This is a genomic window from Populibacterium corticicola, assembly GCF_042683685.1.
GTDB lineage: Bacteria > Actinomycetota > Actinomycetes > Actinomycetales > Cellulomonadaceae > Timonella > Timonella corticicola.
This window is the reverse complement of the sequence record NZ_JBHUOP010000003.1, coordinates 402254-517596: the sequence shown is the minus strand read 5'-3', so window position 1 is coordinate 517596 and position 115343 is coordinate 402254. Positions and strand designations below refer to the sequence as shown.

The window sequence follows — 115343 nt, the reverse complement described above, 5'->3', positions numbered from 1 at the left end:
CGAGGCCGAGCGCGAACAGGGAGGTAAACACGACTCCCATTGCGGCGTCCTCTTTCACGCGGGTTCCGTCGCGCACCACACCGATGAGCGCGACCGCGAGAAACCCGAACAGGAGCGCGCCAAGGAAGAACGGCGCGCCCACGATGTAGGCAAGCACCACTCCGGGAAGCACCGCATGTGAGACGGCGTCCCCCATGAGCGACCAGCCCATGAGCACCAACCAGCAGGACAACACCGCGCACAGGACTGCCGCAACCACCGATGTGAGGAAGGCGCGCTGCATGAACTCGAACGCGAACGGTTGGGTCAAGAAATCGATCATGCCTTCCCCTCCTCAACCCAATAACCGACATGGTGCTTTTCCGTGAATAGGGTGGTTTTTCTTGGTTGTTGATCCCGGAAAATCACCATGTCGCACCTCGCGCTGCCCGAGCCTGCAACCCCATCGCCATTGTTCCCAGTCACCCTTCACCTCCAGGCCTCATGCCGAATGCCACGGCAAGATTCTCAGGTGTCAACACCTTGTCGGGTGGTCCTGAAGCAACCACACGACGGAACAACAGCACCACCTCGCTAGCCAACTGGGGCAGCGCCGCCAAGTCATGAGTGGACACGAACACCGTCCTCCCCTCATCCGCCAGTTCACTCAGAACCGATCCGAGCGCGCGTGAGGTGGTGGTGTCCACCCCGGCAAACGGCTCGTCGAGAAGCATCACGCGTGCCTCCTGAGCGATTCCGCGCGCGACGAACACACGTTTGCGTTGTCCACCGGACAACTGGCCGATCTGCCGGTCTGCCAACTCTGAAAGTCCGGTGCGTTCGAGAGCGACATCGATGGCTTCCCGGTCAATTGGGCGCGCACGCCGGGCCGGGCCGAGGTACCCGTAACGCCCCATCATCACGACATCGCGCACTGACACCGGGAAGCTCCAGTCGACGGCCTCGGCCTGTGGGACGTATGCGATCAGGTTCTGCTTCCTGGCTTGGGCGGGTGTGTGACCATCGATCAGGATCGAACCGTGCGTCAGCGGTACCTCGCCCATGATCGCGTTGAACAGAGTCGATTTCCCGGCTCCGTTCATGCCGATCAGTCCGGTGACCGTGCCCGCGTCCACGGTCACATATGCGCCGTTCAGGGCAATGTTGTCGCCATACCGTACGTGTACGTCACGCACCTCGATCACGAGGCACCACCGGTGAGTCCGTCGATAATGGTGTTCACGTCGTGTGTGATGAGGTCGAGGTAGGTGGGCACGGGACCATCCGGCTCGGAGAGGGAATCCACGTACAGCGTTCCACCGAACTCAGCGTCGGTTGCCTCCACCACCTGCATCATTGGGGCGTTCGAGACCGTGCTCTCGCAGAACACGGCGGGTACGTCGTTGGCTTTCACGAACTCGATGGCCCGCGTGATTTGTCCTGGCGTGGCTTCCTGTTCGGCGTTGACCGGCCAGATGTACGCCTCGGTCAGTCCCGCGTCACGTGCGAGGTAGCTGAACGCTCCCTCGCAGGTGACCAGCGCCCGCTGGTTTTCTGGCAGATTGGCGACGATCTGGTCAAGCCGACCGGCAACCTCACGTAGCTCTTGGGTGTAGTGTGCTGCATTGCGTTCGAAGTCTTCTGCGTGGTCTGGCTGTAACTGCGTGAACGCTTCGACGATGTTGTCGACATAGATCTCCACGTTCTGTGGACTCATCCATGCGTGGGGGTTTGGCTTGCCTGCGTAGGCGTCCTCGGCGATGTCGATTGGTTCGACTCCCTGCGACAGGGTGATGCGTGGGACTTTCACGTCGGCGAGGAAGCGTTCAAACCAGGCCTCCAGGTTCAGCCCGTTGTCCAGCACCAGGTCGGCATCAACAGCGCGGCGCACGTCGGCGGGAGTTGGCTCATAGCCGTGGATCTCGGCCCCGACCTTGGTCAGCGACTCGACTCGCACGTGTTCTCCACCAACGTTCTGCGCGATGTCGGCCAGGACCGTGAACGTGGTGAGTACGAATGGCACGTCTTCATCGCGTTCCGCGTCCGCGCCGTTGTTTCCTGCGCCATCGGTGCAGGCTGCCAGACCAGCCGCAAGCGCCAGTGCAAGACCAGCCAACCGCAGTCCCCGCACCCGGGCACGCCACCGCGGATGGTGAGCGGACTGGGAAAGTGGGGACTCGTCGGAAATCTTGCGACTCATGGGGCGCCTCCTCATTGGCAGTTACGATCAGGTTCCACGAGCATACCTTAAAAGTTCGGCCGCCCGAACTTTTAATTCCGCATAGCCTTAAATGAAGATAAATCGCCAACCACTGCGACCACCACATGCCCTATAACGCCACCACTCGATGGGGCATTTTTGTCCCAGTGCCCCGCACAAAAACCGTGCAACCGGACTAATTTGGCCCCACCGTCCTCCAGCCAACCCCAGACTCCGGGCATACAAAAGCGGGGCGCACACCATATGGTGTGCGCCCCGTCTGTACGTGCCGGTCAGTCTTGGTTAGCCAAATAATCGCCCAAGGTGTCCGACTTGAATGCCTCGGCAACCTTCGCGAGTTCATCCCAGTCCGGTTTCACGACAGATGCGCTGCCCTCGCGACCCGTGCCGAGGTTCGGGGACGTGAAGAACGACATGTCGTCTGCGCGCAGGTTGCGCATCGAGTAGCCGAGCGAGGACAGCGCAGTCGCGGACAACCCCTCGTCAACCTTCATGTATGGGGCGAAGGCATCCACCGAGTCCAAGATCTTCGCGGGGCTCGTGAGCGTGTCACGCGAGAGGACCTCCTTGACCATCGCCTTCACGAACAACTGCTGGTTGGCCACGCGACTGTAGTCACCATCGGGGAACGCATACCGTTCACGCACGAACTCCAGCGCCTCGGTTCCATTGAGTTCAATGGTGCCCTTCGCGAAGTGAGTCTTACCGTGACGCGACGTGAACTCACGCGGGTTGTCCACCGTCACGCCGCCGAGTGCATCGGTGAGACCTTTGAATCCCTCAAAGTCGATGATCGCGACGTGGTCGATTCGGGAGTCGATGATTCCCTCCACCGTCTGAATGACGAGAGGGATGCCACCAAAGGCCATGGCAGCGTTGATCTTGTTATAGCCATGCCCCGGAATCTCAACCCAGTTGTCGCGCATGATCGACATGACCTGAACTGACTCGCGGTCATCCGAGATGTGAGCAACCATGATCGTGTCCGAACGCTGACCGCGAATGTCGTCTATCTCGTCATCCAACTCGCCGCGAGTATCGGAGCCAAGCAACAGGATGTTCAGCGCGCCGGTCTCAGATGCGGCGGGACGGTCCGCGTCATCGGGGAAGACATTCTCGTTGGAGAGTTTCTCCGCCTTGTTGAAACTACTGTTGAGCGACAGCGCAAACCATCCCACCGCACCCAGAACAATCACGAGAAGGGTAGCGATCGCCCACACGAGGAGCCGAAGCCCACGACGTGGTGGTTGCGCTCTCTCGTGTCTGCGGGATCCCGGTGGCACCTCGCCCTTGGACTCGTCTATGGCGTCTGCGGCTGGATTCTTAGTCACACGGCCATTCTTCCACGACCAGCACTTCGCAGCCGGTCAGAACGGGTGGAAACTGCGTGAAGATACGCGAGATTCCTGCGCTTATCCCTCTCAGGGCCTTGTCCACGCCTATCCGCTTCGCCGAACTCAGGTATTTACCCGCGAGATCAACCTGTAGCGGGCTGATCTCGCGGGTAAATGCCTGAGTTCGATCAAGGCCGCGGAGGTAGGCCGCAGGGTTCAGGATCTAGGTAGTTGAAGGGTTAGGGGTTGAGGAGCTAGGAGGTTCGGATTGCAGGGATCAGCGGCCAAACAGGCGTGCGAGGAACCCCCGCTGCTGCGGGTCTCCTCCCTGAGCCCCGGTCTTCACCGTCCTCGAGTGGCCGGTGCACCACTGGCCTGCGGGTACCTGAGCCTTGACGGAGTCTATGTGCTGGCCGCAGCCCGCCCAGGTGGTCTTTCCGCATTCCCTACAGTTGACTGGTCGACACATGGGGAGTCTTCTTTCTCGTTGGGTGACGCACGCCGCTCAGGCGAGCATCATGAATAGTTTTTCGAGTTCATCGATGGTCAGCTTTTCGCCTGAGTCGTCTCCGGCTTCCTTGAGCCCCTCATCCGAGACGACGCATTCCCTCATCGCGGTGGACACGATTGCGAATCCCGCACGGTCCAGGGCGGACGAGGTCGCCGAAAGTTGAGTGACCACGTCTCGGCATGGTGCACCGGATTCAACCGCGCCTATGACCGCGTCGAGTTGTCCGCGCGCCCGCTTGAGTCGGTTGAGGATTTTGCGCTGCGCCTCTTCTTGTCCCTCAAACATGTTTCCCTCTCTCGTTTTCGTTCTCACGCAAGCCGTGTCCGCCGGTTGTTCCCTGCCAGGTCAGTTACCGGTGACCAGATCGTCGATCCCCATGATCGCCTTATAGGTGATCATGCCACCCGAGAGGGACGCGCTGTCGAATCCGGCCTCGGTGAGTATGCGGTGGGCGATGTAGGAGCGCACACCGGACTGGCAGGTCACACGGATTCTCCGCCCCTGTGCAAGCTCGCTCACCTCGGCAAGGCGATCACGCAGTTCGGTGTGCGGAACATGGTGGGCGGTTGGCAGATGTCCGGTTGCCCATTCGGCGGCGGTGCGCACGTCGAGCACGAGCACGTCGTCCCCGAAACTTAAGTATTCGTGCGGATACCACAGGGCGAGTTGATCGGTCAGCACGTTCTCGGCGACCATTCCCGCGAAGTTCACTGGGTCCTTGGCGGACCCGTATGGTGGCGCGTAGGCGAGGTCGAGGTCGATGAGTTCTGGTGCGGTCAGGCCCGCCCGGATCGCCGTGGCGAGCACGTCAATGCGCTTGTCAGCGCCCTCATTGCCGACGATCTGGGCACCCAGCAGCAGCCCGTCATCTTCGCGTACGTGTACGGTCAGGTGCAGGCCGGTGGCTCCGGGGAAGTATCCGGCATGGTTGTTCGGATGCAGGTGCAGAGTATGGAACGCGACGCCTGCCGCCGTGAGACTGCGGGAATTGGCACCGGTCATGGCTGCGGTCAGTTCTCCAACGCGCACGATTGCGGTTCCGAGGGTTGCAGGGATCTCGCGCGCAGCGTCGGGGTTGAGGATGTCATCTGCGACGAGCCGTCCGGCGCGGTTGGCGGGACCGGCGAGCATGACTGGCCGTCGGGCCCCGGTGACCTTGTCGGTCTGGACGGTTGCATCACCGACCGCCCAGATCCCCTGCACACTGGTACGTCCGTGTGCGTCGGCCACGATGGCCCGGTTGTCGAGTTCAACGCCCGATCCGTCGAGGAAGTCCGTGTCTGGGGTAACGCCAGCGGAGAGCACGATGATGTGCGCGGGGATGGTTTCGCCTGTACCAAGGTTGACCACATCGGAGTTGCTGCCGCCGTTGGTAATCGAGGTGATCTCGGCATCTTCGTACACGTCCATGCCTAGACGTTCGAGTTCGAGCCGAACCTGACTTGCCACCTCAACCTCAGCGGGAGGCAATACGTGTGGGGCACGCTCAATCGCGGATACCTTGTAACCTGCGAGCGCCAGAGCCTCCGCAGCTTCGAGCCCAATGAATCCCGCGCCGATGACCACTGCGTGCGCATCGTTGGCGTCCTGCCCAGCGGAACCGATCTGGGAGGTGACCTGTTCGCGGAGAGCGACCGCATCGTCGACAGTCCGCAGTGTGGTGACACGGGGCGAGTCAATTCCCGGAATCGGCAAGGTGAGTGCCCGAGCGCCTGGTGCGAGGATGAGCGCATCGTAGCTGATCACAACCGGGCCGTCCGCGGTGTGCGCGGTGACTGTTTTCGTTTCCGAGTCAATGGCGGTGACGTTGTGACCAATACGCACGTCCAGGTTGAGTGAGGCGCGCAGTGACTGCGGGGTCTGTACGAGGAGTTTGGACTTGTCCTCGATTTCTCCGCCCACGTAGTAGGGCAGGCCGCAGTTTGCGAAGGATGGGTGCTGGCCGCGTTCGAGCACGATGATTTCAGCCGATTCGCTCAGGCGTCGGGCGCGGGCTGCTGCACTCATGCCTCCGGCCACTCCGCCTACGATCACGATTCTCATGTGGTTGCGCCTTCCGCTGGTGTGTGGTTCTCAACCAAGAACGAGAATACCCCCAGGGGTATATTGCACACAAGGTGGCACCCCTGTGATCCGCACCCCACGATCGATGGGGCATTTTTCGTCCGAATACCCAAAACCTTTTAGCCCACCCGGAACATTTTGGTCCCATCGACCCAACAACCTCGTGCACTTGTGAACAATCTCCCTCGATCATCAGTACGCACTCACAGGCGCCAATAACTTTTTGGCTCTACACTTCAAGAACCCCCACAAGTTACCGATTGGATAGGTAAGGGCGCGTAGGTAGTTGCCGCACCTGTCCATCCATCGGAAGAGCATGCGCTCGAGGAGCACCCATGATCCCCTACGCAGATCGCACCCGCGTCCTCGTCGTCTTTGGAACCCGGCCAGAGGCCATCAAGATGATCCCCGTCATCCGCGCCCTACAGGATTCGGGAAAGTTCCGGCCCGTTGTGGTCAGCACAGGCCAGCACACGGACATGGTCGAAGACCTCATTACCGCTTCCGGCCTACGTCTCGACGTCAACCTGCGGGCATCGGCACCGGTTGATGACCGCCGTCCCTCGCTCAACGAGGTCGTTGCGCGCATCATGGTGGGCATCGACCGCATCTGGTCCTCCGAAACCCTCCCTGCCGAATACCAGGACTCCGGACGCCGTTCAGTGCACGGCGCCCAGGTGTGCCTCGTCCACGGTGACACGAGTTCCGCCATGGCCGCTGCAGTTGCGGCATTCAACCTGCAGATCCCCGTGGTGCACGTCGAGGCAGGACTACGCACATCCAACCTACTCTCCCCATTCCCGGAGGAGGGCAACCGCCAACTCATCTCCCGCATCGCGGCCCTACATCTTGCGCCGACCACGGCCAACAAGATGAATCTAGTGCGCGAGGGCGTGGACTACGACCGCATCCTAGTCACCGGAAACACCTCCATCGACATGCTGCACTGGGCGACCGAACAGGGCGGAGGGTTCGGTGAAGGCCTGGAATCTCTCGAGGCCACCTACCTCGATGCAGAGGGCCACGCAGCAGCCAACCCCGAGCGTCGGCTCGTGCTTGTGACTGCACACCGCCGCGAAAACTGGGGCGAGGGTTTGCAGAACATCGCGAACGCAATCAGGGAACTGTCCGATATCTACAACGATGCCGACTTCGTGGTTCCGATGCACCCCAACCCCATCGCACGAGCACCCATGCTCGAAACCCTCTCCACCCAGGCCAACATGTATCTCGTGGGCCCACGCGACTATCTCTCCTTTGCGAAGCTCATGTCGGTCGCCCGCATCATCATCACCGATTCCGGCGGCATCCAAGAAGAGGCTCCCGCACTCGGCACCCCGGTCCTTGTCGCACGCAACACAACCGAACGCCAAGAGGGAGTCGAGGCTGGGACTCTACTGCTCGTCGGCACTGACCCGGCCACCATCGTGGCCGAAGCACGCACGCTTCTCGACGATCCGGCCGAGTATGCTCGCAGGTCCGGCCACAAGAACCCCTATGGAGACGGTCTTGCGTCCCAGCGCATCGTTGCAGCGCTCGACCATATCTTCCTTGACGGTCCACCGCCGGAGAACTTCCAGAGCAGCGAGATTCGCACTGCGGTATCACGCAGGTTGGGGTTAGATTTCAGTCATGAATAGCCTTTCCTGGCTGCGCACCGCACTTGCATTCGTGGCGGAACTCTACGCGGGGCTGCCCATCTGGGCGATCCCGCTCTTCTGGGTTGCGCTGTTCATGATCTTGACCTCATTCGTGTCACTCGGGGTGCTCCTCTTCAAAACCCAGAGGCAGTTCGCCCACGCGCTGAACCTCAAGCGAAAACAGATCGACCCTGCAGAGCATGAAGCAGATTTCCTATGGGTCTTCATGGTCCCGGCGCTCAACGAGGCCGTGACCATTGCGGACTCCGTGCAGCGACTCAACCAGGTCGACGTCACACACGCACGCATCCTCGTCATCAACGACGGTTCCGATGACGACACCGGTGAAATCCTCGCCGCGCTACAAAACGAGATCGAACGCCTCACCGTACTGACCCGCGTGCACCCAAACGCACGGCAGGGGAAATCCGAGGCACTCAACGACGCCTGGCGCTTCCTACACTCGAGGGTTCTCTCCGAGGGGATCTACAAGGACTGGGACCCACACAAGGTCATCGTCACGATCGTCGATGCGGATGGCCGACTCGACCCGACCGCAGGACGCGTGGCCAGGCATTTCACGAACTCCCTCGTGGGTGGAGTCCAATCCCAGGTGCGCATCTACAACCGCACCTCGCTGCTGACCCTCGCCCAAGACATCGAGTTCGGGGTGTTCGGCACGATCTTCCAGCTTGGTCGCACCGGCTGGGGCACAGCCAACATGGGCGGAAACGGCCAGTTCAACCGGCTCGCGGCGCTCGACTCCGTTGCCGTTCCTGACCCGCACGGACGCGTTGGCCCCTGGGCCTCGGGGCGCCTGACCGAGGACCAGGACATCGGCCTGCGCATGATGCATGCCGGATGGCGCGGCGAACAGTCCACCGAGGTCACCATCAACCAGCAGGGACTGAACTCCCTGCGCGCGCTCATGCGTCAGCGCACCCGCTGGTCTCAGGGGACCTGGCAGGTGTTCGATCTGATCCGCCCCTCGCTACGGAACAGGGGCTTGCCGTTTTCCGCCAAACTCGATCAGTTCTGGTATCTGCTGACGCCTCTCGTTCAGGCGTGGCTCGGCATGGTGCTCGTGATGTCCTTCGCGTTTTTGGCGCTGCAGATCGTGGAGCCACGCTGGTCAATCCTGTTCGCGATCATCTTGTACACGTTCGCGGCCATGCCCAGCATGGTTGGGGTGCTCTTCACACGGCGACGGCGTGGACTCAAGGGCTTTTTGATCAATGTTCTGTTTGCACATGTGTATCTCATGTACTCGTGGATCATCTATCCGGTTGTGTATCGGGCACTGTTCCGACAACTCACCGGTGCTCGCACGTGGGCCAAGACCGCCCGCGAGCAGATCGCACCCGATGACGAGGCCACCGACGCCCCCGCCGCACCAGGCACTCCAGGAGAGATCGAACCTCCCCATCCCACGATCGACATTCCGGCACCAAACGCAAGCAAGGAAACCCGGCCACTCCCCTAGGCCTCCCAGACATGCTGGGTCGGGACAGACATTACCCCAGCCGGAGGAATCGTCGTCAATCTAACCGAACGTCCATCAATCCCACACCAACATGGTGATTTTCCGGAATCACCAACCAAGAAGAACCGTCCTAATCCCAGAAGACCACCATGCGGGTAAGTGGTTACGGAAGTTTACTGTCCGTTCTGAGATTCGTTATGCCGCCTCTTCTTGTCTCGATACATGCTGTAGTCTGCACGAATACTCATTGATTCCACCGTGTCACCGGGACGCAACTGCGTAGCACCCCAAGACCATGGATGGGATGCCTGCGAACGTAGCCTGTTCACAAGCTGCGATGCCTGTTCCAGGGAAGTGTGCGGCAGTAACAAGACGAACTCATCTCCGCCAACTCGAAACACCAAGTCCGTGGTTCTGACACTAGTTCTCAACTCTTCAGCTACCTGCGTCAATACGCGGTCGCCCATGGTGTGACCAGAAGTGTCATTCACATCTTTGAAATCGTCTAGGTCAACAACAACAAACGAGAGTGGCGTGTCGTATCTATTGGCACGTGCGATTTCTCGCTGAGCATGAACGTTCAGACCGCCCCGGGTCAGCACTCCCGTCAACATGTCGATTTGGTTGTCGCTGTCAACTCGCCGCCGCCACAGATAGCCGAGTTCCATGGACAGCGCGAGGAACACAACAAGGCGCACCACCTCATGCCAAGTGCTGAAACCCTTGAGGTAGCCAGAAGGTCCGATTATGCTGACAAAAACGATCACGCTCGCATAGACGAACATCGTTTTTCGGGCGGTCCCACGCGGATAGAACCACGCAAGATAGATGGCGATCAACGGCATTTCCTGCAGTACGGCAACTGCGCGCAGATAATCATGGGTAAACCCCAGCACTCCAGCAGAGAGTACGCCATGAGCAGCCACGAAGAGCAACCCGGCCTTGTGCGATAAGTTCTTACCCTTAATGATCGCGTAAAGCCCAAATCCCATGCACATGAGCAGGAGCACGCCCACATTACCTAGAGTCACGACGAGATCTTTTCTAGGGCCAAGCAAGTTCATTATCAGCGACACGCTAAGGAGGCCTGCTAAGAGAGCGCTCACTGAGGAGTATGTTGAACTTCGTCCAAGTAGTCTTTTATATATGCGCTCCATTGCACGTTTATCCATAGGACGCCGCTCCATTCAAATCCTGCAGTGGGGCACAATATATCGCATTATTGGGGAGTGCTTCCCATGTTTCTAAATAGAAGAGGATGCTAGCCTGATCCACTTAGGTCTGGCCTGCAGAAAGTTAGCCCTGTAGAGTCGTAAAGGAGGGGGTGAAAATCATATGGCGATTTCCGAGATCAGAACAGACTTGTCGCGGCTCACCGCATACTTTCAACCGATCGTTGACCTAGAAAACTGGCGAGTCACCGGGGTGGAGGCACTTGCACGTTCTGCAGTGGGCGATTCGCCATGGCCGCTGCTCATGCGCGCCCGGAATGAGGGCTGGTATGAGCAACTCGAGGTTCCACTCGTCGAAATTGCCGTGCGTGAGGCTGCGGCGCTCCCACCACAACTGTGGTGCACTCTCAACATGTCCGCATGCACCGTATTCGATAATGCCGTCGAGAGGCTACTCTCCTCGCATCCGGAACGTCGTTGGGGAATCGAGGTACTCGAACGCTCTGGTCCCATCCGTGATGACCTCGAGTTCAGGGAACGCATCAATGAACTCGACTGTCTCATGCTCATCGACGATGCGGGCGTCGGCAACAACGATGAGTTCCGCATTCACGATCTCAAGCCGACCATCGTCAAACTCGATCGCCTCGTCCTTATGAGTGCGCATCACCACGGCTGGGCCCGTGACCGTGTGGAAAGCCTCGTCTATGAGTCGCGCAAGGCTGGCGCGCTACTCCTCGCAGAAGGAGTGGAAACCGCCAAGGAACTCATCTTCGCGCAGGAACTCGGATGCGAGCTCGCGCAGGGATACTACTTCTCGGCGGCAGTGCCCGCCAAGAATATCTCCGCCACGATCGCGGAACTTGAAGAACGGCTCTGGTTCGACGCTAAATAGGGTTATGCACAAAAAGACCCCACTGTTTGCGGCACCCCTCGCGTCGATTGCAGTGGTGTTAGGGGCTACAGCATGTAGCCCAGTCAATCCGTCACCTGCTCCAACTCAGAGCAGCGCGTCCACCCCCTCGGCAAAGTTCTCCTTCTGGGCTGAACACGGTGTTCCTGAACCTGCGATCAACGAGTTAGGGCGTTCATACGCACTCGATAAACCTCCGACCGATTTCAAAATCATTGCACCCCGCGATGGCGACTTAGCCGTAACATTGCAGTGCACCGGAGATGAAACTTCCGTCATGTCTGCGAACACAACCATCGCGGATACAGCGAAACAGCACGCAACACGATGCGGCCCAACCTCCGACACGCAACGTGCAGGGCAAGTCAATACAGGAGACATAGTCACCCTCTCATTAGAGGAAGTCACACCAAGCATTGGCAAAGCATGGGCATTCATCGAGTACATTGACGGCCTCAGTCCCACGGACACGGTCACTGATATACCTGCGTTCGAGATCCCACCCGTAACTGACACGGAAATCGGCAGAATCGTAGCGGGAACTAAGTCAACCGAAGACACGCCCTCAGGAATGGGCCTCGGTTTAGCGGTTGAGAAGAACCGTTACCTGATTATCGAACTGGACTGCCAGGGCCTTTCCTCCGCGAAACTCGTAGTCGGTATCGAATCAGGCAACACAGATAACGACCCTGATGAGGGCACTCCGGACTGGAAGCAAGAAAACGAAGTGCTCTGTGGGGAGGCCACGGACCGGAAAACTGTTATTCAAACCCAGGATTCAGATACTGTCCTTTTCACGTTTATTGTCCCCGACGTGGTCACCCATGCGTACGCTCGGCTGATGTACGCCGACCTGTAGTCGATCAGATGGTGATTCTTTGACGACGAGCCTGCCGCTTTTTCCAGCGGCAGGCTCGTTTTCGTGTGGGGCGGGTTGGGTCGCGGTTTACGCGGTCCAGGCGCGTGACGGCATGCCCCTAGAGGCCGAAGACGCCTCGGAGCGTTGGCCACTGCGCCACCTTGGCGAACACCGGCACCTCAAGCAGTGTGTAGGTACGCGACACCACCTGTCCGCCCTCGTGCTCATCGCCGGTGAACACGTCCACCCAAGTGCCCTCCGGCAGGTACGTGGCAACCGGCTGCGTGCCTGCGCCTGCTTCGAGGACGGGATTCACGAGGAAGGCGTCACCGAACAGATACTGCGTGTCATGCTCCCAGATTCTTACGTCTAACGGGTAGTCGAAGAAGAGCCCTCGCAGCAGCGGGACATCGGTCTCGACTGAGGCGTCCGCCTGCTCCTTGATATAGGGGACCAATGCCTCGCGAAGCTTTGCGAGGTATCGGAACTGCTCCACCACCTCGGGAGTCTCATTGCTTGACGCCACGTACCATGGTGTGCGGTCGCGCAGGGGACGTTGATGATGGTTGAACTCCGAGTGATACTGCATGATCGGCATGAACACGGAGGCACCGGTCGCACGAATGTAGAGTTCGGAGTCCGGCACAGGCCCCGAGAAACCGGCCAGGTCCCACCCCCAGTACAGGATTCCGCACGAGCCTGCCGTGATACCGGCAACCACGGAGTTGCGGAATGCCTGCCAGGTCGAGTTCTCATCGCCGGCCCAGAACAGGCCATGCGCCTGCGAGCCGGTGAACCCGGATCGCGAGAACGTAACGGGTGCCTTCCCCGCAGACCGAAGCAGATCGCCGAACGCACGAGCGTAATGCACCGGGTAGAGGTTGTTGCCCTCGTCGCCCCGGCGTCCATCGCCGTACTGGAGATCCCATCCCCAGGCATGCTCGCCGCCGTCGGTCTTGAAGCCGTCGATGTCGAAACCCTCAACCAGATAACGGCGTTTCTCTGTCCACCAGTCACGCCCCTCCTGCGTTGAGAGATCAGCCATCAGTGCCTGCGGGAACCACCATCCTCGATTGTGATACGGCGTGCCGTCAGCCTCGCGCACCGCGAGACCAGCCTCGACCATTGCGCGGCCATCCGTCAGTACCTGCGAGTCCTGAGGTACCGAGTCGCCCAGATCGTGTGAGGTCTTCTGCAACGGGATCTGCCACAGGATGACCTTGATACCGCGCGAGTGCAGTTCATCGATCATGGCCTTGGGATCGGGCCAGGCACCCTCGCGATTGAACGTGAAGTCCTCGAATGCGTGCGCGGAACCGTCGCTGTTCACGCTGTATTCCGCGTCACGCCAGATGGTGATTCCCTCTTCATCCGACCACGCCTCTATGACGATGACTCCGACCGGTATGTCTAGGTCACGGTGCGCATCCATGCGATCCATGACGATCTGCTGAGTGTTCCACTCATTTCCCGAGGCCCACAGTTCGAAGATCCACTCGGGCATCTGTTCTGGGCGGCCCGCGGTGTCGAGGAATGCGGAGAGCACAGTCTGTGCCGAACCATCCATGATCCGTACGTTCAACTCCTCCGACTGTGACCCGCCCAGTGCGACCTCGACAAACAGCTTGGTCGCGGTGGACGCGCCCACGTCGTACCAGGACCGACGCAGGGTCTCCACGTGGAAGCCCCACCCAGTTCCGCCGATGACGTGGGCGAAAGGCATGGGCATGTAGGTGCGGTGGTGTTCCCCCTGGCTCTTGTACTGTTCGAAGACGACCGCGTCCAGTGTGTGCCCACGCTGGTCCACATGGTCGTATCGCTCACCGAACCCGACAACGTGCTCCGCGTCCTCCAAGCGCAGTGCAAAACGAACCTTGAGGAGTCCATCCGCGTTGGATTGCCACTCGACAGACCCCGGTACAAGCCTGTCGTGCGCATGACCCCCATTGATGGTGAGTTTCCCTCGTGGTTCCTCGGCGTCTGCAACCCACTGCGTGGGCGAGACGACGAACTCTGCGGTTTCGGCGCTCTCCGATCCCTGCGTTGCCACGATGCGATACCTCGCGCTCTGCCCTGCACGAAGCCCTGGGATCGTCACCGACCACGCACCGTCCGACTCGAGTTGCGCCGCCTGCGCAGACGCGAGGTGCCCATCACCTCCTGCGAGCGCGGCCGCATCGGCGGCGCTTGGGGAGTAGGGCGCCAATGGGATGATCTGGGTTTCCTGGCCATCAGGCGTGTAGTGCAGTTCCACCTGCGGATCGCCGTCGGATGTCACCACCGCGCCGATGGAGAAATCTTGCTGAATCGCAGGGTGAACGGGAACGCGCTGGTCGGCAGAGGTCGCATATGGGTGTTCGATGCCGTACGGGCGGTGTGTCACGGTAAGAGACATTGCAGAATCACGCTTTCGAGGAGATGAGGCCGAGGGTGTGGGCAAGGGTCAGGAACATGCCGTGGGACCACAGCAGGGGGGTCGCCACGGTACCCCACTTCTCGATCCACTCGGCCTCGTGTTCGGGATGGTTCAGGTGGTTGTCGACCTGCTCCGGCATGTCCCCGTTCGCACGAGCCTGCTCAGCAACCCATGCAAGATATCGCGCGGCGTCTGCGACATCGCCGGCCACTGCCTTGTTCCAGCCAACGAGGCAACTGAGCAACAGCCATTGCCCGCCGCCATAGAACACGTCCGCGCGGAAGCGATGTACTCCCCCATCCACGCTGAGGTCGCGTTCCACGGCATCGATCGTGTTGTGTCCCAGCGAGGAGTCGATGTCCACGATGCCAAAGGGCACGACACAGGCCGCGAGGGACGCGTCAACGGCTTCGGAGCCAACCCATTTCGCGAGATGAGGGGCAGATGGGTCCTGCGCTCTGCCTGTCACCGTGGCCTTCGCCAGAACGAACTCGCGCACCGCGGCTGCAAGCTCAACCGAGCGTGCCGTACGCTCGGCATCGAGAAGGCTGCCACGGGCCACCGCCTCAAAGCCGGCGAACAGTGCGCCCAACGTCGATGTGTGCACGCATTCGGAGTGTTCCTCCCACCAGTCATAGCAGTTCGTCTGCCAGAACTCCGCAGCGAAGTCGAAGGCCACGGCCAAGCCTGCGGCCCATTGCGTTGGATCCACTCCGTGACGGGTTACGTGTTCTCCGACCTGCCACAGCCACATCCCGTACCCGTCGGTCTGGAAGTCCCACCACGGGTCGGAGCCGTCGCGTCCGTCGAAGGTGAAACGAGTGGGCAGCATGTCCGCAAGCGGAATGTCCTGACCGGCTTGGTGGCGTGCCACCAGGTCGTCCACCTGTTCGCGGCGTCCCGACAGGGTGGCGTTGACCCAGTTGTGGAAGTTGTCCACCGAGTTCACGTCGCCGAACCGAGACATCCCCTCAGCGATGAACGAGCCATCGCGGAGCCATGAGTACCCCTTGTAGGCGGAGAAAGTTGGACTCGCCGGGTAGGCGCCGTCTGGCTCCTGGAAACCACGGATGACCTCGGCGCTGTGCTGGATGAGGAAGTCGAGCCTCTCATCCGAGATGCCCCGTGTACGGAGAATCTCGCGTACGTTAGCCGTTGCTGACATATCTGCCCTTATGTGTGTAGTACTGATGTGGGGTGGGAGCGGGTTCTCCCCACCCCACGATTCGATCGGCGAGTCTTACTCGAGTGTGGCGTTGATGCGGTCCTGTGCGTCCTGCAACGCAGTCGCAACGTCCTTGCGGCCCGCTGCGGCGTTGGAGAGTTCCTCACCGACGATGTCCTGCATCTCTTGCTGCTGAACCACAACAGGCGGCATCGCGATCGCGTCGAGGGAGTCGATGACGGCCTGACGGTTCTCTGGTGGCGTCTGCTCAAGGTACGGTGCGAACAGTGCGTCATCGGCCACTGGCGGCAGTTCCCATGCCTTCTCCAGTCGCAGATCCACCATCTCCTTGGAGGAGGTCAGGAACTCGACCCACTTCGCGGTTGCCTCGAGGTTCGGTGAGGTGGCGGAAATAGCGGCACCGTTTGCGAACAGGGCCGAGGCCTTCTGGGTGTTGCCCGGTTCGACCACGATGTCCCAGTTGAGTCCCTCGACCTCGGCTAGGCCGCCGAACATCCAGATGCCCGAGTGCCACATGCCCAGCTTGCCCTCCTTGAACAGGTTGGTGTCGAAGTCAGGGGTGCCAGCGCCATCTGCCTCAGTGGGCATCGAGACGCCTGACTTCTCGATGAGCCAGGTTGCCGCAGCCTCGCCCTGCGGCGTCGCGATTGTGGCCTCGGTTCCAGAGTCGTTGAGGAACTGACCACCTGTCTGTGCCAGGGCCTTGTAGAACTCGTGGAAGGAGATTGGCTGGTAGTCGCCCCACACCCCTGCGTCCTTGTCGGTGATGGCCTCGGCGGCCTTCTGCTCGTCCTCCCAGGTCCAGTCCGCTGTCGGGTAGTCGAGGCCAGCCTTGTCGAAGAGATCCTTGTTGTAGAACAGCACGACGTTGGAGAACGAGACAGGCAGACCGTACTGCTTGCCATCGTGTTGGAATGCCTCGAACACCCGTGGACTGTAGGCGGAGGTATTCGACACTGGGATCTCTGCGAGGGCACCGGACGCGGCGTAGGTCACGAAGTTCTCGTAGTTCAGCTCGAAGGCATCTGAAACGGTCTTGCCCGCGACGGCGGTCTGCAGTTTGGTGAAGTAGTCGTCGTAGGGAAGGGTCTCGATCTGAACGTCGATGTCGGTGTTCGCCGCCTCGAATGCCGCCTCGATGGCAGCGAGGGTCTCCTCGTTCCCACCGTTGGCTGAGAAGTTCATGTAGCGGACGACCGTCTTGCTGTCGCCATCGCCCGAGGAGGTGGAGCCTGGTTCCTGCTTGGTGGCAGACCCCTGCGAACAGGCTGTGAGGGCAAGCATCGATACGGCTGAGAACGCGATGAGTTTCACGCCGAGAGATCGGGTCTTCGGTGTCTTCATGGGGTGGGTCCTTTCAGTTGTGCCGCTCCTTCGCGGCAACGGGGTTGGTTGAGTCCGTTGACGGGCAACGGTGGGCTGGGTAGGGCATCGAGCGCGTAGCTGTGGCGAGTCATTTGAGACCGGTATGCGACATGCCCTCGATGATGTGCCGCTGTGCGAAGAGGTAGATCACGGCGATGGGAATGATCGACATGACCGAGCCAGCCATGACGACGTCCCATTCGGTTGTGTACTGCCCCTTGAGGGTGGCCAGCCCCAGAGGCAAGGTCATGAGTTCCGGGGAGCGGATCACGACCAGTGGCCACAGGAAACTGTTCCAACTGCTCATGAACGCGAACACGGCAAGGGTTGCCAGTGATGCCTTGGTGAGCGGGAGGATCATGGTGGAGAAGATCCGTAGATGACCTGCTCCATCGAGGGTCGCCGCCTCATCGAGGTCGCGTGGGATGGAGTCCATGGTTTGCTTGACGAGGAAGATCCCAAACGCTGCGGCGATGGTGGGGGCGATGAGGGACAGGTAGGTGTCGTTCAAACCGAACTCAGTCATCTGAATGAACAGCGGCACCACGAGCACCTGCATCGGGATCATCATGGTTGCGAGGTAGAGGGCGAACACGACGTTCTTTCCGCGGAATGCGATGCGTGAGAAGGCATAGGCGGCCATCGACGAGGTGATCAGTTGAAGGATCGTCGTGGCGATCGCGATCCACAGCGAGTTGGCGATGATCCTCATGACCGGAAGCGAACCGAACAGTTTGCGATAGGCGTCAAGCGTTGGGTCCTTGACGATGAGGCTCGGTCCCGTGGCAAGTGTTCCACCTGGGGTGATGGAGGTGACCACCGTCCACAGGAAGGGGAAGAGCATCAGCGCGGCCCCGAGCACCACCAGCACGTGCAGGACAACGGACTTCGTGGTCAGACGCTTCTTGTTTCGAGTGTATGGGTCAGGCACTGTGCACCCACTTCTTCTGGCCAACGAGTTGGAAGGCTGTGACGAGCATGATGATGAGGAAGAGAATCCACGAGAGCGCAGACGCCTCGCCGGCACGGCCGTATCGGAACGTGAGGTCGTAGATTTGTCCGACGATGACCTGGCTTGATCCGGACGGTCCGCCTCCGGTCATCATGTACACCTGGTCGAACACCTGGAAGCCATTGATCAGTGAGATGACGATGACGAAGAAGGTCGAGGGCGACAGCAGGGGGAAGGTGACGCGCCAGAATCTCTGCCAGGCATTGGTACCGTCGATCTTTGCCGCCTCGATGACATCGTTTGGGACGGCCTGTAGTCCGGCAAGCAGAATGACCATGACAAAGCCGAGGTCTTTCCAGGCCGAGGCGATGATGACCGATGGCATGGCCCAGGTCGGGTCGGTCCACCATCCAGGCTGCGGTAGGTTGAGGAATCCGAGTACCTGGTTGACCAATCCGTTGGATGGGTTGAGCAGCCACTGCCAGACGAGTGCGACGACGACCCAACTCGTGATGACGGGAAGGAAGTAGGCGGATCGGAAAAAGGCGCGTGCGAATATCCTCTGGTTCAGCAGAACCGCGAGCGCGAGACCACCGAAGTAGACGATCGGTAGGTATCCGACGATGTAGAGCAGGGTGTGCCCCACTATGTCCCAGGTCCGTTCCGAGCTCAGCAACCGGGTGTAGTTGCTGAATCCAACCCACTGCATGTCGGAGATCAGGTTCCATTCATGCAGCGATATCCACAGGGAACTGATCATGGGACGGAACACGAAGATCATCAGCGGCACAGCGCTGGGGAGCAGGAAGAACGCAAGCCACCCGTAGTGCTTCCAGTTGGTTTTCCTTTTCCGACGAGGTGGTGGGGCCGGGGAGGTTTGTCCGTCTCCCGGTGAGTTCAGTTCCGTCAGGGAGGCGGCGGTGCTCATGCTCCCACTCCAACATGGGTGCTGAGTCGCTCGCGGACGAGTTTTCCCTGACCGCCGGAGGTATTGCGGGCATCGAATGGGGCCGCCAAGACGAGGGCTGCTGCTCCCAGCGCCCATTTGTCGTCAGCCCAGGCCTCGACGATGTAGGGAAGGTTGTTCCGCGTTGCCCACTGTCCTGACCGGAATCCTCGTTCGAATCCTGGCTGCCAGAACTCCCAGGCGTCAATGCCCTCGCCCAGGAGCACCACGATCTCCGGGTCTATCGTGTGGACGACCCCGGCTATCGATCGACCGAGTAGGTATCCGGCGGAGCGATATATCTCCCGTGCCGCCTCGTGTCCGCGGGCGGCGTGCTCAAGCAGTTGGGCGATGCCTTCCTCTGCGGAGATGATCTTCTGCTCGCGAGCGGTGGCCTCGAGCGCCTTCTGTCCGACCAGTGCTTCCAGGCACCCATAGGCTCCGCAGTCGCAGAGTGGTCCGTCGATTGCTGTGGGCAGGTGCCCGATCTCTCCGGCACCGCCTGATGCGCCGCGGTGCAGTGCACCGTCCACGATCATTCCGCATCCGATTCCTCGCCCGATGGTGATGGCGATGAACGACGCGTACTTTTGGCCGGTTCCGTAGAGGCGTTCGGCAACGGAGAGTGCGTTGACGTCGTTTTCAACGAGCACGGGAACATCGAGCCGATTGCGCAGATAGGGACCGAGTTTCACGTCATTCCAGCCGAGGGTTGGGGCATTGACGATTCCCGATTCCTGCGAGTTGACGCTACCCGCGATCCCGACGCCGATTCCCAGGAGCTTCCCTGAGTGGTTCTCGACCTGCTTCTCGAGGAGATCGCCGAGGTACTCCACTGCCCCGGCGGCACTTGCATCGAATGTGTGGGTGTGGGCGTTGACGATATCTCCGTCAATGGCGACCTCGACGATCTGCACGTGCGTGGAGGCGACCTTTACCCCGATTGCTCCGACTGCACCCTGGGTGAGCGCGATCAGCCGGGCCGGGCGACCGCCTGCGGATGGAACAGAATGCCGTTCCTCGATGATCTCTCGGCTAAGGAGATTCTTTGTCACCTGTGTGACTGTTGCCGGGCTGACGTCGAGCAGACGGGCAATGTCGGCACGGGACATCGGACCGTGTAGTCCCAACAGTGCCAGGACCGCTGAGGGGACAAGATCCCCGCTTGAGGAAACTACTGTGCGAACCACTGAGGACACCTTTGTTCAGTACTAAATTTAGTACTAAATTAACTCCATCCGTCACCCCTGTCAACAACAACCCCACATCACTCGCCGCACGGTCACGTGACGGAACGACAAGACGTCACCCGCTCGTCGCCGATTTGAATGGATACGCAGCCAGCCGACGACGTGCCTAGCACCGAACTCTCGCCCAGATCTAGTAGCGTGTACCTATCCAATGCACCACTTTTGTAAAGGCGACACCATGTCTAAGGAATCCCCAATGGAACGCGAGTTTCAACGCATCGCTGAAGAGATCTCGCGCGGAGGTTCGCTAGACTTCCCAAGCGAGGGTGAAAGCGCGTTCAACAACATCGTGCTACCACCAAATGGCTTTGCCGAAGATGAGGCTGAGGAGATCGAGATCGAACTCGCGGACCTTCCCATCCGCGATGAACTCCTCGACGACGGCGGTTTCTCCTACGAGGCAACCTGCTATTGGCCTGGCTCAGACGAGACCGTCGGCGCCTCCGTGACTCATGGCGAGACCACACACGCGCTCATCGAGTTCAAGGGAGATGGCCAGTGGGAGTTCACGTCCTCGAACCTCACACCCATCGAATTGCTGGCCATCCTCAAGCAGATCTCCGAGACCATCGAGGAAAACCTCGAGGAACTCGACGAACAGTGGGATGGCCGCCGCGAAGAACTCGGTACCACCCCACCGGCGACGCCAACCAACAACTAGACGCAAAAAACGTGTGGCGGCCTCCCCAACAGAGGAGGCCGCCACACGTTTGCCGTTCGATCGACAGATCGAAACTTACTGCGCGATCGAGAAGACCGTACGGGCCTCTTCGAATGCCTTACGTGCATCGTCCTTGCGGTCGAGTGCGTGGTAGATGTCAGCGAGCGCGACCATGCACTCGCCGTACTGGTGCTGCTGGCTACGGGCCTTGAATGCCTTCTTCGCCTCGAGGAAGTACGGCTCGGCCTCTTCGAAGTCGTCTGCATTCAGCAGCACGCGTCCGATTCCAAGTTGGCACTGGCTGACGCGGCGGTCGTTCTCAGCGGATGAGTAGTAGTCAAGCGCGTCATGATAGGCGGCGAGAGCGAGATCGGATTCCTCGGTTGCCTCGTGAACACCTCCCAGCGAGAGCTTCGCGGAGGCCACCTCGTGCTCCAGATCGTTCTCGGTGTAGTAGGAGAGCGCTTCGAGGTACAGGGCGCGGGCCTCGGCGAGTTCACCATTGCTCCAATGCACCATCGCCACATTCATGGTTGCGTCGGCGGCCTCGCGGGGCATGTCAGTCTGAGCGAACTCGGTGCGGGCCGCGGCGTACATCTCGTGTGCCTCGACGGCATTGGACTGACTCCAGTACAGATCACCCAGGTTCATCGCGCAGATGGCGGCCTGTGCGAGCGAGTTTTGGGAGGCGAAGAACGCGCGGGCCTGGCGCAACGCGTCCACGGTGTTGCCTTCCGCTACGCCACCGGACTCTTTCAGCGCCTCAACCGCACGGTGGACGGCATCCTGTGCACCTGAGATCGATTCGTTGAAATTAGATGAACTCATGCCCCCGACTGTAGCGGTTTTTCACCCGTCTGAACAGGTGTTGCGGTACGTGTCTTGGACTACTCTGCCAAGTTTCTCGCGAGGGTGCGGGTGGGTGGTGCGTTGGATGAGTTTACTTGGCGACGAGCCGGCTGTGCGGTGCGGCCGCCACCGCTGGCAGGATGGCCGGCGATCAGGGATACACCTACTGCTGCATGTTCACGAAGCGTGAGTACTGACCCTGGAACGCAACGGCGATGTCTGCGGTTGGACCGTTACGGTGCTTCGCCACGATCAGGTCGGCCTCTCCGGCGCGCGGGTGTTCCTTCTCGTAGGCATCGGGGCGGTGCACGAGCACGACCATGTCTGCGTCCTGCTCGATCGAACCGGATTCGCGAAGGTCCGAGATGGCCGGGCGCTTATCGGTACGCTGTTCAGGGCCACGGTTCAACTGCGAGATCGCGATGACCGGGACTTCTATTTCCTTTGCGAGCAGTTTGAGCGCACGAGAGAACTCGGAGACTTCCTGTTGGCGTGATTCGACGCGCTTGCCCGAGGTCATGAGTTGGAGGTAGTCGATGACCACGAGCTTGAGGTCGTTGCGCTGCTTGAGTCGACGGCATTTCGCGCGAATCTCCATGAGGGACATGTTGGGCGAGTCGTCGATGAACAGAGGGGCTTCCTGCATGCGTGACTGGGCCTGCGCGAGGCGCTGCCAGTCCGCCTCCTGCATGTCACCGTTGCGGAGCTTGCCCATGGAGATCGAGGCCTCGGCGGCGATGATACGCATGGCGATCTCGTTGCGGGACATTTCCAGGGAGAACACGACCGAGGCCATCTGGTGCTTGATCGATGCGGATCGCACGAAGTCGATGCCGAGCGTGGACTTACCCATCGCCGGACGGGCCGCGATGACGATCATCTGGCCTGGGTGCAGACCGTTGGTGAGCCGGTCGAAGTCCTCGAGTCCGGTCGGGACGCCTGTCAGTCCTTCGGTGCGGTTTTGCGCCGCTTCAATCTCGTCGATTGCGTCCGAGAGGAATTCACCGATGACCACGTAGTCCTCGGACTGTTGGTTTTCGGTGACGTTGTAGATCTCAGCCTGAGCGTTGTTGACGACCTCGTCCACGTCCGCGCCGTCGGTCGCGTAGCCGAGTTGGACGATGCGGGTTCCGGCCTCGACCAGGCGGCGCATGATGGCGCGTTCCCGTACGATGCGGGCGTAGTATCCGGCGTTGGCCGCCGTCGGGACCATCGCGATGAGGTCGTGGATGTACGGGGCACCGCCGATGCGGGAGAGTGCGCCGCGCTTGTTGAGTTCCGCGACCACCGTGATCGCGTCTGCGGGCTCTCCGTGACCATAGAGGTCAACGATCGCGTCGTAGATCGCCTCATGTGCCGGCTTGTAGAAGTCGTTGGACTTGATCTGCGCGATGACATCCGCAATTGCGTCCTTGGACATGAGCATGCCCCCGAGGACGCTCTGCTCTGCCGCGAGATCCTGCGGCGGCGTACGGTCAAACCTTCGCTCATTCTCCGACGGCGGCGCGGAGGAGAATGCGGGGTCGAAAGGTTCGATCGACATGTGGTGTGCTCCTTGTGGAACGGTCGGCATAAGCCGTGTGGCGTGCTACGCGTTGATCTGACGTCATGTGGACCGCAGCGGGAATGGGTCCGTACGTACAGAACTAGGCCCGGTCCAGACTCTACGTCTCGTCAGTACGGTCTTGGGCAGTGTGGCCGCGCGTGGTGTCTCGAGCTCGACAGAATACACCGAGCCTCTAGCACTCTATCGGGTTCTGCCCAAGCATGTTTCCACACCTTTTTCCACATGCCTGGGGATAACTGTGGAGATTGGCGGAGATTCCCAGTCCACAGTTGTGGACAAGAATGGGGATAACTGTGGATTAACGTTGCATAACCCTGTGATTTCATCCACACAATGGCTCAAATTAGCCATTTTGACTGTGGATGACTAGGTTAAGGAGAGCGTCAAACAAATCCCGCAGCAAGGACCAGTAAGTGGACAACAAACGAACAAAGAGTGGATATGATCGGCAGATCCTCGCGCTCGCCATCCCCTCTCTCGGCGCGCTGATCGCCGAACCGCTGTTCGTCCTCATCGACACGGCAATCGTCGGACATCTTGGCGAGACCCCGCTCGCAGGACTCTCCATCGCCTCGACCTTGCTCCTGACCATCGTGGGATTATGCGTCTTCCTCGCATACGCAACCACCTCGTCGGTGGCCAGGCTCATCGGCGCCGGACAACGCGAACGCGCACTCAAGGCAGGTATTGACGGCCTGTGGCTCGCGCTCGGACTCGGTATCCTCCTCGCCGTTGGGTTTGGGGCGGCGGCCCCGTGGATACTCGGCCTGCTCGGGGCCAGTGACGCCCTACTCGTCGAAGCCACCAGTTATCTGCGCTGGAGCGTGCCCGGTCTGCCGGGAATGCTCATCGTCATGGCCGCGACCGGTGTGCTGCGCGGGTTCAAGGACACGAAGACTCCGCTCGTTGTGGCGGTGGTCGGTGCCATCGTGAACACGGTCCTGAGTGTTGTCCTCGTATATGGCCTCAACATGGGCGTTGCCGGTTCAGGTGCGGGAACCGCTATCACGCAGATAGGCATGGGCCTCGTGCTCGCAACCGTTGTGGTGCGCAAGTCCCGCGCCGAGAACATCTCGTTGCGCCCTGCACCCGCCGGAATCCTCGCGAGCGCCCGCAGCGGAGTGCCCCTTTTCATCCGAACGATCTCGCTGCGTGCGGCGCTCCTCGTCACGATCTTTGTGGCAACGCATCTGGGCACGACCGCGCTTGCTGGACATCAGGTCGTGAACGCACTGTGGAACTTCGCAGCCTTCGCTCTCGATGCGCTTGCCATCGCAGCCCAAGCGCTTGTGGGTCAAGCGGTGGGTGCACGCGACAAGGCGGCCACGGCGGCGGTGCTGCGACGAACACTGCAGTGGGGCGTTGGGGCTGGCGTGGTCCTCGGCGCGATCATGGCAGGGCTCAGCCCGTTCATAGCTCCCCTGTTCTCCTCGGAGCCGTCGGTCCAGCGTGCAGTGATCGCCGGGCTTATCGCCGCAGCGGTGTTCATGCCCATTGCGGGGTGGGTGTTCATCCTCGACGGTGTACTGATGGGTGCCGGTGACGGCGTCTACCTAGCCAAGGTCGGAATGATCAACCTGGCCGTCTACGTTCCGGTCGCATTCGCCGTGTACGCGTGGGCCCCATCCGGCGCGGCAGGCCTTGTGTGGCTGTGGGTCGCGTTTGGGCTCGTGTACACGGGCGCCCGCGCTGTGGCCAACGGCGTCCGACTACGTTCCGATGCATGGACCGAACACGCTCTCTAACGTTCTGCCCGTCTCCTTGATAGTTACGAAAAGTGCACTCTCGCCCAACCGAGCACAACGCTCTCGTGCGATTAGGGTTATAAGTTTTTTCTTGTGTTCCAGTGCTCACAAGGCTCACAAGGCTCACACACAGGAAAAAACCTATGACCCTATTTGCGGGGGTTCAGATTGCCGACGATACGAGCAGATACCCCACCATCTCCCGACCCAGCCGGGCTGGGTCAGGACGAACACGCACAACTCGGCAGGATCGTCGCCAATCAGAGCACTCTCCCTCCACCGTTTCGGTCCTGTCGGCGGTGTCCCGGTTTTACGTGGCAGCAGTGCCAACAGGACCGAAACATCGCGCGGGGGTGCTGACGGTTCACGTGAGAGTCAGCAATGCGAAAAGGGTGCGGGTGGCTACCGCCTCAAGCGTGTAGCCACCCGCACCCTTTGTGGAGGAACGCACGAAAGTCCAATCGGGACAGGTACGTTCACGCACCGCATCAGTGCGCGTACTCGAATCCGCAAGCCGCCAAGATGGGGGTGGGGCTCACGAAGTCGTCGAAAAACTGGGTGGTCCTCAGTTGGCGCTAACGGTCTGAGAACCACCCAGCAGAAGAATCCAAAGATCAGGCCTTCAATGGATTCAACAGTCGTTGGACCTCAGCAGCAGAGTTTGCCGATTCCAACCGAGCCACCTGCTCCTGATCGGTGAAGACTTCCCCGATCTTGGCAAGCGTCTCCAAGTGCTGGCCGTCCGCGGAAGCCAGTGCGATGACAAACGTCGTGGGTTTGCCACCCCAATCAAGCCCCTGTGGATACCTCACAAAGGCCAAAGCGGAGCGGCGTATCGCCGCTTTAGCCTCGTTGGTTCCGTGCGGAATGGCCAGACCGTTACCCATGTGCGTGGAGACAGAACGCTCGCGCTCGTGCATCGACTCAACGTACTCGGGGGTAACCGCTCCGATATCCACGAGAAGACGACCTGCCTCCTCAATGGCCTCCTCCTTGTTACGAGCCGTGCCCTCAAGCACGATCGTCTCAGGCGCAAGCAGGTCTCCCACGCCCACTGCCCCCGTGCTGTCCGAGGCACTGTGGGCGCCGCCCGACCCTGCCTCGCCTTCCCGCTGCAGCAACTCAACGATCTCGTCGTAACGAGGGCTCTCCATGAAAGACTCAACCGACACGTGCAGGGCGGATGGAGTACGCTCCCGCGCACGCTCGGTCAAGTCTTGGTGGGTGACCACCAAGTCGTAGGTGTCGGTCAATGACGAGATCGCCTTGTTCACAACCGAGACGTCGGGGAAGCCTGCGCCACGGATCTTACGGCGCAGTACAGAGGCCCCCATCGCAGAGGAACCCATACCCGCATCGCAGGCAAACACGATCGAGCTGATTTGTCCACCGTTCGCACGGTTTCCAAGCAGTGCCGCGGACGCAATCGAGGACTTGCCCTTCATCCGCTCCATGTCCGCTGTCGCACCGGCCAGGTCACCGGAGCCGTTGCGATCAAGACGCAGAAGCACAGCGGCGATCGCGAACGTGACCGCAGCCGAGAACACCACGGACAAGGTCACCCCAACGAGGCTGCCAACCGGAGATTGCAGCCACACCGCGATGATCGACCCCGGTGCCGCAGGTGCGCGAAGTCCCGAGCCAAAAATGAGGTTGGTTGCCACACCGGTCATACCACCAGCGATCACCGCGATGATGAGTTTCGGCTTCATGAGAACGTATGGGAAGTAGATCTCGTGGATACCACCAACGAACTGGATGAGTGCAGCACCCGGTGCCGAGGCCCTCGCCATGCCAACGCCAAAGAACGTGAATGCAAGCAGCAGACCAAGACCTGGTCCAGGGTTGGCCTCGATGAGGAACAGGATCGACTGACCCTCTCGCACGGCTTCCGTCGTGCCAAGTGGCGTGAAGACTCCGTGGTTGATGGCATTGTTCAGGAACAGGATCTTGGCTGGCTCCACCAGGACGGAGGTGAGGGGCAAGAGACTGTGCTCAACCAAGAAGTTGACGACAGCCTCTGCACCTCGGGAGAACCCGGACACGAAAGGACCTGCCGCCACGAATCCCACGATTGCAAGGATCATGCCCCAGATACCTGCTGAGAAGTTGTTGACCAGCATCTCGAAGCCAGGTCGAATCTTGTCTTCCCACAGGGCGTCCAGGCGCTTCATCGACCAACCGCCCAGTGGGCCCATGATCATCGCGCCTAAGAACATAGGTACGTCTGCACCGGTGACTGCACCCATTGTTGCTATAGCACCGACAACTCCGCCTCGGACGTTGTCGTTATACATCATCCGTCCACCGGTGTATCCGATGAGGATGGGAAGTAGATACGTGATTGTCGGGCCGACGATGCCCGTGCCGTCGGCACCGGCGCCCCAGGCACCAAAGTGCTCCACGAATCCGTAACTGCCTTCGTACCCGAAGAGCCTCGTACCGATGAGTGTTATCCAGCCGACCTCGATGAAGAGGGCCGTAATCAGGCCCCACGCGATGAAGGCACCGATATTGGGTAACACCATGTTGGACAGCGATGTCCCGAGTTTTTGAACTGCGATGCGCAAACCACCCTTGGTTGATGGCGCGTCAGCAGGACTAGACATGTCTCCTCCTTGAGATCAGTGACTAAGGTCATACAGACTTGGCCATTAAACCTCATAAACAGACTCATTGCCAAGGACTTCCAACTATTTTTATGTCCGAAAGTGTGGTTATGATGAATTGTGGCGCGTGACACCGTGCCACGACACACTCAATCACCTGGAGGACCAATGAAGGCCCTGCGCTTCTACGCGCCCGAAGACGTGCGGCTCGAAGACCAGCCCGAACCAGAATGTGGACCGGACGAGGTCAAGATCCGAGTACGCAACTGTTCCACCTGTGGAACAGACGTCAAGATATTCCACAACGGACACCAGAACCTCAGCCCACCACGCACCATCGGACACGAGATCGCCGGAGAGATCGTGGAGGTGGGAAGCAACGTCTCCACAGCCTTCCAGCAGGACTGGAGCATCGGTGACCGAGTCCAAGTCATTGCAGCGGTCCCCTGCGGCGACTGCTACGAGTGCTCAAAGGGCTGGATGGCGGTCTGCGCCAACCAGACCTCCGTGGGCTACCAGTACGAAGGTGGATTCGCGGAATACATGGTCGTACCACGCCAAGTACTCAAGGTTGACGGCCTCAACCGAATCCCCGAGAACGTCGGATTCGATGAGGCATCTGCGGCGGAACCCCTCGCCTGCGCCATCAACGCCCAAGAACTCCTCGGCATCGAAGAGGGAGACACCGTTGTCATCTTCGGCGCCGGCCCCATCGGATGTATGCACGTGCGCATCGCTCGCGGCGTCCACAAGTGCGGCCCTGTCTACCTTGTGGATGTCAATGCGGACCGCCTCAAGCTCTCCGCAGAGGCAGCCGCACCGGATGAGGTCATCAACGCCTCCGAGGTAGACGTCGTGGAGCGCGTCATGGAACTGACCGGCGGACGCGGCGCAGACGTCATCATCACCGCAACCGCGGCGAACATCACCCAGGAACAGGCGATTGCGATGGCGGCACGCAACGGCCGCATCTCCTTCTTCGGCGGACTGCCGAAGACGAACCCCACCATCACGTGCGACTCCAACATCGTGCACTACCGCCAACTCCACATCCACGGCGCCAACGGTTCTGCACCAGAGCACAACAAGAAAGCCCTCGAATACATCTCCACCGGGCAGGTTCCAGTCAAGGACCTCATCACCCATCACATTCCACTCGACGATGTACTCAGCGCCTTTGACCTCGTGCGCTCCGGCACGGCAATCAAGGTCACGGTAGAGCCGTAAACCCCTCTACGGCCAGTCGCAGAGTTTCTTCCTCCGCTACTCAAAGGATCGCCGCCTAGCAAGCCCAGTTTCCGGTGCAATTGCTAGGCGGCATCACTTTTCTGCGATGATTCGAGGTGGGTCGTTCTCAATACACCACGAGACTCAACCCGCATACGGGGACAACAACCACGCACCATACCGGTAGAGAGCAGCATGTACGCAGAGGAACGCCAATCCAAGATAGTTGAACTAGTACTCGCACGGGGCCGCGTGTCCGTTGCGGACCTAGCTCAAGAGTTCCAGGTCACCAACGAGACGATCAGGCGTGACCTCAAAGTCCTAGAGCGCCTGCGGCTCATCCGCCGCCTACACGGTGGAGCGATCCCGATCTCCTCACTCCCCGCGATTGAGAGCGGCCTCGATGAGCGCGATCACAGTCGCGCCAAAGAAAAGGAACGCATCGCGCTGAAGGCCAAGGCATTCCTCCCCCAACCCGGTGGAACGCTTGCCATCGATGCGGGCAGCACGACCGCCAAACTGGTCGAGTTCATCGCGCCGGACACGCAACTCACCGTTCTCACCCATGGCGTCCCCATCGCGGCGCGTCTTGCCACTGTTCCCGGCCTTGACCTGCATCTGCTTCCGGGGAAGGTACGCACCACCACACAGGCTGCAGTCGGTGCAGTCACCGTTCAAGCCATCTCAAAGCTGAAACTGGATGTGGTGTTTCTTGGCACCAACGGTGTCAGCGTGGAAAACGGTCTGTCCACTCCTGATCCCGAGGAGGCAGCGGTCAAGCGGGCTTTGGTGAAGTGCGCACGCAAGGTCATCGTGCTCGCAGACTCCAGCAAGCTCGGCCTGACAGCGACCGTGGGGTTTGCTGAGCTCGATGAGATCGACATGATCATCACCGACGCAGAAAGCCCCGTTCTCCCCATAAAGGTGCTCGAAGACTACGGCATTGAGGTCCTCATCGCCTGACCGCTCAACCGCGCTTGCACCTGCTGGAGCCACCGGTTCAGCAGGCTGCCACCACCCACCGCTCCTCCTACCGGAGGTCATGGCAAGGGCAGGGAACGCTCAGTGTGCATCACCGATGCAGAACTCATTGCCCTCAGGGTCGGTAAACGTGTCCCAGTGAAAATCGTTCTCACCGCGCTGCCCTAGATGTGTAGCTCCAGCCTCAACCCAAGCCGCAATCCCGGACTCACGCTCCTCACCTTGAGCCCAATCAAGGTCGAGGTGGATGCGGTTCTTACCGGGTGTTGGGTCTTCGACCTTCTGAAAACCTAGGTTCACGGACCAACCTGGAACCGAGATGATGCTGAAGTACCCCTCACCATCGAAGATGGTTTCACCGCCCAAACGCTCCGCCCACCAGTCGGACAGGCGGCGAGGTTCAAGGGTGTCGATCGTGATCATACCTAACGTGGGCATGGCGTCTCCTTCGAATGTTCCTACCTGGGCCCATGCTACGCCGGTAGCGCTTGCACCGCTCCCCAACCCCGCGAGAGTTACCGATAGTGCACTATCCGTAACTCTCGAACTGATACGCACGTTGCGAGTGCACGGTTGCGCACTGCGCACCAACCAGCGCGGCTGGGTCAGGACGAACACGCACAACTCGGCAGGATCGTCGCCAATCAAAACCGATGGGACAAAATTCGTCCGGATGCACACACAAAAACTATGCACCCGGACCAGAAACACCCCATCGGCGTTCCGTCCGATAACCTTAGCGACACCGCGAACAGAAGCAAGCACAAGCAGGCATGACAAAAGGGCCCTCCCGCAATGGGAGAGCCCTTGAGTTTAGGTGTCCGAGAAGGCTCAGGCGCGCGGCGCCCGAGCCTTCTCAAGCGGTTTCAGCTCACGCGGAAACTACGACAACCTTGAGCTTTGCCTCGACCTCTGGGTGTAGGCGAACGGTAGCGGAGTGGTTACCGGTTACCTTGATCGCCTCAGGGATCTGCACCTTACGGCGGTCGATCTTGTGGCCCTCAGCCTCGGCTGCAGCAGCGATGTCTGCGGTCGAGATGGAACCGAAGAGGCGTCCGCCCTTGCCGGTCTTAGCGGCAACGGTGACTGGCTTTGCCTGGAGAGCGTCACGCAGTGCGCGTGCATCTTCGAGGTTGGCGATCTCGCGGGCCTTGCGGGCCTTACGGATTGCCTCAACCTCTGCTGCTCCACCCTTGGTCCAAGGGGTGGCGAGCTTGCGTGGGATCAGGTAGTTACGTGCGTAACCGTCCTTGACCTCAACAACGTCGCCTGGCTCGCCAAGGCGGTTTACTTCGTGGGTAAGAATAAGCTTTGCCATTGGAAAGTTCTCCCTATCAGCGTGCGGACGACGAGTAAGGAAGAAGAGCCATCTCGCGTGCGTTCTTGACGGCACGAGCGATCTGGCGCTGCTCCTGTACGGATACACCGGTGACACGGCGTGCGCGGATCTTTCCACGGTCGGAAATGAACTTACGCAGCAGGGCGGTGTCCTTGTAGTCGATCGCCTCGATCTTGGCGGACTTCAATGGGTTGGACTTCTTCTTGGGCTTACGCACAACTGGCTTTGCCATTGTGGTTTCTCCTTCACTGGATGCCCGTGGTGACGGGCCAAGTTTTCTCTTGTGTGTCGATTAGAACGGTGGCTCGTCGGCGAATCCGCCGCCGTTAGCCGGACCCGCGGTTGCCCACGGGTCGTCGTTCCGAACACCTGAACTTGCACCGAATCCGTTGCCGGCTGGGGCTCCCTGGCTGTAACCACCCTGGTTGCCTCCGCCGAAACCGTTGTTTCCGCCGCCCTGGTTTCCGCCACCAAAGCCACCGTTTCCGCCGCCGGAGCGTGCGTTGCGGGTGACCTTTGCGGAAGCGTACCGAAGCGATGGGCCGATTTCCTCGACCTGGAGTTCGATGACTGTTCGCTTTTCGCCTTCACGGGTTTCGTAGGAACGCTGTACGAGGCGGCCCTGTGCGATCACGCGCATTCCCTTGGTCAGGGATTCTGCTACGTTCTCGGCTGCCTCACGCCACAGCGAGCAGCGTAGGAACAGCGCTTCGCCGTCCTTCCACTCGTTGGTCTGGCGGTCAAAGGAGCGTGGTGTGGACGCGATCGTGAACGATGCGACGGCCACCCCGGACGCGGTGAAGCGGAGTTCAGGGTCTCCCGTGAGGTTTCCAACTACCGTGATTACGGTGTCACCGGCCATGTGTTTCTCCTAAGGTTTGCGTATACGTCTTCGGTTGGCTTGGGCGGTTCAGGCTGCTGCGCGGAGAACCTTGATGCGCAGTACGGACTCGTTGAGTCCGAGCTGACGCTCAAGTTCCTTCGTGGTAGCAGGAGTTGCAGTGAAGTCGATAACCGCGTAGATGCCCTCGGACTTCTTTGCGATCTCGTAAGCCAGACGGCGACGACCCCAGATGTCAGTGTTGTCTACGGTTCCGCCTTCGGCTGGAACAACAGCAACGAGCTTCTCAACGGTTGCGGCTACTGCGCGCTCGTCGATCTCTGGGGAGAGAATCATCATCAGTTCGTATGGACGCATGTTTACCCACCTCCTATGGTCTGTGCGGTCACGGTCGGTCCGTGACAAGAGGGTTCATGCCTGCCGTGGGCTGTTTATTTCGGTGAACAAGCCAACACACAGCAGTCTACGAGTCTACTCTGACATTCCCTCTAGCCTCTAGTGTCTAGGCCATTTTTCGGTGCACTTCACACTTTTTCTTTGGCTGTCATTCGCCGGGGGCCGCGAGGTGGACGAGCAGGGTTTCGGGTCGGTCGTCTGAGTCTTCGTAGGTGGCGAGTGAGAGCACTTCGCTCGTTGGGTTCCACGCGATCTTGTTGTAGTGGCTTCCTACGGCGACTTGGGTGGTGCTGTCGCTGAGGAAGTCATGCACGTAGACACCGCTGCTGGTGCCGTCGGCGACCACGTATGCGAGTACTCGCATGTCCGGGGACCATGCGAACTGCCCGTCGGTTTCGGCAAGGCTCTGTGGGTTCGTGCAGTTGATGTCGCAGACGGCTAGTTCTGCGATTTCCGACGAGTCGTATCGTGCCAGCGCCAGTTGCTGTTCGTCTGGGGCGACTTTGAGCGCGCTGACTCCCGTCAGTCCGAAGGAGTCGGTCTTTTCGGTTGCGGTGTCGTACCTTTTGAGGTGTTCGTCGGCACCGGTGTAGTAGATCTTGCCGTTGTGGGCTTCGTGAACGTACATGACTTCGTCGGTGATGCCGGTGATCTTCTCCGGTGAGACCTTGTCGATCCCGTGTGAGAGGTCGGCGATGAATGCGTGGTTCTCACCATAGAACTTGCCCACGATTGTGTAGTTGTCGAGCCAGACGGCGTCCCAGGCGAAGGACAGGCTGGCGGTCTTGTGTGTTGCGAGGTCGAGAACCTTGAGCGTGTGGTCTCCTACGGAGTAGGGCGCGTAGATGAGTGCCGTGCGGTCGGGGTTCAGCGCGTAGGCTTCGATGCTCACGCCGTCTTCTTCGATCAGCGGCGTGAGCTTCTTGTCTGAGGTGTCGTAGGTGTACAGGCTCCTCGGGTACAGCTTTGTTCCGTCGAATGATTCGTACTGCTCTAGTTCGCGATTTTCCTTGGACACGATTGCGGTTGAGTCGTCGAGCCACAGTTGGACTGCGATGTCTTCGATGCCGTCGGTGCTTGCCACGGTGATCTGATCGTTGGGGTTGCCCGATGGCGTGTCTTTGACCGTGAGTTCACCTTCGCTGTCACTTGGGCCTGGCTCGGTGACTGTTGGGGTCGGCTCGTCTGGATGCGATTCCGTGACGGTGACGCCAGGGACGGTTGCGCAGGCGGTCAGGCTCGCGGCTAGCAGGGCCGCGAACAGGGCGAACGCTCTTCGGGGTGTCCGTGTGCTGTTCATGATGAAACTCCTTGTCTTGTGCGTTTTCATCGCTTGTGGGTTCAACCTAACAAGGAGATTTCGACGTTCTGCGTCCAGTTGTATCGAAGATGTAAACATCTGGCCACATGCGGTTTCAGGGTCATCGCGGGCTGGCCGGTAGGGTCAGGCGGAAGGTGCTGCCGGAATTATCGGAGCGAGCGAGTACCAGGGTTCCACCCATGCGTTCGGCGTACTTGCGGGCGACCGCGAGGCCGAGTCCGGACCCGCCCGTTGCCCGGGAGAGGCTCTTGTCAACGGTGGTGAAGGGGTCAAAGATTCTTTCGTGCTGGTCGCTGGGGATGCTACGCCCGGTGTTGCTGACGTCGACCGTCACGTCGCTGCGCATGGCACGGACATCGAGCGTGATGCTCCCCGATGTCTCGTTGTATTTGATGGCGTTGTCGATCAGGTTGAGCACAACGATGCCTAGCAGGTCGGGGTCAGCGTTCACGAGCACTGGCCCGTCCTGCGGTTCGCTCGTGTAGGTGAGCGTAAGGCCCGATTTCTGGGCTTTACCGGACAGGGATCCGGCGATGTCACGGATGAGTTCACGCACGTCGATCGGTGCCAGTTCGGCCTCGAAATCGTATTTCTCGACTTCGGTGAGGCGCAGTACTTTCTCCACCATCTCGTAGAGGCGGCGGGTCTCCGAGTCCGTCGCGTCCCGCAGTCTCTGGGCCAGTTCGACATCGTCCGGATACATCTCGACCAGATCGAGATAGGCGCGAATCGAGGTGAGCGGAGTCTTGAACTCGTGCGAGACAGCCCCGAGGAGTTCCTTTTGTTGGGTGTCGAGCCGGTGAAGTTCGTCCACTGCGAGCGCCAACTTGTGCCGTTCGGCCTCATTGTCGGCGAGGGTTTCTCGGATCTGTTGGGCCATTGCCCCGATACCGCGACTCAGGTCACCGATTTCGTCGCGTCTCGATAATGCGGGCACCACATAGTGTCCTGCCTCGATGGCGTGCACCGATTCGTTGAGGGTTCTGATCGAGCGGGCGACCCGGGAGAAGTAGGCGTAACCGATCACGGCAGCCACGAGGAAGACTCCGGCGCCGATGGCGATCAACTGGTTTCGGAGTTGGCTGTAGAACTCGTTGTCCTGTGCGCGGGAGTAGGTGAATCGCACGACGCCCACGGGTTGTTCGCGCACGGTGAGGGGCGCGAAGTAGATGATTCGATCGGGAAGCGTCACGTATGCGACCTTGCCGTCTAGCGCGTGACTGAGCGCGGTGCCGAGGGTATTGCTGGCGGGCGGTTCGGAGGCGTCACTCGGGGTTCCATCCGGGCCATAAAGTTGCACTGGCATTGCGGTGATGCGTTCAAGATCGCGGGCGAATCGGGCACCGTTGGCGGATATGAACGATGCCGGGTTGCGGTACTCTCCCGTTGACACAAACTCGATCAGGAGAATGTTTGCACTCGTGCTTTGTCGGTCGAGTAGTTCCTCCGCGTTGTGTGCCTGGTTTCGTGAGACTGCGGACAGAATCAGTAAGCTCGTTGCGAGCATGGCCGCGAGGAGCAGTGCGCTGATGAACAGTGCGAACTTGAATCGGATGCTGGTTTTCACGGGTATGCCCTGCGTGCCTTGTATCCCACCCCGTGAACCGTATGGAATACCTCGGTCACAGCAGATTCCGTCTCGTTGACTTCCCCATGTGCTGCGGCGAACTTCTTCCGGAGTCGCTGGATATGGATGTCGACCGTGCGGGTTGCACCCAGGTAGTCGAATCCCCACACCGATTCCAGGAGTTGTTCGCGCGTGTACACCCGTCCAGGGTTCGAAAGCAGCATGACGGCCAGATCAAACTCCTTGGGGGTCAGGGTCACGATCTCGTCGCTGACGCGGGCCTCTCGTTGAACCTGGTTGAGCACGATGTTCCCCCAGATGATCTCCGGCTCTTCGACTGGCACTGGCGCAGTGGCGAGGCGACGGTACAGGGAACGAACCCGAGCGAGAAGTTCACGCATGTCGAAGGGCTTGGTCAGGTAGTCGTCCGCGCCCAGTTCCAGACCCAGGATCTTGTCCGTGATATCGTCGCGGGCCGTCACAAGTATGACCCCGTAGTGGCGTTCCAAGGGAAGCCCGCGCAGGATCGTGTAGCCGTCCATGCCCGGCAGCATCACATCCAGCACGATTACGTCCGGTTGGAAGGCACGGATCTGGGTTTCCGTCTGTGCACCATCGAACACTGCTCGGGTTTCATACCCTTCCCGACGAAGGGCGTATGTCACGGCGTCCGAGATGATCCGTTCGTCTTCAACGACCAGGACTCGGCGCGTGTCGTTGAGCGCCATATGCGGGTTCCCCAAACAAGAGTTGTGCGGCATCGCTGGTGGGCAGCGCAGATAGATGTGAGTCTACCGGCAGCCCCACCCACGCGACACTGTATGCCTGCAAAGGCACTAGGCCCTGATTACCTGGGTTTCCCGGTAATCAGGGCCTAGTGCCTTGCCTTTTGAGCGTGCTTGACCCGTTGCGACAAACTCACTGGTCGCGCCCTATGCAGACGCTCGCCCACAGTGAGGCGGCGCGAAAACCTTACGGCTCGTCGTCAGCGTCGGTCCCGCCGGGATCGGTTTCAGGCGGAGTCGTCTGCGTCGGTTCTGGATCTGGGGTGGGCTGCTGCGTTTCGGTCGGAGTGGGGTCAGGTGTCGGGGTTGAAGTTTCCTTATCCCGCTCCTCCTGTTCCTGGCGCTCGCGCTCCTCCTGTTCCTGGCGCTCGCGCTCACGCGCTTCCTCACGCTCGCGCTCACGCTGCTCACGCGCTTCCTCACGCTCGCGCTCACGCTGCTCACGCGCTTCCTCTTCCTGGCGTTTCGCCTCTTCCTCGTCCTCATCAGGTTCTTCAGTAGCGGTAGAGGTTGGAGTTGGTACTGTCTGCTTGAGGGTGCGTTCAGGGAATTCTTCCGGAGTTTGGCCCGCAAGAACGTTGCCCATGTAACTCACCCAAATGTCGAGCGGCACGGTCGAACCGGTAATCTCGCGGTAGCCGCCAAACGGGGTAATCGTCTGTTGCCCGCCATCATCGTCAGACTGGTACAGAGTGATCGCGGTGGCATAACTGGGCGTATACCCAACAAACCATGCAGACCGATTCTCGTTGGAGGTTCCGGTCTTACCCGCGATTGGGTGACCAATGGTTTTCGCCTTGTCACCAGAGCCTTGCTCAACGACTTGCGAGAGAGCGTAGGTCAGTTCTGCACCTATCTCTTCGTCGTAGACGGTTTGGGGCAGGTTGGATGGCTCGTAGATGGTTCGACCATCCGCGCGAGTAATCTCCTTGACAGTGTGGACGTCATACTTCCTCCCGTTTGCGGCGAAGGTCGCATAGGCTCCGGCCATGTCAATCGGGCGGACCGTTGCCGTACCCAGCACGTTGGCGAGGAGAGGTTTGAGGTCGGGGGTATCTGCGGGGAGGCCAAGGGACAGCGCGGTATCGACGGTTGCTTGCGGGCCGATTTCCTGGTTCAACTCAACGTACGCTGTGTTCACCGAGTTCGCGGTCGCCTTCACCAGATTCACATGGCCGTAAGAGGCGTTTGCGAAGTTGGGGACCGTATAGGGATCACCATTGTTGTCAAAAGTACGTGGGCTGTTTCCGTTGTAGTACTTCCTGTCCACGGAGATTCCCTGCTGGAGCGCTGCAAGGAGCGTGATAGGCTTGAAGGTCGATCCAGCCTGTGCGCGTCCCTGCGTTACGGCGTTGAACTGGGTTTTTACGTAGTCTCGCCCACCATACATGGCAAGCACGCCACCGCTTTTAGGATCAATCGTGACACCACCCACGGACAGGTTCTTGTCCCCATCATTCGGCATGTCCAGGATTGCGTTCACCAGTTTGCGCTGGGTCGAATAGTCGAAGGTCGAAACGATCTTGACGCCAGAGGTCTCCAGTTCGTCCTGCGTCATGCCGGTGACCTCAAGTACCTCCTTGCGAACCTGCTCGATGAGGTATCCCTGCGTGCCCTTGAACTGGTTCTTGTTGTCGTACTCCTTGGTCTCCGGGAACTCCATCTCGTTTCGCTCGGTTGCGTCCAGGAATCCGAGGTCGACCATGCCGTCGAGCACGTAGTTCCATCGGCGCTCCGCCTGCTCGCGCGCCTCAGGGCTTGCGTCTGGGTCCCAGCGCGATGGTGATGGGATGACGCCGGCGATGAGCGCGGCCTCCTCCACGGTCAGGTCCTTTGCGGACTTCTCGAAGTAACGTTGCGCGGCAACCTCGATACCCGAGGCGCCCCGACCGAAGTAGATCGTGTTCATGTAGTTGAGCAGGATCTCGTCCTTCTCGACTTCCTGCGCAAGCTTGATGGACAGCAGTGCTTCCTTGAACTTCTCGGTGTAGGTGGTGGCACCATCCATGTAGTAGTTCTCGGCGTACTGCTGCGTGATGGTTGAACCACCCTGACGTTTGTTCTGGGTGACGTTGATGTACAGCGCTCGCGCCATACCCTTGAAGTCCACACCGCGATTCGTGTAGAACGTGCGGTCTTCCGCGGCGACGACGGCTTGGCCGACATGGTCTGGCAGGTCTTCGGGGTTGTCGATCAGGATGCGCGAGACCTGCGCGAACTGTCCCATCTCGCGCTCGCCATCGGCGTAGTAGACGGTGCTGATTTGCGCGAGGGCCATGTCGACCGGGGCAGGGATCTTGACACTCGAGTACGCCGCAATGATCAGTCCAGCCACAAGGGCCACACCGGTCAGAAACGTTCCGAGGAAAAAGCGCCACGACGGAATCCAACGGCGGATGCCACGCTTTCCGTACCTCGGGTAGTCGATCAGCCGACGCCTCGTCGGCTTCTCGACCGCAGTGAGGCGGCTTTGGTTCGATTTCGCCACGGTTTACCTTTCACACGGGTTCTTGCTTTTCGGTGCCGCAGGCGGCACCGCGATGGGCAGGTGAGCACGCTGATTCCCGACGATGTGCCGTCGTGATGCGGGCTCGTCGCCAGTCAAAAAGACTCACGTCCCCAGATTGAACTTTAGTGGTCAAGATCGGCAAGCGGGGGATTGCGTGAGCAAAAACCACGAAATCAGCGCAGTTTCACGCTTGGTGCACGCTCGTTCTTCACAATTCTCGACGATTCGGCGAGTCGTGCCCCTTGCTTGCTTCTGTGAATCGACATATGGTTGCGATGTATCGATTCGATACATCGCAACCAAGTTACGGTTCTTAGGAGGTGCGTGTGCGTAGCAAGTCGACTGTCCTTGAGACAGCGATCCTTGGCATGCTGAACGACTCGCCTCTTCATGGCTATGAGTTACGTAAGCGCCTCAATCTCGTGTTGGGGTCATTCCGCGCACTCTCCTATGGTTCCCTCTACCCCTGCCTGAAATCCCTCGAGGCCCGTGGTTTCATTTCCGGCCACACCTCGACCGAGGCTCCCCCTCACGCACTGTCCGGGAAACGCGCCCGGATCGTGTACGAGCTGACCGCAGACGGCAAGGAACACCTACAAACCGTGCTTGCCTCATCAGGCCCAGCGGCCTGGGAGGATGAGAGTTTTGACGTTCGTTTCGCTTTCTTTGGCCAGACTGACGCCGAGACAAGAATTCGTATTCTCGAGGGCCGCCGTTCCCGCATGAACGAACGCCTCGAGTCGATCCGAGAGTCCAACACGCGGGCTGTCGAACGACTCGATGAATACACACTCGAGTTGCAGCGTCATGGTCTAGAGCAGGTCGAACGCGAAGTTCGTTGGCTCGATGGACTGATCAACACCGAGCGAGACCGGGTGCGGTCAAAGTCGAAGGACCCCGGGCGACGCTCGGGTCGCGACAAACCTGCCTGAGCTTGCTGTTTCTTTTTCCGATGAATCCTGCCCTACGGGGCACTGACAACAAGGAGCGAGGATGTCTTCTTCCATCCGCGTCGCCATCGTTGGTGTAGGTAACTGCGCTACGTCCCTCATCCAGGGTGTCGAGTACTACAAGAACGCAGACGTTAACGACAAAGTACCTGGCCTCATGCACGTCCAGTTCGGTGACTACCACATCTCCGACCTTGAGTTCGTGGCCGCTTTCGACGTTGACGCAAAGAAGGTCGGGGTAGATCTCGCTGACGCCACGCAGGCCTCTGAGAACAACACCATCAAGATCGCCGATGTCCCACCGACCGGTATCACCGTTCAGCGCGGTCACACCCTTGATGGCCTAGGCAAGTACTACTCCGCAACCATTGAGGAGTCGAGTGCCGAGCCTGTGGACGTCGTTTCGGTTCTCAAGGAGCGCGAAGTTGACGTTCTCGTCTGCTACCTGCCTGTTGGTTCCGAGGCTGCCGCGAAGTTCTACGCTCAGTGCGCAATCGACGCTGGCGTGGCCTTCGTGAACGCTCTGCCTGTCTTCATCGCTTCCGACCCTGAGTGGGCCGCCAAGTTTGAGGCTGCCGGTGTTCCCATCGTCGGCGACGACATCAAGTCCCAGGTTGGCGCAACCATCACCCACCGTGTGCTGGCCCGCCTGTTCGAGGACCGCGGTGTCATTTTGGACCGTACCTACCAGCTCAACGTTGGTGGAAACATGGACTTCAAGAACATGCTCGAGCGCGAGCGCCTTGAGTCCAAGAAGATCTCGAAGACCCAGGCCGTGACCTCGAACATCAACGACGGTCCCCTCGCCGGCAAGAAGGACGACCGCAACGTACACATCGGTCCTTCGGACTACGTTGCCTGGCTCGATGACCGCAAGTGGGCTTACGTCCGCCTTGAGGGTCGCGCGTTTGGTGAGGTGCCTTTGAACCTCGAGTACAAGCTTGAGGTGTGGGATTCCCCCAACTCGGCCGGTATCATCATCGACGCCGTGCGTGCTGCGAAGATCGCCAAGGACCGTGGCATTGGCGGCCCGATCCTCTCCGCTTCGACCTACTTCATGAAGTCCCCTCCGGTTCAGATGGAGGACACCGAGGGTCGTGCGCGTTTGGAGGCCTTCATCGCGGGTGACATCGAGCGCTGAAGAGCTGGACGTAAGCGCTCGATCAAAAGCACAAGAGCGTTGATGTAACTACTTAGTGGTGGGAACTGAAGCGTAGCGAGATTCTCACCTAAGGACCGTCCGGTCTACGTACATTGCGTACGTAGACCGGACATTTTTGTATGACGACATTGCTGAGCCGCCATGCGACCTCAAGCGACTCAATAGCCATCAACCCCTAGACACGGTGAAGTATTCGACAGAGATTGTTGAACCTTTCGCTAGGAATAGTCGAATCGTTTCGATACTATGTATCGTGAAGTGTGGACGCGCTCCCACTTTCATTCCCGACTCTCTTGCCCCAAAAACACTGCTGATCTTGGTGTACCGAGTTGGGAAACAGGTAACCCGCACAGCGGGCTGAACGAGGCTAGCATCACGAGGAGCACACCAATCATGACCACCGCGCGCACTTTCCCCGAATCATTTGTGTGGGGTTCCGCCACCGCCGCCTACCAAATCGAGGGTGGGGCCCAGGAAGGCGGACGAGGTCCTTCAATCTGGGACACATACTCACACACCCCAGGACTCGTGAAGGGCGGGGATACCGGCGACGTAGCCGATGATCACTATCACCGCTGGGAAGAAGACATCGAACACATCAAGAACCTAGGTCTTGATGCGTACCGCTTCTCCATCTCTTGGCCGCGGGTGCAGCCAGGAGGACGAGGAGATTTCAACCCAGAGGGCATCGCTTTCTACAAGAACCTCGTTGCAGGCCTTCTGGCAGCGGGCATCAAGCCTGTGGTCACTCTGTATCACTGGGACCTTCCTCAGGAACTCGAGGACGAAGGCGGTTGGACCAACCGTGAGACCGCACTTCTGTTCGCCGAATATGCACGCAAGATGGCACAAGAACTCGGCAGCGACATCGACACGTGGACCACGTTGAACGAGCCGTGGTGCTCCGCCTATCTGGGCTACGGTTCCGGCGTCCACGCACCTGGCCGCACCGAGCCGCTCGCAGCGCTTCAGGCTGTCCATCACCTCAACCTTGCTCACGGACTCGCGGGACGCGCTATTCGCGAAGTTCTCGGTGACAGTGCCAAGCTCTCAGTCACACTCAACCTACACGTCACCCGGATGGAAGACCCCTCAGATGCAGGAGACCAAGACGCTTTACGCCGTATCGATGGTCTCGCAAACCGCGTCTTCCTTGAACCACTGCTGAAGGGCACTTACCCTGCGGATGTCCTCGAGGACACCAAAGAGGTCACGGACTGGTCTTTCGTTCTTGAGGGCGACACTGAGCTCATCAACATTCCGCTCGATATGCTCGGCGTCAACTACTACTCCACCGGAATGGTCCGCGGGCCTCGCGAGGGCGAGGAAGCCGACGGAGCCTCAGACAACGATGGACACGGTAACTCCTCGCACAGTCCATGGATCGGCTCGGAACACGTCAAGTGGCTCCCACTGCCTGGCCCCTACACCGCGATGGGCTGGAACATTGATCCGTCGGGTATGACGGAACTGCTCTTGTCCCTTAAAGAGAACTATCCGGACCAGCCTTTGATGATCACCGAGAACGGTGCGGCCTTTGCTGATGAGGTTGTAGATGGACGCATCCATGACGTGCGTCGGGTGTCTTATCTGCACGATCACATCGCGGCAGTACTCGACGCCTACGAACAGGGTGTTGATGTGCGTGGATACTTCGCGTGGTCCCTCCTGGACAATTTCGAGTGGGCGTGGGGATACGAACGCCGCTTCGGGATCATTCGTGTCGACTACGAAACCCTGGAGCGCACCTGGAAGGACTCGGCATTCTGGTACCGGACGTTGGCCACGACGAACACCCTTCCCAGCGTTGATCAGATTAACTACGACATCTAGTCCCGGCTCAACGCTAAGGAACTGGCACTCGGGTGTAGGCCAAAGGTAGACGGCGCAATCCTTAGTGCGGCTCTCAGAGGACTCCTATGTCAGGTCCTTTGGGAGCCGCATAGGCGAAGATGTACATGATTTAGCTTGGCGAAGGCCGCACCCTACCTCACCTTGATGGCGCTATGAACTGCTCATTTGCCATATGTTGTAGGCGTGGCATAGGCTCAATGCAATCAGTGTCGAAACGTTTCGCTTATTGTATGCGAAACACTTAGGCGCTCAAGTGAAATTCTCGGAGTATGTGCGATGGCGACGATACACGATGTGGCACGCGAAGCAGGCGTGTCCATAAGCACCGTATCCTACGCATTGAACGGCAAGCGCTCGGTATCTTCCAAAACCCGCGAAAAAGTCGAAGCGGCCGTGGTGAAACTCAACTACCAACCCAATGCCGGGGCTAGAATGCTCGGCGGGACCCGCAGCCAGATCTTCGCCCTAACCGCGCCCATGCGTCGAGACACCAACCGTGCCGCACATATGAACTTCGTGCTTTCAGTTGTAGATGAGGCACGCAACTATGATTACGACGTTCTACTCATGACCGAGGATGAAGCTATCGGAGGGCTGGAGCGTGTCGCGTCAAGCAGACTTGCAGACTGCATCATCTTGCTTGATGTCGCCGAGGACGACCCTCGCGTGGAACTCGTGCGCAACCTCCCCACACCTTCGGTGGTCATAGGCGTACCCGCCAACACTGATGGCCTCATATGCGTTGACTTGGACTTCCGCGCAGCCGGCGAGTTAGCGGTTCGTTCCCTCGCAGAGTACGGCCATCGGAGCATCGGCTTGGTGGGCCAAGCCGAGGTCACTTACACCCGCGGAGCAAACTTTCCCCAACGTTTACTTGAGGGGTTTGACCAGGCCGCCACCGAACGCGGTATCGTCACCCACTTCACGTTCGGGGACAACAACAATGGATTGCTGCGCGAACAGCTCGACGCGATGTTCGCGGCGCCCAACCCACCAACCGCGCTGGTACTCAACTGCGATGACTTCAGTCACAAGACGGTTGAGTCATATCTCGCCGCGCGTAATCTCAATGTTCCCGAACACATTTCCTTGGTATCAGCGGGAACAAGTTTCGACATGCACGAACTTGACGTCCCACTCGACTCAATTCCCCTCATCGCACAGGATTCCTGCGCTCGTGCCGTAGCCCTTGCAATGAAATCACTCGAGGAGCCCCTCGACCCGCGCGTGGAACTGCTTCCCCCAACGTATCGCCGCCTTGGCAGCGTCGGCCCAGTGGCACGGTAGACCTCATGTACACGAAATCCGTCTCTGAGCAGGCTTTAAAGCGAAACGTTTCGACGATTCTGATCGAATCACTTATGAGACAGTTCCCGAGTCCAACAATAAGTCCAGCCCCTTGCAACACCCCAAAGGAGACCTATCGTGTCGGCTAGCGCCTTGAAGGTACCAATGATCTTGTTTGGCGGCGATTACAACCCCGACCAGTGGCCCCGCGAAGTGTGGGACGAAGATGTTCGTCTCATGAAAGATGCAGGCGTAAACACCGTGACGGTGGGCGTGTTCTCGTGGTCCACGATCGAACCACAGGAGGGCGTGTTTTCCTTCGACTGGCTCGACGAAGTCATGGACCTCATGGCAGCCAATGACATTAGAGTCGTTCTTGCCACCCCGACAGCTTCACCACCCCCTTGGTTCACTCTCGCCCATCCTGAGGGCCTGCCCATTACAAAGGCCGGCGTACGCCTGATACATGGGTCCCGTGACACGTACAACCCATCATCAACTGCATATCGGGAGGCCGCCAAGCGAGTTACACGCGAACTTGTGCAGCGCTACGCACAGCACCCGGCGCTGCTGATGTGGCACCTGCACAACGAGTATGGAACCATCTCATACGGACCCCAAACCGACGCCGCATTCAGATCCTGGTTGTGCAACAAATACGGCACTATCCAGCAACTCAACCATGTGTGGAACTCTCGATTCTGGTCACAACAATATTCAACGTGGGAAGAGATATTCGCACCTCAGGACACACAGTACCTGCCAAATCCCACCGCGATCCTAGACTTTAAGCGCTTCTGCGCAGACCAACTACGCGCAGTGCTCGGTGACCAAGTTGAGATCGTACGAGCATTGAGCCCCGACGTACCGCTCACCACAAACTTTATGCTCCCGACGTGGAACCACTACAACCAGTGGGACTTTGCCCAAGACATCGATGTGGTGTCAATTGATCACTATCTCGACTCCACATCCATGGATGGGGAAGCACACGTGGCATTTGCATCCGAACTGAGTCGATCATTCAACAACGGCCAGCCTTGGATGGTGATGGAGCAGGCCACAACAGTCATCTACGACTATGCTGCAGGGCGCATGTTCCCTAAGGCCCCCGGCCGCATGGCACGCAACACACTGCAGTACATCGCCCACGGTTCCAACAGTTCCCTGTTCTTCCAGTGGCGCACCCCGCGCACTGGGGCCGAGTTCTTCCACTCGGGAATGATTCCGCACACCGGTGAGGACACCCGTGGGTGGCGCGAGATCGTGTCTTTGGGGCAAACGCTGCAGAAACTAGCATCACTCACTGAAGCACCCATAGCCGGTGAACGTACCAACGCAGCAAAGATCGCCATCGTCTGGGAACCAGACGCTTGGTGGGCGGCAGAAACGCGGGCCATGCCTTCGAGCGACATAGCGTTCCTGCCTGCCGTGCGCGACGTTCACAAAGCTCTGTGGCTTGAAGGTTACGCTGCAGACTTTGTTCAGCTTGGAGCACCACTCGATGATTACGACCTTGTGCTCATACCAAACTTCATCGCGGTCAGCGATGAACAAGCCGCTAACCTCTCCGCTTACGTCCGCTCAGGCGGACACACGGCAGTTTGGTACTTCAGCGGAAGCGCCGACGAGAACCTCAACGTGCGGATCGGTGATTCATTCACCGCAGCATTCGCTGAAGTTCTTGGCGTCAAGGTGGACGAACACTGGCCGCTCGTCGAAGGAGAGCACCGTTCGCTCTCTAACAACATGCGCGGTTACAGCTGGGGTGAAACCGTACGTCCAACGACGGCCTCGACCCTAGCCACCTACGCGTCCTCCGACCTCGCAGCGGTGCCAGCCATCACGCGCAACGCGTATGGCAAGGGCATCGCAACGTACATCTCCACCAAGGTGTGCGGCGAGGACCTGCGTGAGTTGGTGCGCGAACTTGCACACACAGCATCGATTGCAAAGACCCACCCACAGGCTGGGGACGGTTTGGAAATCGTTCGGCGCAACAGTGGTGAACGCACGTACCTCTTTGTGCTCAACCACACCGACTCACAACACACGGTGACAGCCTACGGACGTGAACTGCTCACGGGCACCACCGTGGATTCATCGATCACCGTGGAACCCCACGGCTATGCGGTTATCGAGGAAGAGTCAACAACCAACTAGTGGCGTAATGCCACCCCTTCCGCAATCCGGCGGATTATGAAAGGTACGACGATGAGAAAAACTGCACGTCGCATGAGCGGCGCGGTTGCAGCACTCGCAGCAAGCGCGCTCGTTCTCAGTGCATGCTCAAGCAGCAACGATGCTCCGTCTGACAATACGACCACTACTGCGCCAAGCGGCGAGAAGGTCACGTTGTCTTTCTGGGGCTGGGCAACCGGACTGGAAGACTCCATTGCCACGTGGAACAGTAAGAACCCTGACATCCAGGTTGATTTTTACCGGATGACCGGTGACGATGGGGACAAGATTCCTACCGCCATCGATTCCGGCACTGCACCCGACATCGTGCAGATGGAGGGTGGAAATATCCCTCAGCACGTGATCAACAATCGTCTCATTGATGTGGCTGCCTACACCACAGACATCAAGGATGCTTTCCCCGAGGGCGCGTGGAACAACGTCACGTTCGGCGATTCGATCTACGGTGTTCCCCAGGACTCGGGGCCAACAGCCCTGATGTACCGTTCCGATCTCTTCGAGGCAGCGGGCGTCGATGTGCCGACCACATGGGATGAGTACATCGAGGCGGCTCGCTCATTGAAGGAGGAGAACCCAGACACGTACATCGCTCAGCTGTCACCCAACGAAGCTGGTTTCTGGACTCAAGAGGTCGTAGCGAACGGTGGTACGTGGTTCTCGATTGAGAACGACGCGTGGAAGGTCTCTGTCAACGATGCTGCCTCTCAGAAGGTCGCAGAAGTATGGCAAACGCTGCTTGATGAAGACCTCGTAAAGGTAGTCGAAATGTGGACCCCCGAGTACTGGGCTTCCATCAGCGATGGCTCGATCGCAACCGTGAACTACGCAGCATGGTTCCCAGCGTTGTTGCAGGAGAACGCAAAGGATCTGGCAGGAGACTGGTCGGTCGCACCTTCTCCCACATTCGACGGTCAGCCTGCGGCTGGAACCGCCGGTGGCTCAGTGGATGTGATTCCGACTGGAACGGAACACGTCGCCGAAGCGATGCAGTTCCTTACCTGGCTGAACGCTTCTGAAGAGGGTGTAAACACGCTACTTGACGGCGGCATCTTCCCAGCCGCCACTGTCGGCCTCGAAAGCGACCGGTTGTTGACTGAGAACGAGTACTTTGGCGGTCAGGTCATCAACGAGGTGTTCGCAGCGGCGGCGGAGTCCGTTCCGACGGGGTGGACACCTGGCCCAACGCACGATCTCGCTCAGGACGCGATCAAGGATCAATTCGCGAAGGTAGTGAACGGAAGGCAGAGCTTCTCTGAGGCTCTTGATGCTGTCCAAGCTTCAACGGTTAAGGATGTCGCAAACCTTGGCCTGAGCGTGGTTGAGTAAGCGCAAGCATGAAAAAGACCGCGGATAAAACCGCGCGAGTAGCCCGCCGTGCTGTGAGCGGCGGGCTACGGCTCGCGCCGTATCTCTTCCTCACGCCATTTGTGGTGTTGTTCCTCGTTTTCATGATCGTGCCGATCTTCATTGCACTGTTCAAGAGTTTCTATTCAGTTCAGCGCAGTGGTCTTGGCTTCGGTGGTGCAAACGAATCAGTTTTTGTTGGTTTCGACAACTACGTGCAAGCGTTTTCGAATTCCGAGTTCGTCGGCAGTTTTGGCCGTGTGCTTTTGTTCGCAGTCATACAGGTGCCGGTCATGTTGGCCTTCGCACTACTTCTGGCACTTCTGTTCGATTCAGCGGTGGTCCGGTTCAAACGGTTTTTCCAGCTTTCGGTGTTTCTGCCCTACGCGGTCCCCTCGGTTGTGGCTGCGTTGCTCTGGGGTTTCCTATACCAGCCCAAAGTCAGCCCTATCATCGATATCTTGAACTCTTTGGGCATCAACGCCCAGTTCCTGACTCCAGACACCGTGATGTGGTCGATGATCAACGTGGTGATTTGGTCCGTGACAGGCGTGAATATGATCATCATTTTCTCGTCGCTTCAAGCCGTGCCCCGGGATATCTACGAGGCCGCCCGCATTGATGGTGCTGGCGAGGTCCGCACCGCATTGCAGATCAAGATCCCGATGATCTCCGGTGCGGTCTTGTTGACCACGCTATTCTCGATCATCGGTACTTTCCAACTCTTCAACGAGCCAACCGTACTCCGATCGATAACGTCAAACATCTCCGGCGCGTACTCGCCCAACATGGCGATTTATCAGGCAACGACCCTAGGCGGTAACGCCAACCTTGGTTCGGCAATGGCGATCATCCTGGGCATTGCGACCTTTGCTTTGTCAATCATTGTCTCTGCACTCACCAACGGCAAGAAGAAGGGCGGTCGGTGATGTCGGATACTCACGCTCAGAAGGCTCCCACCCGCGCAACATTACGGTCTGCCGGAACCGCGCCAGCCCCATCGACGCAGAAGGGCCAATCCGCTAAGAAACGTAAGGTTCGTTACGCACACGAGGGCGGCGAACGCCCTGCACTGTGGGCCCGCTCGATCAGTTGGGTCTTCATGATCGCGGTGGCGTTGTACTTCCTCGTTCCCGTGTATTGGCTTGTCGTCGCATCGACCAAGTCCACGAGCGATCTGTTCTCTACTCCTGGCTTGTGGTTTGCGAACTTCAACCTCTTTGAGAACCTCAAAGCCTTGACCGATTATGACGGCGGCATCTTCTGGCGCTGGCTACTCAACTCATTTGTCTACTCGGGTGTGGGCTCAGTCCTCATCACGTTGATCTGTCTTATGGCTGGCTATGCGCTAGCTGTTTACCAGTTCCGCGGTCGTAATGTCATTCTTGCGGCAGTCATGGGTTCCATGCTGATTCCAACGACGGTCTTGGCTCAGCCAACGTATCTGCTTTTGGTGGAGCTTGGCTTGAACAACACCATGTGGGGTGTCTTGCTTCCCTCGCTGGTCTACCCATTCGGGGTGATGTTGGGCTTCGTCTTTGCGAGCCAAGCAGTACCTGTGGAAATCCTTGAGGCTGCACGTATCGACGGCGCAGGTGAACTGCGTACTTTCTTCTCCATCGCGTTCAAGATGCTCCTGAACGGCGGAGTGACCATCGTGCTGTTTTCATTCATCGGAACGTGGAACAGCTACATGCTGCCACTCTTGGTGCTCAATGATGTGAAGTTGCAGCCGATCACTGTTGGACTATCGGGATGGAATCAAGCGTCCATGACGGTTCCCGGACTACAGACCCTAGTCATCGTCGGTGCTCTGGTCTCTGTTGTGCCCGTTGCAATTGTGTTCCTGAGTCTGCAGAGATTCTGGAAATCGGGCCTTGCCGCTGGCGGAGTCAAGGCTTGATCTTCCGCGGGGCTAGGCGATTATGGTCTGGCCCCGCACTAGGTGTCGTTGCGCGCACCGCAAGGTCGTTATACGGCGCACCCGCTATTGTCTTTTGTTCTTCAACTGGTGCGGAGTTGTCCGCATGAGGAGTTAGTTCGGTTATGAAGTTCACCGATGGGTTCTGGAGTCTCAGACCTGGTGTTTCGGTCAAGTACGCTCAAGAGGCGTACGAGTTCGCCCAACACGATGATTCGCTTGTCGTCTACGCGCCCACCCGTGTCATCACAAAGCGTGGCGATACCTTGAACCTGACATCGCTGACGGTGTCTTTTTCCTCGCCTGCTGAAGGCGTGTTGAAGATTCACGCCTATAACCACAAGGGCGGGCACCCGCAGCCGGGTTTTGATCTGGAAGGCAGCCCGGTCGCACCGGTCGTTGAGATTGGCGACGATTCGGCGACTTTTTCTACTGGCGCACTGACTGCGACGGTCACCAAGGGCGCTCCATGGAATGTAGAGATCACCTCGGGTGGACGTCTTCTGACAAAGATGACACCTAAGTCGATCGGTTACGTCACGCTTGATGAGAGCGCAGCTGTTGCGGTCGAACCGGTTGGTGCAACCGGCGTGTCCAGCACTGGTCGTCCTCCAGCCTCGCATTACATGCATGCGCAGTTGGGATTGTCGGTTGGTGAACTCATTTACGGCTTGGGGGAACGGTTTGGCCCGCTCATCAAGAATGGCCAGAGCGTTGACGTATGGAACGCCGATGGCGGCACCGCGTCGGAGCAGTCCTATAAAGCAGTTCCGTTCCACCTTTCCTCGCGTGGATATGGTGTTCTTGTGAACTATCCAGGGCACGTTTCATACGAGGTTGGTTCTGAGACTGTCGAACAAGTTCAAATGAGCGTACCTGGCGAGGAAATCGAGATCCTGATCTTCGATGGACCTACTCAGAAGGGTGCTTTGGCACGTTACACGGCGTTGACCGGTCGTCCTGCTTCCGTTCCAGCGTGGTCATATGGCCTGTGGCTCTCCACATCCTTTACGACTTCATACGACGAAGACACCGTCAACTCGTTCATTGATGGCATGTCCGAGCGGGATATTCCGCTGTCCGTGTTCCACTTCGACTGCTTTTGGATGCATGAGTTCAACTGGACGGACTTCGTGTGGGATGAGTCGGTGTTCCCTGATCCGGAGGGGATGCTCAAACGGCTTCACAAAGATAAGGATCTGCATCTTTCAGCATGGATCAATCCTTACATCGCGCAACGGTCCGTACTCTTTGATGAAGCAGCGCAGGCAGGCTACTTGGTAAAGCGGGCTGACGGCTCCGTGTGGCAGTGGGACATGTGGCAGGCAGGTATGGCACTGGTCGACTTCACCAACCCTGAGGCGACCGCGTGGTTCCAGTCAAAGATCCGCACGTTGCTCCATCAGGGCATTGATGCCATCAAAACCGACTTTGGCGAGCGCATCCCGGCTGATCTTGTGTGGCATGACGCCATTGATCCCGCTGCAATGCACAACTGGTACACCCAGTTGTACAACCAGGCTGTTTTTGAGGTCTTGGAAGAGGTTCGTGGCAAGGGGGAGGCCGTCCTGTTTGCACGTTCGGCAACGGCCGGCGGGCAGAAAATGCCGGTGCACTGGGGTGGGGACAACTCGTCATCGTACGAGTCCATGGCGGAGACCCTGCGTGGCGGGCTGTCGCTTTCCATGTCAGGTTTTGGCTTTTGGAGCCACGACATCGGAGGGTTCGAGGGCATGCCTGATTCGGGGGTGTTCAAGCGTTGGGTGGCCTTCGGCTTGATGTCCTCCCACTCGCGTTTGCACGGTTCCCGCTCGTATCGCGTGCCGTGGCTTTTTGACGATGGCTCAGAGAGCCCCGGGCAGTCCGCCGTGGAGGTGACGCGTCGATTCACCAAACTCAAGGCACGTCTCATGCCGTATTTCTATGCGGTTGGCCAGAACGCACACCGCACCGGCGTTCCATTCATGCGTGCGATGGTGCTCGAGTTCCCGCAGGATCCTACCGCTGCGTTCCTCGACCGTCAGTACATGATTGGCTCTGACCTGCTTGTGGCTCCGGTATTCAGTGCCTCGGGTGAGGTTCAGTTCTATCTTCCTGCAGGCAAGTGGACGAACCTGCTCACGGGTGAGGTGGTCACTGGTGGTGGCTGGCGTACCGAGGTCCACGCCTTCGATTCGATGCCGTTGTATGTCCGTGAGGGTACTGTGCTTCCAATCGGTGTCCGTGAGGATCGGGCTGACTACGACTTCATCCGTGAGGTTCAACTGGTGCGTTGCGGCGGTGCACCCCGATCAGGAGCAACCGTTGAGCTTGAGAATCCTGCCGGTGAGCGCATGTCTCTAGTCGTGGCTTCTGTGGATTCCGAGGCTCTGGCATCACACATCACTGTGGTGGATCACGTACCTGGAACTCCTGTAGTCAACGAGCTGTAGCCTAGGTCGGATAGTCCCTGGTCACGCGGAAGTGATTCCGTGTGACCAGGGATTTTTTGTGCTCCAGGGGCTAGTTTGCGGTGATAGCGATCGCGTCAATCTCGATGAGCATCTCTTCGCGTGGCAGGCCGGTCATGACGGTTGTCCGCGATGGCAGTACGCCACCTGGGCAGTTGGCTGCCACGAACTCCCCGTAGGCCTCGTTCATGGCGGTGAAGTCATCGCGCGTGGTGAGGTACACGCGCAGCATGACCACGTCGTCGAAGGTGGCACCCGATGCCTCGACGATTGCCTTGACGTTCTCGAGGGTACGGATGGTCTGCGCTTTGACGTCCCCGATATAGAGGTATTCACCGGTCGCCGGGTCCACCGGTCCCTGGCCGCTCACCTGCACGAAAGGTCCTTTGCGGACGCCCTGGTGGAAGGTGTGCGCTGGCGCTGGAGCGTTCGGGGTGCTGATTGCCTGCTTGGTCCATTCGGTCACGATGTTCTCCTACGACTGGTGTTGACTAGAACTGGGTTTCGATGATGTCAACGATTCGATGATCGTTGTCGGTGACAAGGGCGTGCGTCCACTTGTCGAAGAGGGTGCACGGGTGTGATATCCCGAGGGTCATGATGTCGCCTGGCTGCAACGGCTCCGGTTCTTCTCCGGCAACGGGGCGAACAAAGGCATGTTGGTCGTTGACTGCGGTCACCTGCCACCCGTTGTGGCTGAGTATGCGCGGGAGGTCAATGTCGAATGGCAGGTCGCGCCGACCAACGTTGAGCAGCGCGAGTCCAGGTTCTGGTGTTGAGAGGACGACTGCGTGGATCGTTGCCGCGGCCTGCGGTTGCGCCGATTCAGCGTCGCCGAACCACTGTGCAGGCATGCGTTTCCACGGGTTGGCTCGTTCGAGTAGGCCGTGATCGTGGATGACGTAGGCTCCGGCGCGCACGACAGGAATGACAGGGATTTGTTCTCCGGTACCGGACAGAGCGATAGGCCCGGCAAGTTCAGCAAGCACCACATCCAGATACGCGGAGCCTCCAGCGGACACGATCACCGAACCGATCTCGCCTCCACCCGCCGCAACATCGATCAGGCCCTCTTCCACAAGCAGCCCTGCCAGAGACCGCAGTTCCCGAACGAACTCCCCCACAGCATGAAGGTCTTCCACCGTCTGACCAGAGGCCACCGACCCCTCGTATCCGGAGACTCCGCGCACAGTCAGTCCTGCCTCACGGGCACACCGTGCCACCTCGCGTGCGTCATCCGTTGAGCGCACGCCCGTCCGACCGTCTGGAACACCCAGTTCCACGGTCACAACGAGGTGTTTGCGCACGTCCTCTGCAGCATCGGCGTTCAAGCCCGTTGACGCAACGAATTCGGTGATTCCCTGGCTGATTCCCGAGACACCGGCGGCGGAATCCACGTACACGTAGATCGTGAGTTCTCGGCCGTCTACGTGTGCAGCGTGCACTTCGCTCGCAAGGTAGGCGGCGTCTTCGGGACGCACAACCTGATTGGCGTGGAAGATGTTGTCCAAGCCCGTCAGTCCCCACGACAGGAGCGCCGAAATGTGTCCGACGGTTGCCGTGGTCACGCCCCAACTGCCCGCGCTGAGCTGCTGCTGCACGAGCTGAGGCGACATGGAGGTCTTGATGTGCGGCGCATGCTGGACGCCAAGTCGCCCGGTGACTGCTGCCATGAGTGCGATGTTGTGCGCCACCGCTTCCTGGCGCAGTTCTAGGACCGGATAGCGTGTGAGTGAACCGCCGATCACGTGTGGGGTGGCCGCGAACTGTTCACGGAGTTCCCCCAGAGTGCGCGGACCGCGCAGGGCAAGCCCTTTTGTTGCGGCTCCTATGGGCCGATGGTTACTCATGTTTTTCCTTGTATCGGTTTACGTATGTGGCTGTTTGGGCGGTGCTGCGCGCCACATCCGAGGCGCTTGGCGACGATTACCGTGGTTCTGGCCGCAGCGGTCGCCCTGGCGTCGCACCAGTGAGTTCACCGTCGCGGAGCACGGGTGTTCCACGAACTATGACCGTGTCGATTCCAGTGGCCTCGGATTGCGGATCCTCATAGGTCGCGGTGTCTCGGACCTGGTCAAGGTCGAGCAGCGCGATATCCGCTATCTTCCCAACGCCTAAGTGTCCGTGCGAGGTGAATCGGAAGAGTTCCGCGCTTCGACGTGCGAGGTGCTGTGCGGCATCCGCGAGTGTCCAGTTCTGTCCATCGATCACGTAGGTGCGTAGGTAATTGGCGAATGTTCCCCAGCCGCGTGGGTGTGGACTGCCGCCCTGGTAGATCGCATCCGAACCGGCGACGTGCCGTTCGTCGAGTGCGAACTGGCGCACCGATTCGGGGCTGTTGGTGGGTGGTTGCGCGAAGACCGCCGAGGCCCGCAATCGCGATGCTCTCAGCAACTCGATCAGGCAGTCGGCCGGGCTGAGCCCGAGGCGCGTGGCTGCTTCGGGCAGGCTGAGGCCTTCGGTCCATGAGAGTTCGCCCGGTACCGCAGCCAGGGTCACGCGTGGCCACAACTCGTCCAGCGCATCGAGGTGTTCGCGGTGCAGTCGCGCAATCTGCTCCGGGTCGCCCAGCGCAGCAAGCATGGCATCAACATCCGCAACCGGCAACCAGCTCGGCAGCGCGAGCATCGAGAGGATCGTGCAGCCCCGCAGGTACGGGTAGGTGTCATAGGTGATACCCAACCCCGCGGTGCCGAACGCGTCGAGGGCCTCGGTGATCTCGCGGTGCGGCCCGTGCAGGTGGGATACGTGGGTGTGGATTCCCGTGGCGACCGCGAGTGACCGAAGTTCCTCAAGTGCGGTCACCGCTGCCGACTCGTATCCGCGCATGTGACTGACATGTGGCAGCCCGTGGTCGGCCACGATCTGCAATAGTTCGGTGAGTTCCCGGGTGTCTGAGAACTTCGCGGGAGTGTATTCGAGACCGGTGGAGATACCGCACGCCCCGTCACGCAGCCCTTCACGCACGAGTGCGCTCATCTGCGCGAGTTCAGCATCTGTGGCTGCTCCCGGTCCACCGCCCTTCACGGCGTAGCGAACCGTGCCATGCGGAATCAGATAGCCGACGTTCAAAGCCGTGGTCTCGTCGAAAATCTCCAGGAAATCCGCGATTGACCCCCGCGAGAACCCGCTGGGAGCCGCGCCGTTGATGGCGGCAAAGTAGTTTTCCGCCCACTTCGCCGCGCAATGGCCCGTTCCGGCGGGAGACGGCGCGAAGGACACGCCGTCCTGCCCAAGGACAACGCTCGTGACGCCCTGTTTGAGCATCGCGCGTTGCACACGCGGTTCAAACAACGCTCCCTCACCGTGGACGTGCGAGTCCACGAGCCCGGGCATCGCAATGAGGCCATGGGCATCGATAGTGCTCTCACCGGTGAGGACGCTGGCATCGTGTGGGGTGATCGCCGTAATGCGATCGCGCTCCACGTGGATGTCCACCGGATCGGTTGGGTTCTCGGGAAGGTACGCCCCCGCGATGATCATTCGGAGTGCACCTCGCTCGCGGCAGAGGTCTCCCCTGCCACGTCATCATCCGAGACCTCCAGTTCCATGCCCTCATGCCAGCCACCCACGTGTTCACCGGCCTCACGCAACACCTGCTCAAGGTCGAGCGGCCACCCCAGCACGCCCGGTCGCTGCTGCCATGGGAGCGGCCCGTCCAGTGGACGGTACTCGACGCCAGCGGCGTCGAGCCGAGGCAGGTGGTGGGCGCTCAGCCGCTCAACGAACTCGATGGCCGCATCCGTACCTGCGGTACGGTCGACACGCGGACTCCATGCGACCTCGGCAAACGCGCTCAGGCGCGGGTACGCGGCGTAGTCAACTCGCCGTGGCGTGTTGAGATGCTCGGTCCACAGTTGTGCCTGAACGCCCAGCAACCGCGATTTCCGTGCCGTGCGAGGGGGCTCTTCCCCACTCTCGTGTGCCTGATTGGCGACGATCCGGTCGCCTTGTGCCTCGGACTCACCCTGGGTGCTCGGCTGGGTGCCGAGATGCGGTAACTTGTCCGGCTCGAACGCCAGCACGTCATTCAGCGTGCGTACGAAACCAACCGGAACGGGCTCTTGATCTCCGTCCGCTGCCCGGTGATCGAGATAAAGGTTCTGCTCTGGTGCGAGCACGATGTCATATCCGAGTGCGAGAGCCTGCGCACCGGACTGGTAGCCGCGCCACGTGGTCACGATCGCCTCGGTGGACAGGTATGGGGAGCTACCTTCGTCCCAGACGACTGGGCGGCGCCCCTTGGAGACGATAAAGTCACCCAACTGGCCGAGGAACCAGCCATGCAGTTCGTCGACTGACTTGAGTCCTAACTCGCTGGCAAACGCAACGATCTGCGGATCCTCGCGCCATAGAAGAGGTGGCACCTCATCGCCGCCAAGGCCTATGTATGGGGTGTCGAAAACGTCTATGACCTCATCGAACACGGTTTTGAAGAAGTCAACGGTGTCATGATTAGGGTTCAAGACCTGCGTGGAGATGCCCCAGGTTGTGCGGACCACCGGTGGCTCATCGCTGGCGGTTGCGCAGCCGAGGTGCGGATACGCCGCAATGGCTGCCTGCGAGTGCCCCGGCACGTCGATCTCGGGCATGATCGTGATGCCGCGATCCTTCGCGAACGCCACGATCTCGCGTAGATCATCCTGCGTGTAGAACCCGCCATGCGGTTGACCATCAAAACGGTTGTGCCGCCACGCGCCCAGACCGCTCTCGGCACGCCACGCGCCCACGCGGGTCAGTTCCGGGAACGCCTTGATCTCAACCCGCCATCCCTGATCGTCGGTCAGGTGCAGGTGCACCACGTTGAGCTTGTGGCTTGCCGCGAGGTCAATGAATCGGAGTACCCCGTCCTTCGGCATGAAGTGTCGAGCCACATCCAGGTGCACGCCACGCCACTCGAAACGCGGCGAGTCATTGACAGTAACCTGCGGGTAGGCAACCTGACCCCGCGTCACCGGTGCGCGACGGAACGCATCTGGACCAGCAAGTTGGCGTAGCGTTGCCACGGCGGCGAGCAGCCCATCCTCATCGCGGGAAACCACCGCGATACCGTGGTCATCGATCTCAAGGGCATACGCATCCTCAAGATCAGGCACGCGCGTAAACCGAACCACACCGCTGGAAGCTGGCGTGGCACGCTCGACTTTAGGAATCGTCGCCAAGCCGGCTCTTCCAGCAGCAACGTCAGTTGCGGCGCCATCGGCCCGCTGTAGATTCAAGTGGATGCCGAACGCCTCGCGCACCTGCGCCGCGAACAGGCGAGCACCCGCAAGCGATGACGTGTCCGCATGAATAGTGTCAGTCTCGCTGAGCACGAAAACCCGCGAGGGGTCGGGCGAGACAACTGGCCGTGAAGGTTGAGGGAGCAGACCAAAGGCTTCCCCCAACGGCAGAGCCGCCCCACCCGAGTGAAGCGGCTCTACCGACTGATGTGGAACCGTCATAGACCGCGAGTTCCAAACTGGTCGCGATCCCCGCCATTGCCCGCAGCCGCGGACGCAAGTTCCTCACGCACAGACTCCCGCAACTTGCCGTGGTTGGCAGGGTTCGGGGCCGCAGCGAGCAGGATCTTGGTGTAATCGTGCTGCGGGTTCAAGATGACCTCGTCCGATAGACCACGCTCAACGATGTTTCCCTTGTACATGACCATGATCTCGTCCGAGAAGTGACGTGCCGTGGCAAGGTCGTGCGTAATGTACAAAACGCCCAGATTGTCCTCGCGTTGCAGGCGAGCCAGCAGGTTCAGAACCGAGAGACGGATCGACACGTCAAGCATCGACACCGGCTCGTCCGCGATCAGGTACCGGGCACCCGGCGCGAGCGCACGAGCGATGGCGACACGCTGACGCTGACCACCCGACAGTTCGTGCGGACGACGACGTGCTATATCCGCAGCGGGCTCAAGGTTCACACGCTCAAGCAGTTCGACGACCTTCGTGTCCACCTCAGCCTGAGTCCTCGCCTTGCCGTGCAGTCGCAGCGGACGCTCCAGGTGGTGGGCAATCGTGTGGAATGGATTCAACGAGGCAAATGGGTCCTGGAACACCATCTGCACGTTACGACGATACTGACGCAAGCCCGCACCACGAGTAGCCGACCGCTTGCCATCAATCGCTATGGTTCCCGAGGATGGGGTCTCCAACTTCGCGATCATACGGGCAATGGTGGACTTACCAGAACCGGACTCACCCACCAAAGCGATGGTCTTACCCGGCTCAAGGACAAAGTTGGCTTCGTTGACCGCACGCAGCAGGCTGCTCCTCAAGCCCTTGCGAATCTTGAAGTCCTTGGTCAGGTCGGTGACTTCGAGGGTCATGATTGGTCTCCCTGAGCAGTAGCAGTCTCGTCAACGCCCGAGCGGACAAAACCGCCGCGAGCACCGGTGAGGCTTGGGAATGATCCGAGCAGCTTCTTGGTGTACTCGTGCTGAGGCTTCTCGTAGATGTTCTTCGAGGTATCCAACTCCACGATCTCGCCCTTGAGCATGACCGCAATGCGGTCTGAGATCTCAAGCAGCAGCGGAAGGTCGTGGGTGATGAAGACGACCGCGAAGTTGAACTGTTCGCGCAGTCGCATGACCTCGCGCAGGATGCCCCTCTGCACGACCACGTCAAGTGCTGTGGTTGGCTCATCCATGATCATGACCTGCGGGTTAAGGGCAAGGGCCATGGCGATCATTACGCGCTGACGCATACCGCCCGACAGTTCGTGTGCGAACGAGTCGAGGCGACGTGGGTCCACGCCGACGAGTTTCAGGAGTTCCTCCGAACGTTCGAGCTTCTCCCGCTTGGACATCTCCGGACGGTGCGTGGTGAACACGTCAAAAAGTTGCGCCTTGATGGAGATGACCGGGTTGAGCGAGTTCATCGCGCCCTGGAACACCATCGAGATCTTGTCCCAGCGAAACGCACGCAGGCTGTCGCCCGACAGCGAGGCGACGTTGATGTCCGTTCCGTCTTTGTCGTGGAACGTGATCTCACCGCCCGTGCGCAGGGCCGGAGGCTTGAGGAGTTGGTTGATTCCGTACGCGAGGGTGGTCTTGCCGCAGCCGGACTCCCCCGCGAGGCCGAGAATCTCACCGCGGTTCAGGGTGAGCGACACGTTCTTCACGGCGTGAACCGGCGGGTTCACCTCGTAGGTGATCGAGATGTCGTGGGCTGTGAGCACCGGCTCGTTCTCTGCCATGTAGGTGGAGTGCTCCGCTGAGCTGAGCGGACCGGCGTAGAGAGCAGTTTCAGTCATGGTTGCCGCCTCCTTAGTTCTGTGCACGAGCTGCGGCACGGGCAGCCTTCTGGGCTTTACGGACCTGCTTAACAGCCTGTGGAGCGTTACGCAGCTTCGGGTTGATGATCTCGTCGATCGAGAGGTTGATCATTGCAAGACCACTACCAAACAGGGCGATCATCAGGCCTGGTGGCACAAACCACCACCACGCGCCCATCTGGAATGCGTTGTGCTGGCTTGCCTGGTTCAAAATGGTTCCCCAGGTGATCGCTCCGTCTGGACCAAGGCCAAGGAAGGATAGACCGGCCTCGGAGAGAATGGCCAGGATAACCGCGCCAAGGAACTGCGCCGCGAGGAGCGGCAGTAGGTTGGGCAGGATTTCAACGGTCACGATCCGGAAGGTTCGCTCACCGGCGACCCTGGAAGCTGCGGTGTAGTCGCGGTTGCGCAGCGAGCGGGCCTGCAGTCGCAGCACGATCGCGGAACCGGCCCACGAGGTGAAACCGAGGATGACCGCAATCAGCCACATGGAACGTTGCTCCATGTAGGACGCGATCACGATGACAAGTGGCAGGCCCGGGATGACGAGCATGATGTTGGTGATCAGCGAGAGGAACTCGTCAGTCCACCCACCGAGGTAGCCGGAGACCACACCGAAGATCAGGGACATGACGATTGCGATTCCACCGGCAACCAGACCCACCATGAGGGAACCGCCGGCACCGGCGGAAAGCTGTGCAAAGAGGTCCGCGCCCAGGTTGTTGGTGCCCAGGATGTGCTCACCGCTTGGCGGGAGGAACACTGCGTTGTCATAGTTCCTCGGATCCTGCGAGAAATATGGGGCGACGATCGCGAACAGGATCGTTCCGATAACGATGGTGAGGCCTGCTCCGAGCTTAAAGCTCATCGCGGGCAGCATCTCCTTGATGCCGCGGAATCGATCGGTCTTCTCAATGCGTACGACCTTCTGCGAGGTCGAGTCACTGTTTTGTTCTGGTGCTTCAGAGTTGTCGAGCACTTCGGTGTTGTTGTGTTCGTTAGACATTTTGGCGCGCCCTCGGGTCGATGAATCCATAGATGAGGTCCATGATGAAGTTCGCTGCGAGAACAGTGATGGTGATGACGAGGAAGACGCCCTGCATCAGTGCGAAGTCGTTCTCGTTCACAGCGTTGATCATCAGCTTTCCGATGCCGGGGTAGGTGAACACCTGCTCCATGACGATCGAACCGGCCACGACGAACCCGAGCGTGATACCGAACCCTGCGATTGACGGAAGAGCGGCGTTGCGGGTTGCATAGGTCATCGCGACGCGCGAGGGGCGCAGACCCTTTGCCTCCGCGGTGACCACGTAGTCCTCAGCGAGCGTGGAGACCATCATGTTGCGCATACCGAGCAGCCAGCCACCGAAGGACGAGATCACGATGGTGAGAGCCGGGAGGATTCCGTGATAGGCGGCGGATTTGATGAAGTCCCAGGACATTTCAGGTCCGGCCGGGAACTCACGCAGCGAATACCCGCCAATGATGGGGAAGATTCCAAGGTTCACGGAGAACACTGCAATGAGGATGAGTGCGATCCAGAAGTACGGAACGGACTGGAAGAGGGTGGAGAACGGGACGATTCCATCTGCCCAGGTACCGCGGTGCCAGCCGACCCATGCGCCGAGCCCAACGCCGACCACGAAGGAGATAATGGTGGCGAGCCCAACGAGGACGATTGTCCACGGCAGGGCTGCCGCGATCAGTTCCACCACTGGAACCGGGTAGCGGGTGATGGAAATACCGAAGTCGCCTTTGAAAAGGTTGCCCCAGTACTGCAGGTACTGCTCCCAGAGCGAAGCGTCGTCCCGTCCGAAGATAGCCTCGATGCTATTCATCATGGCGGGCGTTATCTCACCGCCTCGTCTCAGCAGTTTCGCCACGAAGATGTCCTGTGCGTTACCCGGCATAAGCCTAGGGAGCAGGAAGTTGATGGAGATAGCGGCCCAGAGTGTTATCACGTAGAACGTGAATCGCCGCAGGTAGTACTTCATGAGTAGCTACATCCCGTCTTGGATCGTTTGTGAACTTACCGTTGGTGGGCGCTGCAGGGGTATGTGCACTGACGCGCTCAGCAGGATGTACTGGTGTCTGATGGCGAGACTCAGGTCTACGCTTCAGGGTATTTCAGTGTTTCTGCGCCCGGTGGCGGGGTTGTTCAGGAGTTACAAGGTTGCGCTGGTGAGGTAAATCGAGGGTGCTGTGGGTGGCGGGGAGACCGAACCCATACGGCGGGCCAGTAGGTGCGAGAGCCGGGCGGCGCGCGAGGCGTACCGCCCGGCTCTCAATCAACCCGTGAGGTCAATGCCTCATAGTTGACGGGTCCGGCCTACTTGTAGGTCAGGTTGGACAGGATGACACCGGAGGATACCGAACCCCACGATGGTGGGAAGGCGTAGAGGTCGCCCTCGGTTGGCCAGCCGTCGAAGGATTCCTGGTCGTAGAAGGTCTGCGTGGCGTTGATGACCAGTGGGATGTATGGGAGGTCGTTGACGATCTCCTTCTGGATCTTGGCGTATGCTTCCTTCTTCGCAGCCTCGTCGTTGGTGCCAGCGGCATCCTTGACAGCCTGGGTCACGACATCGTTGCTGTAGCGAGTGAAGTTCCACTGGCCTGCACCGAGTTGCTCGCCAACCGGCTTGGTGTAGTCACCCGAGAACCAGTCGCGGTAGAGCTGGAATGGGTCTGCCACCGAGGTACCGACGACACCACCCATGATGAGTTCGAAGTTACCGGTCTGGCGGCCGTCCGAGAACTGGTCCCATGTGACCTTGCTTGCCTTGACCTCGATACCGGCTTCCTTCGCCTGTGCCTGGATCAGTTCCGCTGCGCTGTTGTAGTCCGACCATCCGTCAACGGAGGCAAGCTCCATCGATACTCGCTGGCCATCCTTCGCGTAGATGCCGTCAGCACCCTCGGCGTAGCCTGCGTCCTCGAGGATCTTGCGTGCCTCTGCAACGTTTGGCGACTGTGGGCTTTCCTTCTCCACTCCGTCCGCGATCCATGCGTCGTCACGTCCGAGCAGTGCGAAAGTCGGCGAGATTTCCTTGGTCAGGCCAACGAATGCCTTTTCCTTAATCTCTGTACGGTTCACAGCGAGGTTCAGTGCCTGACGCACTGCCACGTCGGTCTGTGCGCCCTTGCAGCCAAGGTCGACGTTTGCACAGGTGTACAGAACGGTTGGGTCCATTGGGGTGTTGATGTAGCCAAGGCGTCCGTCAGCGGTCAGCGAGTCCGGCTGTGGCACGAACATCGCGGCCCAGTCGATCTGACCGGTGCGCAGGAGGTTCTCAGCGGAGTTGTTTGCGTCAACACCGATGTACTGAACTTCCTGAATTACTGGCTTGCCGTCCTGCCAGTAGGTTGGGTTTGCCTTGAGGGTGTAGGAGGCGTCGGTTGCCACGTCAAGGACGTATGGACCGGTGCCGACTGGTGCGTCAGCGTTGGTGAATGCGACGAGGTCGCTCTCAGCCTCGAACACGTGCTTCGGCACCATGTAGCTGGCGCCGAGGAGTGCGAACTCGTTGGTGAACTGCGCTCCGTCGAAGGTGAGCTTGACGGTCGAGTCATCGACCTTCTCTGCGCTCTTCAGGTAGGTGGGCTTGGCGGCATCGTTGGTGTACGAGAAGATGACGTCTTCAACGGTGAAGGGGGTTCCATCGTTCCACGTAACGCCCTGGCGAATCTTGATGGTGAGTTCGGTTCCGTCTTCGTTGAACTCCGCGCTCTCACCAAGGATTGCCTCTGGGTCACCAGCGGTGGTCTTGTTGAAGTGGAACAGGGTCTCGTACACGCCACCGAGAGCCGCGTGCAGCACGGTTGGCGAGTATGGGTTGAAGTTCGCTGCGATTGGGGTCTGCGATCCGGCCCAGACAACGAGTGGTCGGCCGTCCTTCGGAGCCTCGCTGGTTTCGCCTTCCTTTGGCGTGTCCGTGGAGGTGGCGTTCTCGTCTGGCGTGTCACTGGTGCATGCACCAAGCAGAGTCAGCGAAGCCGCGATGGCAATAGCCGGTGCCACGCGCTTCCTAAACTTGGACTGAAACATTTCTGTTCCTTTCATTACTGGCTGAGTTGCTAGTCAACTGAGGTCCGGTCTTGCTTCTTCGACGTGAAGGTCACGGAAAAGTCGCCTGGAGCATCTGAGGTGATCCTCAAGGGCCAACTCTGCCGAAGGTCGGGGGACGATCTGTCACTGTTGCCGAAGTCACTTTCGATAGTAAGTACTATTTACTTACAAAAGCGAGTTTGGCCACAACTTGTTACCGGATGGTTACTTTACGAGTAAAATATTGGAGCGCTCCCACCTACGGTGAGATTCCCTTGATTCCGCGGTTCTTGAGCATTTGGGCAGGCAAAAAATCAGTGCCCAAGATAACGGCATCGTTGCCAAAAAAGAGACCTGCCCCACAGAACCCGCGGCTGAGCGATCATGACTCAACGGCGCTCGATAGACATAAAAACACCGCACCCTCCCCGTAGAGAGGTTGGTGCGGCGGCACTGGGAAGAACCACTCAAGCGCGGTCGGCGCGAGCATTTCGCTACTGTGCGCCTCGGATGGCATAGGTGACGAGTCGTTCGATGTCGAGCTCCCGTAAGGGTGTCTTCAGGATCAGGAGTCGGTGGTAGCAGGCTCCCCAGAGTTGGTCGACCATGATGTCGAGATCCGCGTCCATGCTGAGCTGGGCAGCCTGCTGAGCGGCCTGCAGTCGTTGGCGGGCGAGCCTTCGCCGGGGAAGTGCGTAGGTGTGGGTCCATGCTTCAGCGAGGTCGGGGTCCAACTGCGCCGCACCGATGAGCTCGGAGATGGGCCGACCCGCCCCTTCGTCGGTAAGCAGTTCAACAAACGCCGTGAGTTGCGTGACGAGGTCGGCATGCAGGTCTCCGGTATCGGGGAACTCCAACAGGGGCCGGCTGCGGGTGAAGTACGCCTCGGCAGCCAAGGCTCCAGGGGAAGGCCACCATTTGTACAGCGTGGTCTTGCTCGCGCCGGCCTCTTTGGCGATTCGCTCGAAGGTTACCGCCGACATTCCCTCTTCGAAAAGGAGCCTGCCAGTCGCCGCGAGCACCTCGGCGCGCACCTCGGCGGTCGGGCGGCGGCCCCGACCTCTCTTCGGGAGATGGCTATCACTCATCGTCGTTCCTTTTATGGACGGATCGTTCACTACTTTGCTACGCTCGCTTATGAACGAAGCGTTCATATCATATCGGGAGAAGAGACCATGAGCAGAACCACGGACCGCGTTGCCATTGTCACCGGCGGCTCCGGCGGGATCGGGAAGATCAGCGCGGAGCGCCTCGCATCGGATGGCTTGGCCGTCGTCGTGCACTACGCAGGAAACCAGAGTCGGGCGGAAGGGACCGTCGCGGGCATCATCTCGAACGGCGGTCGCGCCATCGCCGTGGGTGGTGATATCGCCGACGAGACAGACATGGCGGCAGTGTTTGACGCGACCGAGAAGGAGTTCGGCGGTGTCGACGTGCTCGTGCACACGGCAGGCATCATGCCGCTGTCGCCGATCGCGCAGTTGGATCTGGACGTGTTCGACCGGGTTCAGCGCACGAACGTGCGCGGTACCTTCGTCGTGGACCAACTCGCCGCACAGCGGATGCGTGACGGTGGGGCAATCATCAACTTCTCCACGTCAGTGACTCGCCTACAGATCCCCGGCTATGGCGCGTACGCAGCGTCCAAGGGAGCAGTCGAGGCGATCTCCCTGATCCTCGCTCGCGAGCTGCGTGGACGCGACATCACGGTCAACGCTGTCTCACCTGGCCCAACGGCGACACCGCTGTTCTTCGACGGCAAGAACCAGCAGCAGATCGACACCATCGCCGCAATGAATCCGATGGGTCGCCTAGGAGCTCCCGAGGACATTGCCGAGCTGGTCTCGTTCCTCGCAGGCCCCGCCCGCTGGATCAACGGACAGACCCTGTACGTCAACGGCGGAGCGGCGTGAGCACGATAGACCGGGAAAGAGACGAGACTCGCCTCATGCGGCTGCAGCCGGAAGCGTCACCTCAAGATCATTGGGCGCGGCCCCACCGCTAGCAGTGCGGCGGACCTGGCGTTGTGAGCGCCGCAACCCAGCAAGGGCCACCGCAAACACGGACGTGAGGATCAGTGCACTAGCCGGGGCCAAAGTGGTCCACGGAGCGCGTTCGACATATCCGATGCCCTCGGAGAGCAGCAGACCCCACTCCGGCAGCGGAGGCTGAGCCCCCAGGCCAAGGAAACCGAGCGCCGCGAGTGCGAGCGCGACTCCCGGCAGGCGCAACATCCCATGCCGGAGCAGAGCCGGAAGGGTTGCAGGCAGGACATGGCGCACCCACACCTCGACCTGCGACACCCCTGCAAGGGGAAGCCAGCGAATGTGCGGAGTGGCACGAGCCTCATCGATCAGCGAGGCCGCGTGAGCGGTCAACGGTGGCCAGGTGACCCAGAGCACCGCGAGCGCGGCACCCCCAACGGATGGTCCAAGGAGCGCCGCGATGATGACGCCCGCGAGGATCGGCGGTGTCGCGTTGGCGATCTCGGCTGGACCGCGGGAGACCTCTCCGAGGACTGCGAGCAGCAACCCCACAAGGATCGCGCACACAACTATCAAGAACGCGGGCGCTAGGGTGCCGATGGTTCCGTGGGCGACCCGGGCAAGCAGGTCGCGCCCGCTCGCATCGGCTCCAAAGGGCAGCGCCCAACTCGGAGGCTCAAGGCGGCCATAGGCGATCAGGTACGGATCGCGGGGCAATCCGAAGGCGAGGATCAGCACCAACACAGAGCACGTGATCGCCGCGGTCCAGCGGGCGACCCGACCGTCGCTGCGCGCCTCTGGGGGCGGAGGCAGAGACCCGGCAGGGAGCGGTCCACCCCGAAGCATCCGGCGTGCGCCCGTGGTGATCACCCCGACCAGAGCCGCGGCAAGTGCCATGAGCAGTACCCCTGCCTGAAGTGCGGGAATGTCTTGGGCATTGGCCGACCCGAGCAGATAGCGACCCAGCCCGGGAATCGCGAACACCTGCTCGACCGCGACCGCACCACCCAGCAGGCCGATGAACACAAGCCCCAACTGATCGATCACCGAGGCAATCGCGCGCCGAAACACGCCGGTCAGGATCACTCGCCCGGACGCACCAGCGAGACGCCAGACATTGACCCATCTCTCCTCGGCGACACCCGAGATCGCGTCGGACAGCAGTCGCCCCAGAAGACCACCGGCGGGAACCCCGAGGGCCAACGCGGGAAGAATCGCCGTGTCCAGCCCTGTCCAACCATAGGGTGGCAGCCATTGCAGTTGCACCGAGACGACCACGAGAAGCGCGCTCGCGAGCAGGAACTCCGGCAGGGCGGTCAACGCAACGCCCACCGGGCCTGAACCACGCTGCGGCTGATCGCGGAGCACCCGCAGCGATGCCGGAACTACCAGTGCAATCGTTATGAGCAGCGCAACGAGGATCGCGAATGCCGTCAGCGTCGCGGAGACTCCCAGTGCGTTCCACACGCCGGGACCGATCTCCCCACCACTCACCCACGACCTGCCGAGATCGCCACGCAGCACGCTCGACCACCAGTTGAGGCTCGTCGCGATCGGGCCGCCGTCGAGACCCAACTCCGCCCGGATGGCGGCGAGCGCCTCCGGGGTCGGCTCGAGCTCCGCATACCGTGCCCGGAGGACCGCGGCAGCCGGATCGGTGCGCGAAAGCCAGGGCAATGCACCAGCCACGAGGAGTAGCACGACCGCACTGAGAATCCTGGAGAGTACGCCTAGAACATTGCTATGCCGCAGCACGGCCACACCTTTCATTCATGCGCCTATTCGGCATCGAGGTGAGTGTCCGCGGTGATCAGAAGGCGTTCGCGAGGATCACGGGCCGCCTCGTGAACACGTGCCGACTCGCCCTGGATGACGCGCTCGTGCAACAGCGGGATCGCTGCATCGGTCCCGAGGATGCTCGCCTCAGCGAGCATGATGGCGTGCTGTCGTTCAACGCCCGGCTCCGTCTCAGAGGCGGCGGTGATGATCTGGTCCACGCCCTGATCGCACAGTTGAGAGATGGAGAAGCCACCCTCACAGGAGAAGTCCGAGGCAAGGTAGGCGACCGGGTCTCCTGAGTCGAGCACCGTGGCGCGGGACAGGATGAACGCGTCGAAGGCACCGTCCAGGGCATCGGCCTCGATGTACTGATACTCGCGGACATCCTGGGTGACCACGAAGCCCGCCGCCTCAAGCTGCTGCTCAAGTATGACCGCCACCTCGGGCAGTTCGGCGCGGTCGGTGAAGGTTCCCAGCGTGATCTCGATGCCGTCGACCTGAGCTGGAGTGGCCCGTCCCTCCAGGAGTTTCTGATAGTCGGCGTCATCCCGGAAGTCTGCAGCGTACGGAAGCGCCGGTCCGAGAAGTCCCTCGGCTATATCCGCGCGCTCCTCGTAGACGGAGGAGACGATTGCGGCACGGTCGATGGCATCGCGGGCCGCCGCGCGCACGGCAGGGTCGGCGAAGGGTCCGCTCTCGGTGTTCAGATAGAGCGTGTTCGTCCTCGGCATGGGAACTTCAGTGAGTAGTTCCTCGTCAACCGTCACCGCCTGGCCGGCCGGGATGGCCTCGACCACATCCGCGGTCCCCGTGCGCAGCGCTGCGGTGCGTGCGGTGCCATCGGGTACGAACTTGACATCGATTCCCGAGGCGATCGCCGGCTCGCCCCAATATCCGTCGAATCGGTCAAGGGTCGCGCCGGTCACGCCATCGATGGCGACGATCTTGAACGGACCTGTTCCGGTGCCCACGGGGTTGACGCCGTTCTCGGTGTAGGCTGCCGCGTCGAAGATCGCGAGTTGCGGGCTTGAGAGACGGTTTGGCAGCAGGGGATCCATCGTGCTCGTGGTGATGCGTACCTGGTTGGTGTTCGTTGCTTCCACGGTCAGGTCGATTCCGTTCAGGATGCGTGGAACAGGTGTTGCATCGATGGCGTGCTGAAGTGAGTTCACGACAGAGTCCGGAGTCATCTCCTGGCCGTTGTGGAATGTGACCCCCTCGCGGATGGTGAACAGCCAGGTCAGATCGTCCTGACGGGTCCACTCGGTGGCAAGGGCAGGAAGAGCATTCCCCTCTGCGTCCAGCGAGACCAGCGTTTCAGCAGCTGACCAGCGTGAGAGTTTGAACGCGTCATCGCTGAGCGGGCTGAGGCCGGAACGCGGTGGCTGCATGTGCGCCACCGATATCCGGTCATCCGTTCCCTGATGGGAAACCTCGCCCGAGAAGCATCCTGAGAGCAATAGCGCGGCGGAGACAGCGACGGCGAGGGCGGCTTGTGGCCGGGAGAGTGAATGAGCCATGGATGGGTTCCTTTTCTAGCTGTTGTGTTGTGGCGGCGCGATGGTCACGGTTCGGGTGCATCGCTGTGCAAGATGTGGATCGTGGGTGACGATCAGCAGGCCAGCTCCCGCCTCTGCGGCGCTTGCCAGCAGGGCTTGCGAGACTGAGTTCGCGGTTTCCGGGTCCAGCGCACTGGTTGGCTCATCGGCGACGAGCACTTGGGGTCCGACCGCGAGCGCACGTGCGATGGCGGCGCGTTGGGCTTGACCGCCCGATAGTTGGGCGGGTCGATGGTCGAGGAGCGTTGTCTCGAGGTGTGCGAGTCCAGCCGCGCGAAGGATCGCCTCGTCGGCGTCGCGCACGCCCGTCAGGCGTCGGACCGCCTGGGCGATCGAGATGCGAATGGTCCATCGCGGTACGAAGGATGCCGCTGGGTCCTGGGGAACTCCCTGGACGAGACGGCGCTGAACCCGCACCGGCTGACGGGTAGGCTCAACCCAGGCTTCGCCCTGCACGCGAACCGCCCCGCTGGCTGGGGCGCGCAACCCGAGGACGATGTCGGCGAGAGTCGATTTACCCGCACCGGAGGGCCCAACCACAGCAACGGATTCTCCGGCGTGGAGAGCGAACGTCGTGGGTGCAAGCACCTGCCGCATGCGCGCTCCGCGCCCGTACGCCCCGGTGACCTCGTCCACCTCGAGTACTGGAAGGCTCATCGCGATGCTCCCTGCAACGCGCTGACTGGGATCTCCGTGACCTTTCCTGCCGTGATGGTCAGGTGTCGCGTTGCCAGAGCATCGGCAACGGCTGGATCGTGTGTGACGACGACGAGGGTTCGCGATGTGTCGATCACGGTGTCCAACATGTGCAGGGTGCGGTCGCGCGTTGTGTGGTCGAGTGCACTCGTGGGCTCGTCTGCCAGAATCAGCGGGGCATCGGTGAGAATGGCAAGGGCCACGGCGGCGCGCTGTGCCTGCCCTCCGGACATCTCGGCTGGTCGGCGCCTCCAGAGTTCAGGATCGGTGAGCCCGACGGAGGTGAGCGCGCTGCGCACCTTCTCCTCCGATGTGTTGGATACCCTACGTAGTTGACGCGCAAGGGGGATGAGCGGGTGCAAGGCATCGAGACCTCGCTGTGGGATAAGGCCGATGCTGGCGAGCGAGGTTGTGCGCTCACCCGTGAAGTGCAGTCCAGGTGCCCAGCGTCCGGTGAGGGTCGAGAGCAGCATGGATTTTCCGCTACCGGAAGGGCCGGTGATCACGACACGTTCACCGCTGAAGAGGTCCAGTTCAGGTACGTCCAACAGCACACGATCTCCCCCGGATACCGTGACGCGGGCATTTCGCAGCGCGATGAGAGGTTTGTCTCCGAGTTGGGAGTGGGTTGTCGTGCGAGATGACGCCGATTCTCGCGTAACATTGGGTCTGAACATGAGAATCATTATCACTTACGCGCGGCAATCCCTGCAAATCCCCGTCCTACTGGGCACGCAAACCCTGTTCAACATCGGCTTTTACGCTGTCGTGCCCTTCATCGCGCTGACTTTGAGCGGCGACTTCGGGCTCACGACCGCCGCCACCGGCCTCGTGCTGGGCATTCGGGCCTTCGCCCAACAAGGGCTCTTTGTCATCGGTGGAACCCTCAGCGATCGCTTCAACCCACGGGCCATCATCCTCACGGGGATCGCGACCCGCGTTGGCGGATTTTCACTGCTTGCCGCGTCCCTGTGGCAGGACGAGCCCGACCTCGCGCTGTTCATCTGCGGAACCGTGTTGACCGGATTCGGTGGAGCCCTCTTCTCACCCGGACTCAACGTACTCATCGCGCAGGCTGAGGCGCGTCGAGTCCGAGGCCGCATCACGCTGTTCGCATGGCTCAGTGTGACCGGGGAGATCGGCGCAGCCATCGGTCCCGTTGTGGGCGCACTCCTGCTCGGAGCTGGTTTCGCCATGGTTGCGGCCATCGGCGCCGCATACTTCGCGCTCATCGCGCTACTGCTGGCGCTGCTTCTTCCCCGAACCACTGGCGAGCATGCGTCAACGGGAGAAACGGCTGACTCAGCCCCTGGATTGCGGACCGCCCTGCGCGACAAGGCATTCGTCACGTTTGTCGCGCTCCACTCGGTGGACCTGCTCGCCTACAACCAGTTGTATCTCGCCGTTCCCCTGCTTCTGACCGGTGCCTCGAACACCGAGCGTACGGTGGCTCTCGTGTTCGCGTGGATATCGGCCCTGACTCTCTGCGCGCAGCTTCCTCTCGCGCGGTGGAGCGCGCTACTCGGTTCATCGCGCGCTCTGAGACTGGCGTATTCTCTCAGCGCGGTGGGTTTCGTATGCGCTGGACTCGCGTCCCTATCGGTCGAGAACGCACCCGTGCTGCTCGTGTTCGCGGCCGCCACCTTCTTTGGCGTGGGGCACCTGATGGGAAACCCGACCGCACTCCATGCGGTTCCACGGTTCGCCCCCACCGCCCAGAACGGGTCTTACTTCGGACTTCTCGCCACGTTCGGCGGCATCGCGGTTCTGCTCGGCAACCTTCTCATCGGCGTCGTGGTGGACAGCGTTCCACCAGAACTCACGTGGCTGCCGTGGACACTCATCGCATGCCTTCCCGCCGCGTCCGCCATTGCCGTTCCCCACGTCCTGCGCAGCCATCCGCGGTTTCCCGTGCTCGCACCTGAGAAGAGCGCTTGAGAGTGCTGAAATCTTCACTCGCACATGATGTGGGGAGGAGTCAGATCCACCCGCGGTTGAACGCGATCGTTGCCGCCTGGAACCGGTTGGAGGCACCGGTCTTGGTGATAGCGCTCGACAGGTGGTTACGCACCGTTCCCTGGCTGAGGTGAAGTTGAGCGGCGATGACGGCAACCTCGCTGCCGTCACGGGCAACACGCAACACCTGGGTCTCCCGCTCGGTCAACGGACTCGCGCCCTCGCTGAAGGAGGCAGCCGCGAGTTCCGGATCAACCACCTTGAACCCCTCATGCACTCGACGAATCGCCTGAGCCAACTGCTCCGCTGGAGTGTCCTTGACCATGAAGCCGCTGGCCCCTGCCTCCAGCGCAGAGCGAAGATACCCCGTCCGGCCGAAAGTGGTCACAATCAACGTTTTGCATCCCGGAGCACGCTTGGACAACTCGCGAGCGGCAGCGATCCCATCGAGTTCAGGCATCTGCACATCCAACAACGCCACATCAACCTGCGTACTCACGGCCAGATCCACCGCCTCGCGGCCGTTGGTCGCCTGCGCAACCACCTCGAGATCCGCCTCAAGCGACAACAACGCGGCGAGACCTGAGCGCACGAGTGCCTGATCGTCGGCAATGAGAACCCGAATCACCACGCCACCTCCACGCGCGTGCCCACGCGGCCAGCGGGCCGCTCTCCCCCATCAACGCTACCGCCTGAGTCTGCGGGACCGATCTCCACACGCAGCCCGGCCATGTCTGCACGCTCGCGCATCGCAGCGAGCCCGAAACTGCCCGACCGCTCACCAGAAGCATCGAACGCGAACCCGACCCCATCGTCGACAATCGTGAGCACACCACCCACAGCAGACGCATCGCACGACACCGCACACCTCGTCGCGTCGGCATGGCGCAGAACATTCGTGCAGGCCTCACGCAGAATCCAGGCAATCGGGGCATCCACGTTCTGTGGAATCCCCGAGAAATCCCCACGGACCTCGAAGTCGATCTCAGCGCCCGCGAACGAGATGCGAAGCGCCTCGATCTGCGTGGGCACCGTGTTGGCGCGCAGACCACCGACCGTGGCCCGCACGTCAGTGAGCGCCGTGCGCAGCAGCCCACGCAACTCCTGCAACTCTGCACGCGCCCGATCAGGGTCGGAATCGATGAGGCGTTCCGCAAGCTCCGCCTTGATCGCAGTCACCGTCAGAGTATGACCGAGACCATCGTGAACGTCGCGACCCATACGCTCACGCTCCGAGATGAGCGCAAGGTTACGCTCCATCTCCGAGACGGAAATCGAGGCGCGCGTCAGCCCGACACTCACCGAGGCGAAGATCAACACCATGGTGCTCACGATGACCAACTCGATCGATCCACTCGGCCAACCCTGCACCACCGCCAGCCCAACCGTGGCCCCCAGCAACACGAGTGAGAGAAGGCCCGCCTCCCGTGGCGGCGAAAGGTACACCAGAAACGAGATGACAAACGGTAGAAGCCCGATCGCGTTCCACTGAATCAACTGCCACAACCCTGCCGTCAGAAGCAGGAAGAACACCGCACACCAGCGGACCCACACCGAACTGCGACGACTCGGGACAATGTCCAACCATGCGAAGGCCACAAGCCAGCTCGCACCGAACACCAGGACGATGACGTATCCGAGAGCCTTGGCCCCCGCGGACAGCACGGAGTCGTTCCAGATCGAGGAGACCGGGAAGATCAGGAACACCATGAACACCGCAGGCAATGCGATGTCATAGCGCAGCCACGGCAACCCCTTTGGCGCGAACGGGTAGACCTCAGTGGTCATAGACGCCCACGGCTACGGCGCACGCCGGCGATGGCCAGCACGCCGAAGATCAGCAACCACGCGCCATAGTTCGCGAGAAGCAGCCACACCGAATCACGCGACGGCAGGCCGTCGGTCGTGTTGACGATGTAGCCCTCAAGGATCGGCCAGCGGGCCAACCCACCGAAGCCGTACAGCGGCGTGAACTTGGCGATACTCAACATGATGCCGGACATCGGCATGAACAGGTTGCCCAGGAACGACATCAGCACGAGCACACCAGTGGCCACGCTCAACGCGGATTCGGACTTGAACCACTGGACGACCATGTAGCCGAACAGCCCGAACAGAGCCGATCCCGCAAGGGTGATGCCGAAGGTCGCGGCCCAGATATTGAGGCTGTCAGCCTCCGCGCCCGTCAGGACTCCCGCGGTGAAGATCGCTAGGATCGTGAAGCTGGTGATCGCGAGCGCCACCACCACCTTCATCGCCACCACAGCCCGGTTGGTCACCGGAGTCAGCCCGATCTGCCGCCCCCAGCCAAGAATCTGCTCCATCTTCGCCGTTCCGGTCACGCTCGTTGCCGCCATCGCCGCACCATACACGGCCATCGACGACATCACGTAAAACTGCACGTTCCCGTTGCCAGCCCGCTCGCCGCCATACTCGGCAGTCGCCCCAAACACCAGGTACATGACCACCGGCATCGCGACGATGAACGTCAGATTGGACAGGTCCCGCAGTTGTCGCAGCAGGTCAATGCGAATGTAGGTCAGGCTCATCGTGCTGCCTCCTGCTCGGGGGTGGTGTTGTTTTCGGCGGTGGTTGCGGTGTTGCTCGCGGCGTTCGTGAGGTCCACAAACGCGTTTTCGAGGCTCGGCTTCGAGATTTCGAGGTCTGTTGCGCCGTGGTTGGTCAGCAGTTCGAGCGCGAGTGCATCCGAGTTGGTCGTGGTCACGGTCAGGCGGTCATGGGTGAGGGTCGCCGATTTTGTCTCGGGCAGGCTCTGCACTGCGGCGAGCGTCTGCTCCGGGTTTTTGCCGATTGTCGACGATACGGTGCGTCCCGCCGCAATCGCACGGATGTGGTCCGTGGGTCCGTCCGCGATGACTTTCCCCCTGTTGACCAGGATGGTGCGCTGCGCGAACTGTTCAGCCTCTTCGAGGTAGTGGGTTGCGAAGATGATCGTGCGCCCGGAGTCCGCGTCCTTGCGCATTGTGGCCCAGAATTCGCGGCGGGCGTTGACGTCCATCCCTGCGGTCGGTTCATCCAGGATGAGCAGGTCCGGGTCCGGTAGGAGCGCCAGGGCAAACTTGAGGCGCTGCTGTTCACCACCGGAGCACTTGGACACTTTGCGGTTCAGGATCGGTTGGAGGCCGGTCTTTTCGATGATCGCATCGATGTTGATCGGGGTGCGCCGTGGAGCTAGGTCATGCAGTGAGGCCACGGCCTGGAGGGTTTCCTTGACGGTCAAGTCGTGGAGCAGACCGCCCGTCTGGAGTACCGCCGAGACGCGTCCGGCTTCGACCGCGTGGCGTGGGTTGAGCCCATCGATCAGGACGGTTCCTTTGGTTGGTTCCGTCAGGCCAAGGATCATGTCGATCGTGGTGGTCTTGCCCGCACCGTTGGGGCCGAGGAACGCAACGATCTCGCCTCTATCGATGGTCAGGTCGATGCCCGCAACAGCGGTCACAACCTCTTTCTTGAGTTTGAAAACCTTATGTACGCCGGTGAGGGCGACCGTGGGCGTGCTGGTGGAAGTCATGCATCTATCCTTGCGCACATCCTCCATCGGCGTGAGTGCTACGGATCATTTCTTGCCCATGACACCTGTCATGGCTCACCCTTGCGTCAGCTAATTCAGCACGGCCTCTCCTAAGAACAGTTGCTCAACGAGCTATCCGGAGTTTCCGAAAAATCGTTTCTTCGTGCTTGCATGCTTCCAGCTTATTGCAATGCTGCATTGCATCGCGTTTTTCTGTTTCCGAGCCAGACCGAGTCGTTACCGCACTTAAACCCCAGGTAGACGGTTCAGCCCAGATCCTTGATTTTCCGGGCTTCTCTGCACCTCAAACAGCCCTATTTCGAGTCATGGATTGCATAGTTTGCATGCATCAGGGCCCGTCCAGGTCCCTGCTCTTGGTAGATCTCTGCAGCTTCGTAAGGGTTTAAGTGGGGTTTACGAAGGAAGCGCTCGAATGATGCTCGACGCTCAGGTACGGCCGGTCAGCTGAGATCGAGTAGTTGCGTCCCCGCCTGCATCAGTATGAGTTCATTGCCGTGACGTTCAAGTATCCAAGCCGCAAGGATCGGTTGAGACTCGGAGATCGCGATAATCAGCGCCAGGAACCGGTCAAATCCGAGGTCACGATCGGCCATGTGCTTCGCATAGGTGTGAAGATCGAGGTCACTTGGTGTCGGCGGCACGTCGACGTGCGTGTGCCATTCGCCAATCCAATGCGAACGATCAGCTTGATAAAGGCGTCCGGCTTCGTGCTGGGTGAAAGCGAGGTCGCGGAGGAAGGAACGCGGGCCATGTTCCGCCCTCGGACCAGGCCCGGCGGCGTGCAAAACTTTGCTCCCATCCGATGGGCCGAACAGCGCTCCACCGGTTTCCAGTCGAGGATCGCTTGAACGGATTGTTAAGGCTATGGACTCGAGCGCCGCGGCGTCGATCGGGAGTCTCATGTCGCGTTGCATGCCGGACAATCGTCGTAGGGGCGACCGGCTCGGTACCACTTCTGATCAAGCACTCTGGTGGTGTCAAACGGATCGGAGTAACCGGGAGTTGGGCGCAGTGCGATCACCAGGTTGTCGTCGACAATGGTCTGATCGAGTTCGCCTTGGGCACGTAGGAGAGTGGCGACGGTAATCTTGGCTGTGAGCTGCCCCATGAGGTGAAGGTCGCCGCCGACGGCGGTCATAGGGTTATGACGGGTGCCGGTGCCGTATCCACGGTCGAGCGTGGGCTCAAGATCGATGCGCTCCGCCTCTTGCAGACGACGGCGTTGGCATTCGAGGCATCCGACTTCGGGCAGCGGCCTGATCCGTAGGATCTCACCGTAACCTCCGTCGCCGAGAACGCAGGCGAACACGATCGGCTTGCGAGCACGCCGCGCGAGATAGTTCGCCACACGCCTAGCTTCAACTCCATCAACGGTACAAACGACAATGTCGGCTTTGTCGAGCAAAGGCCTGACCAGATTCGCATGCGTGACGAGGTCGATTCCCCATGGCGTGACTTGACACTCTGGCCACGCCTCCCCGAGCGTCCGCGCGAGAGCGTCGACTTTCTTCATACCCACGTACTTAGTGGTCAGAACGTGGCGTGGGATGTTGTGAAAAAGCAGTCGATCCGGATCAACGACGTCGATCTCTCCCGCACCATAGCTGGCCAGTGACTCGGCGGCTGCACCGCCAATGCTACCCGCACCGAACAGGAGGACCCTCTTACTGGAGAGAGCGCGCGCTGGCCAGAGGCCATCGAGTGCGTCGACCAGTTCCTTCCCCTCCCGCATGTCAAAGTGGATCGGGCGCACAGCGGAGTCGGTGACGCTCCACGCGGACCAGGCAGGCAGCGTTTCGTCGTCCGAGATTGCGGGAGGCTCAGCGCAATATGTCACCGCGATCGACCACTTCCCCACGGCCGGGCGCTCCGCCTTCGGAACGAACTTCTGGAACTCATCAAAAGACAACTCCCTCGACTGGCGGACCAGGAAGTACTCCGCAAGAGCGAGCTCGCCCGGGGCAGCATACCAATGGCCAACCGGCTGGAAGTCAGCGGTCATCAAAAAGTGACCTGGGTCCGTAGCGACGGGAACTCGATCGGAGTCCTCGTTAGAGAGGGCGACGACCAGCGCCGCACGATCGGGACCGGAAATCCGGCAGGTCAACTGCCCCCAGCCGTGGCCCCTTTCAACAAGCTCTTTCGCCTCCCGTGGAAGTAGGACAATCCAGTCCTCACCGCTCATAAGCTCAGCGCCTCGATCTGCTCCGCGATGAGCTCGTCGTAGGAGTTGTCGATGACGATGCCGCTCATTGACATCTGCGTGATCGCTCTAGCTTCGAGAAGCGCGAGTTCGATCGCCCATCCAGCTGCCTTCAACAGCAGCTCGCTGGTCTTGGACCATGGGTACCACTGGTCTGCATCGCGCAGCAGGCAAAGGCGCCCGCTGGGCAGAACGTGGAACTGCGTGAAGCCCCGGATCGTGGGAACCGGCTGCGGGAGAAGCGGGAGTATATTTGGGGGCGCGGCGGGAAACGCATGGTTGTACTCAACGCGGACAACAAACGGGTCCAACAGGTCACTGATGTTCGTCGGAGCGGACCGTGCGAACGGCCATAGCGGCAACGGCCCTTCGAACCGCCCCGCTCCCTCCGCTGTCCAGGCAAGCAGCGGAGCGACCGCCTGCACGTCAGCGATCTCCTGCTCGAGCCGCACCGGATCGTCCTCCCACCAGGTGCGCGAGTCGACGCTCATCCTTGAGGCGAATCCCGAATAGGCCTAGGCCCCGGGTCGGCCTCCCCAGTCGGCGCAAGTACGAGCGGGAACGCATCTCCGAAGACATCCTGCCAGTGTTGGGTTGCACCCGGCTGATCGTTGTTCGCCACCGCTCGCAGAGCGGCGGTAGCAGCGAGGGCAGAATCTTCCAGTGCGCGGCGCAGCCCGGCAATATCCAGGTCAGGCTGGATCACACCGGAGAGCCTGGCCGGATCCTCTATCTGGAGACTGTGACTGGACGCTTCAACGAAGAATGTCTTCAGTGCCTCGGGCCGGTTCCCCGTGTGGAGGCAATCGAGGGCGAGCACCTCCATGACGAGCGACTTCACCCGACCCGTGTCGGCTGTATGCTGCCGCGCCCAGTACTTCAGCATGCGCACCAGGGGCCGGAACTGTGCCCACTCCCGCTGGCGCTCCGCGACCTGACCGATCAGGTACTCAGGATCAGCGAGTGTCCAACGGCGCTCACTCTTGAACGGAATGAGGATGCCATCCGTGCGTCGAAGGGCAGGCATGACGTCAACCGTAAACGCATCATCCGAGTCCGGCGGGTCAATGAAGCACTTCGCCGCCCGGTTCCGTTCCGCCGTGTTTACTTGCCGCACCAGTTGCGCGTAGGTTCCGCTCTCTACCGAGAGCAACTCGTGCACGAGATCGCGACACCGCTTGATCGCCTCTTCCGCTGAGTCACCGTCACTTCCCCACTCGGGGTGCTCATCAGCGTCGAACTCTACGACCAGGTCGACATCGTGCACCGGCTGCAGTTGCGTACTTCGCGCGAGCGACCCTGACCCCCACACCACCTTCACATCCGTCGCAGTGGCAAGAGCTGCCATGAACGTATCGCGCCTTTGCCGAGCAAGCCGCACAACTTCAGGGTCGGCGTCCACCTCTTGCTGGAGCGAATCGAACGAATCCAGAACTGTCATAAAGGCCTCCTAGCCGCACTCAGGCAGCGCGACGGACTTCGTCCGGCCTGCTTACCACTAAGGATAGACACCACCACCGACATTCCATCGAAAGAGCCCATTTGTCAGCGCATCGTGTCATACTCATGTAGAAGAGCGCTCAGTCATAGAGGAGTGTCCCAAGTGAGCACAGGTATTGATATCTTCGGACCGTTGTTCCTCTCTTACCGGCAGAATGATGGGTCGGAGATCGTCGCACAGCTGGCTTGGACGCTCCGTGCCGCGGGGATACCTGTCTGGCGCGACAAGGACGATCTCCCTCCTGGCGACACCGCGAACAGGCTCGAGGAGGCGATCGATGGCGGACTGTCTGGGGCCACCTTTGTAATCACAGAAGACATCATCAACAGCTCAATCGTGCGCAGCATCGAAGCGCCCAAGTTGATCGATCTGCATCGCAATGACTCTCGATTCCAGCTACTAATCGCCAACGACGTCGCTAAAGGTAGCGGTTCCCCTGACTACTCTGCCCCTGACAAGTTGCTCGGACGCGTCAAGGACGATCTCAAGGGAGTTGACCAGTCGGCAACGAGCATGGAAGGGTTGCTTACGATCACGCGGAAAGCGTTAACGCACCGGATGGTTCAGCACCGTGCGCCGGTCGAGAAGAACGGAGCGTTCAAACTTACGATCCAGACCCGCAACGTCGGCCAGGTCTACGACCGCACAGGTGCTCAGCTCGACATCCGCGTGCGCCGGTCTCATCATGAAAAGTTGCCTGACCCAGCCGGACTCGAGGATCTCCGTCGTACGTTGGGTCTGTTACCAGACGCAATCACGAGCACCGGAGCTGGGGTAGTTCAAGTCGGCGGTGGTGCGCATTTGTCAGTCGCCTTCACACTTGGCAGTGCGCTTCCGTCATCAAGGATCGGGAGACTCGAGGTCATCGACCAACGATCTGATGTCTGGACGAGTGGGCCTGAATCTACTGTTCCGGAGACTCCCGCGTTGCTTTTCGATGTAACCAAGCATTCGAAAGCGATTTCCTCTTACGATCGGCCACGCGTTGCCGTATACGTCGACCTGCTGCCCATAAGGAGCGACGCTGCTTTCGAGCGGTACCTCGAAGAATACGGTGACAGTCTGGCAGCACACGGAGTCATCCGTTCTCCGCGGCGAGGTCTGCTTGATCCCGCGCACGCCGGTGAGATCGCCTCTGAAGTTGCGGGGCTCATTCGCCAAATTAGCGGTGATCATACCAATGCACGAGTCGACTTGCTCCTCGCTGTACCTTTCGGACTCGCTATCCTCATCGGAAGACTCAGCAATACGCTGCGGGTGCGTCTATTCGAATGGGACGACTCTGATGCGTCTACCGAACATAGCGGAGATCCTCGACCCCGATACGTGCCCTGCCTCGAAGTCAGAGCAGGAAGCACAGCGGGTCCGATCACCTCAGTGTTACTCCAGTCCTGCAATGACTGAGAGAGCGAGACGCCTCAATGGGGAGCACAAAATGCCATCTACAAGCGCCGCTACTCATGCACTGAGACAGATTGTCAAGAAGACATAATTCTGCAGATCGTTGATAAGGAGCGATGACCGATGAAACCGAACCCCGTAGACACTCGATGCTACATCGAGGAGTATGCGAATGATCAGGGTCGTCTCAGCGCACGCCTGCTCCAGAAAAACACAGGGAAAAAGGTTGATCTTGGCTTCACAGATGCAGCCTCGCGCCACGCATTCCTCTTGTTCCTAAGTGGAGCCAAGAGGCATCAGAAGGATATCCCGGGTGTATTCGACAAGGACGATGAGGGTGACTGCGTTATCGTCTCAGGCGACCTTGACTTCGACGCACCCGACGAGATTCGATATGTGTCGAACGAACAGCTCTCGTACTACATCGCCTGATTCTCAGTTGCCGTGCGCCCGAAGGCCTCTTCCAAGAGCTTGGCCGTGATGGGGTCAACGGTCTCGTTGCGGCGGATGTAGTGCTCGCGCGTGATCGAGGGATCACTATGCCCGAGGAGTTCGGACGCGAGCTGCAGTCCCCCCGATCTCGTTGATCGCGGTCGCTACGGTTCGACGGAACCGATGCGGAGTAACGTCAGGTACTCCAGCCTGCTCCATCACGGCGCGGAGCTGCCTGCGGATGTTGTTCGTGGTGTGCGGTGTTCCGACGCGAGTTGAAAACAGCAACGCATTCGGATGCGCGAATCGAATCTTCTCGATCTGTGCGCGGGCGGCATGGAGCGCAAACCCTGGAAGTGCGACCCGGCGAACGGAGCGAGCAGTCTTGGGGTGATCCTGCCGGTGAGTGGGTTCATCCTTCCGGCTCACGATCGTTCCCGAGATCCGCACCGACGGTATCGAGGTTTCCAAGTCAACATCGCCAAGCCGGATCGCAAGGACCTCGCCTATGCGCGCGGAGGTACCGAGCATGAGTTCTACGATCTGGCCGAGCTGGCCGTCCGGTTTCGGGCCTGCTTTGATCGGGCGATGCTCCCACGCGCTGATGCCTGCACGAATAGCTTTGAGCTCATCCCAGGAGTAGATGTCCGGCGTGCGGGGCGGGCGACGGAGCCTCGAGACGTGATCCATCGGGTTGCGTGAAAGAATTTCGTGGCGCACCGCCACAGCGAGGGCGAGGCGGAGGACGACGCGGGCCTGTCGCGCTCGGTTGTAGCTCTGTTTCGCGAGTTGTTTGAGGAAGTAGTCGCAGCGAGCGACGCCGATTTCGCGGAGGGTGACGTCTTTGAAGAACGGCAGCACGAGCGTCCGCATGTTGCGCTCGTACAGCAGCCGGGTCGTCCTGGATAGCCGGTCTTCGAGATCCATGTCTTCGAGCCAGTACGACACCAGTGTCGGGAAGGGACTGTCGGCGGTTATGCCGGAAAAGCCGGGCTGGAATAGGTCGCGTTCGGCGAGCTTCTTCTTTAGCAAACGTTCGGCTGAGGTTCTTGTAGAGCTGGTTGTCTGGACGTGACGGCTCTTTCCGTCCCAGTCGCGATAGCGGGTGCGGGCGACGTAGCGTCCGCCTGGGGTGCGCGTGGTGGTGATGTTGCCGAAGGTGCCGATCGGTGTGCGGGGTCTAGCCACGAATGCACACCCCCGCAGTCTCGTGTGGGGAATCCCTGTGTGAAGATACTGCGGCGTGGACTTGATTTCGCATCATTCAAGTCTGGGTTGCGGTCTATCCTCCTCGTGCATGCCCCGTCACGGAGACGCTCACCCATGGCTGGAAGACACTTTGACGATCTGAATAAGCGCACGACGAGGGTGATGTTCGCGATGTGAGCCCTGGGGTACAACATCACTCATTAAGTGCCCCAGCCTAGAGAAAACTGTAACCTGTTTCGACGCCTTGAATCTTTGACTTCACGCGGATCTGACGTGGACCAAGAGGGTGAGGTTTCTAGTCAATCTGCGCATCGGGCCGATGTTCGGGGTCCGGTCGTAACGTCAGTCGGGACGGCTGAGACCCGTGTCGCTCCCGATGTCGTTCAAAGGATGGTCGCATCCTACGAGTCAGGAACTTCCTTGATCTCCATCGCACGGGAGCACCGGTTGGGTAAGGAACGAATCAGGGGTCTCCTGGCAGGAGCCGGTGTTGGTGTGCGTCGCCAGGGCTTAGGTGATGAGCAGGTAGTTTACACAGCCCGCCTCCACGAGGCCGGGTTGAGCGCTCGGGAGGTCGTCGGCGGAGCTAGGTTTAGGCCACTCGATGGGCTAACGAACGTTGAAGCATGCAGGAGTGGTGCTTCGTCCGTGTACCCAGCGAAGTCGTTCAGAGCGTTGAGGTCGAGCTCGGCTACGCCCAGGCTCGCATCCATAGTGCGGTTGCGTTGACTGCCGCTACAAACAGGAGCCATCATTAGAAACTAGAGGCTCCCTGGAACCTCATGTGAAGGTTTGCCGCACGTCGAGCGTGCAGGAAGCGCGGTACAAGTTGATTGAATCACTGGAGATCAAACAGATCCCCTGCTTTGGGGCGTCTGCATTGCCTTTGCACCCGATAGCTCAGATCACCCTAGTTTACGGACCTAACGGCTCTGGAAAGTCCTCAATAGCTCGGGCAATGGAAGCAGCTAATAATCCGGGATTCCAACATGAGCTCTTCAACAAGGACTTCATTGATCGCTTGCTCCAGGTTGATCACGGAATACCTGGCGTATTCGTTATACGGGACGGCGCGCCCGAAGTGCAGGAGCGAATCGACGCTCTTGTTGGCGTAGAAGCGAGTGAAAGTAAGCCCGCTAAGCCTGGCGAGATTCGGGACGCAGAGAGTGCAGTCAAGCAGTACGAGAAATCAATTGAGAAGCAAGAAAGACTTCTTTCTGAGGCAGATCAAATAGTACTCGAAGCTAGTTGGAAAAAGAGGGTGGCACTGCCGTCAATGCTGCAACAAGCATTTGAGGGGTACAAAAGCGATAAGAAGAAACATCTTGCTGAGGTCCATCGAGTTCGTTCAAGCACATCCAGTGATTCATTGAAGAGCGAGACGGAACTTTTAGATGAATACACCACGCTGGACGTTGAATCCGGCGACGACTTAAAACGCATTCCTCTGCTTCCGAGGCTGGGGAGTCTAAGCCCAGCGCAGTCCACTCTCCTCCAAGAGGAGATTAAATCCCAAGACAACACGACTTTCGGTGAGTTCGTTCAACAGCTCCAAAATGCTGATTGGGTTCATGAAGGTCAGTCGTTTCTAGACCAGTCACAAGGAAAATGTCCGTTCTGTCAACAAGTTCTCCCGACAGACGTGGCTAATTCGCTCTCCTCGCTATTTGACCATCACTATGAAGAGCAAGTAGTGAAACTAGAGAAGATACGTGTGGAGGAAGAGCAACGCCTGGACACGCTGAACACATATCTCGCTTCTCTGTCAGCACACGAAGCACCTGAGATCAACGAGATTGAGCGGCATGGCGGAGTACTATCTCAAAAGATTCGAGCACGAATCGCTCAAATTGGAACCAAGATTAAGTCTCCGTCTCAAAGTGTTGAATTCGAAGCAATAAATGGAACCGTTGACGAGATAGAGCGCATCGTGACCGCTTCCAACACGCGAATCGACGAAACGAACCTGCTTCTACGTAACAAGAAGCAGGCAAAGTCAAACCTCAAAAAAGAGGTCTGGCGCTACTACGTGCACTCCGTCTTGGAGCAAGACCTGTCCTTCTACGAGGGTAGTATCACGAACCCGAAGAAGGCTCTGGACAGTCTTCGACCCAAACTGGAGGACGCACAGGCGACACTCGCCACGAAACGTTCGGAGTTATCGGAGCTCCAGCAACAGCTGACCTCTTCGCTTCCCACCGTTCAAGAGATGAACAAGACGCTGAGGAACCTGGGGTTTCTCAGCTTCACGATCCAGCATTCTCAGGATGATACATACCAATTGATTCGACCGGACGGGAGCGCGGCTAATCACACGCTCAGCGAAGGAGAACGAACGCTCATCTCCTTCTTGTACTTCTTTCACCGGATCAAGCAGATGCATGAAGATCGTACCGTTAGCGACCAGCTTGTAGTGATCATCGACGATCCTGTTTCGAGTCTCGATGGCGAGATGTTGTTTGTCATCAACCTGCTCATCCGAAAATTGCTTGGCCATTGCGTAAAAGAGGACGGTCGCACACGACAGATCATCCTTCTCACCCACAATGCATACTTCTTCAAAGAAGCAGAGTTCACCCCGAATGGCACGAGTCCAGGAAAACGGTCCTACTTCGTGCTCTCGAAGGGACCTACTGGTATCACGAGCCACAGACACTATGAAAAGTCCCCAATCAAGTCCAACTATCGACAATTATGGGACCAAGTCAAAGCTGCCAATAACGCGCAAGATCTGGAACTATCTGCTTCCCTTCCCAACGCGATGAGACGGATTATCGAAAACTACTTCCAGATCACCGGCGGCATTGACGTAGATGATGTCATCTCGAAAATTGACGAAGCTGATCGGTGGGCAAGCCATGCTTTACTCGCGTGGTACAACGACGGTTCACATACAGCGCCTTGGGACGTTGACTACGCAAGCATCTCCTCTGATGTAAGTACTCATCTTCGGGCGTTCAAGCAACTGTTCGATGCTGCTGGCCACTCTCCACACTACGAAATGATGATGGCGGACGAAACTCAAATAGGAGTCGGAACTAGTAATTGAGACCCGCTGGTTTCGCATCATTTCGTCGGCGGGTGCGCGCCTCCTGCGCTCGGGCACGGACGAGGAGTAAGAGGCTCCACGGACCGAAGAGGAAGAACTTCAGCGCATTCCAGATGGCGAGGAAGAACAGCAGGTAGAGCCATTTGCTCCAACCCTGCGCGATGAGCCCGGTGCAGGTGACTGCGATTAGCGGGTAGACGACGCCGAGGAGCATCGCGGGAATTCCCCATTTGAGGCCGCGTCGGGTGTGCAGCTTGTCGAGAAGGATGTTGGTGGGCATCCAGCGGCCCAGGAAGATGCGGGTGTGGATGCTGGCGTTCCAGAACCGGTTCAGGAGCATGATGTGGACGTCGCTTTCGCACGCAGGACTATCGCGGTGCGGCTGGTCCTGAGTGGTCGAGTGCCCGAGACACTTCTCAAACGGTCTGCCTCACCCCAGCTTGCGGGGATCGGCGCGTGGTTGCTCCTGCCACCATCAGGGTACCCACCGCTCCAGCACGAAGGAAGACCTCGAGAGACGAGGTGCTTCTGTGTCGCGGTGTCTAGATCCTGCGCTCGTCCCGTCGCTGCGCGATCTCTCGGGTGTTGTCGTCGGGAGCTTGGTTCAGGCGCGTGAGGGTGTCGCGGGTGCGTTCGTAGTCGAGGCGTTGAGCGTCATCAGCGGGCACCGGCCCGAGGGCGCTTGTTGATGTGATTCCCCACCAGTCACGGTACGCGGCGACTGCGCGAACCGTCTGTTGCAAGTTCTCGTGGTCGAGGTCTCCGAGTATGGGCAGCCAGGGTGCGTGCTGCTCGATCGCGGCCTGGGTGAGCGCGGCGAGACGTTCACCCATGAGGTGTTCCCGCTCGTCGAGCGCTGTGCGCATGGCGGGGTCGGCGATGCCGGTGGCTCGTGGCACGAGTTCTGCGATGAGCCCGGTCGCGCATCGCGGGCTGGGCGGGTAGGTGCTGGTGATCTTCTGGATCCGGTACCGAAGCAGTGACCCCAGATCATCGACGCCCTCGAGGTTCCCTGCCTGCACCACCCGCGGGAGCAACTGTTCGATGTCGTGGCCTGCCGCTTCGAGGCGACGCAGCTCGGTGGTGAGGATCCCAAACGACTCTGTCTCAACGAGCTCATCAACCACTTCGGTGGTAAGCCCGCCTTGTTCGAGGAACGTGGTCCAGCGGTGTTGGTGGGCTTCTTGGGCGATGGTCTCGTACTCCGCTGCAAACTGCGCCAGCGATCCCCATACTTCTCGCTCGGCGACGATAGTTTCGTGAGCGGACTGTTACGCACCGACGGTATCGGCACACCCAGGTCTAGGTCACCGAGGCAGATCGCGAGGATTTCACCGATGCACGCCGAGGTGCGGAGCATGACTTCCACGATCTGGACGAACTGCCCATCGGGGCTCAGGCCCGCATTGATAGGGCGGTGCTCCCACGTACTGATACCGGAACGGATAGCGGTCCCCCACTGCTCACAAACCGTAGGTACGCCCATCATAAACACGAAAAATGGTTTGCTGGCGAGTGAGAGACTGTCGCTGTGACTATCGACATCAAAGCCATGCTCCACCGGATTGTCGCTGAAGTGTTCGATGAGACCTTCATGATCGAACAGACGACCTCCAGCAAGAACCCTTGGATGCACACTGTCCGCGTTGCTAACCCAGCCATTCCGGAACGCACGGCGATTATTTGTGCCACGTACGAGTGGATGGAAGTCTTCATCCCGGAGCTGAAGGTCACGGGAACCATCTTTGAATACGACGATGTTGAGGAAGACAAAGGAAACGCGCTTCGGCCACTCTGCATCGCCATGAGGATGTACCTTGACGGTGAAGGACGCATCGAGCAGAAACGGCGGTTATTTCGCCGAGGCACTGTTCCAGTCCTATACCTCGACATAGACGGAATGGAATGTTACTTGGGGCGAAACTGTTGGTCAATCCCCTACTAACAGCGTTTCTATTCCTGCTTGATGTGTGCTGATGATCTGCGAGGATTGACCTATGTGCGCAACAAACCTGTGGGCGGTGAACGCGGCAGCCTTCACACCAGAGTTTCAGCAGTTCACCGTTGAACGGATCGGTGTCGAACCCAAACTTAGCGAGATGAGCATTGCATCGAGTCGAGTTCGAGGTTCCTCGGTGGTGTTCACGTTGACCCGGAACATGTGTGATTGCAGCACCCTGATTGGAGCTAGGCAAGAGCCGGTTGGCGAAAACGAAGCTAGCGCAGAAGAGTGGCTCGCCTGGCTACGTGAGCTACCTGAACACGTTCCCCACCTGTCTCGCTTCGCTGTCTTGCGAGCATGGAGTCCCGAAGATTACGCAGTCACCCCAGCACGCACACGAGGCATCCGCCTTAAAGATGTCACCGAGCAGTTATTGCGGGACATGCGGGACAACCACCTACTGACAATTGACTACCCGCGCACCGTATCGTCGAAAAGCTAAAAAATCCCGTGATCGAGACGTTTGGAAGAAAATTGAAGGCTTCCGAACGCGTTGCCTGCGGTGGCTTCAATAGAGCCCTGACTTCAACCAGAGTAGTGGCCGAGGGTGGCCCTGAGGTAGGTAGTGAAGTTATCGCGGAGAGTTGTGGGGCTGACGATGAGTGCATCGGGGCCAAGGCGAAGGAAGATGGTCATGGCGTGGAGATGATCGACAAACTCGAGTTCCAAAAAACTCCAGCCACCGTGATCAGGTGGCGGTGAGGTTGGCTCCAGTTCTGTGGCTCGGATAACCCACTCATGTGCGTCACTCCACCTACTATCCCTGATCCATGCGGTCGCGGTAACAGCAGTGAAACCATCGAGGAACTTCTCGCGCTGCGCCCGCCATTCAGCGGCTACGTCAACCACTTCACCACTGCACGGCTCGGCCAGCATCTCGGCATGGTCGATGCGCGAAAGCTTCGTGAATCTCGGCTCACCGTGGTTCGTCGCGCAGAGATACCAACTGCGGCCAGCACTGACCAGCCCATGTGGTTCCACTACCGCGACTTCGGTGGAGGATCGTGTCTTGTATCGGTACTCGATCTGTAGGAGACGCTGCGCGAACACCGCTTCCTGGACGGTGCGAAACGTGTCGCCATTCTTTTCCTGCTCAGGCTGCGGGAGCCAGCCTTGCGGGTCGATCACGATCCGCTCTGCGACCGTGGCGGATTGATCGCGGTGTGTATCGGGCACCGCGGCCAAGAGTTTGCGTAGCCCGGAGGCGAGCGCTTCACCTAGTCCGAGGGAGTCCGCACCCCAGGTCGTCACCCCGGCGAACAGGGCGCGACTCTCCTCACTGCTGAGTGCGGTGACATCGGTACGGTAGCCGGGGAGTAGTCGCACACCGCCCTGCGGTCCTCGCTCACAGTAGACCGGCACCCCTACGGTAGAGAGCGCCTCGACATCACGGAGGATCGTGCGCCGGGACACTTCCAGCCGCTTGGCCAGTTCTGCCGCCGAAAGACCGCCATGCGCGCGCAGCAACCACATGATCGATAACAACCGGTCCGCACGCATCCGTTTATCATCTCAGATACATGACAAAAGATGTCACAAATAGTTCCTAACGTGGAAGAAATGGCGATGAAATTCCAGTCCTCGCCGTCTCTTGAAAGGAATCTATCCGTGTCCACTTTCACTCCAAACAGCGTCATTCTTTACGTATCCGACGTGGAGGCCAGCACCAAGTTCTATCAAGCTGTCCTTGGTGCAGAGCCGCTGGAAACTTTCGAAGATTTCACGGTCTTCGCTCTCTCCGACACGATCACCCTTGGACTGCAAACTGCCGACCAGATTGACCCGAAAGCCGAACCTCACGTCGGCGGCAGTGAACTCTCACTCAGCGACGTCAGCCGTGAGACCGTCGACCGGCTCTACGCCGCGTGGACAGCCACCAACGTACAAATCGCCCTCGAACCGACAGAACTCGCCTTCGGCTACACATTCGTCGCCACCGACCCCGACGGTCACCGTCTGCGCGTTTGTGCCACCGACACCACAGGACTGAATTAACTGCTGGCTCAGGTTTACTGATCGAGGTCTTATTCGGCAGGAACACGCGGCAGCCTGCCGACGGCTCAGGTTGGCTAGTAGGAACCACAGACCGCACGGTATCCACGGCGCAGTTCAGGACAACGAGTAACGGTGTAGGCGCACACTAGCGCGTCCTTGTTTGGGTAGGGTGGTGCCTCCTTCGCAGGAGGGCGCCACCCTACCCAAACGCGTTCCACTCGCCAGAAGCGACGATACTGCAGCTCAGTCAGATGCCTACCGCTGGCACAGCAAGACAGCGAAGACCGGTAACTGAGGTCATGGTCGTTAATCGTGAAAGTCCGCAGAAGCGACATAGAACTCAGCAGCCGCTACGCGCGGTGACTGGTAGGACTGCGCGACCGACGCGAATCATGTGCGGGAACTCTCCTGTGTGTCGAGAGATCTTAGGTGGTGGTTGAGAGTAGCCACGACTCGAGTGTTTGTTTCCTGTGATGCGTCCCAGAGCGCATGTAATGCGAGACCATCTAGCAAGCCGTGGAGCCGTTCAACTTCTATAGAAGCGTCCGTTCGAGTGTGAGGCCGTGTGAATCGGATTGCCTCAAGCGCAGCAGCACACACGCTACGGACACCACTGTGTAGTTCATGAACATTCTTTACCAGGCTTGGATCAGTTAGGGCGAGGCTACCAAGTTGCAGTTGAACGATGAGTTCAGTCCGCCTAACGTTATCGAGCGGGAGCAACTCGCACAGCATCGAAAGCGCAAGTGTTACGCCTTGCCCGGTAAGCGTCCCAATGCGAGTAGCAACATCTCTGTGAATCCGTTCGAGACAGAACTGACGCAGGGCTTCTTGCGTGGGGAACGCTCGACGTAATGATGCAGTGGCAAGATCTGCCTCTTCGGCAACTCTCCGCACCGAAAGCGCGGTTAGTCCGTCTTGGGCAAGAACTCGTAGTGCGGCATCACCGATATCTTTTTCCCGTTGAGCGTGGTCGATTAGCCGTGGCATCCGTTCATCTCCTCTAAGACGCTGGAGCCCTCTTCGGCCACAAGGTGTAACTAGCGGCCCAAATCAAGTCAATGCCAACTATGAGTCCGAGAACCTGAAAGAATCCCTCGAGTTCGGCCGTGCGTGCTGGCGCGGCAACGAAGTAAATCAGCCCGTAAAGGATCGCACCTGCGATTCCCGCAGCAACGGAAGTACGTGCCACATCTTGCCAACACTTAATCGTATATGCGGACCCACTGAGTACAGCACGGGGTGGAGCTCCGCGGAACCGGGTAGCAAATTTTGCATCCGCCCATCCAATCATGCGATGCCCGTAAGCGACCGAAATCCCAATGTAGATTGCCGCCAGGCCGTGGTGCCAGGATGCATGTCCCCCTCCCAACAAATCGACCGCAACTAGCACGAGCAGCACCACGTCGATGATGGGTGCGGCAATCAGCAGCGCAGCCCCTAGTCGTGGACGCCCTGCTAGATAACGAGCGGCAAGACCAGCCAGAATCGCTATCCAGAATCCAATCTCACACGCGATGATTGCAAAGAGGATCACAGTGCACCCCCTGAAGTAACTTCAGCATGGCAGCCATTTTAGCACGACCGTGCTAACAAAATATGCGCTGTCAATTCTGCGGTGGAATCGTCACAATGACTACCCGCGCACCGTGTCGTCGGAAAGCTGGGCAAACAAGACGCTAGGCCGTATGAGTGTGCATTCGCACACCCGACTCATTGCAGATACTGATAATTTGCGCGGGACGCCCGCCCGCCGCCGACATGGCGTGCGGGGTGCGCGTATCGAACTCTGCCGCTTCGCCACTGCTCAAAATGAGGTCCTGTTCGCCGAGTTGGAGGCGGAGCTTCCCGGACAGGACATACAGCCATTCGTAGCCGTCGTGCACACGCAGTTCAAGAGCCTCAGATCGTGGCTGATACGTGATTTTGAACGTATTAACCGGTGAGCCTTCGGGGGTGAGTGGGGTGATGATCATACCGTCGCGTCTTATGACCGAACGGTTCACGCGCGGATCCACAGGGCCGGACGGCACCAGATCATCCAGCCTGATTCCCAGTTTTCTGGTCAATGGGAGCAAGAGTTCAAGGCTCGCCTGCCGCTTGCCCGACTCAAGGCGCGAAAGAGTACTCACGGACATCCCCGCGCTCGTTGCCACCTCTTCAAGGGTGAGTCCACGATCCTGACGTATCGCCCTTAGCCGTGCGCCCACCTGTGACAGTCCAGCATCCACAATTCACTCCTTGCCAATTCCGCAAAACTGTTTGCTATTCCATTCATTGTGCACCCAGACTTGAATCATGCACAACCACACCCACACCACGGAACAAGCCAACAGCACCGAGTGGCCCGAGATCGCGCCCATCGACTTTTGGGAAGACCGCTATGGCGGGCCTGATCAGGTCTGGTCCGGGAAGGTCAACAAGGTCCTGTCCGACATCGCTTCCACGTTGACTCCCGGCACAGCACTCGACCTCGGCTGCGGAGAGGGTGGAGACGTCATCTGGCTCGCCCAGAACGGCTGGCAAGCAACCGGAATCGACATCTCAACCAACGCGGTCACCCGCGCAACTGCGGCAGCCGAAGCCGCGGGAGTCTCGGGCAAGGCCACATTCCTTGCGGCCGACCTCGCCACCGTTCCACCCGGCCAGTTCGACCTGGTCACCGCCAGCTTCTTCCACTCCCCCGTGGAACTTCCACGCGTCGAGATCCTGCGTGAAGCCACAACTCGAGTGGCACCTGGCGGGCACCTGCTCATCACCTCACACGCTGACTTCCCGCCATACTCACAGGCCTCCGATCAACGCGATCACCGGTTCTTGAGTCCCGAGGAGGAACTCACGCAACTCAACCTTGATCCCAACTCATGGGAGCGAGTCATCAGCGAGAAACGCAGCCGCATGACCACTGCGCTCACTGGCGAACCCGCCCCCATTGATGATGTGGTGGTTCTGGTCAAGCGTCGGTAACGCGCGAGGAGCAGCCATCCTCCGGATCGAACTCAGGCATTTGTCTACGAACTCAGGCCGCTAAGAGCTGAGTTCGTAGACAAATGCCTGAGTTCAGTTCCACGCAGCTGCTGCCAGGACGGTTCCTATGGCGGGTGTTCCCGGAAAATCACCATGCGAGTGCTGGAGAAATCACCAACGAGCTCTGGTGAAATTGGCAGTGAGAGCCAGAGAGAACGGCAAAGCCAGCACCCGAACCAACGGATCATCCCAGATCAGAGCCATGAATGAGCAACCAGTCAGGCGGGCATGATAGGTTCACGAGCGCACCCACAGGCGCGCCACGCTAGCGTCAGCGCGATGTCGCTAGCGGGCCACGCCGTAGAACCACGCCACACAGTCAGGTCTCAATGAGCGCCTCCTCCGAACTCCGAAGCCTCCTCCGCAACGCGGACTTCAAACGATTCTTTGTGATCCGGCTGCTCTGCCAATCCGGCGACGGCATGTTCCAGGCGGCGCTCGCAACCCTGTTCTTCTTCTCCCCGGAAGCCCAAGGCACACCGGGCGGTATCGCGTTCGCACTGTTCGTGATGCTCGCACCATTCACATTCGTGGGGCCGTTCGTGGGTGTGTTCATTGACCGGTGGCCGCGCCGCAATATCATCGTCATCACCGACTCGATCCGCCTGCTCCTCACGGTCGGCATCGTCGCGGTGATCCTGACCAGCGGTTTCAGCGCATGGGTGTACGTGCTCGCGCTCACGGCACTGTCGCTGAACCGGTTCCTCCTCGCAGCCCTGGGCGCATCCCTGCCGCGCGTTGTGGCGCCAAGTGAACTGCTCGTCGCCAATTCGATCCTGCCCACCATCGGCGCTGCGGCAACGGGAATCGGCGCCGTCCTCGGCGTCGCAATCGGCCTGCTGCTGCCGGCTGGCTCGACGCGCGATGCCGCGACCCTGGGGGCCGCGATCATCGTGTTCGCGTGCTCGATCATGGTTGCGCTCGGGTTTGATAAGGATCGGCTGGGACCGATTGCCGACGAGTTGGCTGGGGCACGTAAGACCTCTGTCCGTCAGGTGGTTGGAGACTTGGGCGGGGCTGTCCGGCTGGTGTTTGAGTTGAAAACTCCGGCTCGTGCCCTGCTGTCGATGGCGCTTATGCGACTGTTGTACGGGCTGATCTTTGTTGCGTCGATCCTGCTTGCACGCAACTATTTTGTGTCCTCGGACGGCGATGGCCTGACTTCGTTCGCGCAGATCATCGGTGTGACCGCAGCCGGTTTTGGTGTTGCCATCTTCGCGACCCCGCTTGTGGCGAGCCGTATCGGTGAACATCGGTGGATCGTCACCTGCATGGCCACGGCTATCGTCGCGCAGATCGTTGCCTCGATTCACGTTTCGGTGCCCACGATTCTCGTGGTGGCGTTCCTGCTTGGGGTGGCAACGCAGGGAGCCAAGATCGCGTTCGACACGATCATCCAGCAGGACACCCCCGACGACTATCGAGGCCGGGCGTTCGTCCTGTACGACATGCTGTTCAACACCGCGTTCATGACCGCCGGGCTCCTTGGCGTGGTGTTCCTGCCTGACACTGGGCTGAACCAGCCGCTCTATGCGGTTCTTGCGCTCGGCTATCTGGCCATTGCGTTCGTGTACCGCACACCCCGCAATATCTAGAAGTTCACAACGGGAACTTCAGCACCGGACACCTGCTCGGTTACACCTAAATCGTCGTAGAAGCCTTCATAAGGTCTACCCCATTCGGTCGAATACACGGCCCCATCCGGCCAAAACAACACCGTGTTGTAATTGCCAGCGAATATATGAGTGGCCTCGACCACGCTACCGTCTGCTAAATGCATCCTGAACGCTGTAGCGGTTTTATCGAGAAGGAGTTCGGACGAACCTCGATATGGTTTCACTGGTGTGCCATCAAAAAACTTTGTAATCTCCGAAATGACCACAGGGTCAGTAATTACTGTGCGCTTCGCTTCCGGTGGATGCTTTGCGTAGGGATACTCGAATAGTTCCAACTCAATCACTGCGCCTCCCAGAACCTCCGAGAGAACCTTCTTAGACGGCATGAACTCTTTAATGGCGAACACGGTGATGATTGTCAATAGTATTGTTCCAAAACTCACAAACCAGACCCAGTGGCGCTTTATGAAATCCATCGCAACACCCATCATGTTAACCGAAATTTCGTGTTAGACCCTACTAGGCCTCCATTAAGAACAACGTTGGTAAAACCTGACCAACCATAGTGTGTGATCAACTGCCCGCCTTTAGTCTGACCATAAGCAACTACAGCATGTGCACCCTTCTTTTTCCCATCTGTAGGAATGTTTCCAAAGAGGATAAACGGGTATCCTGCATTCAGTTCATTCCACATCCCGATGTTCCCAAGAGCCCAAGCAGACGTGTGTTTCACTCCCTGCTTCTTTGCGTTCCAGATCAGTTGGTCTTTCACATTCCGCGCCCAAGAGTCGTTCTTTCTACCATTTTGTAGATAGGTGGCAAAGTTCGGGCTCGTGGTCATGTTGGTACCACTTCGATACTTCGTTGGGAGCAGCAAACGAGCTGTTGACTTTGCATGCCAGTATCGCGTTATCAGCGATCCTGCAACCCATCCACAAGTACCTTCAGTATTGGGATACAGGGTGCTGCCAGTAATGTAAGTGTAGTTTGCTACCCGACTCTTCACATCCCCGGCCTTAACCAATGGAAGTCCGTCCCCCTTCTTCATCAGGCTAACGCGTTCAGGGACAGCAGAAACGACCAAGGTCTCGTGGAACTGGTCTGAGGCATCCCGTGCTATTGCACGCAGTTCCCGTGTATTCATCAAGCCTCCATTGAGAAGCCCGACCGCGCTGTCAGCGCCGAGAGCATAGTACTCACCAGGTCCAAGATAGGCGGCGTCTCCAAGTACTCGCCGGTACGGACTTACCGCAGTAGGAGAACCTTCTAAAAGTTCGCGCCTAGACGACTCAACAATCATGTAGCCGCCGGCATCACCTTCCCAGACTTCTATACCATCTTGAAGCGGACGCACATTGATTTGGGGATTGTCACTAAAATACTGATCAGCCAAGGCTTGACGCCAGTTCTCGTCAATTCTAGTCAGCGCTTCGGCACGACCGCCAGACGCGACAGTCATAGCACCGGCCCCTGCAAGAACTCCAAGCGCGATTAGAAAGTCGCGCCGTGCGATTGGTAAGCCGTTGCCATGCATGTCTCTCCTAATGTGGTGTGGTCATCTACAATTTCGTTTCACTATATGGGTGCTTCACCTGTCCTGCATATACGGCCTTCGTCTAGAGCAAACTAGACGTTCGTCTAGGTACTAGTCATACTCAGGTCGTACGATCTGCATGACGCAAGCTAAAAACCGGCGGTGACCAAATCGTCGCCAAGCACCGAATGCGCTTAGGCTTGAACCATGGCAACAATCAACGTGTCCGAAGCCGAACTCCCGGAACTCATCGCAAACAACAATGTGGTCGTGCTCGACTTCTGGGCGCCCTGGTGTGCTCCGTGCAAACAGTTCGGGCCGATCTTCGAGGACGTTTCCGAAGAGCACGATGACGTGGTGTTCGCCAAGGTCAACACCGACGATAACCGTGCCATCATCGACGAATACAAGATCAAGTCGATTCCGACGGTCGCCGTGGTCAAGGACGGTGAGGTCGTCTACAACGAGGCCGGAGCGATGAACGAGCTGTCGTTCGACATGCTCGTGCGCATGCTCAAGGAGTAGCCGCGTTACCGGTCGATCCCGTCCAACACCCAGTGCTCCGGTATCCCGAGTGCGGAGTCGCCCGGTGTGGCCACGAGATTCGCCGCAAGTGGGAGCTGATGCGAGGCACTCTCTAGGATGTGCATGAGGTAGCCGCCCGTGTTTGGGAAGGCAATCAAGTCACCAACCTGAACGCCTTTCGGGAAGTCGAAGCTCCGCCGCAGGATCAGTTCTTCCTCAATGCAGTATGAGCCCACGAGGAACGCCCCGCTCAACGGGTCAGACGGCACAGACGATTCGGACAGTGCAGGGCGTCCAGGCTCAGACGAGGACTCGGACACGACGGGTTGAGGCGAACGCCTGATCAAGATCGGGTCGAGCAGGAAGTCCGCCGAGTTCGAGCGCACCTGGGTTCGGTTCATGTAAAGCCCCACGAGCGGTATCCCATCTGAGGTCGGTTTCCTAAACGCCACCTGCGCGATGGTCATGCCGCAACCGTCGAGGAGGCTTCGGCCGGGCTCGCAACGCAGTTCAATCTTCCGTGCCCGCAGTTCATCCGCAACTGTCCCGCCGTCACTCCCTGCGGGTGCGCTGAGGATCTGGCGCAACCACTCCCCTCGCGTGACCGCCTGATAATACGGATAGGTGGCTGGTGATGGCCGATCCGCCTCGTGATCCACGAGACCCAGGGTGTCGCCACGCCAGGTGGGTCCAGAACCGTTAATGCCAGATCCAGTAACACCGGACCCTAGGCCACCGGGCCGAGCCAGGTTGGTGGTATCACCGCTCACCGCAGACCGTCCCACTGCAACGACATCCTCCCCGAGGCCACCCGTGCCCACTCCTGCCGCGTCCAAGGCACCAGCGTCCGCACTGGCAGCGACGGCCCTCCAGAACTCCTGCCACTGCTCCTTCGAGTCGAGGTAGGACATGGGGATTCCGCCACCCATGTCGATGAACTCCACGGGATGACCCAGGGACCGCAGTTGATCGGCGAACGTCAGAGCCTGCCGCAACCCTATAGCGCGATGCTCGGCGGAGTACCCGTTGAGGTGGAAGTGAATCCCAGTGATGCTCAGCGACTCGACCGCACAAGAACCTAGAGCCTCAAGCCATTGCCCCGCGGCCAGCCCAAATCTGGTGGGCGGGATTTCAGGGTCAAGTATGGCCAATCGCAGCGCCACCTGTGCTTGGAGGCCGCCGCCGGTGGCTCGCGCGATGATCAGTTTCAGTTCGTCGGCGTTGTCCACGCTGATCGTCACCCCACCCGCGAGCGCCGCGTCGATCGCTGCCGGGGTTTTGGTGGCGGCGCTGAAGATGATGGCGTGGCCGGGGATGCCGAGGTTGAGGCATTGTTCGAGTTCTCGCTGGGAGGCGACGTCGATTCCGGCTCCGGCCCTGTGTGCGGCGAGGGCTGCGCCGTGGGTTTTGTTGGCTTTGCGCGCGAAGAACACCTGGAAGGCAATCTGGTGTCGGGCGGCTGCGTCCCGTAGCTCGTCTATGTTGCGGCGCATGGGCTCGAAGTTGTGGACGTTGAGGGGCGATCCGTGCTGTTCAACGAGGGTTGCGCACGCCTCGGCGTCTTGGGTGAGCGCGTCCATCCAGGCTTCGGTGCGCGCGGTCAGTGGCGGGGTGCCGTGGCAGTCGAGTTGTTGTGTCATGTTCCCTCCGTTGCGATATCCACAAGGTGTTGTGCCCACTGTTGAATGTCGGTGTGGAGCCTATGGTTGAGTGTGTCGTGGCCGATGACGGGGTCCTCGGTGGGACGCCCGATGGCGTACAGCCCTGGCGTGGGGGTCCCGTCTGGGCCGAGGCATTGGGCTTGCGGGGTGGTGATGATGCCGCGTTCGTGGTCGCGCACGCTCACGTATCCGCTGTTTGCGAGGTTGTTCCAGAGCGGGTCGGGGATGGTGTTGGTGTGCTCGTCGCGCACGCCGGGTGGCTGTGTGATTGCGTTCAGGGCTTCGGGCGGGATTGGCGACGATCCTGCCGCTTCCCAGCGCAACAGTCCCGTTTCGGTGAGGGCGAGGAGGCGTTCGACCGTGGTCTGGGGTGGACCGTAGGCCCAGCGTTCGGCGTTGCTGGCGGCGACTCGGAAATTGTTCCATCCCGCTGTATCTCGTGGGTGTCTGGCGAGTGAGTCGATGACGTTTCGGTATCCGAGCTTCCACACTCTGCCCCAGATCCAGCGTTCGTCTGAGGTGATGTGGCCGAGGTTCATGAGCAGGTGCGAGCGCATTCGTTCCGCTGCGCTTTCACCGGGTTCGAGGTGGTCTGGGGTGAGTAGGGTGCGTTCAAGTGCAGCCGTGCCCACATCGACGGCGAGGAACCGTGCGGTGCTGTGCGCTGCTCGAACCAGGGTGGCCCACCAGTCGGCGCTGGGTTGCGGTTCAGCGCTGCTGACCACCGTGAGGAGCTTGGCCGTGGCGCCAGTGACGTGGTCAATGAGTTCTTGGGACTGTTCGGGAGGTTTGGGCGAGAGTGGCACGCCAGTGCGTGAGTGCAGCGTGATGCTGCGTGGCTCTCGGCTGCTCGGCACGTACCGCAACCGCTCGGGCTCACCGGAGGTAAGGCCCTGCCTGCTCGGCATCATCAGTGCTGAGGCATCGGCTGGAGAGCCAGGCTCAGACGCAGACTCAAAGCATCCACCGCGACCCAGAGTCAGCATCATGACATAGTCGATCCCAGTCAACGCCGCACCCCGGATGTGCACGTCCTGACTGGTCAGCACTTCATCCTGAGCCAACGCGTGGTACTCATTCACGAGCAGCGGGGCACGATGCCCAGTTGCCAGGAGCACTGCGTCGTAACCTGTTTCCTCGACAGGTGAGGATGGGCTGGGAGGTGAGGGCTCGTCGGCAAGCAAAGACGGCGTTGAGCCGTCCCCAACGAGCCACCACCCCGCGGCGGTGCGGTGCACGTCGGTGACTGTGCGACGGACCCGACGCACGCATAGACGCGGCGAGTTAACCAGGCCTTCGCAGACGCGGCGCAGGTATTCGCCCATGAACCTGCGCGGCGGGAACACCTCGCGGGCACGCGGATCGGGGTGGCCTTCCGCCCACTGCGCGTAGCTGAGCGGGAAACTCGGGCCGGACAGGTCCACGATCCTGCTCGGGACGTTCATCAGCAGATGTTCGGGAGTACGACGATCCCACACCGCGCCCGGCCCCAACTCGTGCGGGTCGAACACGTCCACGCTCATTCGCGGTTGCCTACGATCCGTCACCGCGCCATGGTTATCCAGCGCGCCCCTACTATCGAGCGCACGGTCGAGTTCCGTCAGAGCCGCGAGCGCCTTGGGTCCACCGCCAATGACGGCCAGCCTCATGCAGGTACCCCTGGGCGAACGTACTCGGTGATGGGGATGAGGCTGTCTGGGAGCCTGCGACCCTGCTCGGCAAGTTTGTGGAAGGGGTTGCACCTGATCAGGTCGATGTCGGTGTGTGGGTCGTAGTCGAGCGAGGTGCGCACCCAGTCGTCGTTGTACACGGTGGGCAGGTAGGGGGCTCCGCCGTCGTGGACGAGGAACGCCCACGTCTCGTTGGCTGCCTGTGTGCCCGAGGTAGCGAGGTGCGCACTAGTGCAGGCAAGTTCCGCACCGACCGCCGCCACAAGCGCTCCCGTCGAGGCTCCGGCCATGATCCCCTCGCGCCGGGCGAGCAGGCGCGCGCCACGAACCATCTGGGCTTCGGGTATGCGATGAATGGCGTGCGGGTGAGCGTGCAGGGAAAGGTCGGTCTCGAACCCTGCGCCGAGCCCGGGTAGGTATCGGTCGCCGGAGGTTCCGCCAAACAGGGCCGATCCTGCCGAGTCGACGGCAATGACCTGCGTGTCCACGTTCAGTGCGCGGACCGCGTTCAGGCAGCCAAGCAACGTTCCCGTGGTGCTCGTCGCGACGAAGAGCTTGGTGGGGGCGGCGCCGAGCGCATCACAGATCTCCGGGAAGGTCGAGTCGGCGTGGGCCTTCGGGTTGCTCGGGTTCGCGTACTGGTTTGTGGTCACGGCACCCGGTTCGCATTCCAATAGTTCCTTGACCCGCTCGACTCGGGCGCGCAACCTGTTGCCGTCCGGTGGCGTTTTCACCAGGTCAACCTGCGCGCCGAAAGCCCGCATGGTATCCAGCGCGGCCTGGTTCGCTCGCTCATCCACGACGGCAATGAACCGCAGATCAAGCAGAGCGCACTGGCGGGCAAGAGCCATCCCCAGGTTGCCCGAGGTGGATTCCACAACCGTGCCACCCGTGGCGAGACCGCCGCTTTCCAGCAGCCCTTCCAACAGCGAGGCGGCAGTGCGCTCCTTGGTGCTTCCAGTCAGTTGTAGGTTGTCGAGTTTGGCGTGAATGCCAACTGGTTGTTCACCAAACAGTCGCTCAAGTCGGACAGTTGGGCTCGGAAAATACGTGGAGTGAACTGGGCGTTCCATACACCCTCCTTCGACGGTGTTGAGGAACACTGATCGTGCCCCTCACTCAGCTAGGTGGACCCACTCCACCTTGGCACCACTGTGAGGGTTGCGCTCGCGCAAGCACGTTTTGGCTTTTCACGCGTCTAGGAACGCTCGTGGATCAGCGCACAACCTAAAGTTTGTGGACATCCGCGAGGCCGTACTCAATTGCCTTGACGAGCACCTGCACTCGGTCACGTGCACCAAGTTTGTCGGCGATTGTGGTAAACCGAGACTTGATCGTCGATTCGCTGACCTTCATTTTCTCGGATATCTCACGGTTGTTCATGCCGCTACTGAGCAGTTGGATAATCTGAAGTTCCTTCTCGGTGAACCGCGCAACCATCTCCAGATCAGGGGCCGCCGTTGCAGGCCTCGACTCCTCAAGACCTCGGATGACATAACGCGTCACTTCAGGCGAGAGTACGGAACCACCACCCGCAACGGTTCGGATCGCAGCCTTGAGCGCGTCTGGGCTCGTGTCTTTGACCAGATAACCGGAGGCACCCGCCCGCAAGAGGTCCACCACGTACCGGTCAGTCTCGAATGAGGTCAGCCCAAGAACGATGACATCGGGATGCTGAGAACGTATCTCCGCTGTTGCGGTAACGCCGTTCATGCCCGGCATCTGCATGTCCATGAGAACCACGTCTGGCTGCAACGCCGCCACCTGTCGAACAGCAGTCACTCCATCCGCCGCCTCGCCAACGACCTCTAAGTTTGGATCCACCAGCAGATAGTCTGCAAGGATCTCTCGGACCAACGTCTCGTCATCGACCACCAGGATGCGAATTTTACTCATACGCCTCTCCTGGGTGTTTCATTCCTACGCCGTCCTGCGCGAGACTGAATGACGTGCCGCCGTCCAACCCGGCCAGTGGGAGCATGACCGTGGTCTTCCACAGAGTCCCGTCCTCGGAACCGGACGAGACCACACCACCAAAGACTTCAGCACGTGCCTTGATGGCCTCGAGTCCAGTCTGACTGGACATGATGGGCTCCGCCTCGGAGATGACGTTCTCCATGCTCATGACGACGAAGTCGGAATCCACTTTGAGGTTGAGCGACACGCGTGAACCTGGGGCACCGTGTTTGAGGACGTTAGTGGCGAGTTCCCGTACGATCCGACGCAGTGTTTGTCTCTGGCTCATCGGGATCGTTTCGGTGTCACCGTCGATGTTCTTCTCCACGCTGAGGCTGGAACGCTGTAGTGCCTCGACGACATCATTGAAGTCTTCAAGGAAGCCAACAGCCGTCGTGGTTTCGCCAGAGACCTCCGGAGTGTCCAGCACTAGATCCCCCACAGCGCACGTGACCGTAACGGAGTCATCATCCGTGGGCGGTTTCAACACGACGAGTAGGCTGCGCAAGTCTTGAAGCGTCTGGCTTGCCGTGGCACCGATGCTGTCGAAGATCTGCTGTTTCTTCTCTGGGTCACTCAGCAGTGCAGCCCTGCGCGCCTGCATCGAAATGATCGTGATGTCGTGAGCGACGATGTCATGCAGCTCGTAGGCGATCTGTTGGCGCTCTTCACGACGCACCCGCTCTTGGCGGTCCTTCAGGTCATCGATTTGCCGATCGCGTACCTTGATCCGGTCCCACAGGCGGTGCATGGCAAAACCTGCTGCACCGACAGCCGCGAACCCCGGCAAAAAACCCGCATAAAACAGTGCGAACGAATCTTGTGGACCACGGCCCACAAGTATTGCCGTAACCATGAGGGCAGCGACAAAAAAGACTATACCTTGCCGTATCGGGAACAATGCACACACAAAGAACAGGACCATCATCGTGGCGATGAATGTCCCAGCGAGCAGGTAGTTCGTAGGTCCAATAAACACGATGATGCCCATGGAGGCAAACCACACAACCGCCGCCGTTAAGGGCCCTACTAGCAAGCCGACTGCGGGTGCAAAAGGTACTAGGAAATCAAGCAGGCCAAGTGGCGTTGTAAGGACGGCATCGTCACGTTGACTGTCACCGATGATCCCTAGAACGATCAGTAGTACCAACACCATGCGGACCGGCTTGGACCAGGGCACCGGCCTAATGCTACGAGTCCAGCTAAACAGCCTCTGAGCGATGGTTGGGTTTAGTACCTGCGCATTCGTATAACCAAGAATCATCCCAGAGGATGACGCGGAAATGTACTTTTGTCTATTCTTCTCCTCCGCGGCTGCGGGCACTATGGACGAGTCACCCCACGGCAACTTACTGAGGAGCTTTATCTTGCTCAAATCCATAGCCATCCTCGCTGTCAGTACTAGTTTCTTCACAGGCCAGTTCATCCTGGGCGAAACCACCCCACACCCATTGTTAGAAACCTCATCGGAAGTCAACAACTCCGATGACAACACATCAGATGCACAAGAGTGGGGCCGAGAAGAGTTTTGCAGACTCTTCCCGTTTCTCTGCAGTTAGTGCGCTACGTAGCCATCAGATCACAGCGCACAAGACAAACTCTCACTGCTTAATATCGGCAGTTTGACGCTCTTCTTAGTGTAGTCCTGCATCACAGTCATCCTGGGGCCATTAGTCCAGGGGCACGGCGGTGCCCCCTTCCTAGGCGAGCAGGCTGAGTCGAAAGACGGGAAACTCGACTCAGCCAGCTCGTCGCCAACAGAACAAACGCACTAGAGCTGATCACCCGCCAAGACCGCCAGACCGTCGCCCTCAAGCGAGAGTACCGTGCCGACGCCAAGCCGTCGCAGGAAGTCGTAATCGTGGCTGACCACGAGGAGCGCACCGCGATACTCGCGCAGTGCATCAACCACTTGGTCCACGGTGGCGATATCCAGGTTGTTGGTGGGTTCATCGAGGATCAGCAGTTGCGCGACCGGCTCGGCAAACAGCAGTTTCGCAAGCGAAACCCGGAAACGCTCACCGCCAGACAGGCTCGAGACAGGCCGGTTCACAGATTCACCCCGCAACAGCAACCGCGCAAGCTGGTTGCGAATCTCCCCGACCGTCATACTGGACGCGACGGGGACGATATTCTCAATCGCACTGCGGGATTCATCAAGATCGTTCAAGCGCTGCGGCAGATATCCGAACCGATCCGTGAGCAGGGTGCCACGTGCACCCCCAGGCATCGGGTCCACTCCCGTCACCAGGTGTTCGAGCAGCGTCGATTTTCCGCAGCCATTCGGACCCACGAGCGCCACGCGCTCAGGCCCCTGCAGATAGAAGGTCCGGTCGCCATACACAATCTCAGCGTGCCGCCGCGAGCGCGGCACATCCGGGTCAGGCAAGATCAGATGGACGGCCTCGTCATCCTTGAGCCGGGACTCAGCCGCATCCAGCGCCGCTCGCGCTGAACTCACCCGAGCATCGGCGAGATTTCGGGCCGCACCAGCACTCACCTCTGCCTTACGCTTGAGCCCACCCGCGATGATCGGTGGCATGGAGGCTGCTGCCTTACGTCCCTGCGCGGCCCGGCGGGCAATCTTGGTCTCCGCCTCGATGCGCTGCTTCTTCTCCAACCTGAGCGCGCTCTTCGCACTGGTCACGGCCTGTTCCGCAGCCTGCTGTTGGGTTGTTTGATAGGTCTCCCACTCGCTGTACGTCCCACCGAACGTGGTCATCGCTGCGGCGTACAGTTCCGCTGTCGCGTCCATCCGGTCGAGTAGTTCGCGGTCGTGGCTCACCACGACCAGCGCACCAGGCCACTTGTCGACGAGCCGGGCCAGTTGGTCCCTCGTCCTGCGGTCGAGGTTGTTGGTTGGCTCATCCAGGAGCGTGATGGGTGCTTTACGCAGGCGCAGCCCCGTGATCGCCACGAGCATTGCCTCGCCACCGGAGAGTTGTTGCACGCTGCGGGTGAGATCCAGTGCTGTGAATCCAAGGTCGCCCAGGTATTCAGCGGCCTGGGTTTCGATGTCCCAGTCGTCGCCGATGATGTCGAAATTGCTCTCTGCAACATCACCGTTTTCAATGGCGTGCAGGGCAGTGAGCTTGTCCCTGATGCCAAGCAGGTCAGCGATGTTTGTTGCGGTGTCGAGGGTGAGGGTTTGGCTGAGGTAGGCCACATCACCCGAGCGTTCGATGGTTCCCCGTGTTGGGGTGAGTTGACCCGCGATCAGGCGCAGCAGCGTGGATTTGCCTGTTCCGTTACGACCGACCAGGCCCGTTTTGCCTGCACCGAAGGTGCCCGAGATTCCGTCGAGCGCTACCGACCCGTCCGGCCACTCGAACGTGACGTTGTGGAGAGTGACTGCGGCGTGCTTGGGGGTGTTTTTTGAAGTGGAGTTTTCGTGTGATGGCATCTGCGCCTCCGGTTGATTGTGCCGTGGGTATGCTGGCGGGCCCGCGCACGATGCTTTCGCATTCCGGTGTTTTGTGCTGCGCGGGTTGGATCAATCAACGGGTTGTCACATGTCTCCATGCTAGGCAGGGCCTGTGTGGAGGGGGCAAGTTATTTTCGCCGCGGCCCTCTCCGGTCAGATGAACGTCTAGGTTTTTTCTTCTCTGTGAGCATCATCCACACTCACAGAGAAGAAAAAACCTACACGTTCGATATACCTAGCCCACCCGCGGCTATAGTGTTGAGGCCATTCGAGCACCTAGACCAGTCCCCACAAGGTTCCGTGAACCGTTTTCCGCCCAGCAGTGAATACCAGACGTGAGCAAAGATAACGAGATCATCCTGCGGTCGCTTTCGCGGCCCGCAGAGTTTGGAGATCTGTTCTTTCGATACGCACCACGTATTCACCGCTACCTAGCGCGACGAATCGGCGAATCGGTTGCAGACGACATCCTCAGCGAAACTTTCCTAGTTGCCTTCGAAAAGAGAGCCACCTTCGATCAGTCCCACACCAATGCTCTCCCGTGGCTCTTCGGTATAGCGATAAATCTTGTACACCGGCACCGGATCGCTGAGGCCCGCACATTCAAACTCGCTGAACGCACGGCTGTCATCGACTCAGTAGACGACGAAACCCGTAATTCAGATTCTGCGGTTGATGCAGCAGTTGAAGTCCAGCGATTGGCTGGGAAACTCCGCAAACTCAACAAAGCTGATCGCGATGTCTTGCTCCTATACGCCTGGGAAGACCTCACCTACGAGCAAATCGGTGTGGCACTAGGCATCCCCACGGGGACAGTACGGTCCCGACTCAATCGAGCGCGCAAGATTCTGCGCAGCTCGTCAACTCAACAGGAGGCAGATCATGGACGAGTTCGCATCGCTTAGGAAACTGCGTAGTGAAGTCCCTCAGAAGCCGCTTGAAGCTCTAGCGCCAGCATTTGCTCCGCTCAGCACAGCTATGGCCGCTGCGGAACGGACTCTCGAACGAGAGGCAGAACGGGCTACCTCACGCTCTCGGTTACGCGATCGGCTCACCAAGCCGCTGATCGGTTGGTCAACGGCTGCAGCAGCATTCGCTGTGACTCTTGGCGTAGTTGCCGCACAGGTTCTAGCGCCAGCACCCTCCGCTATTGCCGCCGAGGTTTTACGTCAAGCCGCAGAAAACTCCATCAAGTACAGTGACCTCGACGTTGCCAAGGGCCAGTACCTCAAGATCCACACGGTAGTCAGGGTCCTAGAAGAGCAACCGAAGATATCGGACTCCAACAGAACTCAAGAAATCCCGGTCAAACGAGAATTTGATCTTTCAAACCTATACATTCCGTTCGATCTCAACGATGTGTGGGTATGGGACCAAGCCGCACTCGATGTTGGCACGGAGGACTACCAACCTGCTGAACTTGTACTGGGTGTTCGCGGAGACTTCTATGCTGATGACCCTAGAACCGACCCCCGACCCGACCCGTCTATGGGGAACATCTCTCTTGATCAACTAGAGGGTATGCCGACGACGGATGGCAACGCAGCTTACAACTACGTTAGTTCCCTCTACGAAGGAGGGCACTTGTCCCATACCGAGGACACCTTTGAACGTATACGCGAGTACCTAAACATCGGATCCGCTACTGCCGAGCAACGTGCCGCTCTCTATGAAGCCCTCGCGCTTGTACCAGGTATCGAAAGCACCGGATCGTTCACTTTGGAGGATGGACGCGGAGCGGTTGGTTTCAGCAGGACTGAGCACGGGCGCAATGACCAGACAACACAGATCCTCATCGACCCTTCGAGCGGCGAGTTTCTTGGCGAACGGCATCTCTCCGGCGACGGCCAAGTGAACTATGAGCACATCAAAACCTACGAGGTCGTTGATTCCGCACCCTAGTAAGTAACGCTGGATAGCCTCTTCTCGACCAGATGAACGTGTAGGTTTTTACTTCTCTGTGAGCATCATCCACACTCCCACCGAAGTAAAAACCTGCATGTTCGCCGCAACTAGGCCCCTGCGGTTGGCTTCGTCAGTCCCCGGTCAGCAGTTGGACGATGCGAGGAAACTTGACGGCGATTGCCTGCCACAATATCTTCTCGTCAGTACCGTCATGATCGTGGGCCATGAAATTGCGGACAGCGCGCAGCCCTTTCCAGTCAATCTCCGGATGAGTCTCGCGGAATACTTGCGGTAACCGGTCCGCTGCCGATGACAAGTCAATAATCAATGAGCGAGCAATTCTGCGCTGGTCATCGTTGTCTGGATCAGCGAACTGCTCATAACCACGATCAACTACACGACGCGCGGTAACGGAGAAACGGCGTATATCTGCCAAGATCGCAGGCACTCGGTCAAACGATTCCGTACTCATAGAACCGCAGCCTCATCCCTAATGCGGTCCATGGTTGGACCATGGCCTCGGTCCGATACCACATCAACAGGCACGCCCATCAGTTCTTCAACCTCAGTCATAAAACCAGCAAGATCGAACAGCGAAGCGTCCTCAGCCGGGTGCACAAGCAGATCAATATCCGAACCTGCGTGGGCAGCTCCCCGCGCAACAGAACCAAACACCCTGACGTTATCCAAGCGGCGTGCGCGCGCTACCTGCAGGATTTGCTCTCGAACATTTCGGAGTTGAGTGAGGGTGGGAACCTTAAGGGCTTCTTCAAGACGTTGAAGTGTTTCTTGCGTTGGCTGACGTCTACCGCTTTCATATGCGGAGATATTGGGTTGAGGCACGCCGGAACGATGCGCGAGTTCACGCTGCGAAATTCCCGCTATTATACGTCGCTGACGCAACGATGTACCTACAGTTTCCTGACCCATACCCCAATGATATCTAGTAGATATCAAACCGACTAGCGTTCCCGGGCCATTCCTCGGCCAAACCGATGTGTGGGTTTTCTCGTCGAAGTGTGTTCCTTTAAGGCACACAGTGACGAGAAAACCCACACACCGACACAGCTTTCTGAGGGCATCCCTGAAGCGCAGTGAACCGCGTCAGTTTTCGGTGTCAGAATCCAACTCCGCAGCGGCCTGAGCCTCCTCGAGCAGGAACGCCTCATACTGCTGGTGCGCCCAGTCACGCAGGGCATCGCGCTCGGCGCGGGTTGATTCACGCAGTTCACGTTCCCGGTATCCGAACGTAGTGTTCTCCAAGGACTCATGGAACACCCCGGTCGCAACCGCAACCTCTACCTCAAGGTCCGTCAGCGACCTATAGTCATCGTCGCCTTCAGAGAGTAAAGCACCGCGAAAGACGATGGCGGTGCGGGCTGGTTCACCTCGACGAAACGTCTGCGCCCCTAAGTAACTGATTTCAGACCCACCTGAGGACTCCGGCATGAACGTCGCATGGATCTCTCCCTCGCCGAGGTAGTGCACGGTCGCATAGATCAGGTACTCGTCGCCTTTTCGTTCGACATAGAACCCGTCGGTTTCAATCTCTGGGGACATCCTCGAAATGAGGTTTGCAGTCTCTATGTGCTCCATGCTCCGGTAGGTCTGGGTGCCGCACTGCTCCATCAGTAAGAGGATAACTACCGCGAGAATCACAGACAGCAACACGGTATGTAGGCGCCCATTTGGCACAGCAGGGGGCGGAAACGAAGCGTTGTACTGTTGCGCAAAGTCGATGTTGGGCTGCCGATCTGGCGTTTTGTCGGATTCCATATGCATCATGCTAACTGCGAGCGCACTTGCATCGCCTCATACTTTCGGATGCGATCGACCTGTCACACAACAACTTTCGTATCGCCTTAAACATCCCGTTGCATCCCGACGGATAGGACGTAAGACTCAACTTTCCCCACCCTTGTTGACGGAGTGTCAATAACGGATCTACTGTGAAGGAACTGGTGAGAGAACCTGCAAAACCAGTCATCTCGTCGGAAATAGAACCACCCAAAGAGGAAGCCATGGCAACCAAGAATCTGCGCAGCACACCAGACGAACGCGCCGCCGAGATCGTCCGTGTCGCGCAAACGCTCTTCGCGACCCGTGGCCTCCTCAAAACCTCGTTCAGCGACATCGCCCGCGAAGTGGGCGTGGCGCGCGGACTCATCTACCACTACTTCCCTGACAAGGACTCGCTCATCGATGCGGTGCTCGATCGCCACATCGAAACCTTTGTTGAGGCAGTACGGGAATGGGACGCCGCACGCGAACCAGGCAACATCGACCAGGCGCTCCGTGACTGCATCACGGTCTTCCGCGCACAGTTGCGCACTGTAGGCCCGATGCACACGGAACTCCAGAGCGTTGAAAGCAGCGGCCTGTACAACAGGTTCCTTCATCAGGCAGTCACCGCAATCGTGGACTGCCTCGAACTCACCACGATCGAAGCCTACGCCGCACGCCACAAGATCGAGATTGAGCACGTGCGCGAAACCTTCTACGTCCTGATCTACGGACTTGTGGGGCTCGCCCGCAACAACCCAGATATCAGCGACAACGTCCTCATCGACATCACCCGTCAGGTGTTGCGACTCCCCTCGGCCCCAAGTGACAACTAGGTTAAGCCGAATCATCCCCCAAATAAATCCCACAAGGAGAACGTCATGTTCTTGTTTGAATCCATTTCACTGACTCAGTGGTTGATGTGGTTCGTCGTGCTTGGTGCCCTGATCGGGCTCAACGAACTAGTCCGCTGGTCAAAGGTCGCCGCCTACGCGATCTTCATCGTACTTCCGATCATCTTGACCATCTTTGTATGGCCACACACCGCCGCAGGCTCGTCGACCGGTTCCTGGTTCCACTGGGTCAAGGTGTATTCGGCACTTGCCGGATGTATCGGCTTCATGGTGATCCGCTACAACCCACGGGTTGCAGCCAACAAGTACGCGCTCTGGTTCCCGCCAGCGATCCTTGCGATCAACATCGCCGAAGCCGTTGCTCGCGACTTCCAGGTCTCCCGCCTCGGTGAGGGCCTTGTTGATGGCGTCTACATGATCGGTGGCCCTTGGAACGTCATGAACGGCGTCGCCGGAATCATCAACCTCATCACGATCTGTGGTTGGGTTGGAATCTTCATCTCACGTGACCGCTTCAAGGACATGCTGTGGCCGGATATGGTGTGGTTCTGGATCATCGCCTACGACCTGTGGAACTTCGCATACGTGTACAACTGCGTCGGTGACCACGCATTCTACGCAGGTGCCGCTCTGCTGATCGCCTGCACCATCCCTGCGTTCTTCATTCGCAAGGGCGCGTGGCTCCAGCACCGCGCTCACACTCTCGCGTTCTGGATGATGTTCACCATGGCTGTACCAAGCTTCGTATCCGATTCACAGTTCTCGGTTGCGTCCTCGCACAACCCAACTGCCCTGTTCACGGTGTCGCTGCTTTCGCTGCTCGTCAACGTTGCCGTTCTCGCGTATCAGGCCTACGTGATCATCAAGCGCCGTCGTAACCCACTCAAGGACGAGTTGTACCCAGAGCTCAAGGACTATCAGAAGGTTGCCGCTCTTCGTTCGGTTTCGGTTGAAACTGAGGGAAGGCCCGTGGCAGCGTCTGCGAGTGCTTGATTCTGACATGCACTGAGCGGGTTGTTTCACGTGAAACGGCTACGCGTTTCGTAGGGGCAGGCGTGGTGCCGGTATCGGCGGCCTCACACTTCCCCTCCCGGTCGGTGCGCCATAGGCGCCTCATTGCCGACGAGCCCTCACCTTCCAGCGTTCCCCCACGCTGGAAGTTGAGGGCTTTGTTGTGCGCTGAACTGCCGTGCTTCGAGGGAAGCGTCACGGCTAGGAGACTGCCTCTAGCGGACGTTCTCTCTTGGGCCGCACATCACGAGGAGCCTCCAATCAGACCGAAACGCCTAAGAACCCTCAAGAAGACCGACTACAGTCCAAGCAGCGCAAGCGGCACCACGGCCACTCCATCGCTGCGCCTGTAGGCAGTAGTACCGGTAGTAACCACAACAAGATCAACTACCCGGTCAGGTAGTTGCTCCCGCAACCACTTCAAATGCCGCACATCGGAATCAGTTACGTCCGGCGCGAGTTTAACCTCGATTCCGATAATCTGCCCCTCTGGCCCTTCAAGAATCAGATCGACTTCCCGCTCGCCCGAATTGAGCCTGAGGTGGCTGACACGAGACTCAAGGGCTTGTGCTAACACCCGCACGCCGAGGGTTACGAGAGACTCGAAAAGCGGTCCAGCCATATGTGCACCACCGGGCTCCAACAGCGTCGTGGCCGACAGTCCGAGCAGTCTTGCCGCGAGCGCAGGGTCAGCAAGTTGATGTTTAGGTGCTTGTTGCAATCGGCGAATCGCGTTGTTTGCGGGCGTCCACCCGGGCACCGGGTCAAGCAGCCACAACTGGCTGAGGTTGTCCCGGTAAGCAATAGTGGTGGTCTTTGCCGGTTGGTCACCGTCCCCACTGGTGGTGGCATCGAGTAACCGTGAGTAAGCGGTCGTAGTTGAGGAAGCTGCAGCGTATGCTCCAAGCCATCGCGTGAGAGTCTCAGGCCTGCGAACCTCATACCCTAGTTCGGGCAAGTCCCGATCAATGATGCGCTGCAAGTACGCGTCAAGCATGCCGCGTTGCAACCGTGGCGCAGCGTTCATCATCCCTGGAAAACCACTAGTCGTGATCGCGTTCATGTAGTCAATAAGCGTAAAGGACGCGTTCCCTTGAATCTCACGCAACTGCCCGGTCATCAATGACTTAAGAGAGACACTTGGTTGAATCAGGCCACGTTCATGCAAACCCATAGGGCGCATACGTAGCGAAAGGATGCGCCCAGCACCGCTGTGCGTACCCGCCTTGTCCGTGGGTGTCGCAGAACCCGTGAGAAGAAACCTCCCTGGCTTCGCTCCCACATCCACTTGGCGCCGGACCGAATCCCACACCTGGGGTAGTTTCTGCCACTCATCAAAGAGCACCGTACCCGGCGGCAGCGTGTTGAGATCGAAGTCAGCTCTTGCTATTTCACGTTGCGCAGGGTCGTCAAGCATCCATGTTGCCTGCGCACGCCTCCGTGCTGTGTCAGTTTTCCCAACACCTTTGGGGCCATCCAGAGCAATCGCGGGAGCAAGTGGGAGCAGTTCATCAAGTTCGGAATCTACCGTGCGCTTGAGATAAGCCATACCCTTACATCTCCCACCATCTTCATGAACAAACAAGCAGGCAAGAGGGGTCTACGCTACCATTTTCAGGACTCCTACGCTACCATTTTCAGGACTCCTACGCTACCATTTTCAGGACTCCTACGCTACCATTTTCAGGACTCCTACGCTACCTTTCTCAGCGCGCTCGCGGGCGGCGGTTCGCAGGAACTCAGTTCACGAAGCCGATCCGATCGCCTGCCCAAGAGATGTGCCTTCAGTTGTTCGTGGGAGTACTTCTCATATGCCGCCGAGACGTTGATGCCATTCATGGGATACCAGTGGTAAGTTTTCTCAACGTCACGGGCTTCTTGACTCGCGGCGACTGCCTGAATCCGTAAGATGACAAGGCCGTACAGACCCAAGTCTGGTGCGTCAGTTTGAGTAGAGCAGGTCGATCGCCGCTGGCGACAGGACGTGATCTATCGCAAGGAAGGCCCCGCCTAGGACTCCTGCTTTTTCCTTGGTCTGTGAGGTGACAACTCGCAGGTGTTGTGTGGCGAGCGGGAGGGACCTGCGGTAGAGCACCTCCCGAATCCCGGCCATGAGTTGCTCTCCGGCAGCGACCATCGCTCCTCCGACCACTACAACGGACGGGTTCAGCATGGAGACGCAGCCAGCCAGGACGCCACCGATTGATCTGCCTGCCTCACGGACGGCCACGCGAGCCTCAGCGTTCCCATCTCGAACGGCTTGAACCACATCGGAGACGTGTGGGGCGTGAAATCCTTGAGCTGTGAGCACCCTTGCGAGGGCCGCTCCCCCGGCAACCGCTTCAAGGCATCCGTGATTACCGCAGGTGCACGCTGCCTCACTGCGTCCAGAGACCGCTATATGCCCGATGTCTCCGGCGGCGCCCTGTGCTCCGCGGCGTAGTTGGCCGTCAAGGATGATTCCCGAGCCGATGCCGGTGGCAACCTTCACGAACATGAGGTTGTCGTGATCGTTCCAGGCGGTACGGTGTTCTCCGACTGCCATGAGGTTGACGTCGTTGTCCACGAGGACCGGGACATTGAACTCTTTGCGAAGGTATCCTGCGACGTCATAGCCGTCCCATCCGGGCATGATGGGTGGTGCCACTGGACGCCCGGTCTTGTGTTCGACGGGGCCAGGCAGTCCGATGCCGATTGCTGCCAGCGTGTGCACTCCGTGGTTGACCTGCGCCAAGAGTGCTGCCGCGTGTTCCGTGACTGCGCTCAGCACCGCCTCGGGGCCGTCGGCGATGTCGAGCGGGCTGTCGTGGGTTGCAAGGAGGTTTGCAGCCAGATCTGTGACACCGATCCGGGCGTGAGCCGCACCGAGATCAATTCCGAGTACCACACGGGCAGCAGGGTTGAAGGCGAAGGTCGCTGGCCTGCGTCCTCCGGTTGAGGTGGCTTCGCCAACAGTCACGATCAGGTCCGCTTTGCTGAGGACTTCGATGCGCGCAGCAATGGTGGACCGAGCCTGTCCTGTGATGGTTGCCAGTTCGGAGCGGGTTCGTGGAACGCCGTCTCGCAGCAACTGGAACATCTCGCCGGCCCCGTTTGGTCGAGGTGCAAACTTCAACAGACTCTCCATATCACCAGTTAACCACGCTGTTTCGTGTAGAACGGTCGTTTTCTGCACCACTTTGGGTGATAACGGATCAGTAAAGATGAAACTACTTGTCAACTTTTGATTGACATTCGACAAAAGTCTACCTACTTTTGTCATATGGTCAACGCAGACCCCACACAACCGCTACTGCGGATGAGCAATATCGTGAAACACTTCCCCGGAGCGAAAGCCCTCGACGGCGTCGACCTTGAGGTTCTCCCGGGCGAAGTGCACTGCCTCCTCGGGCAGAACGGTGCCGGAAAATCAACGCTGATCAAGGTGCTTGCAGGTGCCCATCAGCCAGATTCCGGCACCATCATCATGGACGGATCAACCACCACAATCGCCAACCCCGTGGCCGCACTCACACTTGGCATCGCAACGATGTACCAAGAACTCGACGTGGTAGATGGACTTTCCGTAGCGGAAAACGTCTACCTCGGCCACGAGTTGGCTACCGCTGGACTCTCCCAGCGGCGCGAGGCAATCCGTCGCACCAAAGAAATACTGGCGCAGCTTGGGCACCCAGAGATCAGGGCAACCCGTGAGGTCGGCACGCTCTCGGCAGCAGGAAAGCAGATCGTGTCCATGGCACGAGCGTTGTCCCACAACGCCCGGATCATCGTGATGGACGAGCCCTCTGCCGTACTGGACTCGGAGGAGGTGGACAACCTTTTTCGTGTGGTCAAAGGACTACAGGAGCGAGGTGTAGCAATCATCTATATCTCGCACCGCATGGATGAGATCCGACGGATCGGAAACCGCATCACGGTACTCAAGGACGGCAAAACCGTCGCGACAAACCTGAGCGTCGCCGACACCCCCTCACGCGAACTCATCACCCTCATGACGGGCCGCACAGTAGAGCACGCGATCCCCGCACGCGGCACTCCCCCACACACCGACCAGCAACCCGTGTTGTCGGTCAAGGACTTGGGGTTGTCCGGAGTGTTTGAGGATGTCAGCTTTGAAGTTCGTCCGGGAGAAATAGTAGGGCTGGCAGGGCTCGTAGGGTCCGGAAGATCAGAGATTCTCGAAACTCTCTACGGTGCCCGGAGAGCTAGCTCCGGCGAGGTTCGAGTTGCAGGTAAGCGGCTCACCCGAGGCTCGGTGCCCTCAGCGGTCGCGGCGGGAGTCGGGCTGTGCCCTGAAGAGCGCAAAAGCCAGGGACTGATCCTGACCGAACCGATCTACCGGAACATCACCATGGCTTCCTTCGCCCGCATCGCATCGAGCGGGTTCCTCAATGAGAAGGCAGAAAAAGCTGCCGCCGAGGCTCAGGCGAAGGGGCTGGATCTGCGCCCTGTGGACGTTAATCGCGCAGCCGGAACGCTTTCCGGCGGTAACCAGCAAAAACTGATCCTTGCACGGTGGCTGCTCCACGGATGCAAGGTCTTGCTCCTCGACGAGCCGACCCGTGGCGTGGACGTTGGCGCACGCTCCGAGATCTATCAGCTCATCAACAAGCTCGCTGACGCGGGTACTGCCGTTGTTGTGGTGTCCTCCGAGATTCCGGAGGTGATCGGATTGGCGGATCGGGTCCTGGTTATCAGTGACGGCTCGATCGTGGCCGAGAGCGATGCCTCCGCCATCACAGAAAGCGATGTCTTGAACCTAGTAATGGAAGGAACTGCAGCATGAGTGACGTCACCACTGCGGACCAGGGCGAGAAGCCCGGGGCAGAGCGCGCCTCACAGAGCAGGAGCCCGCGCCTGTCCGGTTCGTTTGTCCGCAACATCGGTCTTGTTCTCGCCCTCATAGCACTGTGCATTGTGGGCGTTGCAACCACGGGTGAGCGGTTCGCGAACACGGACAACCTCCTGACAATTCTGCGTTTGGCCTCAGCGATGGGCGTACTCGCAATCGGTATGACCTTCGTGATCACCGCTGGTGGAATCGATCTGTCTGTCGGGGCGGTGATGGGACTCGCCACGGTGTGGGCAACCACCTTGGCCACCCAGACGATGGCTCAAAACAGCCATTGGACGGTCATGGTGTTCACGGCTCTCGCCGTGGGTCTCATTGCGGGTGTAGTCAACGGGGTGTTGATCGCATACGGCAAGGTCGTGGCGTTTATCGCGACGCTGGCCATGATGGTCGCGGCCCGCGGCCTCGCGGAGATCATCTCGAATCGTCAAACCCAGATCATCACTGTCAACGAGTTCAAGGAGGCTCTTCGCGGCAGCTTCTTGGGAGTGCCAAACCTCGTCTGGCTTCTCATCGTTGTGTCTGTGCTGGGGTGGATCCTGTTGAACCGAACCACCTTTGGTCGTCGGACCGTCGCGGTTGGTGGCAACCCTGAGGCAGCACGTCTTGCGGGTATCAACGTCAAGCGGCATCTCGTGTACGTGTACGCACTGTGTGGTCTAACCGCCGGGATTGCGGCGGTCATGATGCTCGGGCGCACCAACTCTGGCTCCTCCACCACGGGATACCTCTACGAACTCGATGCCATCGCGGCCGTGGTCGTTGGTGGCACCCTGCTCGTGGGCGGTCGCGGCACGATCGTGGGCACCCTCTTGGGCGTGCTGCTGTTCACGATCCTCACCAATGTTTTTGTACAGAACAACATGTCGACCTCGGCCCAGGCCGTGGTCAAGGGCGCCATCATCGTCATCGCGGTTCTGCTCCAGCAGCGGTTCGCGCAGCACGGCAAGGCCAGCACCTAGCGGCCCAAAGCCACACTCAGGCGGGGTAAGCATGCCTCATCTGTCATCAATCACCACACAGTCAGTTCATTCACGGAC

The 115343-nt window shown here is 59.5% G+C and carries 101 protein-coding genes (1 of these 101 cut by a window edge); 34 read left to right on the top strand and 67 right to left on the bottom strand.

Annotation, left to right across the window (positions count from 1 at the left end):
- The 6 genes from ACFSYH_RS09205 to ACFSYH_RS09180 all read right to left on the bottom strand — a co-directional run.
- A protein-coding gene (locus ACFSYH_RS09205) for a metal ABC transporter permease (protein WP_377466617.1) crosses the window boundary here: on the bottom strand, window positions 1–322 show its 5' end (the start). 503 nt of this gene lie to the left of the window's left edge; the window shows 322 of its 825 coding nt (coding positions 1–322); the start codon lies at window positions 320–322; its stop codon lies beyond the left edge, outside the window.
- 139 nt (window positions 323–461) lie between these two features.
- On the bottom strand, window positions 462–1184 hold the full coding sequence (locus ACFSYH_RS09200) for a metal ABC transporter ATP-binding protein (RefSeq protein ID WP_377466615.1): 723 nt from the start codon (window positions 1182–1184) through the stop codon (window positions 462–464).
- Window positions 1181–2179 carry a metal ABC transporter substrate-binding protein gene (locus ACFSYH_RS09195; RefSeq protein ID WP_377466614.1) on the bottom strand — a complete coding sequence of 333 codons (999 nt, stop codon included), beginning with the start codon at window positions 2177–2179 and terminating at the stop codon, window positions 1181–1183. Before ACFSYH_RS09195 ends, ACFSYH_RS09200 begins: the two co-directional genes overlap by 4 nt.
- 293 nt (window positions 2180–2472) lie before the next feature.
- The gene (locus ACFSYH_RS09190) at window positions 2473–3531 is read right to left on the bottom strand and encodes an LCP family protein (protein ID WP_377466613.1); all 1059 of its coding nucleotides are present in this window, start codon (window positions 3529–3531) and stop codon (window positions 2473–2475) included.
- Between the two features lie 508 nt (window positions 3532–4039).
- Window positions 4040–4330 carry a metal-sensitive transcriptional regulator gene (locus tag ACFSYH_RS09185; protein WP_377466612.1) on the bottom strand — a complete coding sequence of 97 codons (291 nt, stop codon included), beginning with the start codon at window positions 4328–4330 and terminating at the stop codon, window positions 4040–4042.
- A 60-nt stretch (window positions 4331–4390) separates the two neighbouring features.
- On the bottom strand, window positions 4391–6088 hold the full coding sequence (locus tag ACFSYH_RS09180) for an FAD-dependent oxidoreductase (protein WP_377466610.1): 1698 nt from the start codon (window positions 6086–6088) through the stop codon (window positions 4391–4393).
- 356 nt (window positions 6089–6444) lie between these two features.
- Between ACFSYH_RS09180 and wecB the strand changes: the two genes are divergently transcribed.
- Both wecB and ACFSYH_RS09170 read left to right on the top strand, forming a co-directional pair.
- Window positions 6445–7749, top strand: coding sequence for a non-hydrolyzing UDP-N-acetylglucosamine 2-epimerase (gene wecB, locus ACFSYH_RS09175; RefSeq protein WP_377466609.1), 1305 nt, complete (start codon window positions 6445–6447; stop codon window positions 7747–7749).
- Entirely contained in the window at window positions 7742–9232 is a 1491-nt protein-coding gene (locus tag ACFSYH_RS09170) for a glycosyltransferase (protein WP_377466608.1), read from the top strand. Before wecB ends, ACFSYH_RS09170 begins: the two co-directional genes overlap by 8 nt.
- Before the next feature lie 173 nt (window positions 9233–9405).
- Here ACFSYH_RS09170 and ACFSYH_RS09165 read toward each other — a convergent pair whose 3' ends face one another.
- Complete coding sequence (locus tag ACFSYH_RS09165; RefSeq protein WP_377466607.1) at window positions 9406–10263, bottom strand: GGDEF domain-containing protein; 858 nt, start codon at window positions 10261–10263, stop codon at window positions 9406–9408.
- Between the two features lie 304 nt (window positions 10264–10567).
- Here ACFSYH_RS09165 and ACFSYH_RS09160 point away from each other — a divergent pair, with 304 nt between their 5' ends.
- Complete coding sequence (locus ACFSYH_RS09160; protein ID WP_377466606.1) at window positions 10568–11299, top strand: EAL domain-containing protein; 732 nt, start codon at window positions 10568–10570, stop codon at window positions 11297–11299.
- Window positions 11300–11594: 295 nt separating this feature from the next.
- On the top strand, window positions 11595–12176 hold the full coding sequence (locus tag ACFSYH_RS09155) for a hypothetical protein (protein ID WP_377466605.1): 582 nt from the start codon (window positions 11595–11597) through the stop codon (window positions 12174–12176).
- A gap of 118 nt (window positions 12177–12294) precedes the next feature.
- On the opposite strand, the gene ACFSYH_RS09150 is transcribed toward ACFSYH_RS09155, so the two are convergent.
- The 6 genes from ACFSYH_RS09150 to ACFSYH_RS09125 all read right to left on the bottom strand — a co-directional run bounded on the left by ACFSYH_RS09150 (window position 12295) and on the right by ACFSYH_RS09125 (window position 20231).
- Window positions 12295–14559, bottom strand: coding sequence for a glycoside hydrolase family 31 protein (locus ACFSYH_RS09150; protein ID WP_377466604.1), 2265 nt, complete (start codon window positions 14557–14559; stop codon window positions 12295–12297).
- A gap of 19 nt (window positions 14560–14578) precedes the next feature.
- A complete protein-coding gene (locus ACFSYH_RS09145) occupies window positions 14579–15757 on the bottom strand; it encodes a glycoside hydrolase family 15 protein (RefSeq protein ID WP_377466603.1) in 1179 nt (392 codons plus the stop codon).
- A 75-nt stretch (window positions 15758–15832) separates the two neighbouring features.
- A complete protein-coding gene (locus ACFSYH_RS09140) occupies window positions 15833–17122 on the bottom strand; it encodes an ABC transporter substrate-binding protein (RefSeq protein WP_377466602.1) in 1290 nt (429 codons plus the stop codon).
- A gap of 109 nt (window positions 17123–17231) precedes the next feature.
- Window positions 17232–18074, bottom strand: coding sequence for a carbohydrate ABC transporter permease (locus ACFSYH_RS09135; protein ID WP_377466601.1), 843 nt, complete (start codon window positions 18072–18074; stop codon window positions 17232–17234).
- On the bottom strand, window positions 18067–19023 hold the full coding sequence (locus tag ACFSYH_RS09130) for a carbohydrate ABC transporter permease (protein WP_377466600.1): 957 nt from the start codon (window positions 19021–19023) through the stop codon (window positions 18067–18069). The genes ACFSYH_RS09135 and ACFSYH_RS09130 overlap by 8 nt, the downstream gene beginning before the upstream one ends.
- Window positions 19020–20231 (bottom strand): ROK family protein, encoded by a 1212-nt coding sequence (locus tag ACFSYH_RS09125; RefSeq protein WP_377466599.1) that lies wholly within the window; start codon window positions 20229–20231, stop codon window positions 19020–19022. The genes ACFSYH_RS09130 and ACFSYH_RS09125 overlap by 4 nt, the downstream gene beginning before the upstream one ends.
- Before the next feature lie 238 nt (window positions 20232–20469).
- Here ACFSYH_RS09125 and ACFSYH_RS09120 point away from each other — a divergent pair, with 238 nt between their 5' ends.
- Window positions 20470–20952, top strand: coding sequence for a hypothetical protein (locus ACFSYH_RS09120; protein WP_377466598.1), 483 nt, complete (start codon window positions 20470–20472; stop codon window positions 20950–20952).
- 75 nt (window positions 20953–21027) lie between these two features.
- Here ACFSYH_RS09120 and ACFSYH_RS09115 read toward each other — a convergent pair whose 3' ends face one another.
- Both ACFSYH_RS09115 and dnaB read right to left on the bottom strand, forming a co-directional pair.
- On the bottom strand, window positions 21028–21780 hold the full coding sequence (locus ACFSYH_RS09115) for a tetratricopeptide repeat protein (protein ID WP_377466596.1): 753 nt from the start codon (window positions 21778–21780) through the stop codon (window positions 21028–21030).
- 184 nt (window positions 21781–21964) lie between these two features.
- Complete coding sequence (gene dnaB, locus ACFSYH_RS09110) at window positions 21965–23344, bottom strand: replicative DNA helicase (RefSeq protein ID WP_377466595.1); 1380 nt, start codon at window positions 23342–23344, stop codon at window positions 21965–21967.
- Between the two features lie 437 nt (window positions 23345–23781).
- Here dnaB and ACFSYH_RS09105 point away from each other — a divergent pair, with 437 nt between their 5' ends.
- The gene (locus tag ACFSYH_RS09105; RefSeq protein ID WP_377466594.1) at window positions 23782–25113 is read left to right on the top strand and encodes an MATE family efflux transporter; all 1332 of its coding nucleotides are present in this window, start codon (window positions 23782–23784) and stop codon (window positions 25111–25113) included.
- A 614-nt stretch (window positions 25114–25727) separates the two neighbouring features.
- On the opposite strand, the gene ACFSYH_RS09100 is transcribed toward ACFSYH_RS09105, so the two are convergent.
- Complete coding sequence (locus ACFSYH_RS09100) at window positions 25728–27722, bottom strand: PTS mannitol transporter subunit IICBA (protein WP_377466593.1); 1995 nt, start codon at window positions 27720–27722, stop codon at window positions 25728–25730.
- 168 nt (window positions 27723–27890) lie between these two features.
- On the opposite strand from ACFSYH_RS09100, the gene ACFSYH_RS09095 reads away from it, so the two are divergent.
- Together ACFSYH_RS09095 and ACFSYH_RS09090 are read left to right on the top strand one after the other, a co-directional pair.
- Entirely contained in the window at window positions 27891–28949 is a 1059-nt protein-coding gene (locus ACFSYH_RS09095; protein ID WP_377466592.1) for a zinc-dependent dehydrogenase, read from the top strand.
- 195 nt (window positions 28950–29144) lie between these two features.
- Window positions 29145–29912, top strand: coding sequence for a DeoR/GlpR family DNA-binding transcription regulator (locus ACFSYH_RS09090; RefSeq protein ID WP_377466591.1), 768 nt, complete (start codon window positions 29145–29147; stop codon window positions 29910–29912).
- Between the two features lie 99 nt (window positions 29913–30011).
- Here ACFSYH_RS09090 and ACFSYH_RS09085 read toward each other — a convergent pair whose 3' ends face one another.
- The 9 genes from ACFSYH_RS09085 to ACFSYH_RS09045 form a co-directional block, all read right to left on the bottom strand.
- Window positions 30012–30368: a VOC family protein gene (locus tag ACFSYH_RS09085; RefSeq protein ID WP_377466590.1), complete on the bottom strand. Its 357-nt coding sequence runs from the start codon at window positions 30366–30368 to the stop codon at window positions 30012–30014.
- A 433-nt stretch (window positions 30369–30801) separates the two neighbouring features.
- Window positions 30802–31248: a 50S ribosomal protein L9 gene (rplI, locus tag ACFSYH_RS09080; protein WP_377466589.1), complete on the bottom strand. Its 447-nt coding sequence runs from the start codon at window positions 31246–31248 to the stop codon at window positions 30802–30804.
- A gap of 16 nt (window positions 31249–31264) precedes the next feature.
- A complete protein-coding gene (gene rpsR / locus ACFSYH_RS09075; protein ID WP_019147399.1) occupies window positions 31265–31501 on the bottom strand; it encodes a 30S ribosomal protein S18 in 237 nt (78 codons plus the stop codon).
- Window positions 31502–31561: 60 nt separating this feature from the next.
- Window positions 31562–32131, bottom strand: a complete 570-nt coding sequence (locus tag ACFSYH_RS09070) for a single-stranded DNA-binding protein (protein ID WP_377466587.1) — start codon at window positions 32129–32131, stop codon at window positions 31562–31564.
- Window positions 32132–32179: 48 nt separating this feature from the next.
- Complete coding sequence (gene rpsF, locus ACFSYH_RS09065) at window positions 32180–32467, bottom strand: 30S ribosomal protein S6 (RefSeq protein WP_377466586.1); 288 nt, start codon at window positions 32465–32467, stop codon at window positions 32180–32182.
- Window positions 32468–32654: 187 nt separating this feature from the next.
- A complete protein-coding gene (locus ACFSYH_RS09060) occupies window positions 32655–33806 on the bottom strand; it encodes a hypothetical protein (protein ID WP_377466585.1) in 1152 nt (383 codons plus the stop codon).
- Window positions 33807–33927: 121 nt separating this feature from the next.
- Window positions 33928–35394, bottom strand: a complete 1467-nt coding sequence (locus ACFSYH_RS09055; RefSeq protein ID WP_377466584.1) for a sensor histidine kinase — start codon at window positions 35392–35394, stop codon at window positions 33928–33930.
- On the bottom strand, window positions 35391–36122 hold the full coding sequence (locus ACFSYH_RS09050) for a response regulator transcription factor (protein ID WP_377466583.1): 732 nt from the start codon (window positions 36120–36122) through the stop codon (window positions 35391–35393). Before ACFSYH_RS09050 ends, ACFSYH_RS09055 begins: the two co-directional genes overlap by 4 nt.
- Before the next feature lie 244 nt (window positions 36123–36366).
- On the bottom strand, window positions 36367–38667 hold the full coding sequence (locus ACFSYH_RS09045; protein WP_377466582.1) for a transglycosylase domain-containing protein: 2301 nt from the start codon (window positions 38665–38667) through the stop codon (window positions 36367–36369).
- A 347-nt stretch (window positions 38668–39014) separates the two neighbouring features.
- Between ACFSYH_RS09045 and ACFSYH_RS09040 the strand changes: the two genes are divergently transcribed.
- From ACFSYH_RS09040 to yicI, 9 genes are all read left to right on the top strand, one after another.
- Window positions 39015–39620 carry a PadR family transcriptional regulator gene (locus ACFSYH_RS09040; RefSeq protein ID WP_377466581.1) on the top strand — a complete coding sequence of 202 codons (606 nt, stop codon included), beginning with the start codon at window positions 39015–39017 and terminating at the stop codon, window positions 39618–39620.
- Window positions 39621–39681: 61 nt separating this feature from the next.
- Window positions 39682–40779 (top strand): inositol-3-phosphate synthase, encoded by a 1098-nt coding sequence (locus ACFSYH_RS09035; RefSeq protein ID WP_377466580.1) that lies wholly within the window; start codon window positions 39682–39684, stop codon window positions 40777–40779.
- Window positions 40780–41193: 414 nt separating this feature from the next.
- Window positions 41194–42633 carry a GH1 family beta-glucosidase gene (locus ACFSYH_RS09030; RefSeq protein ID WP_377466578.1) on the top strand — a complete coding sequence of 480 codons (1440 nt, stop codon included), beginning with the start codon at window positions 41194–41196 and terminating at the stop codon, window positions 42631–42633.
- A 315-nt stretch (window positions 42634–42948) separates the two neighbouring features.
- A complete protein-coding gene (locus ACFSYH_RS09025; protein ID WP_377466577.1) occupies window positions 42949–43941 on the top strand; it encodes a LacI family DNA-binding transcriptional regulator in 993 nt (330 codons plus the stop codon).
- Window positions 43942–44079: 138 nt separating this feature from the next.
- Window positions 44080–46104, top strand: a complete 2025-nt coding sequence (locus tag ACFSYH_RS09020) for a beta-galactosidase (protein WP_377466576.1) — start codon at window positions 44080–44082, stop codon at window positions 46102–46104.
- Window positions 46105–46155: 51 nt separating this feature from the next.
- Window positions 46156–47469 carry an ABC transporter substrate-binding protein gene (locus ACFSYH_RS09015; protein ID WP_377466575.1) on the top strand — a complete coding sequence of 438 codons (1314 nt, stop codon included), beginning with the start codon at window positions 46156–46158 and terminating at the stop codon, window positions 47467–47469.
- Window positions 47470–47477: 8 nt separating this feature from the next.
- Window positions 47478–48416 (top strand): carbohydrate ABC transporter permease, encoded by a 939-nt coding sequence (locus ACFSYH_RS09010; protein WP_377466573.1) that lies wholly within the window; start codon window positions 47478–47480, stop codon window positions 48414–48416.
- Window positions 48416–49390 carry a carbohydrate ABC transporter permease gene (locus ACFSYH_RS09005; RefSeq protein ID WP_377466571.1) on the top strand — a complete coding sequence of 325 codons (975 nt, stop codon included), beginning with the start codon at window positions 48416–48418 and terminating at the stop codon, window positions 49388–49390. The genes ACFSYH_RS09010 and ACFSYH_RS09005 overlap by 1 nt, the downstream gene beginning before the upstream one ends.
- Window positions 49391–49533: 143 nt before the next feature.
- Window positions 49534–51840, top strand: a complete 2307-nt coding sequence (yicI, locus tag ACFSYH_RS09000) for an alpha-xylosidase (protein WP_377466570.1) — start codon at window positions 49534–49536, stop codon at window positions 51838–51840.
- Between the two features lie 70 nt (window positions 51841–51910).
- On the opposite strand, the gene ACFSYH_RS08995 is transcribed toward yicI, so the two are convergent.
- The 10 genes from ACFSYH_RS08995 to ACFSYH_RS08950 all read right to left on the bottom strand — a co-directional run bounded on the left by ACFSYH_RS08995 (window position 51911) and on the right by ACFSYH_RS08950 (window position 64254).
- Entirely contained in the window at window positions 51911–52324 is a 414-nt protein-coding gene (locus ACFSYH_RS08995) for a RidA family protein (protein ID WP_377466569.1), read from the bottom strand.
- 25 nt (window positions 52325–52349) lie between these two features.
- Window positions 52350–53708, bottom strand: coding sequence for an alanine racemase (locus ACFSYH_RS08990; RefSeq protein ID WP_377466568.1), 1359 nt, complete (start codon window positions 53706–53708; stop codon window positions 52350–52352).
- A 76-nt stretch (window positions 53709–53784) separates the two neighbouring features.
- Window positions 53785–55341: an N-acyl-D-amino-acid deacylase family protein gene (locus tag ACFSYH_RS08985; RefSeq protein WP_377466567.1), complete on the bottom strand. Its 1557-nt coding sequence runs from the start codon at window positions 55339–55341 to the stop codon at window positions 53785–53787.
- Window positions 55338–57302 (bottom strand): beta-N-acetylhexosaminidase, encoded by a 1965-nt coding sequence (locus ACFSYH_RS08980; protein WP_377466566.1) that lies wholly within the window; start codon window positions 57300–57302, stop codon window positions 55338–55340. Before ACFSYH_RS08980 ends, ACFSYH_RS08985 begins: the two co-directional genes overlap by 4 nt.
- Window positions 57299–58177, bottom strand: coding sequence for an ABC transporter ATP-binding protein (locus ACFSYH_RS08975; RefSeq protein ID WP_377466711.1), 879 nt, complete (start codon window positions 58175–58177; stop codon window positions 57299–57301). Before ACFSYH_RS08975 ends, ACFSYH_RS08980 begins: the two co-directional genes overlap by 4 nt.
- Window positions 58171–59043, bottom strand: a complete 873-nt coding sequence (locus tag ACFSYH_RS08970; RefSeq protein ID WP_377466710.1) for an ABC transporter ATP-binding protein — start codon at window positions 59041–59043, stop codon at window positions 58171–58173. The genes ACFSYH_RS08975 and ACFSYH_RS08970 overlap by 7 nt, the downstream gene beginning before the upstream one ends.
- 70 nt (window positions 59044–59113) lie before the next feature.
- Window positions 59114–60127: an ABC transporter permease gene (locus ACFSYH_RS08965; RefSeq protein ID WP_377466565.1), complete on the bottom strand. Its 1014-nt coding sequence runs from the start codon at window positions 60125–60127 to the stop codon at window positions 59114–59116.
- Window positions 60120–61115, bottom strand: coding sequence for an ABC transporter permease (locus ACFSYH_RS08960; RefSeq protein WP_377466564.1), 996 nt, complete (start codon window positions 61113–61115; stop codon window positions 60120–60122). The genes ACFSYH_RS08965 and ACFSYH_RS08960 overlap by 8 nt, the downstream gene beginning before the upstream one ends.
- A gap of 335 nt (window positions 61116–61450) precedes the next feature.
- Entirely contained in the window at window positions 61451–63166 is a 1716-nt protein-coding gene (locus ACFSYH_RS08955) for an ABC transporter substrate-binding protein (RefSeq protein ID WP_377466563.1), read from the bottom strand.
- A gap of 494 nt (window positions 63167–63660) precedes the next feature.
- Window positions 63661–64254, bottom strand: a complete 594-nt coding sequence (locus tag ACFSYH_RS08950) for a TetR/AcrR family transcriptional regulator (RefSeq protein WP_377466562.1) — start codon at window positions 64252–64254, stop codon at window positions 63661–63663.
- Between the two features lie 87 nt (window positions 64255–64341).
- Here ACFSYH_RS08950 and ACFSYH_RS08945 point away from each other — a divergent pair, with 87 nt between their 5' ends.
- Window positions 64342–65079: an SDR family oxidoreductase gene (locus ACFSYH_RS08945; protein WP_377466561.1), complete on the top strand. Its 738-nt coding sequence runs from the start codon at window positions 64342–64344 to the stop codon at window positions 65077–65079.
- Window positions 65080–65112: 33 nt separating this feature from the next.
- Here the strand turns inward: ACFSYH_RS08945 and ACFSYH_RS08940 are convergent, their stop codons facing one another.
- From ACFSYH_RS08940 to ACFSYH_RS08925, 4 genes are read right to left on the bottom strand one after another with little or no spacing between them, the layout of a single operon-like run.
- Window positions 65113–66906, bottom strand: a complete 1794-nt coding sequence (locus ACFSYH_RS08940) for an ABC transporter permease subunit (protein WP_377466560.1) — start codon at window positions 66904–66906, stop codon at window positions 65113–65115.
- Between the two features lie 23 nt (window positions 66907–66929).
- Window positions 66930–68450, bottom strand: a complete 1521-nt coding sequence (locus tag ACFSYH_RS08935) for an ABC transporter substrate-binding protein (protein ID WP_377466558.1) — start codon at window positions 68448–68450, stop codon at window positions 66930–66932.
- 15 nt (window positions 68451–68465) lie between these two features.
- Window positions 68466–69146, bottom strand: coding sequence for an ATP-binding cassette domain-containing protein (locus tag ACFSYH_RS08930; protein WP_377466557.1), 681 nt, complete (start codon window positions 69144–69146; stop codon window positions 68466–68468).
- Window positions 69143–69862, bottom strand: coding sequence for an ATP-binding cassette domain-containing protein (locus ACFSYH_RS08925; RefSeq protein ID WP_377466556.1), 720 nt, complete (start codon window positions 69860–69862; stop codon window positions 69143–69145). The genes ACFSYH_RS08930 and ACFSYH_RS08925 overlap by 4 nt, the downstream gene beginning before the upstream one ends.
- Between ACFSYH_RS08925 and ACFSYH_RS08920 the strand changes: the two genes are divergently transcribed.
- Window positions 69861–71123 (top strand): MFS transporter, encoded by a 1263-nt coding sequence (locus ACFSYH_RS08920; protein ID WP_377466555.1) that lies wholly within the window; start codon window positions 69861–69863, stop codon window positions 71121–71123. The two genes, ACFSYH_RS08925 and ACFSYH_RS08920, sit on opposite strands and share 2 nt — an antisense overlap.
- A gap of 40 nt (window positions 71124–71163) precedes the next feature.
- Here ACFSYH_RS08920 and ACFSYH_RS08915 read toward each other — a convergent pair whose 3' ends face one another.
- From ACFSYH_RS08915 to ACFSYH_RS08880, 8 genes are all read right to left on the bottom strand, one after another.
- Window positions 71164–71769, bottom strand: coding sequence for a response regulator transcription factor (locus ACFSYH_RS08915; protein ID WP_377466708.1), 606 nt, complete (start codon window positions 71767–71769; stop codon window positions 71164–71166).
- Entirely contained in the window at window positions 71766–72929 is a 1164-nt protein-coding gene (locus ACFSYH_RS08910; protein ID WP_377466554.1) for a sensor histidine kinase, read from the bottom strand. The genes ACFSYH_RS08915 and ACFSYH_RS08910 overlap by 4 nt, the downstream gene beginning before the upstream one ends.
- On the bottom strand, window positions 72926–73690 hold the full coding sequence (locus tag ACFSYH_RS08905; RefSeq protein WP_377466552.1) for an ABC transporter permease: 765 nt from the start codon (window positions 73688–73690) through the stop codon (window positions 72926–72928). The genes ACFSYH_RS08910 and ACFSYH_RS08905 overlap by 4 nt, the downstream gene beginning before the upstream one ends.
- Window positions 73687–74673 (bottom strand): ABC transporter ATP-binding protein, encoded by a 987-nt coding sequence (locus ACFSYH_RS08900; protein ID WP_377466551.1) that lies wholly within the window; start codon window positions 74671–74673, stop codon window positions 73687–73689. The genes ACFSYH_RS08905 and ACFSYH_RS08900 overlap by 4 nt, the downstream gene beginning before the upstream one ends.
- Before the next feature lie 461 nt (window positions 74674–75134).
- Window positions 75135–75596 carry a Mov34/MPN/PAD-1 family protein gene (locus tag ACFSYH_RS08895; RefSeq protein ID WP_377466550.1) on the bottom strand — a complete coding sequence of 154 codons (462 nt, stop codon included), beginning with the start codon at window positions 75594–75596 and terminating at the stop codon, window positions 75135–75137.
- Window positions 75593–76879, bottom strand: coding sequence for a ThiF family adenylyltransferase (locus tag ACFSYH_RS08890; protein ID WP_377466549.1), 1287 nt, complete (start codon window positions 76877–76879; stop codon window positions 75593–75595). Before ACFSYH_RS08890 ends, ACFSYH_RS08895 begins: the two co-directional genes overlap by 4 nt.
- Entirely contained in the window at window positions 76876–77388 is a 513-nt protein-coding gene (locus ACFSYH_RS08885; RefSeq protein ID WP_377466548.1) for a hypothetical protein, read from the bottom strand. Before ACFSYH_RS08885 ends, ACFSYH_RS08890 begins: the two co-directional genes overlap by 4 nt.
- Window positions 77385–78338, bottom strand: coding sequence for an SMODS domain-containing nucleotidyltransferase (locus ACFSYH_RS08880; protein ID WP_377466547.1), 954 nt, complete (start codon window positions 78336–78338; stop codon window positions 77385–77387). The genes ACFSYH_RS08885 and ACFSYH_RS08880 overlap by 4 nt, the downstream gene beginning before the upstream one ends.
- A gap of 162 nt (window positions 78339–78500) precedes the next feature.
- On the opposite strand from ACFSYH_RS08880, the gene ACFSYH_RS08875 reads away from it, so the two are divergent.
- The gene (locus tag ACFSYH_RS08875; RefSeq protein ID WP_377466546.1) at window positions 78501–79802 is read left to right on the top strand and encodes an SAVED domain-containing protein; all 1302 of its coding nucleotides are present in this window, start codon (window positions 78501–78503) and stop codon (window positions 79800–79802) included.
- Window positions 79803–79922: 120 nt separating this feature from the next.
- The gene (locus ACFSYH_RS08870; RefSeq protein ID WP_377466545.1) at window positions 79923–80231 is read left to right on the top strand and encodes a hypothetical protein; all 309 of its coding nucleotides are present in this window, start codon (window positions 79923–79925) and stop codon (window positions 80229–80231) included.
- Window positions 80232–80336: 105 nt separating this feature from the next.
- On the opposite strand, the gene ACFSYH_RS08865 is transcribed toward ACFSYH_RS08870, so the two are convergent.
- Window positions 80337–81419, bottom strand: a complete 1083-nt coding sequence (locus tag ACFSYH_RS08865; RefSeq protein ID WP_377466544.1) for a tyrosine-type recombinase/integrase — start codon at window positions 81417–81419, stop codon at window positions 80337–80339.
- 805 nt (window positions 81420–82224) lie between these two features.
- Between ACFSYH_RS08865 and ACFSYH_RS08860 the strand changes: the two genes are divergently transcribed.
- Window positions 82225–84489, top strand: coding sequence for an AAA family ATPase (locus ACFSYH_RS08860; RefSeq protein ID WP_377466543.1), 2265 nt, complete (start codon window positions 82225–82227; stop codon window positions 84487–84489).
- On the opposite strand, the gene ACFSYH_RS08855 is transcribed toward ACFSYH_RS08860, so the two are convergent.
- Window positions 84479–84829 carry a sulfate permease gene (locus tag ACFSYH_RS08855; protein WP_377466542.1) on the bottom strand — a complete coding sequence of 117 codons (351 nt, stop codon included), beginning with the start codon at window positions 84827–84829 and terminating at the stop codon, window positions 84479–84481. The two genes, ACFSYH_RS08860 and ACFSYH_RS08855, sit on opposite strands and share 11 nt — an antisense overlap.
- Before the next feature lie 202 nt (window positions 84830–85031).
- Window positions 85032–85616: a hypothetical protein gene (locus tag ACFSYH_RS08850; RefSeq protein WP_377466541.1), complete on the bottom strand. Its 585-nt coding sequence runs from the start codon at window positions 85614–85616 to the stop codon at window positions 85032–85034.
- A gap of 404 nt (window positions 85617–86020) precedes the next feature.
- Here ACFSYH_RS08850 and ACFSYH_RS08845 point away from each other — a divergent pair, with 404 nt between their 5' ends.
- Both ACFSYH_RS08845 and ACFSYH_RS08840 read left to right on the top strand, forming a co-directional pair.
- A complete protein-coding gene (locus tag ACFSYH_RS08845; RefSeq protein WP_377466540.1) occupies window positions 86021–86434 on the top strand; it encodes a hypothetical protein in 414 nt (137 codons plus the stop codon).
- 52 nt (window positions 86435–86486) lie between these two features.
- A complete protein-coding gene (locus ACFSYH_RS08840) occupies window positions 86487–86933 on the top strand; it encodes a hypothetical protein (RefSeq protein WP_377466539.1) in 447 nt (148 codons plus the stop codon).
- An 83-nt stretch (window positions 86934–87016) separates the two neighbouring features.
- Here ACFSYH_RS08840 and ACFSYH_RS08835 read toward each other — a convergent pair whose 3' ends face one another.
- Complete coding sequence (locus tag ACFSYH_RS08835; protein ID WP_377466538.1) at window positions 87017–87991, bottom strand: helix-turn-helix transcriptional regulator; 975 nt, start codon at window positions 87989–87991, stop codon at window positions 87017–87019.
- Between the two features lie 108 nt (window positions 87992–88099).
- On the opposite strand from ACFSYH_RS08835, the gene ACFSYH_RS08830 reads away from it, so the two are divergent.
- Complete coding sequence (locus ACFSYH_RS08830) at window positions 88100–88486, top strand: VOC family protein (RefSeq protein ID WP_377466537.1); 387 nt, start codon at window positions 88100–88102, stop codon at window positions 88484–88486.
- 390 nt (window positions 88487–88876) lie between these two features.
- On the opposite strand, the gene ACFSYH_RS08825 is transcribed toward ACFSYH_RS08830, so the two are convergent.
- The 3 genes from ACFSYH_RS08825 to ACFSYH_RS08815 form a co-directional block, all read right to left on the bottom strand.
- Window positions 88877–89476, bottom strand: coding sequence for a TetR/AcrR family transcriptional regulator (locus ACFSYH_RS08825; RefSeq protein WP_377466536.1), 600 nt, complete (start codon window positions 89474–89476; stop codon window positions 88877–88879).
- A 13-nt stretch (window positions 89477–89489) separates the two neighbouring features.
- Window positions 89490–90023, bottom strand: coding sequence for a hypothetical protein (locus ACFSYH_RS08820; protein WP_377466535.1), 534 nt, complete (start codon window positions 90021–90023; stop codon window positions 89490–89492).
- A 142-nt stretch (window positions 90024–90165) separates the two neighbouring features.
- Entirely contained in the window at window positions 90166–90717 is a 552-nt protein-coding gene (locus tag ACFSYH_RS08815) for a helix-turn-helix domain-containing protein (protein WP_377466534.1), read from the bottom strand.
- A gap of 67 nt (window positions 90718–90784) precedes the next feature.
- Between ACFSYH_RS08815 and ACFSYH_RS08810 the strand changes: the two genes are divergently transcribed.
- The gene (locus tag ACFSYH_RS08810) at window positions 90785–91453 is read left to right on the top strand and encodes a class I SAM-dependent methyltransferase (RefSeq protein ID WP_377466533.1); all 669 of its coding nucleotides are present in this window, start codon (window positions 90785–90787) and stop codon (window positions 91451–91453) included.
- Window positions 91454–91842: 389 nt separating this feature from the next.
- The gene (locus tag ACFSYH_RS08805) at window positions 91843–93108 is read left to right on the top strand and encodes an MFS transporter (protein ID WP_377466532.1); all 1266 of its coding nucleotides are present in this window, start codon (window positions 91843–91845) and stop codon (window positions 93106–93108) included.
- Here the strand turns inward: ACFSYH_RS08805 and ACFSYH_RS08800 are convergent.
- Complete coding sequence (locus ACFSYH_RS08800) at window positions 93105–93605, bottom strand: hypothetical protein (RefSeq protein WP_377466531.1); 501 nt, start codon at window positions 93603–93605, stop codon at window positions 93105–93107. The two genes, ACFSYH_RS08805 and ACFSYH_RS08800, sit on opposite strands and share 4 nt — an antisense overlap.
- Window positions 93606–93616: 11 nt before the next feature.
- Window positions 93617–94663 (bottom strand): cysteine peptidase, encoded by a 1047-nt coding sequence (locus tag ACFSYH_RS08795; protein WP_377466530.1) that lies wholly within the window; start codon window positions 94661–94663, stop codon window positions 93617–93619.
- A 207-nt stretch (window positions 94664–94870) separates the two neighbouring features.
- On the opposite strand from ACFSYH_RS08795, the gene trxA reads away from it, so the two are divergent.
- A complete protein-coding gene (gene trxA, locus ACFSYH_RS08790; protein ID WP_377466529.1) occupies window positions 94871–95188 on the top strand; it encodes a thioredoxin in 318 nt (105 codons plus the stop codon).
- A 5-nt stretch (window positions 95189–95193) separates the two neighbouring features.
- Here trxA and ACFSYH_RS08785 read toward each other — a convergent pair whose 3' ends face one another.
- The 6 genes from ACFSYH_RS08785 to ACFSYH_RS08760 all read right to left on the bottom strand — a co-directional run bounded on the left by ACFSYH_RS08785 (window position 95194) and on the right by ACFSYH_RS08760 (window position 103878).
- Entirely contained in the window at window positions 95194–96828 is a 1635-nt protein-coding gene (locus ACFSYH_RS08785; protein ID WP_377466528.1) for an alanine racemase, read from the bottom strand.
- Window positions 96825–98498 carry an FAD/NAD(P)-binding protein gene (locus tag ACFSYH_RS08780; protein ID WP_377466527.1) on the bottom strand — a complete coding sequence of 558 codons (1674 nt, stop codon included), beginning with the start codon at window positions 98496–98498 and terminating at the stop codon, window positions 96825–96827. Before ACFSYH_RS08780 ends, ACFSYH_RS08785 begins: the two co-directional genes overlap by 4 nt.
- Window positions 98495–99592: a pyridoxal-phosphate dependent enzyme gene (locus ACFSYH_RS08775; RefSeq protein ID WP_377466526.1), complete on the bottom strand. Its 1098-nt coding sequence runs from the start codon at window positions 99590–99592 to the stop codon at window positions 98495–98497. The genes ACFSYH_RS08780 and ACFSYH_RS08775 overlap by 4 nt, the downstream gene beginning before the upstream one ends.
- A gap of 154 nt (window positions 99593–99746) precedes the next feature.
- The gene (locus ACFSYH_RS08770) at window positions 99747–100415 is read right to left on the bottom strand and encodes a response regulator transcription factor (protein WP_377466525.1); all 669 of its coding nucleotides are present in this window, start codon (window positions 100413–100415) and stop codon (window positions 99747–99749) included.
- Window positions 100408–101856: a sensor histidine kinase gene (locus tag ACFSYH_RS08765; RefSeq protein ID WP_377466524.1), complete on the bottom strand. Its 1449-nt coding sequence runs from the start codon at window positions 101854–101856 to the stop codon at window positions 100408–100410. Before ACFSYH_RS08765 ends, ACFSYH_RS08770 begins: the two co-directional genes overlap by 8 nt.
- Before the next feature lie 390 nt (window positions 101857–102246).
- Window positions 102247–103878: an ABC-F family ATP-binding cassette domain-containing protein gene (locus tag ACFSYH_RS08760; protein WP_377466523.1), complete on the bottom strand. Its 1632-nt coding sequence runs from the start codon at window positions 103876–103878 to the stop codon at window positions 102247–102249.
- Window positions 103879–104234: 356 nt separating this feature from the next.
- On the opposite strand from ACFSYH_RS08760, the gene ACFSYH_RS08755 reads away from it, so the two are divergent.
- Both ACFSYH_RS08755 and ACFSYH_RS08750 read left to right on the top strand, forming a co-directional pair.
- The gene (locus ACFSYH_RS08755; protein WP_377466522.1) at window positions 104235–104804 is read left to right on the top strand and encodes an RNA polymerase sigma factor; all 570 of its coding nucleotides are present in this window, start codon (window positions 104235–104237) and stop codon (window positions 104802–104804) included.
- Window positions 104782–105801 carry a hypothetical protein gene (locus tag ACFSYH_RS08750; RefSeq protein ID WP_377466521.1) on the top strand — a complete coding sequence of 340 codons (1020 nt, stop codon included), beginning with the start codon at window positions 104782–104784 and terminating at the stop codon, window positions 105799–105801. The genes ACFSYH_RS08755 and ACFSYH_RS08750 overlap by 23 nt, the downstream gene beginning before the upstream one ends.
- Window positions 105802–105934: 133 nt before the next feature.
- Here ACFSYH_RS08750 and ACFSYH_RS08745 read toward each other — a convergent pair whose 3' ends face one another.
- The 3 genes from ACFSYH_RS08745 to ACFSYH_RS08735 form a co-directional block, all read right to left on the bottom strand.
- A complete protein-coding gene (locus ACFSYH_RS08745) occupies window positions 105935–106276 on the bottom strand; it encodes a HepT-like ribonuclease domain-containing protein (RefSeq protein ID WP_377466520.1) in 342 nt (113 codons plus the stop codon).
- Window positions 106273–106734, bottom strand: coding sequence for a helix-turn-helix domain-containing protein (locus tag ACFSYH_RS08740; RefSeq protein ID WP_377466519.1), 462 nt, complete (start codon window positions 106732–106734; stop codon window positions 106273–106275). The genes ACFSYH_RS08745 and ACFSYH_RS08740 overlap by 4 nt, the downstream gene beginning before the upstream one ends.
- 174 nt (window positions 106735–106908) lie before the next feature.
- On the bottom strand, window positions 106909–107580 hold the full coding sequence (locus ACFSYH_RS08735; protein WP_377466518.1) for a hypothetical protein: 672 nt from the start codon (window positions 107578–107580) through the stop codon (window positions 106909–106911).
- Window positions 107581–107825: 245 nt separating this feature from the next.
- Between ACFSYH_RS08735 and ACFSYH_RS08730 the strand changes: the two genes are divergently transcribed.
- A complete protein-coding gene (locus ACFSYH_RS08730) occupies window positions 107826–108422 on the top strand; it encodes a TetR/AcrR family transcriptional regulator (protein WP_377466517.1) in 597 nt (198 codons plus the stop codon).
- A gap of 45 nt (window positions 108423–108467) precedes the next feature.
- Window positions 108468–109433: a DUF5692 family protein gene (locus tag ACFSYH_RS08725; RefSeq protein ID WP_377466516.1), complete on the top strand. Its 966-nt coding sequence runs from the start codon at window positions 108468–108470 to the stop codon at window positions 109431–109433.
- 316 nt (window positions 109434–109749) lie between these two features.
- On the opposite strand, the gene ACFSYH_RS08720 is transcribed toward ACFSYH_RS08725, so the two are convergent.
- A complete protein-coding gene (locus ACFSYH_RS08720; protein ID WP_377466515.1) occupies window positions 109750–111000 on the bottom strand; it encodes an ATP-binding protein in 1251 nt (416 codons plus the stop codon).
- Between the two features lie 393 nt (window positions 111001–111393).
- Window positions 111394–112578, bottom strand: coding sequence for an ROK family protein (locus tag ACFSYH_RS08715; RefSeq protein ID WP_377466514.1), 1185 nt, complete (start codon window positions 112576–112578; stop codon window positions 111394–111396).
- Between the two features lie 135 nt (window positions 112579–112713).
- Here ACFSYH_RS08715 and ACFSYH_RS08710 point away from each other — a divergent pair, with 135 nt between their 5' ends.
- Together ACFSYH_RS08710 and ACFSYH_RS08705 are read left to right on the top strand one after the other, a co-directional pair.
- The gene (locus ACFSYH_RS08710; protein WP_377466512.1) at window positions 112714–114237 is read left to right on the top strand and encodes a sugar ABC transporter ATP-binding protein; all 1524 of its coding nucleotides are present in this window, start codon (window positions 112714–112716) and stop codon (window positions 114235–114237) included.
- Complete coding sequence (locus tag ACFSYH_RS08705) at window positions 114234–115265, top strand: ABC transporter permease (RefSeq protein ID WP_377466511.1); 1032 nt, start codon at window positions 114234–114236, stop codon at window positions 115263–115265. The genes ACFSYH_RS08710 and ACFSYH_RS08705 overlap by 4 nt, the downstream gene beginning before the upstream one ends.
- Window positions 115266–115343 lie beyond the last annotated feature (78 nt).

Coding starts and splice junctions, on each gene's coding strand:
- ACFSYH_RS09195 (WP_377466614.1), bottom strand. CDS start 2,179: ATGAGTCGCAAGATTTCCGACGAGTCCCCACTTTCCCAGTCCGCTCAC.
- ACFSYH_RS09185 (WP_377466612.1), bottom strand. CDS start 4,330: ATGTTTGAGGGACAAGAAGAGGCGCAGCGCAAAATCCTCAACCGACTC.
- ACFSYH_RS09180 (WP_377466610.1), bottom strand. CDS start 6,088: ATGAGAATCGTGATCGTAGGCGGAGTGGCCGGAGGCATGAGTGCAGCA.
- wecB (WP_377466609.1), top strand. CDS start 6,445: ATGATCCCCTACGCAGATCGCACCCGCGTCCTCGTCGTCTTTGGAACC.
- ACFSYH_RS09170 (WP_377466608.1), top strand. CDS start 7,742: ATGAATAGCCTTTCCTGGCTGCGCACCGCACTTGCATTCGTGGCGGAA.
- ACFSYH_RS09160 (WP_377466606.1), top strand. CDS start 10,568: ATGGCGATTTCCGAGATCAGAACAGACTTGTCGCGGCTCACCGCATAC.
- ACFSYH_RS09155 (WP_377466605.1), top strand. CDS start 11,595: ATGTCTGCGAACACAACCATCGCGGATACAGCGAAACAGCACGCAACA.
- ACFSYH_RS09145 (WP_377466603.1), bottom strand. CDS start 15,757: ATGTCAGCAACGGCTAACGTACGCGAGATTCTCCGTACACGGGGCATC.
- ACFSYH_RS09140 (WP_377466602.1), bottom strand. CDS start 17,122: ATGAAGACACCGAAGACCCGATCTCTCGGCGTGAAACTCATCGCGTTC.
- ACFSYH_RS09130 (WP_377466600.1), bottom strand. CDS start 19,023: ATGAGCACCGCCGCCTCCCTGACGGAACTGAACTCACCGGGAGACGGA.
- ACFSYH_RS09120 (WP_377466598.1), top strand. CDS start 20,470: ATGTCTAAGGAATCCCCAATGGAACGCGAGTTTCAACGCATCGCTGAA.
- ACFSYH_RS09115 (WP_377466596.1), bottom strand. CDS start 21,780: ATGAGTTCATCTAATTTCAACGAATCGATCTCAGGTGCACAGGATGCC.
- dnaB (WP_377466595.1), bottom strand. CDS start 23,344: ATGTCGATCGAACCTTTCGACCCCGCATTCTCCTCCGCGCCGCCGTCG.
- ACFSYH_RS09100 (WP_377466593.1), bottom strand. CDS start 27,722: ATGTCTAGTCCTGCTGACGCGCCATCAACCAAGGGTGGTTTGCGCATC.
- ACFSYH_RS09095 (WP_377466592.1), top strand. CDS start 27,891: ATGAAGGCCCTGCGCTTCTACGCGCCCGAAGACGTGCGGCTCGAAGAC.
- ACFSYH_RS09090 (WP_377466591.1), top strand. CDS start 29,145: ATGTACGCAGAGGAACGCCAATCCAAGATAGTTGAACTAGTACTCGCA.
- ACFSYH_RS09085 (WP_377466590.1), bottom strand. CDS start 30,368: ATGCCCACGTTAGGTATGATCACGATCGACACCCTTGAACCTCGCCGC.
- rplI (WP_377466589.1), bottom strand. CDS start 31,248: ATGGCAAAGCTTATTCTTACCCACGAAGTAAACCGCCTTGGCGAGCCA.
- rpsR (WP_019147399.1), bottom strand. CDS start 31,501: ATGGCAAAGCCAGTTGTGCGTAAGCCCAAGAAGAAGTCCAACCCATTG.
- ACFSYH_RS09070 (WP_377466587.1), bottom strand. CDS start 32,131: ATGGCCGGTGACACCGTAATCACGGTAGTTGGAAACCTCACGGGAGAC.
- rpsF (WP_377466586.1), bottom strand. CDS start 32,467: ATGCGTCCATACGAACTGATGATGATTCTCTCCCCAGAGATCGACGAG.
- ACFSYH_RS09060 (WP_377466585.1), bottom strand. CDS start 33,806: ATGAACAGCACACGGACACCCCGAAGAGCGTTCGCCCTGTTCGCGGCC.
- ACFSYH_RS09050 (WP_377466583.1), bottom strand. CDS start 36,122: ATGGCGCTCAACGACACGCGCCGAGTCCTGGTCGTTGAAGACGAACGG.
- ACFSYH_RS09035 (WP_377466580.1), top strand. CDS start 39,682: ATGTCTTCTTCCATCCGCGTCGCCATCGTTGGTGTAGGTAACTGCGCT.
- ACFSYH_RS09030 (WP_377466578.1), top strand. CDS start 41,194: ATGACCACCGCGCGCACTTTCCCCGAATCATTTGTGTGGGGTTCCGCC.
- ACFSYH_RS09015 (WP_377466575.1), top strand. CDS start 46,156: ATGAGAAAAACTGCACGTCGCATGAGCGGCGCGGTTGCAGCACTCGCA.
- ACFSYH_RS09010 (WP_377466573.1), top strand. CDS start 47,478: ATGAAAAAGACCGCGGATAAAACCGCGCGAGTAGCCCGCCGTGCTGTG.
- ACFSYH_RS09005 (WP_377466571.1), top strand. CDS start 48,416: ATGTCGGATACTCACGCTCAGAAGGCTCCCACCCGCGCAACATTACGG.
- yicI (WP_377466570.1), top strand. CDS start 49,534: ATGAAGTTCACCGATGGGTTCTGGAGTCTCAGACCTGGTGTTTCGGTC.
- ACFSYH_RS08990 (WP_377466568.1), bottom strand. CDS start 53,708: ATGAGTAACCATCGGCCCATAGGAGCCGCAACAAAAGGGCTTGCCCTG.
- ACFSYH_RS08985 (WP_377466567.1), bottom strand. CDS start 55,341: ATGATCATCGCGGGGGCGTACCTTCCCGAGAACCCAACCGATCCGGTG.
- ACFSYH_RS08980 (WP_377466566.1), bottom strand. CDS start 57,302: ATGACGGTTCCACATCAGTCGGTAGAGCCGCTTCACTCGGGTGGGGCG.
- ACFSYH_RS08970 (WP_377466710.1), bottom strand. CDS start 59,043: ATGGCAGAGAACGAGCCGGTGCTCACAGCCCACGACATCTCGATCACC.
- ACFSYH_RS08965 (WP_377466565.1), bottom strand. CDS start 60,127: ATGTCTAACGAACACAACAACACCGAAGTGCTCGACAACTCTGAAGCA.
- ACFSYH_RS08960 (WP_377466564.1), bottom strand. CDS start 61,115: ATGAAGTACTACCTGCGGCGATTCACGTTCTACGTGATAACACTCTGG.
- ACFSYH_RS08955 (WP_377466563.1), bottom strand. CDS start 63,166: ATGTTTCAGTCCAAGTTTAGGAAGCGCGTGGCACCGGCTATTGCCATC.
- ACFSYH_RS08950 (WP_377466562.1), bottom strand. CDS start 64,254: ATGAGTGATAGCCATCTCCCGAAGAGAGGTCGGGGCCGCCGCCCGACC.
- ACFSYH_RS08945 (WP_377466561.1), top strand. CDS start 64,342: ATGAGCAGAACCACGGACCGCGTTGCCATTGTCACCGGCGGCTCCGGC.
- ACFSYH_RS08935 (WP_377466558.1), bottom strand. CDS start 68,450: ATGGCTCATTCACTCTCCCGGCCACAAGCCGCCCTCGCCGTCGCTGTC.
- ACFSYH_RS08930 (WP_377466557.1), bottom strand. CDS start 69,146: ATGAGCCTTCCAGTACTCGAGGTGGACGAGGTCACCGGGGCGTACGGG.
- ACFSYH_RS08920 (WP_377466555.1), top strand. CDS start 69,861: ATGAGAATCATTATCACTTACGCGCGGCAATCCCTGCAAATCCCCGTC.
- ACFSYH_RS08925 (WP_377466556.1), bottom strand. CDS start 69,862: ATGTTCAGACCCAATGTTACGCGAGAATCGGCGTCATCTCGCACGACA.
- ACFSYH_RS08910 (WP_377466554.1), bottom strand. CDS start 72,929: ATGACCACTGAGGTCTACCCGTTCGCGCCAAAGGGGTTGCCGTGGCTG.
- ACFSYH_RS08905 (WP_377466552.1), bottom strand. CDS start 73,690: ATGAGCCTGACCTACATTCGCATTGACCTGCTGCGACAACTGCGGGAC.
- ACFSYH_RS08900 (WP_377466551.1), bottom strand. CDS start 74,673: ATGACTTCCACCAGCACGCCCACGGTCGCCCTCACCGGCGTACATAAG.
- ACFSYH_RS08895 (WP_377466550.1), bottom strand. CDS start 75,596: ATGAGACTCCCGATCGACGCCGCGGCGCTCGAGTCCATAGCCTTAACA.
- ACFSYH_RS08890 (WP_377466549.1), bottom strand. CDS start 76,879: ATGAGCGGTGAGGACTGGATTGTCCTACTTCCACGGGAGGCGAAAGAG.
- ACFSYH_RS08885 (WP_377466548.1), bottom strand. CDS start 77,388: ATGAGCGTCGACTCGCGCACCTGGTGGGAGGACGATCCGGTGCGGCTC.
- ACFSYH_RS08880 (WP_377466547.1), bottom strand. CDS start 78,338: ATGACAGTTCTGGATTCGTTCGATTCGCTCCAGCAAGAGGTGGACGCC.
- ACFSYH_RS08870 (WP_377466545.1), top strand. CDS start 79,923: ATGAAACCGAACCCCGTAGACACTCGATGCTACATCGAGGAGTATGCG.
- ACFSYH_RS08855 (WP_377466542.1), bottom strand. CDS start 84,829: ATGCTCCTGAACCGGTTCTGGAACGCCAGCATCCACACCCGCATCTTC.
- ACFSYH_RS08840 (WP_377466539.1), top strand. CDS start 86,487: ATGTGCGCAACAAACCTGTGGGCGGTGAACGCGGCAGCCTTCACACCA.
- ACFSYH_RS08835 (WP_377466538.1), bottom strand. CDS start 87,991: ATGCGTGCGGACCGGTTGTTATCGATCATGTGGTTGCTGCGCGCGCAT.
- ACFSYH_RS08825 (WP_377466536.1), bottom strand. CDS start 89,476: ATGCCACGGCTAATCGACCACGCTCAACGGGAAAAAGATATCGGTGAT.
- ACFSYH_RS08810 (WP_377466533.1), top strand. CDS start 90,785: ATGCACAACCACACCCACACCACGGAACAAGCCAACAGCACCGAGTGG.
- ACFSYH_RS08805 (WP_377466532.1), top strand. CDS start 91,843: ATGAGCGCCTCCTCCGAACTCCGAAGCCTCCTCCGCAACGCGGACTTC.
- ACFSYH_RS08800 (WP_377466531.1), bottom strand. CDS start 93,605: ATGGATTTCATAAAGCGCCACTGGGTCTGGTTTGTGAGTTTTGGAACA.
- ACFSYH_RS08795 (WP_377466530.1), bottom strand. CDS start 94,663: ATGCATGGCAACGGCTTACCAATCGCACGGCGCGACTTTCTAATCGCG.
- trxA (WP_377466529.1), top strand. CDS start 94,871: ATGGCAACAATCAACGTGTCCGAAGCCGAACTCCCGGAACTCATCGCA.
- ACFSYH_RS08785 (WP_377466528.1), bottom strand. CDS start 96,828: ATGACACAACAACTCGACTGCCACGGCACCCCGCCACTGACCGCGCGC.
- ACFSYH_RS08780 (WP_377466527.1), bottom strand. CDS start 98,498: ATGAGGCTGGCCGTCATTGGCGGTGGACCCAAGGCGCTCGCGGCTCTG.
- ACFSYH_RS08775 (WP_377466526.1), bottom strand. CDS start 99,592: ATGGAACGCCCAGTTCACTCCACGTATTTTCCGAGCCCAACTGTCCGA.
- ACFSYH_RS08770 (WP_377466525.1), bottom strand. CDS start 100,415: ATGAGTAAAATTCGCATCCTGGTGGTCGATGACGAGACGTTGGTCCGA.
- ACFSYH_RS08765 (WP_377466524.1), bottom strand. CDS start 101,856: ATGGATTTGAGCAAGATAAAGCTCCTCAGTAAGTTGCCGTGGGGTGAC.
- ACFSYH_RS08760 (WP_377466523.1), bottom strand. CDS start 103,878: ATGCCATCACACGAAAACTCCACTTCAAAAAACACCCCCAAGCACGCC.
- ACFSYH_RS08750 (WP_377466521.1), top strand. CDS start 104,782: ATGGACGAGTTCGCATCGCTTAGGAAACTGCGTAGTGAAGTCCCTCAG.
- ACFSYH_RS08745 (WP_377466520.1), bottom strand. CDS start 106,276: ATGAGTACGGAATCGTTTGACCGAGTGCCTGCGATCTTGGCAGATATA.
- ACFSYH_RS08740 (WP_377466519.1), bottom strand. CDS start 106,734: ATGGGTCAGGAAACTGTAGGTACATCGTTGCGTCAGCGACGTATAATA.
- ACFSYH_RS08735 (WP_377466518.1), bottom strand. CDS start 107,580: ATGGAATCCGACAAAACGCCAGATCGGCAGCCCAACATCGACTTTGCG.
- ACFSYH_RS08730 (WP_377466517.1), top strand. CDS start 107,826: ATGGCAACCAAGAATCTGCGCAGCACACCAGACGAACGCGCCGCCGAG.
- ACFSYH_RS08725 (WP_377466516.1), top strand. CDS start 108,468: ATGTTCTTGTTTGAATCCATTTCACTGACTCAGTGGTTGATGTGGTTC.
- ACFSYH_RS08720 (WP_377466515.1), bottom strand. CDS start 111,000: ATGGCTTATCTCAAGCGCACGGTAGATTCCGAACTTGATGAACTGCTC.
- ACFSYH_RS08715 (WP_377466514.1), bottom strand. CDS start 112,578: ATGGAGAGTCTGTTGAAGTTTGCACCTCGACCAAACGGGGCCGGCGAG.
- ACFSYH_RS08710 (WP_377466512.1), top strand. CDS start 112,714: ATGGTCAACGCAGACCCCACACAACCGCTACTGCGGATGAGCAATATC.
- ACFSYH_RS08705 (WP_377466511.1), top strand. CDS start 114,234: ATGAGTGACGTCACCACTGCGGACCAGGGCGAGAAGCCCGGGGCAGAG.